Source organism: Mesorhizobium sp. AD1-1 (assembly GCF_020164655.1).
GTDB classification, from domain to species: domain Bacteria; phylum Pseudomonadota; class Alphaproteobacteria; order Rhizobiales; family Rhizobiaceae; genus Mesorhizobium; species Mesorhizobium ciceri.
Window position 1 is genome coordinate 172,342 of record NZ_JAIUGP010000007.1, and the last position, 110,340, is coordinate 282,681.

Genomic DNA, 110,340 nt, shown 5'->3' on the forward strand with positions numbered 1-110,340 from the left:
CTGTACTCCGCGACAAGCGATGCCGCCGCTTTTGAAACAATGGAAGCTGCCTGGGATCTCGGCGTACGATTCTTCGACACGGCCCCCCAATACGGTAACGGCATGGCCGAACAACGCCTTGGTTCCTTCCTGAAAACCAAACCGCGCGACGGCTATGTTCTATGCACCAAGGTTGGCAGGCTGCTGCGGCTTCCCCGAGAGCCTGAGGGCGAGGATGCGTACTATAAAGGAACGCCTCCCGAGCGGCCGGTCTTCGATTTTAGCTATGACGGGGTGATGACATCGGTCGAGGAAAGCCTGCGGCGCCTCGACCTCGACCGCATCGATGTGCTGCACATCCACGATCCTGACGCGCATTATGCGCAGGCGATGGACGGGGCCTACAAGGCATTGGACAAACTGCGCTCGGAAGGCCAGATCGGCGCAGTCGGTGCCGGCATGAACCAGAGCGAAATGCTCGTGAAGTTCGCGCGCCACGGCGTCTTCGATTGCTTCCTTCTTGCCGGCCGCTACACGCTCCTCGAACAGGGTGCGCTTGACGAACTCCTGCCACTTTGCGTGGAAAAGCAGATCTCCATCATCATTGGCGGCGTGTACAACAGCGGCCTTCTCGCAAATCCCGGCGCTGGCGCGAAATTCAACTACCAGGAGGCCGACAAGGGGCTGATCGACCGCGCCCTGCAACTCGAAAGGGCCTGCTTGCGTCATGGTGTGCCGTTGAAGGCCGCCGCCATTCAGTTTCCGATGTTTCATCCAGCGGTCGCAAGCGTCCTGACCGGAGCCAGAAGCCGCGAGGAGATCATCGAAAACGATGCGCTTTTCCGGCACCCCATCCCGGCGGCCATGTGGGACGATCTGCGATCCTCGGGACTGATCTCACCCCAAGCTCCCGCTGTCTGAACCGCATGCAAGCGCCCGTGATCGACGCTCATCAGCATTTCTGGAACCTGGCGACGGGCAGCTACCCATGGATGGTCGGCGACGCCATGCGCCCATTACGGCGTGATTTCTGCCCCGGCGACCTGCTGCCCCTGATGGCGGAAGCCAACATCGATTCAACCATCTTGGTGCAATGCCGTCATGATCGGGAAGAGACCCGCGACTTTCTTGCCATTGCCAAAGATCATGCCTTCGTCGCCGGTGTTGTCGGCTGGATTGACCTTCAGGCGAACGACTGCTCCCGCCAAATCGAGAAGCTACGGGCTCTCCCGGGCGGAGACCGGCTTGTCGGCATCCGCCACAATGTTCACGACGAGCCGGATGCCGATTGGCTGCGACGGCCGGCGGTCCGTGCTGGCGTGTCGGCCGTTTTCGCGGCGGGGCTAACCTTCGACCTGCTTGTGCGCACCCGGGAGGTGCCTGCGGCAATCGACCTGGTGCGGGAACACCCAAGCGGCCGGTTCGTGCTGGATCATATGGCCAAGCCTCCGATCGCATCAGGGGTTATCACCTCCTGGCAATCCGGCCTCGAAAAGCTCGCAGCGCATGGAAATGTCTGGTGCAAGATTTCCGGCCTCGTGACCGAAGCGGAATGGGGATCATGGCGGACCGACGATTTCGATCATTGCATGCAGGTGGCATTGGATGCTTTCGGGCCTGAGCGCATCATGTTCGGCTCTGATTGGCCGGTTTGCACATTGGCTGCTGGCTACAAGGACGTGAGAGAAATCGCAGGCAGGTTGGCCAATGCCAATCCCGCATTGGCCGACCGATTTTTCCATCTCAACGCGATTGATGCCTATCGCCTGCGGTCGGTGGCGGAGTCACGACCATCATTCTCACCAGAGGAAACGAAATGAACATCAACTTTAAAGACGGCGCATGGCTCAACCAGCCGGCAAACTGGTTGGCTGAGGATGCTAGCCTCACCATGACGACGGATGCCAAGACCGATTTCTGGCGAGAAACCTACTACGATTTCACTCGGGACAGCGGCCATTTTCTCGGCGTTCCGGCAAGCGATGGTTTCACCGCCGTGATTCGCATCCAGGGCGGGTTTCGGACCCTGTATGATCAGGCGGGGCTCATGGTTCGCATCGATGACAAGCGCTGGGTCAAGACGGGCGTGGAGTTCACCGATGGCGAACTCTTCCTCAGCACCGTCATAACGGACGGCAAATCCGACTGGTCGGTCTCGCAGCCCTTCAAGGAACTGGAGGACTTTTACATCCGGGTGACGCTAGCCAAAGGCGCCCTTCGCATTCAAGCCTCGCGGGACGGTAAATTCTGGCCGCTGCTGCGCCTCGCGCCCTTCCCGTCCGCGGCCTCCTACGCGGTCGGTCCGACAGCCTGTACGCCGGAGCGCAGCGGACTGAGTGTCCGCTTTTCAGAATTCTCGATCGGTCCGGCCATCACCACCGATCTCCACGATCTGACCTGAAGGATACTCCATCATGCTGATTGGGATCGACCCTATCCTGAATGCTGACATTCTCCACGCGTTGCGTGCCATGGGCCATGGCGACGAAATTGTTATCGCCGATGGGAGCTTCCCCGCACAAACGGTGTCGAAGCGTCTGGTCCGCATGGAAGCGAGCGATTTGCCGCGCATGTTGAAAGCAGTGCTATCTGTGATGCCGGTGGACGATTCCGAGCCGGATCCGGTGATGGGCATGGAAGTCATCGGCGATCCGGACAAAATCGTACCGGCCCATTTCGCAATACAGGCGGTGCTCGATGCCTTGCCCGGTCAGCCAACAAAGCTTGCTCGGATTGAGCGTTTCGCATTTTACGAGCGCGCCAAGCAGGCATTCGCCGTCATAGCCACTGGCGAAACCTTGTTCTACGGCAACGTGATTATTCGCAAGGGCACCGTCGATTTGGGCGCGAACTGACCGACTTTGAAGGCCATTTCGCGCCATTAGTGCGCCGATCGAAGTGGCTTTCGTACTCGATTGACGTTCAGTAGGGCAGTGACTTCCCCCTGTAGTCGCAATAACGAAAGGCGCTCGCACCCGACCCGTCCTCGAGCAGCGCCACCAGGCCGCGAACAGAGGTCGATACATCGATGTCGGCTTCCGTGCCCCCCATGTCGGTGCGCACCCAGCCTGGATGGGCGACCGTGACGGCGAAAGTCCCTCGGCCGCATCGATCGTAGAAGCTCTTGGCGGCCGAATTCAGTGCCGCCTTGCTGGCGCGATAGATCCAGTCGTCCCCCTTTGTATTAAGTCGGACCGAGCCCATACGCGAACCAAGGAGCATGATGTGGCTCAGGGATGGACCGAGCCGCCGCGCCAACATGTCAGACAGCACGGCGGGCGCCACGCTGTTAGTGTCAAAAATCGCGGCGACGACTGCCGGGTCGAGAGTCTCGTCGATATCCTTGGGCATGATCCCTGCCGCGATGACGATATGGGTCGTGCCTTCAAGAAGCGGCGCATCGACAAGGCGCTGGCGGGAAGCGCTGTCTGTGATGTCGAGCCCAAGCCAATGCGCCGCTGGCGCGTGGTCGCCACCATCCCTGCTCGTTGCCACCACAAGCCGACCCTGCGCCGTCAGCACTTTGACCAGCCCGAGACCGATTCCGCGGGAGGCGCCGACGACGAGATATTTTTGCCCCGCTGGCCGCGTCGCAACTGCTTGACCGTTCATGGATAGCGCCTGCCTTTGTCCGATCCTAGCGATAGGTGGCCGCGCCGGCCTCAGTGATCCAACCCGCGGCAAGGTCCTTTCGGATGGCCTCGGGATCGCGCTTGCGCGAGTCGCCATAACCTCCACCGCCTGGCGCCACGACGATTACCTGGTCGCCTTGATAGACCTTGGCGTTCGAGAATTTCGAGGCCGAGACCTTGCCGCTGTCCTGATGGAAATCTTTCCAGTCCTGAGACCCGGACCGGTTGATATGTAGACTTCCGCAACCGCCGGCCTGGCCCTTGAAGAGCCCCCACGGCGCCAGCTCCTGTCGATCCGACATGAAGGAAAGCGTGAGTTCCTCGGCGAGGCAAGTCATCTTTTTACGCAGTGCCAGGCCGCCGCGATACTCGCCAGGCCCCCCAGTATCGGAGACGAATTCATGAGCATCAATGCGCCATGGGAAACGCGTCTCGAACACCTCGACAGGGTTCAGCCGCGAATTGCCGTTGATCGCGTTGCATGCGCTGTTGCCATCGGCATGGCTGCGCCCGCCCCATCCGGGGGTGGAAAGATCGTAGCAGACGACATACTCGTCGGTCCGCGCATTGTAGCCGCCGAACAGGAAGTTCGAGTGGGTGCCGCCATCCGTCGCGAAGGCTCGTTCCGGTACGGCCGCCGCCAATGCGCCGATGACCGTGTAGCAGATGCGGATATGGGTTTCGGTGTTGCCGCCGACTTCCGGCGCCGGATAGTTGGCGTTGACCACCAGACCGGGCGGAGCGACTACCCGAATCGGGCGGAAGCAGCCTGAATTCTTCGGGATGCTCGGGTCGGTCAGGTGAAGTATAGCGTTGTATGAGGCCGAGAGCGCAACGGAAAGAACGCCGTTGATCGGACCCTTAGCCTGCTTGTCCGAGCGGCGGAAGTCGACAACGACCTCGTCGTCTTGGACAAAGACGTCGACTGCGATCTTGTAGCGCCGCTTCTCGATGCCGTCGTCCTCCATATAATCCTCGAAACTGTAGCAGCCGTTCGGAAATTCCTTGAGCTCGGCCCGCATGCGCGCCTCCGAATAGTCGAGCAGGCTGTCGGTCAGCTCCGTGAAGCGATCGAGCCCGAATTCGGTGACCAGTGCCCGCATGCGCTGCTCACCGAGCTGGACTGCGCTGATCATTGCGCGGAAATCGCCGAAGTTCTGCCTGGGCGTGCGGTAGTTGGCCAGCATAAGGCGCCAGATGTCTTCCACGTCCTTGCCGCGACGCCGTATCTTCACCGGAGGAACACGCAGGCCTTCGTGGAAGATTTCGGTCGCTTCGCCGGCGAATGCCCCCGGCACCATGCCTCCGACCTCCGCAACATGCCCGATCGCCACCGAGTAGCCGACGAATGTCTTGTCGACGAATACCGGCTGAATGAAAGTGTGTTCGGGCGTATGCATGCCGCCGCGATACGGATCGTTGTGAACGATCACGTCGCCCTCCTCAAGAGTCTCGACAGGGATCTCCTGGGTGATCGTTTGGATAACCAGCGGCAAGCCACCGATCATTGACGGTTGAAAGTCGCCGGTCCCGATCAGGTTGCCCTTGGCGTCGGCCAATCCGCAGGTGAAGTCCAGGCCCTCGTTGAAGATGGTCGAATAAGACGTCATCATCAAAGTGATGCCCATCTCCTTCGCAATCTGGACCAGGCGGCCGTCCAGAATGCTCATCTGGACCATATTCTTGGCGTGTCTGCCCTGCATCGTCATTTTCCCGTTGCCACGCGTTGCCGTTTCGGCTCGACGCCCTCTGCGCCACGTTTCTGGTTTGCGATCTCGGATTCGCGCTTCATGTCCCAATCAACGCACCAGTCGGAGCAGTAGCGCTTGTTGGCGCCGTCTGTGGTGATGCGGATCGGCGACCGGTAGAGCAGAATCCCGCAGTTGTCGCACTTGGTGTACTCTTCGAGGTAATAGCCGTTGTCTGAGAACTTCATCGCGTTTGCCTTTCCGAAACGTGGAGGTTGCCGTAGTCGTCTACGAGCAGCTCCTGGTCGGGATGCAAGACGACCAGGGACACAGCCTCTTCGATGACCGCGGGGCCTTGGATCGTGTCGCCGGCCATCAGTTCCTCGCGCCGATATATCGGCGTGTCGTGGCGGCCTTCGTCATAACCAACGGACCGCATTGAAATCGGCTTTGGTGCAAAGCTTGTCCTGGCCAGCTTTGGCACCTGCGGTTTCGAAAGCAGTTTGACCGCCGTTACGTTGAAGTTCACGATCTCGATGAACTCACCAGGGATGTTGAAGCCGAAGCGCTCGTCGTGCGCCTTGTCGAAACCGGCCCACAGCTCCTTCGCAGTGGCGTCGTCGAATGTGGTGAACCGGAGCGGCAGCGAGAGCTCGTAATTCTGGCCGTGATATCGCAGTTCGACGCGACGCTCGACGCTGATATCGCCCTCGAAACCCTGGGCGTGGAGTTGAGCCATGCAGTCGGCCTCAAGTTCCTTGAGATGCTGCGTGGCGCGACCGTGGTCCATGCGATTCGAGGTCATCTGCACCGTCCGCTGGCGGTCGACACGGGCGTCGGTCGCGGTGAATCCGAATGCCGAGAACTGACCGGGATGGACCGGGATGATGGCCCGTGACATCGAAAGGTCTTTCAGCAGATCGCAGGCATGCACCGGCCCGGCCCCGCCGAAGAACATCAGCGAGAACTTGTCAGGTGACTCACCCTTTTCAACCAGCACACTGCGGATTGCGCCAACCATATTGTTGTTGACGATCTTGATCACCGCCAGGGCGGCGTCATCGACACTGAGGCTTAGGCGCTCGGCCAAGCGCTTGACGCCGGCGCGCGCGCCATCGGCGTCGAGCGCCACCGTGCCACCAAGGAAATTGTCGGGATTGATGCGGCCCAGCACCAAGTTTGCGTCCGTCACTGTCGGCTCGGTCCCTCCGCGACCGTAGCAAATGGGACCGGGGCGCGACCGGGCGCTCTGCGGACCGACGCGGAGCAGCCCGCCCTTGTCGATCCAGGCAATCGATCCTCCGCCGGCGCCAATTGTGCGCACGTCCAGCATCGGCACCTGGATTGGAATGCCCCATTCCACTTCGAAATCGGTTGTGAGCGAAGCGGTGCCGTTCACAATCAGCGAGCAGTCGGTCGACGTGCCGCCCATGTCGATGGTGACGAAGTTCTTTTCGCCGGTCACGCTGCCTATGAACTGCGCCGCGACCACACCACCTGTGGGGCCCGACAAGGTCATCTGGACCGGCGCTTCGCAGGCTCCCGCGACGGTTGTCTGCCCGCCATTCGATTTGGTCACCACCACGCGGGCCGCCCCGACTGCCTCGGCGATCCGGCTCTCGAGCTCGCCGAGTTGATCGGTGACGATCGGCTTCACATAAGCGTCTGCTATTGTTGTCGAGGCCCGCTCATATTCCTTCCATTTTGGCAGGACATCGTAGGAGATCGAGATCGGCAGGTCCGGAAAGCGAGACGCGAGATAGTCGCGGACCGTGATCTCGTTCTGGGGATTGATATAGGAAAACAAGAGGCACACCGAGATCGCCTTGATATCACCCCGTTCGGCGATGCGGTCGGCGACGCGACGCAGGCTATCCATGTCCAGCGGAAGGATGATGTTGCCCTCGCAGTCCACTCGTTCGATGACCTCGAAACTGTTGGCGCGCTGGAGCAATGGCTGCGGCTTCACCCAGCGTGAATTGAAATGGAAGCGGCGATTGCCGCGCTGGATGAAGGGGACGTCCCGAAAGCCCTGGGTGGTCACGAAGGCGACGTTCGCGCCATTGCGTTCCAGGATCGCGTTGGTTGCGATGGTGGTCCCCAAGCGGATGCCGGAGATCTCGTTGCGGCGCGGAAACTGCTGCAGGCCGTTGAGTATGCCGTCCGACGGATCGCCTGGCGTGGAAAAATCCTTCCAGACGGTCACTTCGCGGCTCTGCTCATTATAGGCGACGAAGTCGGTGAAGGTGCCGCCGACGTCGATACCCAATATGTAAGACATGTCGTTCCTTTCCTGCCGGTGTGGGCGCAAACAAGGCCCGCACAGGTGGCATCAATCTTCGTTCGGCACGTTTATGCCGGCCATGAGGTGAAGCAGGTCGCCCTCGTCTATCTCAGATGCCCGGACCGCAGCGACGATCTTGCCGCGCCTTAGCACCAGGATACGATCGGCGGTGGTGAGCACGTCACTGAGCCGGTGGCTGATCAGGAGGATAGCGACGTTGCGTTGCGGCAGGCGCCGAATCAGCTCGAGTACTGGCTGGCCGGCCGAGACCGACAACGCGGCTGTCGGCTCATCCATGATGACAAGCTTCGGCTCATAGGCGACCGAACGGGCGATGGCGACCATCTGGCGCTGGCCACCGGACAGCGCCGTCACTGGCTCGCGCAGATTCGGCAGCTTGACTTCAAGCATGGTGAGAAGCTGCTGCGCCTTGGTCATCATGACGTCGTGGCTCAGCCGGGCGTAACCCAGCACGCCACGATGGGTTATCTCGCGTCCGAGAAAGATGTTGGCGCAGATATCGAGATTGTCGCACAGCGCCAGGTCCTGATAGACCATTTCCACGCCATGGTCGCGCGCCCAGGTGGTCGACGAACTCTGAACCGAAGTGCCGCCGATCCGGATCTCGCCAGAGGTCGGTGGTACATCGCCCGCGATCATCTTCGTCAGTGTCGACTTTCCTGCGCCATTGTCGCCGACAAGTCCAACGATCTCGCCGGGGAATATTTCGAAGCTGACGCCCCGCGTGGCCTCCACGGCGCCATAGTTCTTGCGCAGATCGCGTACTGAAACTGCCGACGCCGACGTTGCTGAAGTGCTCATCTAGGCCTCCTCTGGGCCGCGTGATCGGCCGACACAGCAACGATGAGCAGACCGCCGGTGATGATCATCTGATAGAAGGTGTCGACCCCCGCGAGGCTGAGCCCATTGTTGATGCTCGCCATGAGTAGCGCCCCGATCACGGTGCCAAGAACCCTGCCTTCCCCGCCAAAGAGGGAGGTGCCGCCGATAATTGCCGCGCTGAGAGCGCTCAAATTGACGAATAGCCCAACGTTCGGGGGGCCAGCGTCGAGCCTGGATGTCTGTATGATTGCTGCGACTGCGGTGAGCGCGCCCATCAGCCCGAACAGTGCCAGGACCATGCGGTTGACGTTGATGCCTGCGCGCTTCGCCGAGGTCGGGTTTCCACCGATTGCATAGACGTATCGGCCAAAGCGCGTGTGGCGTCCGCTATACTCCATCACGAAGACCAAAAGTGCCAGGAAGGCCAACGGATAGGGAATGCCGTTGCGAGTGGCAAACACCCAAGCCGACAACGCGGCGGCGCATAGCGACAGTGCCAAGATGACCAGATTGACGGCGCGCCGCTCATATTTCTGGGGGCCGAGCAGCGCCGTATATGCGCGCACCCACCCGTGGAGCTGGATGGCGGCGAGTGCCAGGATGATGACCAGGCTAATGGTCGTTGGGATTTCGCCATTGGCGATTTCATAGAAGGTGTCGCCGGCGCCCGACAACGTTTCTGCGCCCGACAGGACGTAGGCAAGGCCGCGTAGCCAGGAAAAGCCGGCCAAGGTAATGATGAAGGAGGGAATGCCAAGCGTTACGCGCAATCCGCCCTGGAGAAGCCCGACACCGACACCAACCAGAAGCACGATGAGGATTGTAAGATAGGCATCAAGCCCGGCCTTCTGGAGCAGCAGCATGCAGAGCACGCCGCACATGGCAAGCAGCGACCCGACCGACAGATCGATTTCACGGGCCACCAGCAGCCAGCACAGGCCTGCAGCGATGATGGCGGTTATCGCCGCCTGGACCGCTAGATTGGACAAATTGCGTGGGCTGATGAAGACGCCGGTCCAGACATGAAAGCCTATCCAGATGGCAAGCGTCGCCAGGATCAGAATGATGATGCGCCAATTGCTTCGTTCCGCTTCGAAAGACTGCCTCGAAGGGGCGGTTGCCGCGACATTTTCCGTCGACATAGCCGTTTCTGCTATTTTGGCGTTCATGGTCCAGTTCCTGTTCAGGCGGCGAACCATGGATTGTGTCCGCAAAAGACATCCGGCGCGCAAGCCCGTTGCTGAAGTGGCAGGTCGAGCGCTCGAGTGGGAGGCTTCTCGAGCGCTCGACCTCGGACCGGCGGCTGGGTCCGCCGGCTTGGATGACCGTTAGAGTTGGTCCGCCCCGGCCGGCCATTTGTCCTTCGGAATGCTGTCGAGGATTGCCTTGCTATCGACGTAGATCGGGCTATACGCCTTCAGGTATTCGACCATGTTGTCCCGGGTGATATTGCGGTCCTCGACGGGAACGTAAGGCAGTGTCACACCATTTCCGGCATCGTAGGTTTCAGTAATACCGAGCGCCTCGCCCTTCGCCAGCTTCGCGCAAAGCTCGCCGGAGATCTTGCCCATCTGATCGAACAGGGTGAAGCTGGACAGTGCCATGTTGCCGAGCAGGATGTGTCGGCAGCCCTCGATGGTCGCATCCTGGCCGGTCACGAACGCCTTGCCGGCGAGCCCGACCTTTTCGAGCGCGCCGATGACGCCACCCGCCATGCCGTCGTTGTTGCAGAGGAAGCCGGCGATGTCGTTGTGATTGGCCGTCAGGGAGTCTTCCGCTTGGCGACGCGCCGCGTCCGGATCCCAGCCATCGTGAAACAGGTGGCTGACCACCTTCAACTCGCCCTTGTCGATCAGCGGCTGCATGATGTCGTAGTAGCCTTTGGTAATCTCTTCGGCCACGGTGTTGCCAGCCTGGCCCGAGGTCACCACCCAATTGCCCTTAAGCACGCCGGCGTCGAGCGCTGCCTGAGCCGCCTTGCGACCAACACCGCGGTTGTTGCGGGCCACGTAGACATCAACGTCCTTCGAAGGGATCGCGGTGTTGTAGGCCAACACGGGCACACCGGCACGCTTGGCGCGCTTTGCCATGTTGACGCCAGCTTCGGCGACCACCGCGACAATGGCGAGCGCATCTACGCCCACGGTAAGTAGATTCTCGACATCAGCGAGCTGCTGCTCCACCTTGAAGTCCGCTTGATTGACGATCGGCTCGAAACCGGCGGCCTTGACGGCCTGCTCAAAGCTCGGCCGGTCCAAATTCTTCCACCTCGGGACTGTGAACGTCTCCATGGCGAACCCGATCTTGCCAGTACCGGCTGCCGAGAGCTTTCCCGTACCGCCAAACGTCGCGATGGTAGCGAGGCCTGCGCTGGCACCCAGAAATACCCGCCTGTTCAGGTTGAAACTTCCCTTCATGATCATTCCCCTCGTTTGCGGTTAAACGCTTATCTTTAACGTTAAAGGTAACGATTTTCGGTGACATCTGTCAAGGACTTTGTTATGGCCTCGTTCTTTCCGCCAATTTGTCAAAAAAGATCGTTTAATTTCAGGTATTTAATTTATATTCCGGACTTTGCTTCCAGCGGAAAGCTCGCATTTATCGTTAAATGCCTTTGTCATTCAGAAGGAGGTTCCCACGGCAAAAACCATCCTCAGATTGCCTTGCATCGCGCGGCAGTCTATTTTAACGCTACAAGTACCCCGGGAAGGGATTTGATGGCTGGCCGGAAGATCAGAGATCAGGTGACGCTGAAAGATGTCGCGGCGGCGGCTGGCGTGTCCGTCATGAGCGTGTCCAACGTCGTCAATGAACGATGGGACCTGGTGAGCGAGCGGACACGCGCCATCATCGAGAACGAAATCAAGCGTCTTAAATACCAACCTCAGCTCGCCGGCCGCTCACTTAGGACTGGACGGACCAACACGATCGGCCTAATCGCGCTGCAGGGCAGCGACGACAGCATCCGCTTCAACCGCAAGAATCAGGCCGCTATATCTGGATTCCTCGAAGCGATCAGCGGCCAAGGCTACACGGTCTGTCACGTCGTTCGCAGCCACTGCCCCATCGAGACCGCCATCGGATCACTGGCGCAGCGTCTGGACGGCGCCGCCCTTTTGGTCGACGAGAGCCTGGAGATCCGCAAGAAGGATATTGCGGTGCTCGCCAGTCTCGGCATCCCGGTCGTCGAGATCCAGGGTCTTCGCCTGCACGATTTGCAGGACTGCTGCTCAATACATGAAAAGTCCGACGCTCAGATCAACGGCCTCGCGGCCTTCATGGCAAAGGGGCCGCCAGGTCCGGTTTTCTATATCCGCGTGAGCGACAGCGACCGCCGAGCTCTGCGCCGATACAAACTGCTACGGACCCATCCGATGCTTCGACACTTCGAGTTCGCCGAGCCCCTTGGCATCATCGATTTCTTGTCGCAGAGCGCCACCGCGAGGGTCTCCAACGTCTTTGTTTCCAGCGAGATCGAACTTGCTGACGTGGCGCAGGGCTGCGTACTGGCGGGGCGGCCAGACGTGCTTGGCCAACTTGTCTGCCTTGATGCAGAATCTCAGAGCGAAAGGCCGGACGGGGCGGGCATTCCGGGATTGCAATCGGTCGCATTCAGGGTCGGCACGGTGGCTGGCACATCCCTCCTGGGACGGCTCAACACGAGCGCCTTCACCTACAGGGACATAGGCGTGGATTGCCGGCTGGTGCTGCCTGACCGCGCACGATGGAGCAGCGGTCGAAGTTTGCGTGTTGTTTGATGCCCCGATCACCGTTTGATTTTTCTAAACCAATGATCCCCTGTAAATTAAGCCATAGATCGATACTAGCGGAAAAATTCAATGAACAAACAGGGTAGAATTGAGCTAATAATCTATTTTTCAATTGCAATCTCACTTCTATTCTTAGCTGTTTACCTGGGGCACGAAAACGGGGCGCGCAATACTGGCTCCATATGGCCTCTTGGGTCGGGTCACTAGGTGCTTGTCCCTATGATTGCTGGGCCTGAGGGCGGCCCGTCATCCGATATGCAACTGTACGAGCGTTAAGCCGGCTGGCCGGCGCAGAGCGCCAAGACCGCCGCTTGCCAGCTGACTCATCGGCGTCATACGATCGCGTATATCCCCCTTGTATACGTGATCGCGTATATTTCTCTTTAATACGCAATTCCGTATATTGACGATTAATACGCGATCGCGTATATCGTGGGCGTGGAGACCCATCATGACAGACCAGATCGCTCGCAACGAAAAACAACTCGGAGCCATTCTGCGCCGCGCCCGCAAGAACGCGGGGCTCACGCAAGGCTCGCTCGGCAATCAGATCCACCTGCGACAGGGCACAGTGTCCCGCCTCGAGGCCGGCGAGCCCGCAATGCAACTCCGCACCTTGATGGCCGCCCTCTCCGCCCTCGACCTTGAACTCGTCGTGCGAGCGCGCAGCAAAGGCAGCTCTGCTGATATTGAGGACCTGTTCTGATGGCACGGCGACGGGCTCACGTCCCCTTGAATGTCTTCCTGAACGGGCGCCTGGTCGGCGTCCTGCGCAGGGAATCGACGGGCGCCATCGACTTCCAATACGCCCGCGAATGGCTGGACTGGCGCGGCACCTTCCCGATCTCACTCTCGCTTCCCTTACGCGAAGACCGCTATATCGGCACGCCAGTGACCAACGTCTTCGATAACCTGCTTCCGGACAATGACGCGATACGCAGGCGTGTTGCCGAACGCGTCGGCGCCGACGGCACGGACGCCTACAGCCTGCTGGCAGCGCTCGGCCATGACTGCGTCGGCGCGTTGCAGTTCCTGCCCGATGGCATGGATCCAGGCCCTCCCGGCAGTGTCGAAGGCAAGCCGGTCAGCAACGAGGAAGTCGCCGGGATAATCGAGAACCTTGCTGCCGCTCCGCTGGGCCTGGGCGAGGATGAGGACTTTCGCATCTCGATTGCCGGCGTGCAGGAAAAGACAGCGCTGCTGCGCAAGGACGGAGGCTGGTTCAAACCGATCGGCATGGCAGCGACCACCCATATCCTGAAGCCGCAGATCGGCCGGCTGCCGAACGGCATCGATCTCTCCAACAGCGTCGAGAACGAGTATCTGTGCCTCAAGCTGCTGCAAGCGTTTGGCGTTCCCGCAGCCGAGGCGCAGATCGCTGACTTCGGCGAGCGCCGCACCCTGATCGTCGAACGCTTCGACCGGCTGTGGGCCCGCGACGGCCGCCTCCTGCGCCTGCCGCAGGAGGATATCTGTCAGGCGCTTTCGGTGCCGCCGACGCGCAAGTACCAATCGGATGGCGGCCCCGGCATGCGCGAGATTGTCGAGCTCTTGAAGGGCAGCGATACGCCTGATGAAGACATCGCCACCTTCTTGCGCGCCTGCATCTTGTTCTGGCTGGTTGGCGCCACCGACGGCCACGCGAAGAATTTCAGTATTTTTCTCGGCCCTGGCGGGCGATTTCGCATGACGCCGCTATATGACGTGCTGACCGCGCAGCCCAGCCTTGATACCGGACAGATTCCGCGCAAAAAATTCAAGCTGGCAATGTCGGTCGGCAAGAACGGGCACTATTCGGTACCAGACATCATGCCACGCCACTTCCTGCAGACCGCTGACATCGCCGGTGTGGGTACCCCCCTCATGCGCAGAATTTTCGATGACATTGCTGAAAACGTGGAGAAGCAGGCCGACGAGGTGATCATGTCGCTGCCCCGTGGGTTTCCCGAACAGCTTGTCGACTCGGTCAAGTCGGCTATCGGCAAGCGGGCGGCTCTCCTCGCCGACAACAAGGCTGACGCCGTCGATTGATCAAGGTGCGACGAACCGGCTGCCGGTGTTGCTTACCCTTCCTGCTGCTGCGCTGCTGCTGATCATCGTCGTCGTCATCGGTGCAACAGCATTATCGTCGCGTGATCGCAGAGGCGTCGCGTATCGCCATAATCATGATGGGCATGGCCATCAGGCTCCAAGCTAGCCGACTATTGGCCTGCAATACGTCAGGGTTGGTTTCCGCTGCTGTCCATCGGGTTGATATCCTCGGAAATCTCTTGTCGCAGTTTCGGCCCCTTCGCCAGGCGCCTGCCCAGGGCCGTGACGAAGGCGTCGTAGCGTTCGGCCGCCTTGGCGCGCGCGGCCTGGGCGGCGGGCTCGGGCAAGGCCGGCGTTGTCGCCAGCCAAAAGCGGACGAACACCGCCAGCGTCTCGACCGCGATGCCGATATCGCGCTCCTGCCTGGCCAGGCGTCGATCGACCTGATCGAGGCGTTTGGCGATCGCGGCCTCGCGACGCTCTTCCGCATCCGGCGACAGGAACGAAGCCAGCGCTGCTTCTGCAATCATGGATTGGGGTTGACCGCGCCGTGCCGCATAATCGCCAAGCATCGTCATGATGGCCTGATCGAGATAAACGGAAATCTGCGCCTTCTTTTTGCGAGCCGTCATGGCGCCTACAGCTCCATGCCGTCATCGGGGTCCAGGGAAACCTGCCGCGCCACCCCTTGCATGAGGCGCGCCAGGCGCCGATTGCGGATGGCATCGTCGTCGTCGGCATCGTCGTCCGGTCCCATTTCGAATTCGTTTTCGATCGGCGCCGCTTTCTCGACGGCCTGCGCCCGATTGAGTTCTGCTTGCAGGCGGCGCTCCGATCCCGTTGGATCGCCATCACCCTGCCCTAGCCTTCCGGAGACTTGCGTCGCCTCAGAGTGAGCCAGGATCGGCAACTGGCTCCAGTCGTCAAGCTCGGCCTTTTGCGACCGCGCCAGTTCAGGCGGCGGCAGCACGCGCTCCTTAAAGCTGGCGTCCTCGTAATACCGGGCCTTCTTGGCCCTGATCGGCGGCGCGCCTGCCACCATGACGATCTCGTCGGTCGGCGGCAGCTGCATGATCTCGCCGGGCGTCAGCAACTGGCGGGCCGTCTCTTGCCTCGACACCATGAGATGCCCGAGCCAGGGCGAGAGCCGGTGACCGGCATAGTTTTTCATCGCCCGCATTTCGGTTGCCGTGCCGAGAGCGTCGGACACGCGTTTGGCAGTCCTTTCATCGTTCGTGGCGAAGCTGACGCGGACATGGCAGTTGTCGAGGACCGAGTTGTTGGGACCGTAGGCCTTCTCGATCTGGTTCAGCGACTGCGCGATGAGAAAGCTTTTCAGGCCATAGCCTGCCATGAAAGCCAGCGCGCTCTCGAAGAAGTCGAGACGGCCCAGCGCCGGGAACTCGTCCAGCATCAAAAGCAGCCGGTGGCGGTTTGTCTTCGTTTGCAGGTCCTCGGTGAGACGACGGCCGATCTGATTGAGGATGAGGCGGATAAGCGGTTTGGTCCGATTGATGTCTGAAGGCGGCACGACGAGATAGAGCGTTGCCGGTTGGTTCCCGCCGACGATGTCGGAAATTCGCCAGTCGCAGCACCGGGTCACCCCGGCCACAACCGGATCGCGGTAAAGACCGAGGAAGGACATTGCGGTGGACAGCACGCCCGAGCGTTCATTGTCGGATTTGTTGAGCAGCTCGCGCGCCGCGCTGGCGATAACCGGATGCGGGCCGGCGTCGCCCAGGTGCGCGGTCTTCATCATCGCGGCAAGCGTCGATTCTATCGGGCGTTTGGGATCGGAAAGAAACGCGGCGACGCCGGCGAGCGTCTTGTCCTGCTCGGCGTAGAGAACGTGGAGGATCGCGCCGACCAGCAGCGCGTGACTGGTCTTCTCCCAATGGTTCCTCTTCTCCAGGCTCCCTTCCGGGTCCACGAGTATGTCGGCGATGTTCTGAACGTCGCGGACCTCCCATTCCCCGCGGCGGACTTCCAGAAGCGGATTGTAGGCTGACGATCTCGAATTGGTCGGATCGAAAAGCAGCACGCGACCGTGCAAGGCGCGAAAGCCTGCGGTGAGCTGCCAGTTCTCGCCCTTGATGTCATGGACGATCGCCGAGCCCGGCCAGGTCAGAAGCGAAGGCACCACCAAGCCGACGCCTTTGCCGGACCGGGTCGGGGCGAAGCACAACACATGCTCTGGCCCGTCGTGACGCAGATAATGGCGGTCATAGCGCCCGAGCACCACACCATCGTTATCGATCAGGCCCGCGGCCTCCACCTCTCGCTTCTCGGCCCAGCGCGCCGACCCGTAGGTATGGACATTCCTGGCTTCGCGCGCCCGCCACACCGACAGGCCGATGGCAACGATGATCGAAAGGAAGCCACCGGAGGCGGCGATCAGTCCGCCTTCCACGAAGACAGACGGGGCGTAGGCGTCGTAGAAATACCACCACCAGAACAGAGCTGGCGGATAGTAGACAGGTATCCCAGCGATCTCGAACCAGGGTGGACCGAGCCCGATCTGGAAACCGAGTTTCCATGCGGTCCATTGCGTCGCCGCCCAGGTCGTCGCCAGGACGATCAGGAAGACCGTGAGGATCTGGCCCCAAAGGATTTTCGTGGCGGACATGGCGTGCTCCTTTCATCTGGTTTTCAGAGACCGAGCCCCTTCTTGCGGCCAAAACTCCAGTCGATGCCGCCGTCACCACGCGCGACACCCGAGACATGCTGGCCGAGATGCTTTTCGAGCGAGGGCGTCCAGGGGACGAGCTGGAAGCCGAGCCCGTCGTCGATCATGGCGAAACGGCCGGAGGCGAGCGCCAGGCGCTGGCGATAGGCTCCGGCAACGAAGTCCCCGCTAGCGGCCTGCTTGAAAGGTTTTCCGGTGTCGGCGGCGAGCCTGTCGCCAAGCTTCTCCAATTCTGCCCGCCGCAACGTGTCGAGCAGGTTCCGGGTGAAGACGACCCGTCTGCCTTGCCGTTCCGCGAACCCCTGTTTGACAAGATGTTCGGCGCGCCGGTGCAAGGCGTCGCGAACCTCGGCGCCGAAGCCAGCTTCGGCCAGGGCGGCAGGCTCTCGCGCTAGCGCCTGGCGATCGAGCCAGGTCGCCCCCGACGCCGTGATTTGTTGATCCACAGCAAGGTCGGAGCGCACGGCGAGTGCGGCCCGGCGTTGACCGCGCGCGTCATCGAATTTTCGCAGCTCGACAATCGAACCCGGCGCGCTGTCGCCAGCCGCCTCCAGATCGGAGAGCTTGATGTGATGGGTGCGTCCGTCGACGCAGTCGACCACGGCGTAGGCCGTGCCGATCAGTTCGTCATCGAGCCCACGATCGACCAGCCGGCCGATAACCGGCATCTCCAGGCTCTCCGCGGCCAGGACATAATTTGCTGAGCCACGCTCGATGCGAGCCGCAGTCATTGCGCGGTGGATGCGCTTGATGATGTCGCCACGCTCGCCAAGCTCGCGCAGTGTTGCTTCGGCCCGTTCGTCGATTGCCCATTGGCCAGGCCCGGCCTGTTGGGCAAGACCAAGGGTCTCGAGCTTGCGCAAGCGGCCGACCTTCAGAGCGTGATACTCGTCCGGTTGCATTAGGCGAGATGGCGCGAGATCGATGATCCCGCTGTCACGGCTGTCGCGAAGCAACTGCCGATCGAGTTGCGTCCACCGCTCGGACTGGATCTGGGTTTCGATTGATTGGCGGATATCGAGATCGGTGCGCGGACCGAGTTCCTGGGTAACCAGATCGCGAGCCCGGTCGCGCATGCCTTCCTTGATGTAGTCGCGCGCGATGACCAGATCCTGGCCGTCTTCGCGAACCCCACGCACGATCAGATGAATATGCGGATGCTCGGTGTTCCAGTGATCGACCGCCACCCAGTCAAGCCGCGTATCGAGGTCCTTCTCCATCTGTCCCACCAGATCGCGGGTGAAGACTTCGAGGTCCGCCATTTCGAGAGCATCGTCCGGCGAGACGATGAAGCGGAAATGGTGACGATCGTCCTTGGCGCGCGCAGCGAATTCCGCGCCATCGGCATTCTCCGTCCCCGGCCCGAACAGACGCCCCTTCTCCCCGTCCCGGCTGACACCCTCGCGGCGCAGATAGTTGAGGTGGGTGCCAAGTGGAGCGGCGCGCACGGAATGACGGACGACCCGAGCCTTGACGACGGCGCCGCGCGACCGCGAGGTGATGAGGCGGTTGGCCTGGATGCTGGCGCGCTGACCGTGGCCAAAGCGCGAGCGGCCTGCTTGTACAATCCGGCCCGAGCGCGAAACACCGCCGCCGGCCTTTTTCGCCGCGGCCAATACCTGCGCGATGAAGGGGCGGGCCTGCTGGGCGCGCGTGGAGCGGATACGTCCGGGTCGAATGCGAAACTCGAGCTCATCAGCCATGGCGCGGTACCGCAATGTGGAAAAAGAAACATAAATACAAATACTTGGCTGCTCCATACACATTGCGCGGATGGCCGGCAATGTGCGCAACGCGCCAGAAAATCAAGCAAGAACAACCCCCCGACCGGCGCGCAATGTGCGCCCTTTTATCCTGCCATCCCTCGGTTGTTGCCTCGTGCTCTCGCCTTTCCGTACGCCCTGACGTCCAGGACGACGCCCCGGCACGATTTGGACAAGTCGCCGTCATTGTGCGGGGGTTCCGGCTTCGGGCCTGGCGAACAGTTCGCGCGCCAGCGAGCCGGCCACGAAAAGTTTGCGGACCAACGATGAAGACGAAACCTCGACGGAAGCGTCTTCGCCGGCCGGAAGACCGGAAGCGACCATGGACCTGGATGGCATTATGAACAGCGGTGCAACCTTCCAGCTGCCGGCCTCAGCATGACCGGCGGTGAGCGCGCCAGGTGCACCACTGCCGCCCCAGAAAGGGCGAAGCATCGCCACATAGGCTCGCGTCTCAGCCGGCAGCGAACGGCCCTTCAAGGAGGCTTCGTAGCGCCCTGGCCCCGCATTGTAGGCGGCGAGAAAGCCGGGTGAACCGTATCGATCATAGAGCTCGCGAAGATAGGCGGTGCCGGCAAGGATGTTGTCGCGCGGGTCATAGGGATCGCGGCCGAGCTGGTGACGAACGCGCAGCTCGGCAAAGGTTGCAGGCATTATCTGCATCAGGCCCAGAGCCCCCTTTCGCGACACGGCGCGCGGGTCGCGGGCGCTTTCGAGGTGCATGATTGCCCGTATCCAGCGCTCGGGAACACGGAAGCGATGCGACGCCTCGGCAATAGGCGCGGCGTAAGGATCGTCCGCGGATTTGCGGGAGACCGGCGCCGATTGTGCGAAGGCCTCCGTCGTTGCGTGACACAAGATCAGCATGCCACCGATAAGGCAAAGTGCTTCCCGCCGACCAGGCAACCGACTGACGGAGCGGCTTCCGTTCGCGCATTTGGGCGCCGATGGCCCGCTCATCGAGCACGCTCCGGCCGCGATTTCGGCCGGATCCAGCGCAGCGACCAGGAGCCGTTGTCGGATCGGAAGAGACCGGCGCGAAAGCGCCGGCCAAACAGCGGGTCGTCGAGCCGACAAGACAGGTAATCGCCAGCCGTTTGCCCGGTTTCCTTCCAGGCCGCGCCGACCTCGGGGCCGCTGCGGTCGCCGATGTGGATGCGAAAATCCGGCGCTTTGCCGTCAGATAGTTTGGTCGGCACGAGCATCAGCTCGGCATCCACGAGCAGCGTTCGAATGCGTCCGGAATAACCCGATTCTGTTTTGTGGAAGACGCCGATCTCGGCCATGGATGATCTCCTTCTCTTGTTGGCTGGACTGAATTTCAGTTTGTCGATGCGAGCCAGGTGTAGTGGCCATCGCCCCGCTCGTCGGTCCAAAGCGGCAGCGCGGCTCCGACGATCGAGCTCGCCGGGAACGGGCCGAAATAGCGGCCGTCGAGACTGTCCTCGACCTTCCGATTCATGACGAAGATTTCGGCGGCGGCGATGATGCGGCAGCCCTGCCATTCAGGCAGCGCGCGTCCCCTGCGATCGCGCTCCAGTGCAACACCTAGCGCAAGCCCGTTGACAGTGATGAGGAGGCCGGCGCGGCAGACTTGCTGCCCGGGCAGTCCCTCGATGTGTTTCAGCATCGGCACGCCGAGCGGAAGGTAGCCACGCTTGGCGGCGAGCCGAGCGACCTTGTCTGGCGGTTCGATGACAGCGAGCGCGCCAGCCGTTGGAACAGTCATTTTCCTGATCGCATAGAGCCCAAGCGGCGCGCTGGCCGACGCGTTCCACAGCAGCAGCGGCGGCATCTCCACAACAGCCGGAGCGACGGTCGCGAGGAAGGCCGCAAGTGCCGCGGCTATGCAGGCGGCGCGGTTCATGAGGTCACCCGCTTGCGCAACAGAAAGGCGCGGTGCTGCTCGAGCGAATAGGCACGCGGCGTTGCGCCGGCAATGAGACGGTTGTGGGTCTGACGCCAATAGTCCGGTGCGGCTTCGGCCGGATCGAGACCGATCGCCTCGATCGCGTCGATCCGTTGAAGAACCCGCTCAACCTTGTCCCAACCGGCGATCTTGAGCAGGATCTCGCCGCCTGGCCTGATGTAAGGCAGCGTCTGATAACCTTGATCGGGCAAGACCGCGCGCACGATGTCGATGCGCGAAATGACAGTGCCGAAGTCATTCGCCGCCCAGCGCACGATCGCAAAAACACGGCCTGGCGCAAATCCGACGACGCGGCGCCGCTTGTCGATGATCGTCTGATCGGCAGGGCGTCCGAAGCGGATGCGATGCTCGATCCGCTTCTCGATCCAGATCAGCTCGACCATCGTGAGTTTGCCGCGCGGCCTCGATTGGGCAGACGACGTCATGTGTCGTCTCCCGCGCGCCAGCCAACGCACCGCCGGTTCTGCTCCCAACCCTCAGTCCGCGGCTTGCGCACTAGACTGTTAGATTGAGAGTTAGACTCTAAGTTAAGAGCGCGATTTTCCGTTGCCGGCCCGTGCCTTAAGGCCGATCGCGGTTCCCGAAAGCACGAGGATGCGGTTCCCGATTGCACGATAGTTCGGGTTCCCGATGGCACGATCCCGTCAACAGGCGCGGGCGCCGGTTCGAACGCCAGCAGCACACGGCCGCTGGCTTCGACTTCCGTGAACAGCAGATATCCCGGCAAAGGTTGGCGCCGCACGATGTCACGCAGCTCGAAGGCGAAGCGCTTGAGCGGCGAGAGGCTGCCGGACTTCTGATGCAGATGCCGGATGTCGAAACGCCAACCAGCGCGCTGGCGTCCGCCATGCTTGCGCACCAGCCGATAGAGCCACCGATCCAGGCCGCCCGTCAGCCCGAAATAAGCCCGGTCTATTGTCAGGATCAGCGCGTCATCCATGACGGCGCGATAGAACCAATCCGGCAAAATCAATTCGACGCCAAGCGGGCGGCCGTTTCGATCGAAACGCTCCTGCCATTCATTGATCCACGAGAAGCGATGCCGCCGGCCTTCGGCGGGCTGGCGGATGGAGGTGACGACGCTTGTCGACTGCAGGCGATCGAGCGCGGCCTTGAGGCGCAAATAGTCTCGCTTCGAGACACCGCGGCCGACGAAGGTGAGCATTTCGTATGGCGTCGCGGCCATCAGGCGCGACGTGCGCAATCCGGCATCCCGCGCGTTGACGATCTGGCTCGCGGCCCAGATCAGGATATCGGCATCCCAGATCGTCGCCATGCCGTGGTCGGGCATCGCTTCGACACGGATCGTGACATCGCCGGCGCGAAAGTCGATCGGCGCGATGCGCCTGGATTTGGCAAGCGAGAAGAAGGGATAGGCCATGAGGTCCTGCGCATCGCGTGGGGCGACGACACCGGGCAGCGCGTGGAACAGATCAAGCTGTCCGCGTTCCGACGGTTGGCGTGGTCCTGCAGACATAGGGGAGATCAGCCGGGTCAGCGCCTCTCGCGCCCGGCATAGGCGATCAGGCGGGCGGCTTGAGGCTTGGCGGGCAGCACCGAGCCATGCGGATCGGATGTCGACGTCATGGCGCCGCGCTGGACCCAGGCCTGGAGGTCGTCGACGGCGTAGACGACGCGGCCGCCGAGTTTTCGATAGGCAGGCCCGGTCCCGTAGGTGCGGTGTTTTTCCAGCGTACGCGCGGAAAGACTGAGGAAATGCGCTGCTTCCGAAGTGCGCAGGTAGCGCGGCGGCAATGGCGCTGCGTCGGTGTTCATCGGGTGTCTCCTTGGCGTCGTCGCGATTGAACGGCGATCGATGGCCAGGATGGAGGAGCGTGGGGACGGTGATCAGGTGCGCAATTGAGGGGCGCTATTTCGCACCACCGAGAGGCCTTCAGGCACTGGCGCCGGCGTGAGCAGCAATTGTAATAGCCGCGCTCGACCCTCTTCACGCCATCGCATCAAGCAACGTAGCTGATGACAGGAAGCCCGGTGATGGCAGCCCGCGGCGGAAAGCTCCGCGCTCACCGGCAGAAGACGCCTCGCCCGGTGCCGGGCGAGGCGTTGGCCAGTTCACTCGCCGTTGCGGCGGTTGGGGCGCGACCAGATGAGGCTGTGGCCCTCGCCTTCCTCGTCGGCGAAGAGGTTGGCGTAGATCGGAGCGGTGAAGCTCGGATCGTCGACCTTGAGCCCGAGATAGTCGCGACCCTCGGTGGAGCGCTTGGACCAGGCGGCGCCGATTTCGGCCTTGCCGACCACCACGCGGTGGCTTGGGGCGTTGTCGCCGCTGGCCCTTGTGTCGGGGACGATGCGCACGCCCTTGGCGTGGACGCTGAGAGTGACGATCTCGCCGGTGAACTCGTTCGCATTGGTCTTCTTGAAAGTGCCGATGGTAGCCATTTTCAGTCTCCGTTTTCTTCGTTTCCGAGCCCGCACCATGCGACCTCGATGGCGATCGTGAGGCCGAAGGCGACCGCCGCCGCATCGCTTGCGACCACAGCAAAGCGGAGGATGGCGCAGGGCGCGCGTTTCTTGGTTCCGCGAGGAATGGGCTTTGCCCAGGGGAAGAAACGCGCGACGCGCCATTGCGGCATAGGCGGTCGAGGCTTCAGCCGTCTTTCGGCCAGATCAGCCCGTTCGAGAGGTCGTTGGTGCGCTCTTTGAAATGAAGGAGGAGGGAACCGCGCACTGGCTATCAAGAATGAAGCGAACTGCTGGCCGAGATGTCCGCCGATAACGGGTTGACGTGACTTGAATGAAAGCTAGCGCCAGCACACGGCGGCGTACCGAGTATGTCTGGTTGGTGCCGTTAACGGCCTCGCAGCTTCAAGATGACTGGCAAGAACGCCGACCCTTACGTCGAGTGTAGTGCGCACTGCTCTGCGCCAAAAACGGTCATTGATGTTGGTTGCGCGTCAAAGGCGGACGAGCTCGTAACCGATTGAAGCAACCCGGAGTCAGTCATTTGCACGAGTAAGAGCATGACTCCGGAGGGCTCGGGCGCACGCGACGGATCGCCGTAGTCATCGAACGGGCTACCGCGATAGCTTTCACTGCGGAGCGACAACCGACGTTGGGCGTCATCAGAAAAAGGCGGACTCTGGCACGGTTCTGGTCTATGCCGACGCTCGTTGCCGGTCCGCCGGCCTTTTGCAACTGGTCCATGAATGAAGCGCCAGCCCACGACGTCGAGCCTGTTACGCCGACTCAATCGTTCGGCCGTGGTGGATTTGATCCGCACCGAAGGGGTGATTTCGCCATCGAGCCTCGCCGAGCGACTGAACATCAGCATCCCGACGGTGATGCGGGTGATCGAGGATCTGATTGCCGAGGATTTGGTGGCGTATGACGGGTTTGACGAGGCCAATGTCCGGGGCCGTCCCCGGGCACGCATCAAGTTCCGCGGCGCGGCGCATGCGATCCTCGGCATCGAGGCCGGCAAGGGCGAGTTCTATGGCGCCGTGGCCAATCTCGAGGGCGTCGTGCAGACCGAAATGCACGAGACCGCCGACGATGATAGCGAGCGCAATTTCGAGAAGCTGGTCGGCCTGATCCGCCGGCTGATGGCGGCCCCCCATCCGCGCGGCCAGACCATTCGCGGCATCGGCATTGGCCTGCCCTCGATCGTCAGGCAGCCGGCGGGCGAAGTGGTGCTGACGCTCGGTCTCGGCTGGCGCGACATGCCGTTGCGGGCGCGGCTCAGCGAGCATTTTCAGATGCCCATCGTCGTCGAAAACGGGCGCAACCTCGCCGCCGTGGGCGAATGGGGATTTGGGGCTGGGCGTGGCGCCGACAGCGTCGTGAGCCTCTCGATCGGGCCCGGCGCCGGCGCGGGCGTCGTCATCGACGGCAAGCTCTATGGCGGGCACTCGCATGCGGCGGGCGAGATCGGCTGGTATCTCGACGACCCACTCCTCACCGGGCGGCCGTTCGAACATCTGGGCGACAAGCAATCACTGCGCTTTTTCGGCATCCCCGAACAGGCGACCAAGATGCTCGAAGAGGCCAACAACCAGTATGCGGCGGGAAAGCTCACCCTGGCCGCAGTCACCGACCGGCAGGCGGACAAAATCGCGCCGGTTGTCAGCGAGTTGCTCGACTATGCGACGATGGCGGTGGGCAGTGTTGCTGCCTTCATGAACCCGGAAATCATCGTACTGGCGGGCCGGATCGTCGGCGGCGGTGATCTGGTGCTCGATGTGCTGCGGCACCGCCTCAAGGGCAATGTGTATGACCCGCCAAGCCTCGTGATGGGCGCGCTGGGCCACCGCGATATCGTTCTGGGCGCGGTGCGTCTGGTGCTCGATGCGACGACCCTCAACCCTGCCGACAGCCTCGTGATGGCCGACTACAGATCAATCGATCGCAATTGACAGCGACCGCATGTCGGCATTAAGTTTCTAACTGAAAGAAAAACCGCGCCCTACGTCGTGTGGGAGCGTATCTTTCGTGGGAGGACTTCAATGACGAAGATTTTCAATCCGCTTGGGCGGATGATGCAGCGTCGTGACTTCTTGAAAGTTGCGGGTGCGAGCGTTGTGGTAGCGGGTCTGCCTGCGGCAGTTCGCGGTGCCGAGCCCGTCAAGGTGCTTGTGTGGTCGTGGGTGCCGAATCTCCAGCTTGAGGTAGACATGTTCAACGCCGCGCATCCGGGCATCCGGATCGAACTCGTGAATCCCGGCCAGGGGGACCCGTTGTATAACGCGCTCCGCGCGGGCCTGCAGGCGGGCAGCGGCCTGCCGGACGTCGCCCAGATCGAATACCAGCACCTCGAGAGCTTCCGCCAGGTCAACGCCCTCGCAGACATCGGCCAGTACGCCAATGCACATAAGGGCGAGTTCCCCGAAGGCCTATGGGCGCAGGTCGCCATGGGCGATGTGGTCAACGCCACGCCGCAGGATTACGGTCCGATGGCGATGCTCTATCGCAAGGACATCTTCGACAAGCATGGGATCACGCCGCCCACCACCTGGGCCGAGTTTGCCGATGCGGGCAAAAAGATCCATGCGGCCGATCCGACTGTGTTCATGACCGACGCGCCGTTCGGAGCCAACGCCGACTGGGTCTTGGGTCTGTTGTGGCCGATGGGCTGGAAGCCGGTTAGCCGCGATGGCGACAAGCTCGTGATCAGGATCAACGACAAGATTGCTAAGGACTTCGCCGCCTATTGGCAGGACCTTATCATCGCGGGTGTTATCGAGACCAAGCCGGGCTTCAACAATGAGTGGTACACCGGCCTCGACTCGGGTCGCTATGCCACCTGGCTCGCTGCGGGCTGGGGTCCGCTGTTCCTGACCTCGGTCGCCAAGACCAGCGTGGGCAAATGGCGTGCCGCCGATCTGCCGCAGTGGGACGCGAGCAAGTTCGTGACTGGCGCTTGGGGTGGCTCATCGCTGGCCGTGATGAAAGCAACCCAGCATCTGCCCGAGGCCGCCGAAGTCGCGATCTGGTTGAACACGAATCCCGAAGCCACAAAGCTCTACACCACCAAGCAAAACTTCTTCCCCTGTACCAACGCGCTGCTGTCGAGCCCGGAATGGGCGAGCGCCAAGCCGGAATTCTTCGGCGGCCAGGAGGTGAACAAAGTGTTTGCCAAATCGGCGAGTGCCGTGGCGCCGTTTGAGTGGAGCCCGTTCCAGGGCTTCCTCTACCAGTCGATGTCCGATGAATTCGGCGCCTCGATCAGCGGCAAGGGCACGCTGTCGGATGCGTTCGACCGCGTCCAGGACGCCGTGGTTACCTACGCGAAGGACCAAGGCTTCACCGTGGCCTAACTCCTCCCGGGCACCGGCCGGGCGCGCCTTGATCGGCGCGCCCGATCTCTTCATCTTGCCGGACGGAGGACCCATGGCAATGTCGAATTCGCCAACCGCACCGACGCGCCCAGCGCGATTGGGCGGTTTTACGTCACGAAAGCTCGCGCCCTATCTGTTCCTGGCGCCCTTCATGCTGCTGTTTATCGCCTTCATCGTCGCGCCGCTAGTCTATGCGTTCCACATGAGCCTCTACCGCGACACGCTTGTGGGCGGACGACAGTTCGCGGGTGCAGCCAGCTACATCAAGGTCGCGGACGACGCCAAATTCTGGGGCGGCGTGTGGAACCTCGTTCTGTTCGGCATCGTGCAGGTACCGATCATGCTGGCCCTGGCGTTGTTGTTCGCCATCGTGCTCGATCGTGGTCAGGTCTATGCCAAGGGAGTCTTCCGGCTCGGCTTCTTCCTCCCCTACGCTGTGCCGAGCGTAATCGCGACGATCATCTGGGGTTATCTCTACGGCCCCACCTTCGGCCCGTTCACGCAGATGGCCAAGGCGTTCAACCTGCAGCCGCCGGACTTCCTGTCGCCGGGCGCGATGATCTTCTCATTGGCCAATATCGTGACGTGGGAATATGTCGGCTACAATATGGTGATCTACTATGCCGCGCTGAAGGCGATCCCGTCGGACCTCGCCGAGGCCGCGCGGATGGACGGCGCCTCGCCCTGGCAATTTGCGCGGATGATCCAGCTGCCGCTGCTGTGGCCGGCGATCCTGCTCACCATCATCTTTTCGATCAACGGCACACTGCAGCTGTTCAATGAGCCGTACTTGATGCGCGCGCTCGCCAGTAACACCATCAATTCGAGCTACACGCCGAACCTCTATGCCTATTCTCTGGCGACTAAGAACCAGCAGTATGGCTATGCGGCCGCCGTTTCGTTCGTGCTTGGCATCGTGATCGCCGGTGCCTCCTACATCTTCACCCTGATCGCCAACCGCCGTCGGCCGGAGCAATGATGACTGCGACCACCGACATCGCCACTTTCGAAGCTGCCAGGCGCCGGCCCGGCGAAAGGCGGCGCTCGCGGATCATGCTCACGCTGCTGCTGTCACTGTTCCTCCTCTACAGCTTCATGCCGCTGGTCTATCTGGTCCTGTCGGCAACGAAGACGAATGGCGACCTGTTCACCACGTTCGGCTTCGGCTTCGGCACCGAGTTCAACCTCTGGCAGAATCTGAGCGATCTGCTGGCGCGCGACAACGGCGTCTTCATGCGCTGGATGTTCAACAGCCTGCTCTATTCGACCGTCGCCGGGCTCGGTGCCGCGATCTTGGCTACCGCAGCAGGCTATGCGCTAGCCAAATTCAAATTCGTCGGCCGCAATCTGCTGTTTGCGCTGGTCCTGGGCGCTGTGATGATCCCGCAGACGGCCCTCGTCGTGCCGACCTTCCTCCTGCTGGCGCTTTCGGGACTCAGCGACAATCCGCTGGGCGTGATCCTGCCCTCGATGATCTCGCCGATCGGCGTCTATCTGATGCGCGTCTATATCGAGCAGGGCGTCGACGACGAACTGCTCGACGCAGCGCGTCTCGATGGCGCCGGCGAGTTCGTGATCTTCAGCGCCATCGTGCTGCGGCTGGTGGCGCCGGGCATGGTGACCGTGGCGCTGCTCTCGTTCGTCGGGACCTGGAACAATTACTTCCTGCCGCTGATCGTGCTGCGCTCGCCGGAATATCAGCCGATCACGGTGGGCCTTGCGACCTGGTATCAGCTCGCGCAGCAGGGCGGTGGCGGAGGACAGGTGCTGTTCTCGATCATCATCACCGGCGCTCTGGTCAGCATCATCCCGGTCATCGTGGTATTCCTGCTGCTGCAGCGGTTCTGGCAGGGCGGCCTCACCGCCGGCGCCATCAAGTAGACTATCGCCTGGAGTTTTCCGCCTATGACGACCGCCTCGAAATCCGCGCCGCTCTCTGTCTGGCGGCCGATCGCGACCGACACTTTCCTCGTCGGTAGCCCACATTACCCCGAGCATGTCGATGAGAGCTATTGGCAGCGCGACGCCGACCGCATGGCAGCCGCGGGCTTCAACACGGTGCGACTTGCGGAATTCGCCTGGCATATTATCGAGCCGCATGAGGGGACGTTCGACTTCGATTTGTTCGACCGAGCCATAGATCTGATGGGCAAGGCTGGCATCAAGACCATCATGTGCACGCCGACGGCGACGCCGCCGCGCTGGCTGACGGCGCGTTATCCCGAAGTGTTGCGCGTCGATGCCAATGGCCGCGCCATGAGCCATGGCTCGCGCCAGCACGCCAATCTTGCGAGCGCAGTGTTCCGTAAGCATTCGAAGCGCATCACTAAAGCGATGGCCGAGCATTATCGCGGCAATTCGCACATCATCGGCTGGCAGACGGACAATGAGTTCAATACCTCTGGATCGCTGTCCTACGGTCCGGTGACTCTGGCCGAGTTCCAGGCCTTCCTCGAGGACAAGTACAAGACTATCGCCGCGCTCAACGATGCGTGGGGCGGGCATTTCTGGGCCACCGCCTACGACGATTTCGATCAAGTGGTGCTCCCGCTCGACTACGCCCCAGCCCCGGTCGGGCCGACCCATGTGGTCGACTATCACCGCTTCCTCGCCTTCGTCACGGCGCGGTTCCAGCACGATCAGGTGCTGATCCTGCGCGCCACCAATCCAGACTGGTTCGTCTTCCACAATCTGGGGCGGATCGACGACATCGACTTCCGCGGCGAGTTCTCGACCGATCTCGATTTTCTCGGCTTCGACATCTACCCGCATCTCTATGACGAGATGCAGCGGGTAGGCGGCGTCGGCGAGGTGCAGGCGCTGCATCTCGACATCTGCCGCGGCTTCACCGGCAACTTCATCGTGCCCGAGCAGCAATCGGGCTTCGGTGCGCAGCCGAACATCTCGACGCTGACGCCCGAACCCGGCGAGATGCGCCGCATGGCCTATACGTCGGTGGCGCGCGGCGCCGATGGCGTGATGTTCTTCCGCTGGCGGCCGGCGCATTTCGGCGCCGAGATCTATTGGATGGGCATCATCGATCACGACGACATCCCGAGGCGGCGCTACGACGAGGCCAAGCAGTTTGCGGGTGAGGTCACGGCGCTCAAGGACAAGATACTCGGCACGCATGTGCGCATGGATTTGGGCATCGCCGGATCAGATTTCGACAATCAGGAGATGCACCGCTCCTACCCCGTCGGCATGCCGAGCCCGCAGGACGACGCGACGCTGCTGCACCGCTATTGCTACCGCCACAACATCGCCTGCGGCTTCATCCATCCCGAGGATGATCTCAGCAAGCTCAAGGCGCTCTACGTGCCGCATTGGCTGAAATGGACCGAAGCGTGGACGGCGCGGATTGAGGCCTTCGCCAAGGCGGGTGGAACGGTAATCCTGGGCGGCCGCACCGGGTCGCGCGACGTTAACAATCACGTCATCCGCGACACCTCTCCGGGCAAGACGCTCTCGGCGCTGGCCGGGATCACGGTCGAGGAGTTCGGGTTGCTGACGCCGATCGGCGGCGACGGCCTGTTCGAGCATGGCGGCCGCTTCGGCGCCAACACGGTGCGCAAGAAGCTGCCCGCGTCGTCGGCGAGCCGCCAATACGAGCTCAAGATCGGGAATGCGCAGGTGACGGCGGCGCATCTTTATGAGCTGCTTAACGTCGCGCCCGGCACCGAGGTTATCGGCAACTGGGCCAGCCGCTTCGCCGAGGGCCAAGCCGCGATGACTTCGCGCAAAGTCGGCAAGGGCAATGTGATCTACCTCGGCACCTACCTCAGCGATGCTCTGGTCGAGGTGCTGGCCGATCAGGTTCTGGCGCCCGCCGGTATCGTGCCGCTCATCGCCGACATACCGGCCGGCGTCGAAGTGACCATCCGCGAGAGCAAGGACCGCCGCCTGCTGTTCATCCTCAACACGCTGGGCGAGCCGGCAAGCATCGGCAATGTCCCCGCGGGCAAGGATTTGCTCGGCGATGGCAAAATTCGCGGCGGTAAGCTGTGGCTCCCTGCCTATGGCTGCAGCATCATCGAACTCGACCAGGTGATACTGAGATCGCAAAAGGCTGTATTGTCGTAACCCATTATTGCCGCGTCGCCTGGGAGATGCGGACTCAGCTCCCTGGCAACACTCAAACCCTCGAAAGCCACGAAATCTGTCCAACAAAAAACCGCTTCGGGTCGAAATATTCGACCTGATCGTCGCGGGTATGACGGCTGGCGCGGCAAAGGGGTGGGAAGTTATGGACCCGTGTCCGCTTTGGGGCCAATCCCGGACATCATGTCGCCCAAGCCGAACGGCTGCTTTGATGAAACGGCGAATTTGATCTCAACAGCCGACACGGGGCGCAAAGCTGCCATTCTTTTCAGGATGAGAGTAGGCGTCGGCTCGCAAACAGCGCAAGTAGGCGGACAACTCGACCGGCACTCGTCAGAGATAACGCCGCCGCGCGCGCAGCAATTGGCGATAGCCGCGCTCGACCATGCTCAGCCCGTCGCGCACGAGGCGATATGTCTGGTAGCGAAAAGTGGAGTCGTGCCAGTCGGCGGCGCTGACCAGCCGCGGACCGAACAAGGCGGTCGCGACTTCAAAATGGGACGCCTGCTGGGCGCGACCATCAAGGCATCGCAGCATGTGGCCTAGGCGCCGGCGCTGGGCCGTGGTCAAGCGGGCGTCGGGAACGTGTTGCCTGTGGATAGAGCGGATGAAACGCTCGATCGCTTGGAGCCGGTCGTGCGCCATGTCGTCGAGCGGGATGATGGCGGCAAGGGTTTCGCCTGGCTTCGCGTCGCGGAGGAGCGCCAGTTGCGTGCCGCCCGGCGAAGAGCGCATGTGAAGGCCGACCTCGTCAAGGCGGCCGGCGGCCAAGGGGACATCGAAGGCGATGCCCTGTTGCGCTCGCAGATCCCGCGGAACCTCGACGAGGGTCACGACCCCAGGGTCGACCTGAGGCGCCCAATAGACGGGCTGCTCGACGGCGGACTGATCAGGTCTCGCTGCGAAATTGCAAACCCCAGCGCTTGCGCAATGCGTGCATCGCCTTGGCCGATCGGGAGGCGGCGAAGTCCTGCTGATACTGGGGATTACGTCGCAGGAACTCCCAGGCGATCGCATCGGCCGCGGCGCCGTTAACGAACGAATATGCCTGTGGGTCGCGCCATTGCGATGTATCCGGCTTCATCCGCATTCTTCCCTTCTCAAGTATTTGATAGGGGGACGAAGCGTTGAACGAAATCCTTGGATTCCGTCATTGACGCAGGGACGAATAGCGATCTCGGAGCTGAGCGATCAAGTGGAGATTTTTGGGATGTCTACTAGCTCGCGCCTTGCAGTGTTTTGAAAGTGTCCGTCCAGGCGCGATACTCATCATCATTGCCCTGGCTCCAGGCACCGAAGGCGCGCCAGGCGGCGAACGATGACGCAGGCTGCTCGAACAGCGCGCCGATCGACTGGTCGCCTGCGGGCCAGCCGGCAGGCTCGTTGCCTGTCGCTTCGTGCGTGAGGCGCCTTAGATCGGCCAAAGCAGAGCGGATATGCGGCAGCGGAAATTCGCAAAGGTCGGTGTTATCAGCCGCCTCCCGAAGGATGACCGCGAGCTTGGCGACCACGCCCGCCAAGGATTGAGCAGGCGTCGCCGCGATCTCAGCCAGCAACGCGTCGGCCTTTTCAGCGCCATCCTGCTCTTCCTTCAGGAAATCAGGACAGTCGCGGTCGGCGCAAGCCCCTTCTCCGCGCCCAATCACTTCGCCGACAGGCGAGAGCGCGCCGCTCTCCAGGAACCCCTCCTCAGCCTGCTGCTGTCGGACGCAGGAGGCCAGCATCGCAACGTGAGCGTCAATCCAAGCGAGGGACAGGAGAAGTGCTGGATCGGCCGACGGCTGGTCGTCACAAATTGATGGGGATTGTGAAGCTGCCTTATCTCCACTCACCGACGCCTCCCGTTCTCACCCGTGACGAAAGGACAATTGATGGCTATCGTCAGAATCATTGAAGATTCTGAGCTATCGACGTCGTCGCGTAGTGGGGCCGAGCGAGCTATTTCGCCAGACCTCATCAATGACTTCCGTAGGGTGGTATACTAAAAGCGGCTTTTTTGACCTATGTCAACCAAAAAGAACGATGTTGAGAGTGATGCGATCTCTGTTCAGCAGTGTCGAGCTGCACGAGCCATGCTCGGATGGAGTCAGGGCGACCTAGCCGAGGCAGCGGCTGTTTCCCGAACTACCATAGTAGACTTCGAGAGGAGTATTCGTATTCCGCACCGAAACAATCTTGCTGCGATCCGCCGTGCGTTTGAGACAGCGGGAATAGAATTCCTTGCGGAAAATGGCGGCGGCGCGGGCTTACGATTTGCGCGACGGTCTGATCAGACCTAGAGAAACTCTCGCCCGGCGCGATTGCCAGGCGAGAGGATCTCGATTCACTCGCCGTTGCGACGGTTGTTGGGGCGGGACCAGATGAGGCTGTGGCCATCGCCTTCCTCGTCGGCGAAGAGGTTGGCGTAGATCGGAGCGGTGAAGCTCGGATCGTCCAGCTTGAGCCCGAGATAGTCGCGGCCCTCATTGGAGCGCTTGGACCAGGCGGCGCCGATTTCGGCTTTGCCGACCACCACGCGGTGGCTCGGAGCGTTCTCGCCGCTTGCCCGGGCGTCGGGGACGATGCGCACGCCCTTGGCGTGGACGCTGAGGGTGACGATCTCGCCGGTGAACTCGTTCGCATTGGTCTTCTTGAAAGTGCCGATGGTAGCCATTTTCAGTCTCCGTTTTCTTCGTTTCCGAGCCCGCACCATGCGACCTCGATGGCGATCCTTGGGCCGAAGGCGACCGCCGCCGCATCGCTTGCGACCGCAGCGAAGCGGAGGATGGCGCAGGCGCGCGTTTCTTGGTTCCGCGAGGAATGGGCTTGCCCAGGGGAAGAAACGCGCGCTGCGCCATTGCGGCATAGGCGGTCGAGGCTTCAGCCGTCCTTCGGCCAGATCAGCCCGTTCGAGAGGTCGTTGGGGGTGCTCCGCGAACCGAGAGAGGGAGGGCAAATGGCGGCCCATGCAATTAGAAGATCAAGCCACCGGGTCTCCAAGATGTCTTTCGATGTGGCTTGGCATGGGCCGTATCAAGGTCTTATCACGTCGGCATGAGGCGACCGCACCTGGTGCGCAATGGGTGGCTCGGGGTCCGATCCGCGCGAGCTATCCAAGCTGCGCAAGCCGCGACCTCTACGCTCCGGATCTGCATATCGACAACATGAATTGAGGACGCTGGACCTCCGTTGCACCGCTGAATTTCTTGCCGGCTCAGGATCGCAAGACGACCTAAAACGTTAGAGGTCGAACGTCGTGACGTCGCAGCGATGGAAACAAGGAGACGACAATGGCAGACAACAAGTCGAAGCGAGGCGCCGCCGACCGTCGCCAAGTCTCCGGCGATGAAGGCTACGAGGTCAATTACTTCGCTCGCAAGCACGGCATCGGCAAAGATCAGGCCGAGGCGCTCATCAAGCGGGTCGGCAACGATCGCGACAAGCTCAATGCCGCCGCGCAGAAACTAAAGAAATAGGCCGCGCGTCGGGAATGGCGCGTCGGACAGTTGGGTTTGGTGAGAGTCAATTCGGTGAGCAAGTCAGCGTCGCGTCGCGCCACGATTAGAGGATCTTCAACTCCCCCTGCGAAGCCAGCGTCGCGGGGCGCGGCCAAACTCGCGCCACCTGCCTTCAGGCCGGTCCAGCTCGCAAAACTTGTGGACACGGTTCCCCCTGGCGATCGCTGGATTCACGAGATGAAATACGATGGCTACCGCATTCTCGTCGCGGTGGGTGGCGGAGAGGCGCGCGCCTATACGCGCTCCGGTCTCGACTGGTCCGACCGCTTTCCCTCGATCCTGTCCGAGGCACGCAAGCTCAAGGTTCGCTCGGCGCTTATCGATGGAGAGGCCGTCGTCACCGACACCGAGGGACGATCCAGTTTCCAGGCGCTTCAGAACGCATTGAAGGGTGCTCCGGCGAGCATTGACTATTTCGCATTCGACCTGCTCGAGCTCGATGGCGAAAACCTGACGAGGCTTCCGCTCCTGGAGCGCAAGGAGAAACTGGAGACCATTCTGCCGGCCAGGAACCCCATCTTTCGCTACTCCGATCATATCCAGGGGCGTGGAGAAGAATTGCTGAACCGCTTCTGCGACGCCGGCCTGGAAGGGGTAATCTCCAAGCTCGCGGATTCGGACTATGTCGGAGCCCGGGACGGCAGCTGGCTGAAGATCAAGTGCATCAAACGTCAGGAACTCGTGCTCGTCGGCTGGACGCCGTCGGACAAGGATCGCGCGTTTCGATCCCTGATTCTCGGCGTCCATGATAGCGGAAAGCTGCGCTATGCCGGCAAGGTCGGGACCGGTTTCGATACCGCCGAGATGGCCCGGCTGATGAAGACCATGGCGCCGCTCGAGCAGAAAGCCGCCACGGTCGATGCGCCGCGCGCGGAGGTTCGCGGCGCCCACTGGCTGCGTCCCAAGCTTGTCGCCGAGATCGCGTTCACCGAGATGACCAATGAAGGAACGCTGCGTCATCCAAGCTATCTTGGCCTGCGCGAGGACAAGAAGCCGGGGGCCGTCGTGCTCGAGACGGAACACCGCACGGCAACCCTGACGTCGCCGGCAACCAGCACAATCGCGATCAGCAATCGCGGCCGCGTCATCTACCCGGAATCCAACATCACCAAGGGACAGCTAGCCGATCATTACGCCGAGCTCGCCGAGGTCATGCTTCCCTGGGTCGGCAACAGGCCGATCAGTCTGGTCCGCTGCCCGCAGGGCCGCGCGAAGAAGTGCTTTTTCCAAAAACACGACGCCGGCAGCTTTGGCGACAAGGTCCACCACGTCGGGATCACCGAGAAGGACGGACACGAGGAGCCGTACCTTTATGTGGACGATGCCGACGGGCTGATGACCTGCGTCCAGATGGGAACGATTGAGCTGCATGGATGGGGCGCCCGCATCGAGGACGTCGAAAAAGCCGACCGGTTGGTGTTCGATCTGGACCCGGATGAGGGCTTGGATTTTGAAGCCGTGCGCGCCGCTGCCTTTCAATTCCGCGACATCCTCAAATCGCTGGGACTGACGACTTTCCCGATGCTGACGGGCGGCAAGGGGGTGCATGTGATCGCTCCGCTGACCCCCCAGGCAGAATGGCCGGAGGTAAAGGATTTCGCGTCTCGCCTGGCTCAGGCGGTCGCCCAGAGCGACCCGGCCCATTTCACGGCGGTGTTGTCGAAGGCCCGCCGCAAGGGTCGCATCTTCGTCGACTATCTGCGCAACCAGCGCGGGGCGACCGCGATCATGCCGTACAGCGCGAGAACCCGGCCGGGTGCTCCCGTGGCGGCGCCGATCACCTGGGCGGAGATGAAGACCATCGATGCACCCTCGCATTTCCATATCGGCGACGCTCCGGAATTGAAGAAACGAGCGGCTTCCAAGGCTCTGGCGGGCTGGGGGCGCGCTGACCAATCCCTGCCACGTCTGTAGCGCCCCGCGGGCCGCGGAGAACCCACGCCCGTTTTGCCAACGCCGCGCCATCGGGGCCAAGGATTCTTTGGAACTTGCCAAGACCGGCCCCGTTTGCCTGAAGCCATGGCAAAAACCGACACGAGGACCATCGCCAATCTTTTGAGGGAATACGCGCATAGGACATCCCTGCGTGGCGGTAATCCCTATCGCACAAAGGCGTATCTACGTGCCGCTGACAGCCTGACGGCACTCTCCCAACCGCTTGATCGCATCATCGCCGCCGGCGCGCTCACCAGTATCCCGGGGATCGGGGACGCCATCGCGGACATCGTGACAAAGCTCCATCAGACCGGCACGCACCCAAGCCTCGATAAACTGCGGGAAGAGGTGCCGGCAGGCGTGATGGAGCTGTTTGCCGTTCCTGGTCTTCGGCCCGACAAGATATTGAAGCTTCATGAGGCGCTCGGCGTGAGTTCGCTGGCGGAACTCGAAACCGCGGCGAAGGAAGATCGCATCAGGCCGGTCAAGGGGCTTGGCGCCGCGCTTCAGACGAAGATCCTGGAGAACCTGGCTATCGCGCGAAGCGGTCAGACACAGCTTCATCTCCATAGGGCCGCTGCTCTCCTTGAGCATGCAATGGCATCGTTGCAGCAAGAACATCCGGAGTTCTCCCGCGTCGAGATCGCGGGTGAATTCCGGCGCGGGTGCGAGCTCGTTTCCGCCTTCGCGCTGGTAGCGCAAGGCAAGGAACTGGCCGAACTTGCGGATGCGACCCTGCGGGTTGTCGTCACCGACAAGAAACACTTTGGCGCCAGGCTCCTCGACGCGACCGGTTCGGCAGATCACCTCACGCAGCTGAAGAGGGTCGCGACCGACAAGGGATTTGTCCTGAAGGGTGACGGGCTCTATCGCGGCCGAAAGCTCGTCGCCTCAGCGACAGAAGAGGAAATCTACGACACCTTGGGCCTGCAGTTCATCGAGCCCGAACTGCGCGAAGGCAGGGATGAGATCAGACGGGCGGCCAGCCACGAGCTGCCCGCACTTGTTCGCGACCAGGATCTGCGGGGCATCCTGCACTCCCATACGACAGCGTCCGACGGCACCGAGACGCTCGAAGCGATGGCCGAAGCCACGCGCAAGCGCGGGTTTGAATACTTTGGTGTCGCCGATCATTCGCAGTCCGCTCACTATGCGGGTGGCCTTTCGCTGCAGGAAATAACCGAACAGCATCGCGAGGCCGACCGGTTGAACCGGCGGTATGGCGAGAAATTCCGCATCCTGAAAGGCATTGAGGCTGACATTCTGGCGGACGGCTCGCTCGACTATCCGGATGATGTCCTGGAGCAGTTCGACTTCGTGGTCGCCAGCGTGCACAGCCGCTTCAAACTGCCCAAGAAGGAGCAGACCGATCGGCTCATCGAGGCGATCGGCAATCCCCGAACGACGATCATCGGCCACATGACTGGCCGCCAGCTGTTGCGGCGCCCAGGCTATGATCTCGACATCGCCAAAGTTCTACGGGCCTGCGCCAAATTTGGCGTCGCCGTCGAAGTCAACGCACATCCATGGCGTCTCGATCTCGACTGGCGCTGGCATCAGGAGGCACTCGACTACGGCTGCATGTTCAGTATCAATCCGGATGCTCATTCAATTCGCGAGCTCGACTACATGCACTGGGGAGTTGAGATGGCGCGCAAGGGCGGCGTCCCGGCGAAGCGAGTCCTCAACGCGATGCGCCTGCCGGCTCTGCTTTCCCATCTGGCAAAGCGCAAGCGCACATCCAAGAGGATCAGTCGACCACGCGCGACGGCGAGGGAAGCTGTGCTGTAATCCAATTGGCTGGCCTGGTGCGGCGGCCTACTTCAACTGGTGAACGCTCCGCGTATGATATTGGAATTGAGCCAACGGTCCAGCTAACCACCTGCTCGACCGACAATGTCCCTGCCGGCAACGGCCTGATCAATGATTTGGCGGAGAGCGACGGATCGAGCCACGCGGCCCGATCCTTACGTTCGAGGATGACGATTTGACGGTCATGATAAGGGGCAATGTCCGTAACTGAAGATTGTAGTATCCGGCAGCACGAAGCTTATATCCTGGCGGAATGACATTGCAGGCAGATGGCTCTGAACGCGGCGCTGACTGGCGCAAGATCATCCATGTCGACATGGATGCGTTCTACGCGTCGGTCGAACAGCGCGACAATCCAGAACTCCGCGGCAAGCCGCTTGCCGTCGGCGGAGCGGCCGCCCGCGGCGTGGTCGCGGCTGCAAGCTACGAGGCCCGCGCCTTCGGCGTTCGCTCGGCGATGCCTTCGGTCACGGCAAAGCGTAAATGCCCCGAGCTGATCTTCGTGCCGCCCCGCTTCGAGGTCTACCGGGGGGTCTCGGCTCAGATCCGCGCCGTTTTCGCCGAACACACCGATCTCATCGAACCGCTCTCGCTTGACGAGGCCTATCTCGATGTGACCCAGAACCGGCTCGACATTGCGTCTGCCACGATAATCGCCCAGATGATCAGGGCGAAGATCCTGCTGGTAACCGGTCTCACCGCTTCCGCGGGCATCTCGTACAACAAATTTCTCGCCAAGATGGCGTCCGACCAGAACAAGCCAAATGGCCAGTTCGTCATCACGCCACGTCACGGGCCCGCTTTTGTGGAGACTTTGCCAGTCAAGAAATTTCACGGGGTCGGCCCCGCGACAGCCGCGAAGATGGAAGCGCTCGGCATCGAGACCGGCGCCGATCTCAAGAGCAAGTCGCTTGCATTTCTGCAGCAGCATTTTGGAAAGTCGGGGCTCTGGTACTATCAGATTTCGCGCGCCATCGACGAACGCGGCGTCGAACCAGATCGGCCGCGCAAATCAATCGGGGCCGAGGACACGTTCGCAGCCGACATGTTTGATCTCAATGCATCGCTGGCTGAAATCAAGCCGCTGGTCGCCAAAGTGTGGGGATACTGTGAAGGGAAAGGCATCCGGGGAAGGACCGTCACGCTGAAGGTCAAGTTCGCCGACTTCCAGCAGATCACGCGCAGCCGCACGGTGGCGATGCCGATCGAACTTTCCGATTTCGAACATCTCGCAGCCGATCTCCTTGAATCGGTGTTTCCAGTGCGCAAGGGAATCCGCCTGTTGGGCGTCACGCTTTCGTCGCTAGGCGACGTGTTGCCGCCGGATCAACGGCAGATGCGGTTCGAGCTGTAGCGCGGCCCTGGGGCCGAACCCAAGGACCACCGGCCGCAACTTGTCGGGATCATTGCTCGTGTGGATCGATCTCGCGCACGATCTGGGAGACCTCTCCTTCATATTCGTCTGCCCGCACGACTGTGAGCGTTCCGTCGCCGGCGCGGAAGATGACGATGCTGACCATCAGGCTGGTGGCGAGGCTGAAGGCGAAGGCGTTGGCTTCTACGAGGGACATTTTTCCGGCTCCTGTTCTTGAAGCGGGGAGCGATCCCCGCGTGACAGGCGCCCGATGTGTCCGACCGAGGCCGCGATCACCGTGAAGGCAAGGCCGAAACGGCGGCACGCTTTGCGTAGTCCGACCCTTTATGGGTTGATGGCATCAGGCCCTCGGACCGGACCAAGGAATTGCGCCGACCAACGCGGGGATAGTTTCCCTGTTCTCCATTCCAGGACGGGATGAACCTCGTGTTTCGCCACTTCGCATTCATTGACGCCAAATCGTCAGGAGCGATCGTCCAATCAACGCGCTGAGAACGACGTAAATCGGCGCGAATGACTTGAGGCGGGTGGACTGGTGGTCCCTTCACGTGGCGCCGAACCTCATGACCGGAATGCCGAGCCTGCGGGCCTTGTCGGCGAGGTTGTCCTGAATGCCAGAGCCCGGGAAATGAATGACGCCGATCGGCAAAGTGTCGAGCATGGCATCGTTGCGCTTGAAGGGCGCGGCCTTGGCATGCCTGGTCCAGTCCGGCTTGAAGGCAATCTGCGGCACCTGGCGGCTGTGAGCCCATTTGGCCGCGATCAACTCGGCACCCTTTGGCGAGCCGCCGTGCAGCAGAACCATGTCCGGATGCTTGCCATGGACCTGATCGAGCTTTGCCCAGATCAGCCGGTGATCGTCGAAGTCGAGACCGCCGGTGAAGGCGACTTTCGGTCCCGGCGGCAACAACACCTGGCTGTCCGCATGCTTTCTCGCGGCAACGAAGTCCCGGCTGTCAATCGTTGCCGCGGTCAGGTTGCGGTGGTTGACGACAGAGCCCGAACGCGGGCGCCAGATCGAGTGGGTGTGATGCTCGAAATGCTCGGCGGCCTGGTCACGCATCAGTTCGAAGGCGTTGCGGCGTTCAAGCAGCGTCTGACCTTGGGCGATGAGGCGCTCGAGTTCGACCGACTTGACCTCGGATCCATCCTGTTCGCGCTGCAGCCGCTGCTGGCCAACCTCGTTTTCATCGAGCTCGCGTTCGATCCGCTTGGTCGCGCGATGGAACAGATTGACCGTACCCCATAGCAACTCCTCGAGATCGGGTTCCAGGCGTGTGTCGGCAATCGCCACCAGGAGAGCGTCGAAAATGTCGGCGATGCTGGCCGCGACCACCCGGCCTTCGGGAAGCGGGCGCGGATCGGGTTCGTCGTCGAAGGGACGGTAGCCATAGAGCTGAAGCTCCTGAAGGACATGGTCGATGGGAGATGATGCGGGTTGCGGCTCGAAGTCGGTATCGTGCTCGGTGCTCATGACGGCTTGCCTTCGTGATACCGGCCGCGCTCATCGCGGCCTTCATGGCGACGAAGGCGACGGACGATCCGGACTTGCACCCTAAGCGCGAGCGCAGGGCCGAAACGAAAGTGAAGGATGGCTGCGCCCGGCTATTTTGCCTCGCGATGGAAAGGCCCAAAGACGGGGTCCCGCGCGGCTCGCCGCACGGGGTGGCAAGGGCCGCCGGAAAATAGCCGGGCGCAGCCATTGCCTGTCCGGACCGGCCGGCGCCCGATCGCCCTCTGGAAGGCCGCGGGCCGGCCCTCGCACAGCGAAGATCAAATGCGCACCCAAGAGCCAGGCATCGCTGGCACGCCCCTCCTTCCCTTCCGGGTCAGGCCGCCAGCTTCATGAAGCGCTCGACATCCTGTGGCTCGATCTGGACCCGCAGGATCGCCCTCAGCGCATTGGCGCCGAGCAGACGCAGATCCTCGTTGAAGTCGCCAAGTTTCGGCGTCAGAACCATCGCCTCGATACCGGCCGCGCTGGTGCGCTCAATCAGGGTTGCCACTGCTGCGTCGCCTGCCGGATCGTTGTCGCGGACGATGTAAAGGCGCCGCAATGTGTCAGGAAACAGGATTGCGGACAGATGTGCCGCCGACAGCGCCGCCAGTGCCGGCATGGCGGGCAGGACAGTGCGTTGCGACAGCATAGTCTCGATGCCTTCGCCGGCGGCCATGACATCGCAGCTGCCGCCGAAGCGGACGGCGTGCCCGAGCAGTTCGCCCATGGCCCGTCTCGGCGTGTCGAGCGGAGCGCGGCCGAGATGGGCTTCGCTAAAGCCGCCCGGATCGAGCCAGGTGCGGTGCACCCCGGTAAGCTGGCCTTTGAGGTCGGTGACCGTCGCGATCATTGCCGGCCATGCTTCAGTCGGGCCGTGGTCTGGACGGTAGTAGCAGCGGGGATGAAACCGCAGGCTCCCGGTCTCATGCAAGGCTGTGATCGCGCGTGCGCGCAAATACGTCTCAACAAGTGTTCCCCGTATCGGCTGCGACATGGAAACCAGCCGCCGCGCCGCTTCAGTGGAACCGCCGGCAGCGGGAGGGTTTTGTTCCCACCGGCCCTTTGGTTCGTCCGTGCGCGGCATGGACAGAAAGCTGCGCGCCTCGTCACAGACCTCCTTGAAATCGACAAGGCCAAGCGATTCCCGAATGACGTCCAGAAGGTCGCCATGTTCGCCGGTGGCGGCGTCGGTCCACTTGCCTGCCGCGCCTTTGCCGGCATGCGGTCCCTCAAGGCGGACAAACATTGACCGCCCAGGCGAATTGCGAACATCGCCGACCAGCCAGTACCGGCCTTCGCGGTGACCATTGGAAAGATAGCGTCGGCACACCGCCCCGGCATTTGCGGCAAGCCTTCGCGCAAGATCGTTGGCATGGTGCATTGTGGACTCCCAAACGAAAAATGGGCCCGCCGTTTTCGACGGGCCCTCGGGCTACGTGGTGCTCCTTCAGCTATTCGGCCGCGACCGCCTGTGTATCGAGTGCGGCTGCTTCATTGTCGGTCTGCAACTCTGCTTCCGCGACAGCCAATTCGCCGCCGCCTTCCGCCGTTTCCCCGACCCGCTGTTCGATGGAGCCATCGATCGCGGTCGACGCGGGTTCAGCGACCGTAACGCCTGGTCGGCCGGGGGTGCGCAGTGGCTCCGGCAACCATCCGGTACCCGAGAGCAGTTGCTGCGCCGTCTCCGCCATGTCGTCCTTCTTCAGATGCTCGATCCGATCGCCGGCTCGTGTGTCCTTTGCCTCGCGAACAGACGCGAGAATACGCGCCTTGGTGACACGGCCGAGATAGGTGTCGACCGTTGGCACCCATCCGGCCGCCACCATGTCGAGATTAACGGCCTGTGCAAGCCGGTCGGCGTGGGATAGCGCACGCGGTCGACGATTATACGCCTCGTAGATCGCGTTGACCGAGAGGGACACACAATGCGCGAACAGCGCCTGACGGCTGTCGATTTCGAACGTCTGCAAAGCTTCCCACAGATCCTCAGGTTCTTTCGGGAGCACCGCCACCCATGACTGATGACGAGCATCGACTGCCTCTGCCATGCGGCTGTCATTCAAGCCCGGTGTCTGGGCGCCGAAACTGATGATTTTCAGATCGAGTTCCAGGCACGTATCCGAGCCGTAGCGATAGAAGGCCCGCAGCGTGAGCGCATGAAGCGCAGCGAGGAATGCGACATCAGGCTGCTCGCCGAGCGCATGGCGCAAGGCAAGCGTTCGATGGGCAGTCAGCTCGGTCATCAAGCGATCCGGTATCGGCTTCAGGCCGTTGTCTTCGTCCTGCTCGATCGTGGTCTCTGGGCCGGCGGTAGAGCCATTGAGTAGGCGCTCCGCTCGCGCCGCGCCGGCGTCAGCCGCGGTCTCGTCATCGACCCCCGCTTCAACCGGCCGTTCGTCTTCGGGACGAACATATCCACGCTCGACCTTGAGGTTACCTGATGCATCGATGCTGACAAAGGCGCCCGCGCACCCGATCTCATCGGGGTTGAAGATCTCCGCCCGTTCGTCAATCGCACTGATCGCAGTTTCGATCTCGCCCAGCCGTTCGTCGACCTCCTCGGGTAGTTCGTCGGAATCGCGGTAAGCCTCCTCAAGCCCGTTCAACTCGGCCTCGAGTGCGTCGCGTGTGGCTTGTTCTTGCGCCGTGAGAGCGGGCTGTTCGCCACGAAGGCGGCGGAGGCCGTAAGTGTGCCCATAAGGAAAATCGGGGGCGACATCGATCCACTTCCAGCCCTCAGCCGAAATTGCATCGGACTGCACCCGCAGCTTTTCCGCAACCAGTCTCTCCAGGAGGCTGACATCCTGCAGCCAACCGCCGTCGTCGCCTTGGAACAGGTCACGCAGAACGACGCCACCAGCCTCGGCATAGGCGCCGAGGCCGACGAATTGTGCACGCTTGTCGGAAACGCGAACCGCTGCCTCGGTCAGCATGCGGCGGATGGTATGTGGTTCTTTGTTGTAGCTCTGAGCGAGACGTTCGAAGACCTGCTCTTGTCGTTCATGGTCGCCGTTGACGGTGAACGCCATGAGCTGATCAAGGGTCATGCCGTCTTCGGCATATACATCAAGGAGTTTGGGCGACACCGACGCAAGCCGAAGCCGCTGCCTGACGACGGACACGGAGACGAATTGGTTGGCGGCGATTTCCTCTTCAGACATGCCCTTCTCACGGAAGGTCAGGAAAGCGCGGAACTGGTCCAGCGGATGAAGCGGCGCGCGCTGTATATTCTCAGCGAGCGAATCTTCCTCGGCCAGACCGCCTTCGCGCATGACGCACGGCACAGGTGCGTTCTTGGCAAGTCGCTTCTGCTTGACAAGAAGTTCGAGTGCGCGATAGCGGCGCCCGCCAGCGGGAATCTCGAACATGCCGGTCTCATTGCCGTCGGCATCGCACACAGGCCTGACGGTGATGCTCTGTAGCAACGTTCGCCGGGCGATGTCCTCCGCCAGGTCCTCGATCGACACGCCGGCCTTGATCCGCCGTACGTTCGCCTGGGAAATGACGAGCTGATTGAAGGGGATGTCGCGCGAGGACGACAGGGTGATTTTCTTCGCAGCAGTAGCCATTGAGATGCACTCCGCGACGGGCGGCCGAAAGCCTCTCTCTCGACCTCCAACCCGTCATGAAGCTACGGCCCACCTCTCACTCTGAGAGGCGAGCCATAGATCCGGACGGCAGGAAAAATGCGAATCCGCAGAGGCCAAGTGGTTGTCAGGTGGCGCGGTCGAGTAGCCTCTTCGCCTTGGCTTCCAGGTCGAGGCGCGCGTCCTGATGCGTCTTGTCCCGTGCCATCGCGGTGATGCCCTGGACAAAGTCGAAAACGCTCTCCGGCTTGTGGCCCTCCTCGCCTAGCACGGTCTCTATGATCTTTGTGGCCTCGGCTTTGCTGAAGCCGCGCTTGCGCAGGAAGTCGGTGCGGTCTTCGTCAGATCTCGCCACGATCCGCTCGCGGGCCGCCTTGATACCGTTGACGAAAGGCGCCGGGCTGGAATTGGCGAAGCGTGCGAGCGCTGGTGCCGCCTCGTGGGCGAAGCGTGACGCGGCATATTTCGAGTGACGGATTACGATCTCCTCAAAATCCTCGACGCCCCACAGATTGCGATTCTGGCAGACGGCGCGGAGATAGAAGGACGCCATCCCGAGAGTCCTCGCACCAACCTCCGAATTCCAGCAATAAAAGCCGCGAAAGTAGAGATCCGGCGAACCGTCAGGCAATCGTCCAGCCTCGATCGGATTAAGATCATCTACGAGGAACAGGAAGACATCACGATCGCTCGCGTAAAGAGTCGTCGTGTCTTTGCTCACGTCGACACGGGGATTGTAGAGTCCAGTCGACCAGTTCAGCACGCCGGGCACCTTCCAGCGCGTGTCGCCGGTGCCGTCGCCGGCGATTCGCTGAACTGCAGCGACCAGCTCATGATCGTAGATCCGGCCATAGTCAGGCCCGGTAACAGCGCGCAATTCCACGCGTCCATCGCCTGTCTCAAGCGTCTTGATATGCTCGCCGCGGTGTCTGGCCAAGCCATACTGCAGATTGATTCCGGCCAGCGAAGCGGGGAGTTGGCGAAGGTATGTCGCCGGCGCGCCGATCAGGCCCGCGAGTTGTCCAAAGCTCCAGTGGGTCGGTGCAATTGGCTCGACCGGACCAGGAAGAACCAGTGATAGGCGTTCGGCGTTGTCTCGGCTGGCTTCAACGCGAATAGTCGTGGTCTCGACGGTGCGCGTCCTGCTGTGTTGGCTGCGGGTGTGGACGGACGCGAACAGATCTGACAACGAAAGGAACCGCTCGTCATCGGGTCGAGAAAACCATTCCGACGACACGCGACCGATCCGGTGCCCCCGGGCCACATCGACTTTGTAGCCGCCGCTAGCGTCCCGCACTGCATCCAGAACTTCAACATTACTCATGGCTGATCTCCATGACAGACCGCCGGAAGCCTCTCTCCCGATCTTCAATCCGTCACAGCCAAGAAGACAGCCCTCTCACTCTACCCGAGCCTGCCGCGACGTTCGGGTCGCGGAAGCGACGGATCGAGAGAAACGCCGGGCTCTGGCGAAGTGTCAGGCCTTTTCCTTTCAGCTTCAGGCTTTAGGTAACAATGGGCCGTGATTTCGGCTGCGCGAGGATCAACCCATGTGCAATGATTACGAGCAGCATATCGCCTGGGCCGAATATTGCCGGATGATGCAATCGCTGGCGCTCGACATTCCTAGCCATCAGACCGAACTGGATTTGCCACAGGCGGATGACATTCGCATCAGTGACCCCGCTCCGATCATGCGCGCCTCCGGCGACACGATCGAACTCACGCGCATGACCTTTGCCTTTCCGCCGTCCGGTCCCAAAGGCGGGCCTGTCTTCAACTTCCGCTCCGAGGGTCGGAATTTCTCCAACAGCAAGCGCTGTCTCATCCCGGCATCAGCCTTTTTCGAATTCACCGGAAAGAAGTCACCGAAGGCGAAGCATCGCTTCACGCTCAACGGTGCCTCGTTCATGGCGATCGCCGGCCTGTGGCGCGATGGCGAGGGCAACAAGCCGCCAACATTCGCCATGCTGACGACTGAACCCGGGCCTGACGTGGCGCCCATCCACAATCGCCAGATTGTGGTGCTGCCTCCGCATGATTGGGCGGCCTGGATCCACCTCACCAAGCCCGAGGCGGAGCTATTGAAGGCCTTGCCTGCCGGGTCATTGGCGGTGGAAACCGTGCGACAAGGGAGCGACTAGATCAGATGCCTGTGCGCTTTGCGCGAACCCGGGAGATCCTCAATGGCATCGCTGCGGCAATGGTTGCCCCACGAGATCGCAGCTCTCGCCAAAGCGCGGGCGCTTCGTTGCCCCTGGTTGCCGAGTGGCCACTTCCGCCATCGGCAATGCTTGGCTCGTCGGTGCGCACGAAAGGAATCGAGCGTGAAATACGGGCTCACCTGCCCTGGGCGGTGAGGAAGTACGCCAAGGCCGAGACTGGTCGCATCATACTGCGGATGGGCGAAGACGATGCAGAAGAGTTCGAGGGCGCCTCGAGCAAGATCGCCAAGATGCTGGAAACCATCGAAGTGTTGCCGGTCCTGCCGCGCGAAGCCGAGGACATCCTCACAATCTCTTCGCGGGAGCGTCACAAGTGGCTCAAGGACGGACGGCTGCTAAGCATCGGCACCCGCACCGTGAAGATGCGCGGTCGATCCAAGGCCGTCACCTTCCACGTTTTCGATCCCAAGCACATCGAGGACATCCTTGATCGCGATCTGCCAAGCCTTTGGCGCGAAGAGGACGCGCAGCAAGTTACGGAGAACAGGCGACGCGGCGCCGGCAAGGCCGCCCTGACGCGGGCGGGAAAGAGTAGCGGCAAGGTTCACGGTGCCGGGAATGACCCCAGAGAGGACGCGCCCCGGCCCAAGTTGAAGGGCTGGGATGCGTTCGACGATGAGGGACTTCTCCGTTAGATCCGTCTTGGAGCCAATTCGCGTCGAGAAGTGGCCCTAAGCGAAAGCTTCCCGGAAGCCACGCTGCAGTCGCGATTGCCCGTCCTGAACCATTCCATATTCAAAGAGTTCTTCAAGCTGACAACCGCCCATTTTTAAGGATGGCCGATGTTCGAAAACTTCGTGCTTGAAATGATGGAAACCGAGGACGGGCCGATACGGCTGCGGCATGGCGGATCTGGACCGCCGCTGCTTCTGATCCATGGCCATCCTCGCTCGCATATGACGTGGGGCCAGGTCGCGGACTTGCTGTCAGCACATTTCAGGATCGTGTGCCCCGACCTTCCGGGCTTCGGGCGCTCCTACATACCGGGCGACGACCCAGAGAGCAGGTTCTCGTCCAAGCGAGCAAAGGCTTCGGCGCTGGTGGAGGTGATGGAAAGGTTGGGCCACCACACTTTCTTCGTCGCCGGGCATGACCGTGGCAGCCTGGTCGCTTTCAGAATGGCGATGGACCATCCCGACCTGGTGCGAAAACTGATTGCCGTGGATGGATTGCCAGTTATCGAGCATCTGGAGCGTGCCGACTGGAAATTTGCCCGCGATTGGTACCACTGGTTCTTCTTCGCTCAACCCGATAAGCCGGAACGGGCGATCCTGGCAGACCCGTTGGCCTGGTATAGCGCGTTGCGGCCAGATGAGATGGGACGCGAAGCCTATGACGAGTTGGTTTCGTTCATCCACGATCCCACTATCGTCCATGGGATGGTCGAAGACTACCGCGCAGGTATCAGGATCGACCATCGCCATGACCGTGAGGATCGCGATGCCGGCCGGAAGGTGGGCTGTCCGATGCTCTGCCTTTGGTCGCTCGACGACGACCTGGAGCAGATCTATGGCAACCCGGTTGCGATCTGGAAGCTCTGGGCGGATGACGTGAGCGGCTACGGGATCAAGAGTGGGCACCACGTCGCCGAAGAAAATCCAGCCGCACTCGCAGCAGCGTTCAAGGCCTTTCTCTGAAAAATGACAGAGCAGCGATTGAGCGATCGCCCATGCGTATCGACGAACCCAGCCATTGTTCGGCAGACCCGTTCTTGCGACGCCCTATTTGAAATCCCGCGTCTTCACCTTGATCTGGTCGATGTGCAGATAGGGATCGATGATATTCCTCGGCCTCGGCCCCTTGGGCATGGCGCGCGGGTCGGGCGTCGGACTGCCATAATGCAACTCGTCGCCCCGCCCATGCGGCAGCGGGAAGGCAGTGTCCCGATCACCAACGCTGGCCAGATCAGACGAGAGATCGCTGAGTCGGTGTGCCACGAGATGGACCACATCGCCTTCCCTCTGGATGCGCCCATAGACGCCAATCATGCCGGCGCCCAGCACCACCCTTCGATATTTTTCGAAAATCTTCACCCACACCACCAGATTGGCGATGCCGGTCTCGTCCTCGATCGTGATGAACATCACGCCCTTGGCCGAGCCCGGTCGTTGGCGGACCAGCACGAGACCAGCCGCTTCCAGCCATTGTCCGTCGCGGGCCTGCATGGCCTCCCGGCACGAGACGATACGCTTGCGACGCAGGTCTGCCCGCAGGAAGGAAAGCGGATGGTCGCGCAGGGTTAGTCCGACATGCCCGTAGTCCTCAACCACCTCACCGCCGGCGGTCATGGCACGCAATGTCACGCCCGGCTCCTGGATCTCCGGCGCCGTCCGCTGTTCACGGGCAGATGCGGCTGCAAACAGCGGCAGCGGCTCGTCGCGCAGCGCCTTGATCGCCCACAGTGCCTCCCTCCTCGCCAGCGACAGTGACGGTTGAAACGCGTCGGCCTGGGCGAGCTCGACCAGAGAAGCAGCGGGCACGCCGGCGCGATGCCAGAGGTCATCCACTGAGGCAAATGCCTGGTCAGCGCGTACGGTGATGATGGAAGCCGCATCAGCATTGGCAAGGCCCCGAACCATCCGCATGCCAAGGCGAACGGCGAACCGGTCTTCATCCTCGGCGGGCTCGAGCGTGCAATCCCAGCGTGATGCGTTGACGCAGACTGGAAGCACCTCGACACCATGGTCGCGCGCGTCGCGAACGATCTGCGCCGGCGCGTAGAATCCCATCGGCTGGGCGTTGAGAAGGGCCGCGCAGAAAACATCCGGGTGATGGCATTTCAGCCAGGACGAGGCGTAGGCGATCAGCGCGAAGCTCGCCGCATGGCTCTCGGGAAAGCCGTAGCTGCCGAACCCCTCGAGTTGCCTGAAGGTCTTTTCGGCGAACTCGCACTCATAGCCGTTCTTGACCATACCGCCGATCAGCTTGGCGCCGAAGCTGGAAACGCCGCCGGTGTGCTTGAAGGTCGCCATGGCGCGGCGAAGTTGATCGGCTTCGCCCGGCGTGAAGCCGGCGCATTCGATCGCCACGCGCATGGCTTGCTCCTGGAACAGCGGTACGCCCAGCGTCTTTCCAAGCACCTTTTCGAGCTCGGGTTTGGGATAGACCACCTCTTCCTTGCCTTCGCGCCGGCGCAAATATGGATGCACCATGTCGCCCTGGATGGGGCCTGGCCGCACGATCGCGACCTCGATGACCAGGTCATAGAAGGTCCGCGGCTTGATGCGCGGCAGCATTGACATCTGGGCGCGGGATTCAATCTGGAAGGTGCCCAGCGTATCGGCCTTGCGGATCATCGCGTAGGTGCGCGGATCCTCAGCCGGAATCGTCGCGAGATCGAGGGTGATGCCCTTGTGTTCGGCCAAGAGATCGAAGCCGCGCTTCATGCAGGACAGCATGCCGAGCGCCAGTACGTCGACCTTCATGAACTTCAGCGCGTCGATGTCATCCTTGTCCCATTCGATGACCTGACGATCCTTCATCGCGGCGGGTTCGATCGGCACCAGATCGTCCAGCCTGTCACGCGTCAGGACGAAACCGCCGGGATGTTGCGACAAATGCCGCGGCGCGCCTATCAATTGCTTGGCCAAATCCAAAGCCAGGCGCAGACGGCGGTCGCCGAGATTGAGGTTCAGCTCTTCGGCATGTTTTGGCTGGACACCTTCGTCCGACCAGCCCCAGACCTGCGATGACAGCATCTTGATCAGGTCTTCGGGCAGGCCAAGCGCCTTGCCGACGTCGCGCAAGGCGCCTTTCGAGCGATAGCGGATGACGGTCGAGCACAAGGCCGCGTGCTCGAGGCCATAGGTTTCGAACACCCATTGCATGACGATTTCTCGCCGCTCATGCTCGAAATCGACATCGATATCAGGGGGCTCCCGGCGCTCTTCGGAGACGAAGCGTTCGAACAAGAGGTCATTGCGGTCGGGATCGATCGAGGTGATGCCGAGCACATAGCAGACGGCGCTGTTGGCCGCCGACCCCCTGCCCTGGCAGAGAATGTCCTGGCTGCGCGCAAACCGAACGATCGAGTTGACCGTCAAAAAATATGGCGCGTATTGCAGCTTCTCGATGAGCTGCAGCTCATGTCTGAGCGTGCCGATAACCTTGTCCGGCACGCCCTCGGGAAAGCGCTCCGTCGCGCCTTCCCAGGTCAGTTTCTCCAAGGCCTGCTGCGGTGTCAGGCCCGGCAGCATGCGCTCTTCGGGATATTGATAGGCAAGTTCGTCGAGGGAGAACCGGCAGCGCTCGGCAATCTCGGTGGTCCGCGCGAGCGCTTCCGGATAGCGGCCAAAAACCCGCGCCATTTCTTCCGGCGGTTTCAGATAGCGGTCGGCGTGGCGCTCACGCCGAAACCCGGCATCGTCGATCGTGACATTGTGCCGGATGCAAGTGACGACATCCTGGAGAATGCGCCGTGACGGTTCGTGAAACAGCACGTCGTTGGTGACCACCGTCGGCACACCGATCTCTCCGGCAAGGTTGGACAGATCGTGCAGCCGCAGCGCATCGTTCGGGCGGCGCTGCAGGGTAAGCGCCATACAAGCCCGTTCGCCAAACGCGTCGCGCAACCGGCGCAGCCAGAGTGAGCATGTGTCATCTGCCTGGTCGGGCACGAGTACTGCAACGAGGCCCTCGCCATAGGCGACAACGTCAGCCCAATGCAGCACGCATTTCGCCTTGCCGCCACGCTTCTTGCCCAGCGACAGCAAGCGGCACAGCCGCGAGTAGGCCGGGCGATCGGTCGGGTAGACCAGGATGGAAATCTCTTCCACCAGATCCAGCCGGCAGCCGACGATCAGCCTGACGCCGGTTGCCTTTGCAGCCTCGTGCGCGCGGACAATGCCGGCCAGACTGTTGCGATCACAGATGGCAAGGGCGAGCATTCCCATGCTGGCTGCTTGCGCGAACAGTTCCTCACAGGAACTCGCGCCCCGCAGAAAGGAAAAATGCGAGGTGCATTGCAGCTCGACATAGCACGCGTTCATCCGAAGATGCCATGCAGGAACCAGCGATGCGAGCCGGTCGCGGCATCCTCGCCGTCGCCTGCGCGATAAATCCAGAACCGCTCGCCGGCTTCGTCCTCGACCTGGAAATAGTCGCGCACGGCGGCAAGCTCGGCGTCGCGCTTCCACCATTCGCCGAAAACCCGCTCAGGTCCATCGGCGCGCTTGACCCGTCGACGGATGCCTTTCCAGGTGAAGCTCGCCGGCGGATGGTCCGGTAGCAGCGCGATGGCCTCGATCGGCTCCGGCACGGTAAACAAGCGAGCCGGACGCGGCCAATGGTCTGGCCATGCGTCGCCGGTCTCAGCGGATCCGGCGGCTACGCGCCGGAAAGATCGCTCGGGTACATCGCTGGCAACCGGGGTAAACCGATAGAGCTTTTCCTCACCGACACGATTGCTAAGTGTGTCGATCAAATCCGAGATGTCTGCGTCCCGTTGCTCGATCAGCGACGAAACCGTCTGCCTGGGCATCAGTGATTCTGCCAACGGCGCGGACAACCTCATCAGCTCGATGCCGAAGCCCGGATCGACCGTCTCGATCTTGTCGCAGATGAGACGCGTGAGCCGCCTCACATCGCGGACCGGCAAGGCCGTGCCGACGCGAATGGCTTCGATGCGGTTGTCGACGCGGTAGAGCAGCAGGTCGAGCCGCCGGGCGCCGAGGCCTTTGGTCTCCAGTTCGGCACACAACGCCTGAACAAGCTTGCCGACATAGTGCGCGATGGTCTCGGCCGCACCGATGGGCTCGCCAAAGGTCCGCTTTACCTCGACCACATCGGCTGGCCGCACGGGCTCTATCGGTTCGGCAAGGGGTCCAGAAGCCTGGTCAAGGCGGCGGCCCAGTTCCGGTCCGAAGCGCAGCGTCAGTGGCGCACGTGGCTGCTTCAGAAGCTCGCCTACCCTTTCGAAGCCCAAAACCCGCAGACCGCCGACGATTGCATCGGGCAATCGCAGTGCCGCGATGGGCAGAGGGGAAATCGCGTCGTAAGCTTCATTGACGGCGACCACGCTGACGGTCTGCCTGACATATCGCGCGACAGCATGGGCGGCACCCCAGCTGTCCGCAACCGCTGCCCGCGCCGTGACGCCGGCTTGGCCGAGGCGTTCGACCATGTCAGTCAGCATCAGCCGTTCACCGCCATGGAGGTGATCGGCGCCCGTGGTGTCCATGACCAATCCGTCCGGAGGATCCGCGGCGACGATCGGCGCGTACCGCCGCAAGGCCCACAGGGCCAACCGCTCCAATGCCTTCGCGTCGGCATCGGGTTCGGACTCCATGACCGCCAGCCCCTGCACGAGCGCCTGCGCCTTCGTCGCCGGCATTCCCACGCGCAGGCCCGCTTCCAGTGCCGCGCGATCGGCCGCAACCACCAAGCGGCGATTGCCTTGCCGCCCGACCAGCACCAAAGGCTTATCCGGTGGCGGCGAGACGTCGCCCAATTTCCTTCTGAGCCGGTCGGTCGACCAGCTTGGAAGGAAGAGCGAGACGACCCTTTGCATCACAAGCCTCCACTTCGATATCCAGTGTTTCCCCTCCACGAGACCGGATCAGTTCAAGTTGCCATCGCGCCCGGCCAACGCCGGGTACAGGCAGCGGCCGCGATGGCAGCACGGAGACCCGCCAGCGGGTGACAGACGCCGTCGGTTGCCCGAAATCGGCCGCTTCGGTCTGCCGGCGCCAGCGGCGGATGGCGATGCCGATCGCGCCGGAGCCTTCCGATGCCAGTTGCAACCGGCGCGAGGCAGTCATGGACAGACGCGCCACTTCCGCGACCACAGCTCCAAGCCCGACATGCCGCAGACCTTCCTCGAAGCAGGCGAGCAAGGATTTGTCGTCACCGGCTTCAACATAGATCACCCGGTCGGGGTGAAGCCCGACCTGGGCGATTGCCGGCGCAAACAGATCCTGGCGCGTCACGCACCACAGCACCTTGCCTTGCGTCCTCGCTGCAATCCCGGCTGCAAATAGCGACGCTGCGGCGCCATCGATCGCTCCATTGCCGCCGCCGGCAACCTCATGAAGTGCGCCAAGCGCCACACCCCCGCCTGGCAGATGACTGTCGATCGAGGAGATTCCGAATGGGAGCACCGCTCTTTTGCTCGCATTAGCGCCTTCGAGACGCGCAATGCGATCTCGCAGATCGGAAATAGCAGCGTTTGGCGCCGATGCACTCATCTGTCCCCTGAACGCGGAATGCTGATAATATGTTCCTCATTTGTTCTCTTCCTAATGAAGAGTCAATGGTACGGCGAGGTGGCGCTGCGGAAGAAATGTTTGGCGCGACCGCCTGGTGACACCGACAGAGTTGTTTGCCGACAGGACGATACGTCGAGGCCACGATGCTGCGCTGGACGTCGCGCCGGCGACTGCCGGCGCCCAAAGGAAAACGGCGCATAAACCGCAGTCCTGCGCGCGTCCGCAGCAGCGGATGATTGTCGCGCGCGGGACGACGGAAATTCGCCTCCGCCGAGGGCGGTTAACAGGACAGCCGTAGGAGCGTCAGCATAGCGCCGGCCGCAGGACGGGACGCGGGACCGACTGTCCCCGTCCGCGGTGGTCCGCGTGCAGCATCGACCCATGAAAGAAGTTGCCTTGGAAATTGAGCACGGAGCCTCAACCGATTGCCAGTGTGACTATCCCATTGAAAAACGAGCCTATTTTCCAACCATCAGGAGTCTATTGACACCTTTGTTCTTATTTTGTTCACTGTTGGGAGGATTGATACAGGAGGCGAACCATGGAACTTCGCTTGAACATTGAAGGTGCAACGCCCGAGGAACTGGCACGCGGGGTCGCGGCAGCCGAAGCAGTCTTCGCGCGCGCCGGCATTACGGCTTTGCAAGGCGCGGAAGGTTTGTTCGCGTTGGAAGGCTGGGATATCAAAGGCTTTCCAGAAGACGACCAGCCAACCGAGGACGAGGACCAGGCTGCTTCAGTCTGGATGGAAGCCGACGAGGCTGCGACGACTGCATGTTGTGCGGGCTGGCCGGAGGACAAAGTTCCAAGCCATCAGATCATGGAATTGATCGACGTTCCCCGAACGCGGTTGCAATCCGAGGCGCTTCCGGACACGTGGCCGGCGCGCAGGCAGCTTTATCCTGACGTCGTCAAACGGCTGGAGGTTGCAGCTGGCCCGGACCGCCAGATCGATTTCGATATTGCCTTCGTTCTTGGTTGGGTGCCCGAGCGGCCGACGCTGGATCGGGTCGAGCCGCTTTCGGAAGATGGCGACCGTATCCCCTTCTTCACCAGCGACCTTGCCCAGGTTGAGGAAATGGCCCGCAAGGCGCTCAAGGACTGGAAGATCGAGATTGACCGAGATCCCTATGATGCCCACGTTTTCGACCCCGCAGCTGCCGATGATGGTGACGAATTGCGCATGGCGGCGTGGCGCGATTTCGACGGCTCCTTGCTTATGGAGAAGCCGCCTGCAAATCCTGCAATCGCGCTGACCCTGGCAATGATGCGCGGCCAATCCATGCATTTCGAATAATGGTGAACGGCAATGACATGGCACTCCGGCCGAGCGGCTGACGAGGCCACACCGGGTCTGAGGAGAGAGACGATGTCAGAAAAACCACCCTATATGCCGACCGGCATTGGAATGGGCTTGATGAGCGACGACGAGATCAAGGTCGGCGTTCTGATATTCGAAACAGCGCAAGGTAACTTCGACTTCGCCGTCAATCTGCAGGCAGTCGATGTCCTCACGAAGGCAATCAATAAGATCGAGATGCATCTCCGCTCCGGCCAGACGCACTGAGTGTCCGACGATGTGCCAGATCAGAAAAAGCCGAAGCTGATCGTTGTCGTGGCATAGGACCGCGGCGACGATGGCGACCGGTTCACCGCATACGGCCCGACCGACCAGCAAAGCGAGGACCGGCGATCCGCACGGCAAAGGCGCTGGCTTCAAACCATGTCGGTGTCTAAGCACCAACCTTGCGCACCTCGGTCGAGGACGCATCGACCGGGCGCCCTTCGGCATTGCGAAGAATTAGGGGGGCGACTGGCTGGCCGCTAGCCTTTTCCACGAGCACCGAATGCGCTTCGCCAGGGTTGAAGCAATGAGCCTCTCCCCATTGCCTCAGTCCCACGACCACGGCGAATAGACCACGCCCCTTTTCAGTCAGCACATAGTCGCTGTGCGCCCCACCGTCTTTTGGCTTTTCTGAGCGTAAGATGTCGGCCTCTTCAAGCGCCTTTAGCCGGGCTGCAAGAATACCCTTCGATATCCCCAGGTTGCGTTGGAACTCCCCAAAGCGGCTTATGCCATCAAATGCGTCACGCACGATCAGCAGGGTCCACCAGTCGCCGATGACATCCAGAGCCCGAGCCACCGGGCATTCGGCCTTCTCCATGCTCCTGCGCTTCAAGCGGCTTCTCCAAATCACCCAACTTGGTTCTATAATAGTACTTGACATCTTTTTTGCAAATGGTTCTATTATAGAACCATCAGCAGAAAGGGTTTCTTATGTCCAAACATCAAGACGAGATTGGGAAGGCGGTCGAACCGCGCCGCAACAGCCCGGTACGGGTAGCAGTGGTTCAATTCAATCCCCAGGTTGGATTGGAAAATCGCAAGGCCAATCTTGCCGCCGTCCAGCAGCGCCTCGAAACGGCCGCAGCAGAAGGAGCAGATCTCATCGTCCTGCCGGAGCTTGCCACGACCGGCTATACCTTCTTCTCGCGCGAAGAGGCGTTTGCCCATTCCGAACCTGTTCCGTCCGGCACCACGGTCCGGGGATGGGAAGAGCTCGCCAAAGCCAAAGGCGTTTACATCGTTGGCTGCTTGCCCGAGTTGGACGGAGCCAAGCTCTACGATACTGCCGTTCTGGTGGGACCGGAGGGCTACATCGGGAAATACCGCAAGACCCATCTGTGGAATGAGGAAAAGCTGTTCTTCACTCCTGGAGATCTAGGCTATCCCGTGTTCGACACGCGGATCGGCCGTATCGGTCTTCTCGTCTGCTGGGACATCTGGTTTCCCGAGACAGCTCGCATCGTCGCGCAGCAAGGCGCCGACATCATTTGCATTCCTACCGGTTGGGTATGGACGCCTCCGCCCCTCTACGATGCGAGCGGCACCTGCATGGCCGCCTATCTCACCATGACGGCAGCGCATGCCAATAACGTTTTCATCGCGACCGCCGACCGCATTGGTGTAGAACGCACCTCCGGCTTCATGGGCAATTCGCTCATTGCCGCAACCAACGGCTGGCCAGTTGGCCGCATCGCCGGACCGGATGAGGACACAATCCTCTACGCCGATATCGACCTCGTCGAAAGCCGCACGGCGCCCATCTGGAACCAGCTCAACGATCTACATCGCGATCGGCGCGTCGATCTTTACGACCAGATGCTGGGCTATCGGGGCGGCAATCCGCACCCCCGCTGAAAAACAATAATGGGAGGAAAGACAAAATGGAGACGCCCTCAATTGGCGGGCGCAGGCCTCGTTTGCCAGCAATCGCCTTGCGTATGCCAGTGGCCACGGGTTCCGGCATCGTCGTCCTCACGATCGCTCTGTTATGGCCGGACAAAGGTAGCTACATCCCTTGGAGCGGCGAAGCCGCTCCAATTGGTGACCTCGCCAGATGGCTCCTCTCGGCGTGGACTGAGCCGGCGTTCTATACGTGCGCGTTCGCCGGAGCGGGGCTGCTCATCGGAGCGATATTTGCCTACTGTCTGGAGGCGACCCGATCTCCTTGGCGGGGCATCGGCCTAGCCTGTGGCTCGGGCCTATGGCCGTGGACGGTGGCTAGCTCCCTACTTGGTCTCGTTTTCAGCAATATCGCCTGGGGTTGGACACTCCGCGACACCGGCATGTGGCAGCCTACCTTCGTGGCTGTAGTGTCGGTCGCGCCGACCATCGTACTCACTTACGGAGCGGGCTGGAGACCAGCGCTGACTGGAGCGGTGCTATCCGCCGTCCTCGTCGCGCCATTGTCCATCGCGGCCACGCATCTCCTTTGCCGCCCGCTCGGATTGCCGCTTGTCGCGGGTGTGACCGGAGGCATGGCGATCGGCGCGTTCCTTTCATTTGCGGTCTGCCATTTCCTGCCCTGGCTGTCCTCCTATTCCGTACAGACCGACGGAGCAAAGGCACAAGAGGTAAAGGCGCCTGATCGCGGCCTTGCTTGGGCGCTCCGCCGGATGCTCGCTGATTTCTCCGAGGCACAGTTCTTTGGCAATGAATGGGCAAGTATCGGCCTGATCCTGGGGGCTGTGCTGGCGTACGTCGTCGCGCCCGGCGTGCCTGTCTATGGCAGTGGGCTATTGCCCATGGTGCTGACTGGGCAAGGTATCGCGGCTATGATCGGTATGACGCTCTGGCATCGCAAATGGACTCAGAGCGGCTTTTATCCAACGTTCGTACCAATCGTCTCCGTGGTGCCTGCGGCAGCGCTGGCGTTTGGAGGGGCGACCATGCCGGTGCTGGGCAGCGCCGTGCTTGGCGCTATCATAGGGGCGCCGCTTGCCGCCGCGATTTCGGCCCGGCTGCCAGAGGGCTTCCATCCCTTCATCGGCAATGTGGCATCAATGGCCATCAGCACCGGCGCCATCATCCCGGCGCTCGGCCTGCTCTTCACCGCGTCATGAGTATGAGGCCTGAAGCATGACCCATTCACCACTCCCGTCATCCAACACCGGTCCAGCTTTCTCGCATCGTGACCGGGTAGGCCAATGCCTCGCGCGCATCGCCGATCCTGCCGGTGAAGGTTCGAAAGCCTTTCTCACAGTCTGGAATGAGGAAGCGCGGATTGCAGCCGAAAGCCTCGATAGGTTAAACGATGTCGGCTACCGTTCTGCGCTCGATGGCCTGCCGGTCTCCATCAAGGATCTGCTCGACGTAAAGGGCGAGGTCACGCGCGCGGCAGCGCGTCCTCTCGACGACACGTTGCCAGCGCGTGAAGACGCACCAGTGGTGGCACGCCTCAAACAGGCTGGCGCGATCCTGATAGGTCGCACGAATATGACCCCGTTCGCTTACTCCGTCGTCGGCCTCAACGGTCATTTCGGGACGCCAGGCAACCCGGTTGATAGGACCCGAACCCCTGGTGGCTCCTCCTCCGGCGCTGCGGTGTCGGTTGCGACCGGCATGACCGCAGCGGCGATCGGTTCCGACACGGTCGGCTCTATTCGCGTGCCGGCGGCACTTTGCGGGGTCGTAGGGGTGAAACCAACGCAACGCGCCGTACCCCTGGATGGCGCCTTCCCGCTGTCCACGACGCTCGACAGCATTGGTCCGCTCGCACGAACGGTCGAGGATTGCGCAAGGGTGTTGGCTGTGATCTCCGGAGGCCAATTGCAGTTATGGCAGCGAACGAATGTCGAGGGTGTCCGCCTAGCTCTCCCCGGCGGCCGCTTCCTTGAAAGCCTTGACACGACGGTATCGGGTGCCTTCGAACGAGCCTGTCGGCGACTGAGTGCGGCCGGCGCCCTCATCCGCGATCAAACCTTCGAAGCCCTGGAAGCAGCAGCCGACGGCTCTCTAGCGCGCACAATACAATCCGTTGAAGCCTTTACCACGCACGAAGCGCTGCTAGCCCGCCGCGGCGGGGATTATGATCCCCGCATCCGTGCCCGCATCCTTCAGGGGCGAGAAGTTTCAGCTGCGGACTATGTCCGCGCGATCCGGATACGCTCCGGGCTCATGGCAGCATTCATGGCGGACATGGCGGAGGTCGACGCCCTCATCTTGCCGACTGTGCCGGTTGTGGCGCCCCGCTTCACCGAATGCGAGTCGGATGAAGACGGCGTTCGCACCCGACTCCTGAGGAACACGGCGCCCTTCAACGTCCTCGACGCCTGCGCCGTCACCCTGCCAATCCAGGACCCGGGCGAACTGCCGGTCGGCCTCATGCTCGCAGCACCGCCCGGGCGTGATGCTCAGCTCATTGACATCGCACGCGCCATAGAAGCCGCGCTTCGCACATAAGGAGAAACCCGATGCCCTATCTACAACTCGATGTCTCACGGGCTTACCCGAGCGACGTCAAACGTGAACTCGCACGTCAATTGGGCGAGATTTATAGCCGCATCATGCAGGCCGACGTGCGGCGCATTTCGATCGCGATTCGCGAATTGGGCGAGGGCGGACTATGGCGATGCACCGGAGAGGAGCCCTACCCCGCCGCTTTGCTCATGTGTGACATCCGTCGCGGACGCCCGGCCGAGCAGCGTGCCATGCTCGCGGAGGCTCTAGTCCGCGCCTGCATGGAGAGCCTCAAGCTAATGATCAACGAAGTCAATGTCGAGTTCACGCAGCATGCGGGGGACGAAATGTACCACCCGATGCTCGGCGGTCTCAGCGATGACTGGTCCGAGAACGAAGCCAGTGGCTGATACACGCCGTTGGGACGATGTGACGGGCCGATAGCGGCGGTCTATCTGCACCCGCTACGCGCCGAGTTCGCCGACGGTCCAGGTGATGGTCGCTGCAACAACAAGGCTTTCCCGGAAGCCGAGACCGAAATGGCTCAAGGCACAAGGTTGATGCTGAGCATTGTCGTCGAACTCACGAGCGCCAATCGGACCGTGTCGAAATCGCAAGAAGAAGAAGCGAAGGCATGACCTCGACCGCAGGCGCTCAGGCAGCATGCGCAAGGTCTTTCCTGGACTGATCGAAGCCGATCCGCAGAAGGCCTGGGAAATACTCCATGGCGGCCGAGGAATTCATCACCGAGGTCGAAAGAAGAGAGGACCCAAACTGGGCTGACGGGCCAGGCCGCCTGTTCCAGGCTTTCGATGGCGGTGTCGCTTCTGCGCCTGCATCGCTCGAATTAGGACCTTCCAACATGGCGGGGCACATTTCTAGGACGTCAATAATCACCTAGACAGGAGCGTCGTCCTGGATGACGCGACGAAGCGCCGTCACATGATGCCAGCTGTGAGCTAAGTGACTACGCCTACGCGGCAACGAAGTGCAAAACGCGGCGAGGCTGAGTGGGGGGAAAGGCGGTAGAGCTCTCTGGACTCGCCCTCCGAACTCGCACAACCATCCCATTTATACGTCCTGGCCGCAATTTGCCGCACAGCTTGATCGGCGCCCTTTCGACGGTGACTGATACAATCTAGATCCTGATCTCGGAACGGAAATCCGCGCACAAGGGCGGGGGCGAGGTCATGAAAAGCGATACCCTGTCCTATCCTCCTCGGGGTCTCTCACGCGAAGAAGCCGCCCGATATGTTGGCGTGGGCATAACCAAATTCGACCAGATGGTTGTTGACCGCCGCATGCCGAAGCCGAAGAGAGTTGACGGCCGCGTGATTTGGGATCGCCTTAAACTCGAAGCGGCGTTTGCCGAACTACCTGGAGACGATGATGAGAATATCGTCGACTTCCTGTTGCAAGGGACTCATCGCAGGGAATAGATTCATTGCGCCATGACCGACAAATTTCCCGGCCTGTCATCCTACACCGATCGCCACGGAAAACTGCGGTGGCGCTATCGGGGGAAAGAGCGTGTGGTTAGTCTGCCTGCTCCCAATCAGCCGGGATTCAAGGACGCATACAAGGCAGCCGTCGAAGGCCGGAAAGTCCCCAAGGCCCCCGTCGTCCAAATGCCTGGAGCCGCCCTGCCCGGCACATTCGGAGCGGCCTATCAACGGTTGAAGATGTCGGTCAAATGGTTGGCGCTTGACGAAGCCAGCAAGCGCAAGAACATGCGGCTGATCGAAGAATTTCTAGAACTGCGGGTGGTCCCAGATCACCCACTTGTCTGGCGCGACGTACCGGTCAAGAACCTTAGACGTATTCATATTGAAGAGCTTCTTGGCCGCTTCATCGCCACGCCCCATAAGGCCAAGCACCTGTTGGTGGGTATACGCAAGCTGGTCTATGTCGCGCTGCGCCAAGATTGGATTGAAATCGACCCCACCGCGGCAGTCGAGTGGCGCCCCGCATATGCCGGCTGGAAAGCATGGTCACGCGAGGCGATGGCGCAATTTGAAAAGCGTTGGCAGCTCGGCACTGCGGCACGCACTTGCTATGGTTTGGCGCTTTGGCTCGGCAACCGCCGCGGCGACGTCGCGGGCCTGCGCTGGGACCAGAGGGTCACCCGCCGTGTCTTCATCGATGGCGTCGAGCGTCACTTCGACGGCTTTGATATCGTCCAGGCCAAGAACAAGGGACGAACAGGCGGCAAACGCCTTTTCGTGCCGGTCACACCCATGCTCGCCGAGATCCTGGATGCGGCCGACAGGCGCGGCGAGACCGTTTTGGTCACCGCCTATGGTGAGCCCTTCTCCGCCAAGTCACTGACTGGAATGATGGCGCATTGGTGCAAGCTTGCCGGTCTCCCGAAAGGCCTGACCCTGCATGGTTTGAGGAAGTCGCTCGGTGTTTACCTGGCGGAGGCCGAGGCCTCGACCAGACAGCTCATGGACGTGCTGGGTCACGACGATATCGATCATGCGGAGCTCTATTCACGCGAGGCATCGCAGGTTCGCCTGGCGGTTCAGGGGATGGACCGAGTCGTGCGGCTGGTGACGCGCAAGCCGATGCTTGGCGAACCTGTTGGCGAACCTCGTGGCGAACCACCCTATAAAACCTTGATAAATAACGAAAATGGTGGGCCCGGAGGGACTCGAACCCCCAACCAAGCGGTTATGAGCCGCCGGCTCTAACCATTGAGCTACAGGCCCCACGCGGGCTGGATTAATGTTTTTCGCATCGCGGCACAAGGCTTTCCCGACGGGCTTCCCCAGATCGCCCAAATCAACCCATAATCGCGCTCTACGCGACGTCTGCGACTTGATCGCAGACCAAGGAGATTTTCATGACCAGACATCTTTTGCCTCTCGCGCTCGCCGCTGCAATCGCTTTTCCGGCGATGGCTGGAGCCACCGATCTGCCGACGCCGCCCCGCATCATCGTGTCAGGCGAAGGCGAAGCAACCGTGGCCCCCGATCTGGCGGTCCTGACGCTGAGCGTCATGCGCGAGGCCAAGACCGCGCGCGCCGCACTCGACGCCAACAATGACGCCATGGCCGCCGTGATCGCGGCGATGAAATCCGCCGGCATCAAGGACCGGGACCTGCAGACCGCCGGCATCCAGATCAACCCGCGCTACAACTACACCAACAAGCCGGACGGCAGCCAGGAAGCCGAACTCGTCGCCTATCAGGTGACCAACACGCTTTCGGTGCGGGTGCGCGATGTCGACAAGACCGGCGAGATCCTCGACAAGGCGGTGTCGCTCGGCGTCAACCAGGGTGGCGGCATCGCCTTCACCAATGACAACCCGGCAGCCACGGTCACCGAGGCGCGCAAGAAGGCGGTCGCCAACGCCATGGCCAAAGCCAAGACGCTGGCCGAGGCCGCAGGCGCCAGCCTCGGCCGGGTGCTCGAGATATCAGATCAGAACATTGCGCCGGCGCCGATGCCGATCAACGCCAAGGCCTTCGATGCCGCGGCGGGTGGCGCGGCTCCCGTGCAGGCCGGCGAGAATTCCTACAATGTCCAGGTGACCGTCACCTTCGAACTGAAGTAAGCGGCTCTGAGGATCCGTGCTGGTCTTGCCCAGCCACGGATGCATCACCAGCCAATAGCGCGCATGAAAAACCCCGCGGGATTGCTCCCGCGGGGTTTTTTCGAGCCACACCCTTCAAACGGAAAGGGGCTCCGCTAGTCCCAGCTGATCTTGCGAAAGATCATGCTGCCAGGCTGACCCTCAAAGAGGGTCGGCCTTAATTGTCGAACCTCAGCGATAGATAACCGGGCAGCCGCGCTCGTTGGCGAACACCACCACGACACGGTCGCCGTCCTGACGGCCCGCCACCTTCACCGTGCGCCGGTTGACGTCGACGATCCGGACCCGGTGGAGGCCCATGCGTTCGGCCTTGTCGAGGGCGCGGTCCGGCGAACAGCCACGGCGCCAGTCGCCGCGGCGTTCATCACGGCGATGGCGATAACCGTCGTCACCGGTATAGACGCCGAAACGCGGGTCGTTGTTGTTGCCGAAGCCGAGATAGAGGCTGTCGGCGTGGGCGGGAACGGCCGCCAGCGTGCCGAGACCGACCAGGGCCGAAAGGGCTGCCGTCTTGATCGTGTTGAACATCGTCTTCTCTCCTTTTTGCGGGCCTTCGCCCGTCCTCGTGAACCGATGGGGGGAGAATGCGCTTGCCTGTCTGAACTCTTTACGAACCTGCCGTTCATCTCCGGTTCATATGGCGGGAAGAAGGAAGTTCCGGCCATTCGCCACCGTCCCCAGCCCTTGGTGAAGGCCGGAATGCCTGACTCGGCGCCCTATTCCGAGCCCGCGGATTGGGCGGAAGTCGTGGAACGTAAGGCTGTTGCTCGCCGCCGCTGGTCCTACGGCTCCTCGTCCAGCACATAGTCAAAATAGTCTTCCGGCTCGGCAAGATCGGTTTCACTCGCTTTGACCCGACCGCGCATCGAGATGCCGGCTTCATGCACGGTCTCGGCGCTGCCAGACACCAGCCGGTGCCACCAGTAGAGGTCGCGGCCCTCGGCAACCAGCCGATAGGCACAGGTACTGGGCAGCCAACTGATGGTTCGCACATTCTGCGGCGTCAGCCCGACGCAGTCGGGAACGCGCGCCAGCCGGTTGGCGTAGTCCGAACAGCGGCAGGTCTCGGCGTCGAACAGCCGACAGCCGACGCTGGTCCAGTAGATCTCGCCGGTGTCCTCGTCCTCAAGCTTTGACAGGCAGCATTTACCGCAGCCGTCGCACAGCGATTCCCACTCGGCCGGGCTCATCGCCTCCAGCGCCTTGGTTTTCCAGAATGGCGTTTCCATTTCCCGGATGTGGCCCCGGCCGCGGGCAAGGTCAAGCGCGGCAATGGTCGCAATTGCGGCTATCGCCAGGTGAATGACATGAAGTTGCCTTCAAAAGGTCGGTCAATCGCCCCGTACGGCCTCTATCCGTGCCAGACTGGAACCAATCGGCACAAGATCGGTTTCGGCAAGGATGGGACCCCACAAGGAGAATTTCGATGAAACGCCAACCACGGATTCTGGCAGGCACCGCACTTGGCCTGTTGATGGCATCCGCGCCGTTGGGCGCGTTCCCGCTTCAGGGAAGTGTCGCGTCCGGTCTTGCCCAGCGCACGGCAACCCCATTCATCCTGGCGCAAGCAGCATGCGCCGAGGGCGAATCGGCCGAGGCCTGCGCGCAGAAGCAGCAGGCGGAACCCGAACAGAAACACGAGCGCAAGAAGGCCGAGCCTGAACAGCAGGCCGCGCCTGCCCAGAGCGAGCAGCCCGCCGAGGAGCAGCAGCCACGCCGGAAGAAGCGCGACCAGCAGCAGCAGGCCGAGCAGGCGCCGGCCGAACAGGCCGCTCCCGCCGAAGAACAGCAGCCGCGCAGGAAGAAGCGTGATCAGCAGCAGCAGACCGAGCAGGCGCCGGCCGAACAGGCAGCACCCGCAGAGGAACAGCAGCCGCGCAGAAAGAAGCGTGACCAGCAGCAGCAGACCGAGCAGGCGCCGGCCGAACAGGCAGCACCCGCAGGGGAACAGCAGCCGCGCAGAAAGAAGCGTGATCAGCAGCAGCAGACTGAGCAGACGCCGGCCGAACAGGTCGCGCCGGCCAACGACAATCAGCCCGGCGAGCAGGCCCAGCCGCGCAAGAAGAACAAGCAGGATCAGCAAGCCCAACCTGAAGTCGCCCCGGCGCCGAAGGAAGCTCCCGCTGGAGAGGCGACAGCCCCTGCCGGCGAGCAGCCGGCGGCCCAAGGTGAGCAGCCCCAGGACACGACGAAGAAGCACGGCAGGAAACCTGTTGGCGAGCAGCCGGCGACGGCCGAACAACCCGCCACCGGCGAACAACCGGCCAATGGTCAGACGGCAGCACCGGCACAGGGCGAAAACCCGGTGCAAGGCGAAGCACCGGCCGATCCAAACGCCGCTCCCATCCTGGACAGCCAGAAGGACGCCGAGCGCAGGGGCGGCGGCCGCAAACGTGGCGACAAGAATGCTCAGCAGGATGGCGAGCAGCAGAATGGCGGGCAAAATGCCCAGCAAGGTGGCGATCAGGGCCGCAAGCCGGTGGCTGCTCCCGTCGACCAGGGTCCGCCGCCCACCGACGACAGGGCCGCACAGCAGGAGATCAAGCCCGAGAAGATCGTCCCGGTGACCGAGGAGAAGGGCACGCGCGTAGAGCGTGCGCCCGATGAGATCGCCCGCGATCGTCGGCGTCCGAAAGGCGTCGACGTCGTCAGGAAACTCGGCGATCGCGTCATCCTGCAGTTCAACAACCAGACATTTGTCCAGAGCAATGACGCCCCGCGCGTCACCCGCGGTGCCAAAGAAGTCTACTATGAGGATCTGTCGGGCGATCGCACCCGGGAAATCGTCGAGCGTGACAACGGTGTCCGGATCGTCACCATCCGCAACCGCTATGGCGACGTTATCCAGCGTTCGCGCATCGCGCCGGATGGACGCGAATATGTGCTGAGCTATGTCGACGAGCGGCACTATCAAGATGACAGCGACTGGCGTGATCCCGGCGACGACCTGCCGCCGATGCGGCTGACCATCCCGCGCCGGGAATACATTCTCGATTCCGAGGACGTCGAGAGCCCCGATGACTACTACGAGTTCCTCGAACAGCCCCCGGTCGAGAAGGTCCAGCGCCTCTATTCGATCGACGAGGTCAAGCGTTCGGCCCGCGTGCGCGACATCGCACGTCGCGTCGATCTCGACACGCTCAACTTCGAATTCGGTTCGGCCTCCATCTCCGACACCGAGGTGCAGAAGCTCGAGGGCGTAGCGACGGCCATGGAGAAGCTGTTGAAGAAGAACCCGGCCGAGACCTTCCTGATCGAAGGTCACACCGACGCGGTCGGCACACCGGAGGCTAACCTCGCTCTTTCCGATCGCCGTGCGGAAGCGGTGGCGGAGGCTCTGACCAATGCCTTCGGCATCCCGCCGGAAAACCTGACGACACAGGGCTATGGCGAGGAGTATCTGAAGGTCAACACGGCGGCGCCCAACCGCGAGAACCGCCGCGTAGCCATCCGCCGCATCACCTCGCTGGTGGCACCGGTCGCCAGCAACAATTAGGTCATGATTTCAAAATCATGACCCGGTTTGTGGAATCGGCAAGAGAAGCATCCACCCCCGGCACAGCCGGGGGTGGATGGATGTGCGGGGTTCAACAAGAATTGTACGGGCGTTAGACACGGCTCATTGAATCGCGAGCGCAGCCACCCCAGATTCGGTGCTGGGCGTTCCCTGCCCCGTCCCGACTCCAGCGGGACGCATTGAGCCCCGCCGGACTTTGTTCGGCGGGGTTTTTTGTCTTGCAAACGGTGGCGGCCTCGTCGAATACGGCCATTGTCTGAGAGATAACCAGCCGGAATCATCCCATGAAGCGTCTCGAACTCGCCATCGAATCGATCATTCTCGCTTCACGCTGGCTGCTCGTCGTTTTCTATATAGGCCTGGCCCTGGCATTGGCCGTCTATGCGCTGTCCTTCGGCAAGAAGCTCTATGAGTTCATTAGCCTGGCGTTCACGCTCGGTGACACCGACACCATCCTGAAGATGCTCGGCTTGATCGATGCCGCGCTGGTTGCCTCGCTGGTGGTGATGGTCATCATCTCGGGCTACGAGAATTTCGTCAGCCGCTTCGACGACCAGGACGGCGGTGTGCACTGGCTGGGCACCATCGATGTCGGTTCGCTGAAGGTCAAGGTTGCCTCGACCATCGTCGCCATCTCGTCGATCCACCTCTTGCAGGTGTTCTTGAACTCATCGTCCTACACGACCGACCAGTTGATGTGGCTGACCATCATCCATCTCGCCTTCGTCGTCTCGGCGCTCATGCTCGCCTATATCGACCGGCTGATGGGCCTGAGCAAAGGCAAGAAGGACGAGGCGTGAGCCTGCGCCTGCCGGAAGTTGAATCAATCCCGCAGGAACGATGCCCTACCGCCTTGTTCGAGCAGGGCTTTCCCATGACTCTGCTGGTGGCGAAGGGCTTGGCTCGACGCCCGTCGCGTCAAAACGAAGAGCTCTAGTAAATATTCCTGATCTTGCTGTCCGTGCGGGCAAACACCTCGTCGGGAACAAAAAAGTCGCCGGCCAGCGGCCCGGTCGCATCAGGCGCATAGATCGAGAAATCGCTGACGCCCTCGGCGCGCAGCACCTCTTCGTCGATGTAGAAATTGCCGGTCGCTTCGCGCGCCGGCCGCATGAAGATGGCATGCGCAGCATCGGCCATGATGTCGGGCAAACGGCTCATTGCCGCCACCGTCGCGCCGCCCAGCAGATTGCGCACGGCTGCCGTGTCGATGGTCGAAATCGGCCACAGTGAATTGACGGCGATGCCGTCCTTGGCGAACTCGGCGCTCATGCCGAGCGTGCACATCGACATGCCGAACTTGGCCATCGTGTAGGCGACATGATTCTTGAACCACTTGGCCTTCATGTCGAGCGGCGGTGCCAGATTCAGGATGTGAGGATTGCTGGCCAACTTCAGGTGCGGAATGCACATTTTGGACACCAGGAAGGTGCCGCGCGTGTTGATCTGATGCATCAGGTCGTAGCGCTTCATGTCGGTTTCCAGCGTGCCGGTGAGCTGGATGCCGCTGGCATTGTTGACGCAGATATCGATGCCGCCGAACTTTTCCACGGTCCTGGCGACCGCCTCGGCCACCTGTGCCTCTTCACGGATGTCGCACAGCACGGGCAGCGCCTTGCCGCCGGCCTGCTCGATCTCTTCTGCCGCGCTATAGATTGTGCCGGGCAGCTTCGGATGCGGTTCGGCGGTTTTGGCCGCGATCGTCACATTGGCGCCGTCGCGCGCCGCGCGCAGCGCGATCGCCAGCCCGATGCCGCGCGATCCGCCGGAGATGAACAGCGTCTTTCCCTTGAGCGACATTTCCTTGCGCCTCCCTTGCAACACGTCAGACGCGAAGCTTTGCGCGGCGGGCGACCACAGCGCAAGACCCGACACGCCGGACACCGCGTTACGCAGCGTAGGGTTTATGACTAAACCAGCACCAGCCCCTGCCGCATCGCAGTGGCAATCGCGTCGGTGCGGTTGGCGGCACCGAGCTTGATCAGGATTGCGGCGACATGGAACTTCGCGGTGTGCACGGAAATGTTCAGCCGCCGCGCGATCACCTTGTTGGGTGCGCCCTCGGCCAGCAGCGCCAGCACTTCCGCCTCGCGCGGCGACAGCGAAGGACGGACGGCATGCTCGTCGGAGGCTTCATCTTCGAACGGCTCGCCATCGCCAGTATGGAAATCCTCATGGCGTCCGGTTCTGCGCTCGCCCGATACCCGATAGCCGGCCGCCGCCAGCCGCGCCGCCGCAGCGATCAACAAATCGTCCGCGCCCGTTTGGAGGACGGCCAACACCTCGCCCGCGGGCCGTTCGCCAGCGCGTCCCGATAGCAGAACCCGGGGAATGGCGGCCGGCACGGCACCGCCGCTGCTGTCGTCAACGATGGCGACGTCAGCCCTGCCGGCCACCACCGGCAGCAGGTCATCGCTCGCGGCCAGCGAGGCCGCCAGGCGCTCGGCGCGCGACGCATCGCCAAGCGCAATCAGCACCACCAGCCGCCGCGAGACGGCACCGTCATGCATGATCCGGTCGCTGGTGAGCGTGTCCATGGATGCCCTCAGCTCAGCGGCTTTTCGCCGATGGTCAGCCCGACATCGCGCTTTTCGCCGCCGCGCACCACGCCGAGCGTCACCGAAGCGCCCGCACTGTCTGGTCCGAGCCTGCGGATCAGGTCGCGCGGGCCATGCACCGCCTCACCGTTCCACGCCACGATGATATCGCCGAGAGAGAGACCGGCGGCCTTGGCGGGACCATCGTCATCGAGGCTCATCACCATTGCGCCATGTGCGTTGCGGTCGCGTACCGGATGCAGGCCGGCGCCGAGATAACCGCGCGCGACATGGCCCTTTTCGCGCAGCGTCGCAACCGCCCGCTCGATCGTCTCGTAAGGCATGACCAGCGCCCGGTGGCGCGGCCCGAACAGCAGCATGCCGATCAGCGCACCCTTGGCGTCGAGAACCGGGCCGCCCTCGAAACGGCCGCCGGCACCGACGGCCAGATTGATGCGCCGGTCGATGGTGCCGCCGCGCATCGAGCGCCAGGCCGGACCGACTTCGCCTACCGAGCCCGAAACGGCCAGAGCCGACCCGTTGCTATTGCCGATGGCGATGGCAATGTTGCCTGGCCGCACCGCGTCAGCCCTGGCCAACGGCACGGCGTTGATGGCCGTAGCCGGCTTCAGCAGGGCAACGCCAGTCGACGGATCGCGGCCGACCAGTTCTGCCTTCACCGCCTCACCCGAGGCCAGCGTCAGTTCGATCTCCTCGCCGGCCTCGACAGCCTCCTCGGCGGTGACGAAATAACCGTCACGCCAGTGGAAGGCGCTTGCCGTGCGGTGATGATGCGTGGCGAAGCCAGCCGTTGCCGGTGCCGCCTGGGCGGCGAGATCGGCGATGGCTTGCGAAAACGCACTCAGATTGAAATCGCTCATATTGGTCTCCTGGGTTCATCCATGCCCCAGATATCGCTCGACAGCGCGTTCAGAGGTACTCGCCTGACGGCTAGTTGCCGGTTTGACTGGCCATCTGGTCAGGTCGCGGCGGTTCCAGCCGCTCCGCACATATAGTGCGTGTCGCCCAAAAGTGCTCAGCGGTTTTGGGACAACGACACGCACAGGAAAAAAATCATCCTTTCGCCCGAAAATACGGAGCCCTTCCATGGCCCTCGCCGCAGCCAAATTCGAACCTGACGATACATTGCTCGACGCATATTCGACGACCGTTGCGGACGCCGTCGACCGCATCGGCCCGGCCGTCTGCCGCATCGAACGCGTCGGCGGCCAGGGCGGCCACGGCTCCGGCTTCGTCATCGCGCCGGACGGACTGGTCGTCACCAATTTCCACGTCGTCGGCGATGCCAGGACAGTGCGCGTCTCGATGCCGGACGGCGCCTCCCGCGAAGGCCGCGTGCTCGGCCGCGATCCCGACACCGACATCGCGCTGGTGCGCGCCGACGGCAGCTTTGCCGATGTCGCACCGCTCGCCGATTCCAAGCGGCTGCGGCGCGGCCAGATCGCCATCGCCATCGGCAATCCGCTCGGCTTTGAATGGACCGTCACCTCCGGCGTCGTCTCGGCGCTCGGCCGCTCCATGCGCGCCTCGACCGGCCGGCTGATCGACGACGTCATCCAGACCGACGCAGCGCTCAACCCCGGCAATTCCGGCGGGCCGCTGGTTTCGTCGGCCGGCGAGGTGATCGGCGTCAACACCGCCATGATCCATGGCGCGCAGGGCATCGCCTTCGCGGTCGCCTCCAACACCGCCAATTTCGTCATTTCGGAGATCATCCGCTTCGGCCGTGTCCGCCGCGCCTTCATCGGCGTCTCGGCCGACACTGCCAGTTTGCCGCGCCGCGCCGCCTTGTTGTCGCAAGTCTCGACCAGCACGGCGGTTCGCCTGCGCAGCGTCGAAAAGGACGGCCCGGCGGCCAAGGCCGGCCTGAAAGAAGGCGACATCATCGCCGCCATCGACGGCCGTCCTGTCACCGGCGTCGACGACCTGGTGCGCATGCTCGACGCCGAACGCATCGGCCGCGAGACGCTGTGCACCGTCGTGCGCCGCACCGGTGTCAGCCAGGTGACGGTGACGCCGGTGGCAAGGGCCAGTTGAGGCGGGCGCTCAGGCTCCCGCCACCCCTTCCGCATACTGCGCCAGAAACGCCTCGCTCGGCGGGATCGGCTTGATGACGTCGATCAGCACGCCATTGGGGTCCTTGGTGATGAAATGGCGCTGGCCGAAGGGCTCGTCGCGCAGCGAGCGCAGGATCGGCAGGCCGGCGGCGACGACGCGCTCATAGACAGCGTCCGGGTCGCGAACCTCGAAATTGATCAGCAGGCCCGAAGCGCGGCCCCGCCCCTCTTCCGGGATGGTCTCATGGTCGCCCTGGACGATGCCGAGATTGACTCTTCTGTCCTCCCCCGATTGCAGATGCACATACCAGTCGCTTTCGAACAGGGGCTGGAAGCGGAAATGCTTCACATAAAAGGCCGCCGTGCCGGCGACGTCGCCGGTCATCAGCACCGGGTAATAGCTCGTCGTCTTCATCTTTCCTTCTCCCGTCAATTAACATACAGTCTGCATGTAAACCGAATTAACATACAGGCTGCATGTATGCAACACGATTTCGCGCGTCGTTCCAACCGCGACCGCACCGAAGCGACTCGCGCCCACCTGATTGCCGCGGCGCGAAAGCTGTTCACGGAGAAATCCTATTCCGAGACCGGCACGCCGGAGATCGCCGCCGCCGCCGGCGTGACGCGCGGCGCGCTCTACCATCATTTTGCTGACAAGCAGGCACTGTTTGCTGCCGTGGTCGAGCAGGAGGCGGCAGCGGTCGCCGAGGAGATCGAGCGCGCCTCGCCGCCATCGCTGTTTGCCCATGACGCGCTGATTGCCGGCTCCGACGCCTATCTCGCCGCCATGCGCGCGCCCGGACGCACGCGGCTGCTGCTGCTCGACGGCCCGGCCGTGCTTGGCCGCGCCGCCATGGACGCGATCGACAATCGCCACGGCAACCGCTCTCTGCGCGAAGGGCTGGTCGCGGCGATGCGGGCGCAGACGATGACGAGATTGCCGGCCGAAGCGCTGACCGCACTGCTCGGCTCCGCCTTCGACCGTGCCGCCCTGGCCATCGAGGCCGGCGCCTCAGCGCAAGATTACCGCGCCGTGCTCATGGCGCTGATCGATGGGCTGTCTCGTGCTCCTCATCCGGCACCTCGCCCGGCTCGAACTCGTTGAAGCAGCCGAGCTGGCGCTTGAACTGGTCGATCAGCCAGGCCGCCGCCGGCTTCGGGCTGCGATCGCTGCGATGCATGGCAAACAGCGGCGAACTCACCTCCCTGAAGGATTCGAGGTCGATCTCGACCAGCCGGCCGCTCGCCAGGTCGTCTGATATCAGCCAGCGCGGCAGCCCGCCCCAGCCCAGCCCCTCGCGCATCAGCATGTGCTTGGTGCGGACATCCGTCAGCCGCCAGGTACGGTAGGCATAGACGCCGAAGTCGCGCCCCTTGGTGCGCTCCGACTGGTCGGTGACGACAAGTTGGGTGTGTTCGCGCGCATCCTCGATCGCCACCGGTTTCGGCAGCAAGGCCAGCGGGTGGGTGGGCGCGGCGGCCAGCACGATCGACATGAAGCCGATGCGCACAAGGTTCACGTCGACATCGCCCAGCAGGCCGCCAATGCCAAGGTCGGCCTGACCGCTGACGACATGGTCGGGGATCAGGCCGAGCGTGCCGATGTGCAGCCGCAGCATCACGGTCGGAAACTGCGCCTCGAATGCCTTCAGCACCCGAACCAGCACCGGTGACGGCAGCGTCGCGTCGACCGACAGCGCGACCTCGGCCTCGAGCCCCTGGTGGTGGCCGTCGACGCGCGAGCGGATGCGCTGCAGCACGCCGATCATGCGCCGTGCGTCCTCCAGCATCGCCCGGCCGATCTCCGTCAATTGCGGCTCGCGCGTGCCCTCGCGCTCGAACAGTTTCAGCCCAAGCTGCGCCTCGAGATTGGCGATGCCGTAGCTGATGACGGACTGTGCCCGGTTGAGCTTGCGGCCGGCGGCCGAGAAGCTGCCGGCTTCGGCGACTGTCACAAAGATCTGAAGTTGATCGAGCGTCGGGTTGGGCTGCATCGTTATATCCAACTTATGGATGGATCGTATAGAAAATATACCAGTTTATTGAATGGATCGAAAGCCCCATATCTGGCGGGACAAATCATTCCAACCGCTGGAGAGAGCCCAAAATGTCCATTCTTCTTGTCACTTCGAGCCCGCGCGGCGCTGCCTCGCATTCGACCCGCATCGCCACCGAATTCGCCGAAAAGCTCGTCGCCGCCGATCCGTCGAACACGCTCGTCGTGCGCGACCTCGTCGCCAATCCGTTGCCGCACATCGATACCGACTATGCGACGGGCATCTATACCCCGGCCGAAGCGCGCACCCCGCGCCAGGCTGAAGTCGTCGGCGTCTCCGATGTCGTGCTCGACGAGCTGTTCGCCGCCGATACCGTGATCCTGGCCACCGGCTTCATCAACTTCAACATCTCCTCGACCCTGAAGTCATGGGTCGACCACATCTCCCGCTCCGGCAAGAGCTTTGCCTATGGCGAGAACGGCCCCAAGGGTCTGGTCACCGGCAAGAAGGTCTATATCGTGCTGGCTTCCGGCGGCATCTATTCGGAAGGTGCGGCCGTGCAGTTCGATCACGCCATTCCCTACCTGCGTGGCGTGCTCGGCTTCCTCGGCATGACCAATGTCGATGTCATCCGCATCGAAGGTGTCGGCATGGGTCCTGACGCGGTGACCGCAGCGCTCGCCAAGGCGACCGCCAAGGTCGACGCCGTTGTGGCCGCCAGCCGGGACGTCGCGGCTGCCGCATAAAGAGGCGAGATTTGTCCGCATCGGAGGCAGGCGTTCGCGCCTGCCTTTTGCGTTCTAGCCGATGAGGTGCCTCAGCAGACCAGCGGCGCTGACCCCGATCAGCACGGTCGGCAGCATGGAAAACCGCGTGGCGGCTGCCAGAGTAACAGCCAGCGCCAGAAGATCCGCCGGGGACTTCGATACGAAGGCCGGTGCGATGACAGAGATCAGCACGCAGCCGGGCGCAGCTTCCATCACAGCCGTGGCACGGGCGCCCAGCGTGCGGTTGCGCAGGACGACATAGCCGCCGATCCGCGTCAGGTAAGTGACGCCGGCCATCAGCACGATGGTGAAAAGGGTCGTTGCATCGATCATGCATCACCCGCCATCAGCCAGGCCGCGACCAGACCCGACATGGCGCCGGCGGCGACATACCAGGCACCGGGAACGAAGAGATAGACCAGTGCTGCAACGCCCAGGCTGACCAGCCAGGGCCGCGCCGCCGCCATACCCGTCCACATGCCGCGCATCAGCACCAGGAAGACAGCCGGGAACGCCATGTCAAAACCATAGGTCTCGACATGGCCGAGCATCGGACCGAGCAAGGCACCCAGCGTGGTGAAGGCCACCCAGGTGAGATACATCGCCAGCGCCGCGCCCATATAGTAGCGCGGGCTGAAGGCCGGCGTGATGCCGGCAGCAGCACGCTGTTTGGCATCGGCCAAGCCCAGCGCCCAGCTTTCATCGCACATAAGGAAAAGCGCCGGAAACACCTTGCGCCGTGGCAGGTCGCGCAGGAACGGCGCCAGTGCCGCACCCATCAGCAGGTGACGGCTGTTGACCAGGAAGGTGATGGCGACGATGAGCACGATGTGCGGCGGCGACGTCCACAACTGGATCGCCGCGAACTCCGAACCGCCGGCGAAATTCAGCCCTGTCATGGCAGACAGTTCGACCGTGCTCAAGCCTTTCTGCGTCGCCTGGGCGCCAAGCACCAGCGCATAAGGGATGGTGCCGAACAGCACCGGCGCGCAGGACGCCACGCCACGGCGGAATTCGGATTTCGAACCATCCGCCACCGTCTCGACTGCCTGTGAAATGCTCATGTGTCTTCATCGGCTGACCTCGCGGCCGCCGCTTCCCTGCGTTTGAAATCAACTGATGTCGGCAGCAAACATACCGAAATCGGTCCGCAATTTGGTTGCGGAGATTGTTGTATTTCGCCGAATTCTGGCATTTTATGTTACAAATTTTCGAATAGATGGAATCTGTAGCCATGAAGCTGGATGAGATCGACAAGCGGATTCTGCGGGCGCTGCAGCGCGACGGCCGCATGGCCAACAATGATCTGGCCAATGAGGTCGGGCTGTCGCCATCGCCTTGCCTGCGTCGCGTGAAGCTGCTGGAGGAAGCCGGTGTCATCGACCGCTATGTCGCTGTGCTCAACCCGGCCAGCATCGGCAAGGGTCTGACCTTCTTCACCCGCATCTGGCTGAAGACGCAGGACGAGGACACGATCGAGCATTTCGCCACCGAAGTCGCCAAGCTGCCGCAGGTGATGGAGTGCTACCTGATGCTCGGCGATTGCGACGCCATGGTGCGCGTGGTGGCGGCCGGCATCGACGATTACCGCCGCTTCCAGTCGGAGCATCTGAGCCGCATCAAGGGCGTGCAGAACGTCAAGACCGACGTCCCCAGCCAGACGATCAAATACACGTCGGAACTGCCGGTCTGATCTGCTGAAAACGGCGTCGGGCCAGACTGGATAAAAAATGCAACCGGATTGTAGGATCAGCCTCGCTGCCGGCGTCCTTCGGATGCAAGCAGCGCTGAGCGCTGCCCTCTGGCATGGGAGATTTGAATGAGCTTTTCCTATCGTTGGGTCATCGTCGCGGCTGGCGCGCTGATGTCCTGTGTCGCCATCGGGACGATGTTTTCGCTGGCGATCTTTCTCGAGCCGATGGCGATCGACACCAACTGGTCGCGCGCCGGCATTTCGAGCGCCATGACGCTCAACTTCCTGGTGATGGGCCTTGGCGGCTTCGCCTGGGGCGCGATATCGGACCGTTTTGGCGCCCGCATCGTCGTGATGACCGGCGCGGTTCTGCTCGGGCTGGCGCTGGTGCTGGCCAGCCGGGCCGGTTCGCTGCTGAGCTTCCAGATTACCTATGGCGTGCTGGTCGGCCTCGCGGCAAGCGCCTTTTTCGCGCCGATGATCGCGCTGACCACAGGCTGGTTCGACACCAACCGTAGCCTCGCCGTCTCGCTGGTCTCGGCCGGCATGGGCGTGGCGCCGATGACGATTTCGCCCTTCGCCCGCTGGCTGATCTCCGCCTATGACTGGCGCACCGCCATGTTCGATATCGGCATTACCGCCTGGGTATTGCTGTTGCCGGCGGTGCTGCTGGTGCGCCAACCACCGAAGCCCGTCATGGCCGATACCGGCTCCGCGCCGGTTGCCGAAGGCGCCGGCCTGACGGTCGGCAAGGCGCTGCGCTCACCGCAGTTCATCGTGCTGGGGCTGACCTTCTTTGCCTGCTGTGCGGCGCATTCCGGCCCGATCTTCCATATGGTCAGCTATGCCATGCTGTGTGGCGTCGCCCCCATGGCAGCGGTCTCGATCTACAGTGTCGAAGGCCTGGCAGGCCTCGGCGGCCGGCTCTTCTACGGCGTGCTGGCCGACCGGCTGGGCGTCAAGCCGGTGCTGATCGCGGGCTTGGCGATCCAAGCGATCGTCATTGCCGCCTATCTCTCGATCAGCCGGCTTGAGCAGTTCTACATGCTGGCCGTTATCTTCGGTGCCACCTATGGCGGCGTCATGCCGCTCTATGCGGTGCTGGCGCGCGAATATTTCGGCCAGCGCATCCTCGGCACCGTGTTCGGCGCCGCCACCATGCTGTCCAGCCTCGGCATGGCGCTGGGCCCGCTTGCCGGCGGCATGGTGTTCGACGCCTACGCCAACTATTCCTGGCTGTTCATCGGCTCGGCTCTTATCGGGCTCGGGGCGGTCGGCATCGCCATCGCGTTTCCGCCGCTACCGCGCAGGGAGTTGCAGCCGGCTTAGTCCGCGTCGATTTCCTAAACCTTGCTGGCCGGGCGCGCAATCAGCCTGGCCCGTTCGGTTCACTGCGGATCCTGTCCCCTGTTTCATCCGTTCCCTCTTGCGCGAGGCAGTTTACGGCCAACGTTTGCACCAAGCGATCTCGACTGAGCTCGCGCATCCAGTCCACGCCAGAGAGGACACCCTGATGGTCGAACATCCGAGTGGAAGCGAAAGCAACAGAATTGCCGCAAGCGCTGTTGCCGACGACGATCCGCGTCTTGCATTCATTTATCAGGAAGCAGTGAGAGGTCTCACGCAACAGCAAACCCTTGTGGAGAACATGAGCAGCCGCGCCGGCAGCCTTGTCTTCGCCACCGCCTTCGCAAACTCGTTGCTTGGCGGTGCGGCCCTTTCCAACGGGCTTGGGCCTTGGGACTGGATTGCGGTGGCCCTGCTGTTCGGCATTGGCGGGCTGATCGTCTTCATGCTTTGGCCCTACCACCAATACACATTCCGCTTCGATCCCGAAGAGTTGCTTGATCAATATGTCGACGGCGACAGGCCGACGACGATGTCGGCCATGCGCCGCGCGCTTGCGCTTCGCATCAAGGCGGACATGGCCGGCAACTGGCGAATTATCCAGCGGCTGCGGGTGGCGCTGCAGATTGCGCTGCTGTTTCTGCTGCTCGATATCCTGGCCTGGCTTTTGGCGATTGCAGGCGTTTGAGCCGGAGGGCACACGGGTCCGCCACGGCCCGGCGCTTGAAGGACAGGCAACCCACGATGGATCGAAAAGCTTTCTTGAGCATTTAAGCTTTGGCTAATAGTAGCCCAGGAGAGAACCAATGAAAAAGACGCTGCTCATTTTGAGCCTGCTCATTCCGCTCTCGGCGTGCTCCCGTACAGAACAAGGCGCTGCCGTCGGCGGCTTGGGTGGCGCAGCGGTAGGCGCCGCGGTGGCCGGCGATCCTGTGCAAGGGGCGGTTGTTGGCGGTGCGGTTGGCGCGATAGCCGGGGCCGTCATCGGGCACGCCAGCGAAGCCGGCCAGTGCAGATATCGCGATCAGTATGGCCGGGTTTACGTTGCACGATGCCCGGAGGGTTACTGACCTGGAGGCGCGTGATCTCTTTCGATCACGCGCCTGCTCCGGAGGTGGGATAAGCGATGGGCTATCGGATCAAAGTACTGCTGGGTTGCTGGTTCGCCGTTGCCAGCGCTGCCGCGATGTATGCGGCATCCACCGCCGCGATCTCCGCCGCGCCTGTTGATGCCAAGACGATTGCCGATCACCTCTCATCGGTAAAGTCCATGTCCGGGGACTTCGTCCAGTCGGGTCCAAATGCGGAAAGGACCCGTGGCAGGTTTTTTCTACAACGCCCCGGCAAGATCCGATTCAACTATGCAGGCCAATCAGGGATCAGCGTGATTGCAGATGGCAAATCCCTGGTGGTTTATAACAGAAAGCTGAAGACATCGCGGCTTTATGCTCTCTCGAAGACGCCGCTTAAGCTGCTGCTCGACAATAAGGTCGACTTCTCCGGCAATCGCGTGAAAAGCATCAGGGACGATGGCGCCCAAATTACCGTCAAGCTGTCCGACAGATCGACCTTCGGCAATTCGAGCATCTCCATGGTGTTCGACAGTAAATCTCTAGATCTGCGCAGATGGAGCCTCACCGACGAGAAGGGACTTACCACAACGGTGACTATATCAAATGTGAAGCAGGGCGTTCGCGCTCCCGAGGGCACCTTCGTGATCGATTACACGGCAAACCGTGAATTCAACACGACAACGAAATAGCCGAAGCCGCGGGCATATTCCCTGGGCCGGAACCAATGCGATCATCAGCGGTTTAGTCCATGAAGGGACCGGAACCGCAAAGGACGCGGCGCAATGATTGAAATTCATAGCATGGAAGCGGCCAAAGCCAGACTGCGTATAAGGAGAGCTGAGCACTCTTTGAAGTGCGCGAACGACTTGCTGGACGAGGAAGGTGGCGTCGCCCTCAATCTGGCATTGTGCAGCCGGATAAGAGCCGCGCAAAGGCACCTGATCGAGGCAAGGGCACGCCTGATGACGATCGATCCCGCCAGGACGAATTGACCCGCTGGCGGTCGCGATCTGCGACCTCCAGCGGAGAGGTGGTCCTGCCTACCCAAAAATCCGATCGCCCTGCTCGTCGACCAACTGGATGCCCTCCTTGATCGAGATGTCGACGGCGTCGTCGAGCGGGGAGTTAAAGAAGGTTGTATCAGACAGACCTAAGGCGATAGTAGTTATTCGTCGGTAAGTGGGGCTTTTCATCGTGACAACTCGCCTGGGTCCGCTGGTAACCTTTTGCTTGATCGCCTTTGTCGCCTTGACTGCAACTGCATCGGCCGTCGCAAAGCAGAAAGCGCCCGAAGAATGGCCGATGAACTTCATTCTGGTTCGGAACGGCGATTGCAACGTCAACTGCGTCCAATGGATATCTGCCGAGGGCATAATAAAACCTGATACCGCCAGGCAATTTGAGAAATTTCTGCGGAAACTGAAGGGAGAAAGGCTTCCTGTCGTGTTTCAGTCTGGCGGCGGGAACGTGGATGCGGCGCTCGAAATGGGACACATGATCCGCGCCGCCGGCCTCGAAACTGCGATAGGCAGGACGCAGTTGAACGGCTGCCCGATGCTGGTGCCACGCTGTCCGCAAAAGATGGTCAGGAACGGCTGGTCGGAAGGGGAAGTTCATTCTGGTGGGGCGTACTGTTTCTCGGCCTGCCCATGGGCCTTGGCTGGGGGCCAGGTCCGCGCCGCAGCTGCCAATGCCCGGATCGCCGTCCATCAGATAACGAACGGCCGGAAGACACCCCGAATGCACAACGGCAGAAGAAGCCTTGATGAGATTTCGACGGTGCCTGATCCGGCGCTGAAGCAGTTGCTGTCCGACTATTTCGACGAAATGGGCGTCAACAGCGCCGATGTGTTCGCCATGATGGGGCTGGCAACGCCGCAGGGCCTTTATAACGTCTGGGACGCTGAAGCGCTCAAATCAGGCATCATAACGAAAGTCTACTCGTACTCGGAAGAACCGGGCTACGTCATCGGTGGAACGAATGTTGCCGATCCGGCCGATCCCACGCCGGCGGCTACTCCGGTGCCGGCGGTTACCACAATGCCGGACGAACTCATGCATTTACTGCCATAGCAAGGCAGCCTGTAGAGTGAGCCGGCTTTGATGGCATTGCGGAGACCAGGCCTTGTTTGGCGTTCCTAACACGCTTGACAGCATCTTCACGCTGATCGGTTGGGCTCATTGCGAGATGCCGAAGATTTTCGCCTCGACCGGTCCTGCCTATCCAAAAACCCGATCGCCCTGCTCGTCGACCAGTTGGATGCCCTTCTTGATCGAGATGTCGACGGCGTCGTCGAGCGCGGCAAAGCGGTCGGCGCGGATGAATTTGTGTTCCTTCACCACGCCGTCGATCTCCTTGGAGACGACGCCGCAGGTCTGGTACTGGCCATCGGCCTTGTAGGGCGTGGCGCTGATCAGAAAGCCCTTGTGCTCGACCTGCTTGGCTGGCGCTGCACTCGTCGGCTCAGCCGTCTGGGTTCCGCCGCCGCCACCGCCGAAAAGACGCTTCAGAAAAGACATCGGACTTCCTCCAACAGCATTCATCCCGCACCATGTAGAGTGACGCGGGATGAATTTCACTATCGGTCCTTGGGCCAGCGGGCAAGGGCTGCGTCCGGTCGGCTGGACGAGCTTACTTGTGCGACAGCGCTTCCAGCGCCTCGGCGGCGGCTTCGAGGATGGCGATGGCCTCGGCCTGCTTGTCGGCCGGGGCGTCGACGAAGTCGCCCAGAGCCGCGCGCAGCCGGTGACGGACTGCGCGGAATTCGTCGCGCGCTTCCGAACGATCCCCGCGGCCACCGCGGCCGCCACGACGCCCGCCCTCTTCGCTCTCGTCGTTCCAGCCGAACCAGTCGCGCGCCTTGGCCATTTTGCGGCCGAAGCGCTCGAGATGGTCGAGCACGCCGTCGATCATCTCGCGGTTGTCGGCGAGATGCGCCTGGCCCGCCTCGGTGATCGAAAACACCTTCTTGTTGCCGTCGGCGGCGGAGGCGGCATAGCCGGCCTCTTCCAGGAAGGTCAGCGTCGGGTAGACCACGCCCGGGCTCGGGCTGTAGATGCCGCTGGTGCGCTCTTCCAGGGCCTTGATGATGTCGTAGCCGTGACGCGGCGCTTCGGCCAGCAGCGACAGCGTGATCAGCTTGAGGTCGCCGTCGGCCAGCATGCGTCCGGCGCGGAACATGTCGCCCGGACCGCCGCGCCCGCCACCACGGCCACCGTGGCCGAACGGGCCAAAGCCGCCGCCCCCTCTGCCACCGAATTTGCCGGCCATGTGCATGAACATGCGCTCGCCGAAATGACCGCGCCCGAAATGATTGTGTTTGTGCATTGATTGCTCCTTGAGTTGTATCTTACGATATATCTTAATTAGGCAAGTCAATCGATGGAGTCAAGATATATCTTACGATGTATCTGAATGCAGCACCAGCGGGCTCGATTTTCCAGTCTCGGCCGCTTCGTTGCGAACGGCGGCCACCGATAAATTCGGCTACCAGCGCCCCATGCGCCGGTTCCAGGCATAGAGAAGATCGGCAAAGCGATCGTAGGCAAAGCGTGTCAGCGGCAAGGCAACCGGATTGCCGAACAGCGTCGCCAACCAGCCCTCGCCCGGCGTGACCTTCCATACCGCGATGGCGACATCGGCGCCGACCAGCAGTCGGCCCTCGGCATCGGTGGCGTGCAGCCGGCGGCGGATATCCTCAAGCGACGCGCCAAATCCGGCTAGCGCTGCCGGTTCAAGATTGATGTCTCGGAACTTGATCCGCCCAGCCTTGATCGCTTCGATCAGCCGCCGCTTCTGCCTGCTGATCCCGGCATCGCAGACCGGGCAGCGCGTGTTGTACCAGACGGTCAGCATAGTTCCGGCATTTGGTTGGTAGCGCAAACTTGAAGGACCACGAACGATCGGGCGCCGTCAAGACGTCGCTCGGTCGCTCGCGCGAAGGAGAATGTATCGGGCCAGCCGGTCCGGCCCTTCCGCTACGGGCTTTATCCGAGCGAGGTGACGATCTCGCGGTAGGCTAATTCGGGAAAGGCCTTCAGCGTCCGCGTCCTGACATTGCCGGCCGCCGCCAGCATCAGCGAGAAGCGCGCCAGCACCGCGTCGTCGGGCGCTTCGACCACCGCCACCATGTCGTATTCGCCCATGGTCAGGTAGAACGCCTTGAACGATCCGCCCATGTCTCCCAGCTGCTTTCTGGCGGCGTCGAGCCGCTTCGGTGACTCGCGCACGTTTCTGGCACCCTGCTCCGTCCAGTTCATCAGCACGATGTAGCTTGTCATGGCACACCTCCCTCCGGGGCCACGGAGCACGGCGGCTTCGCCGGGGCGGGCATCCGGCTTATCGCCCAGAAATGCATCCGACAGCGAAATTATCCTCCCGAAGGGCCTGGCCCGCAAGAGTGCGCCCCACAAACAAAAAAGGGCGCCATCGGCGCCCTTGAACTCTTTGCATCGGTAAGTCTCAGCTATCCAGGAAGCTGCGCAGCTTGCGCGACCTGCTCGGGTGCTTGAGCTTGCGCAGCGCCTTGGCTTCGATCTGGCGGATACGCTCGCGGGTAACCGAGAACTGCTGGCCGACTTCTTCCAGCGTGTGGTCGGTGTTCATGCCGATACCGAAGCGCATTCTGAGCACGCGCTCCTCGCGCGGCGTCAGCGAGGCCAGCACGCGCGTGGTGGTCTCGCGCAAATTGGCCTGGATCGCCGCGTCGATCGGCAGGATCGCCATCTTGTCCTCGATGAAATCGCCCAGATGCGAATCCTCCTCGTCGCCGACCGGCGTTTCGAGCGAGATCGGCTCCTTGGCGATCTTCAAGACCTTGCGTACCTTTTCGAGCGGCATGGCAAGCTTTTCGGCCAGTTCTTCCGGCGTCGGCTCGCGGCCGATCTCGTGCAGCATCTGGCGCGAGGTGCGCACGATCTTGTTGATCGTTTCGATCATGTGCACCGGAATGCGGATGGTGCGCGCCTGATCGGCGATCGAACGCGTGATCGCCTGCCGGATCCACCATGTCGCGTAGGTCGAGAACTTGTAACCACGGCGGTATTCGAATTTGTCGACCGCCTTCATCAGGCCGATATTGCCTTCCTGGATCAGGTCGAGGAACTGCAGGCCGCGATTGGTGTATTTCTTGGCGATTGAGATGACGAGGCGCAGATTGGCCTCGACCATTTCCTTCTTGGCGATCGCCGCTTCGCGCTCGCCCTTCTGCACCTGGTTGACGATCTTGCGGAATTCCAGGATCGAGATCGCCGTTTCGGTGGCGAGGTTCTGGATCTCGGCGCGCAGGTCCTTGATCGCATCCTTCTCGTTCTTGGTGAATTCCTTCCAGCCGCGCGAGGTCAGGTTGCCGATCGAGCGCGTCCAGTTCGGGTCGAGCTCGGAACCCTGATATTCCTTCAGGAACTCTTCGCGACGCACGCCGTAGCTTTCGGCGAGCCTGAGCAGCTTGCCTTCGTTCTGCACCAGGCGCTTGTTGATGTCGTAGAGCTGCTCGACCAGCGCCTCGATGCGTGCCGTGTTGAGCGACAGCGACTTCACCGCCTTGATCAGTTGGTCCTTGAGCTCCTTCAGCCGGCGGTCCTGGCTGGGCGACAGCGTGCCGGCGGCGGCCAGACGGTTCTCGACCTGCTGGTCCTGCAGCTTGCGCAGCTTCTTGTAGGTGTCGGCGATAACGTCGAGCGTCTCCATCACCTGCGGGCGGAGTTCCGCTTCCATCGCGGCCAGCGACAGGCTCGCTTCGTCCTCGTCCTCGTCGTCGTCATCCGTCAGCCCACGCGTATCGGCGCCGACATTGGTGATGTCGTCTTCGTCGTCGCGCGAACGGCGCGGCTTGTCCTCGACCTTGGCTTCCTCGACGCGCTCGACCACCGGCGCCTGCTTGGCCTCGGGGCCGGCATAGGTGGCTTCGAGATCGATGATCTCGCGCAGCAGGATCTTGGATTCGTTGAGTTCGTCGCGCCAGATGATGATGGCCTGGAAGGTCAGCGGGCTTTCGCACAGACCCGCGATCATCGTCTCGCGGCCGGCCTCGATGCGTTTGGCGATGGCAATTTCGCCCTCGCGCGACAAAAGCTCCACCGAGCCCATCTCGCGCAGATACATGCGCACCGGATCGTCGGTGCGATCGGTCGGTTCTTTCTTGGTGGTGGTGGCGGCGACCGCGGTGCCGGTCTGCTCAGCCAACTCGTTGGCGTCTTCCTCGGCATCGGCCGCGGTGTCGGCGGCCTCGGGCTCCTCGCCCTGCTCGTCGTCCTCGACCACGTTGATGCCCATGTCGGACAGCATCGCCATCGTGTCCTCGATCTGCTCGGAGGTCACTTCCTCTGAGGGCAGCACCGAATTCAGCTCGTCCATGGTGACATAGCCGCGCTTCTTGGCGGCCTTGATCATCTTCTTGACAGCATCATCGGAAAGGTCGAGCAGAGGGCCATCGGTGGCGCCTTCGCGTTCGGTTTCGACCTCTTCCTTTTCCTTTGTCGCCATAGTCTTTATCTTCTCCTAGCGGCCGAACTTCAAAGCCGCGTAAGCTGTCGGACCAGTCAAATCGGATGCGCTCGCTTATGAAACGCGCTTCACCGGGCCAGTAACTGCATCAACTCGTTTCGTTTGGTGTATGTCGTTGCCCCAAAACCGGGTTTCCCCTTTTTGGGCGACATCCATTAAGTCCAGATTAACCCTGATATCTGTGGCAGGCGGGCAGCCTGTCCAGTGACCAGTACCTCACATCGCTTATTTCCCGTCGACGCGGGTTCGGGTTAACGTTTCGAATCGTCCTGATTCCGCCAATCTGCCAGAAGGTCAAGCGCCTCTCGCATGATTCGCATGAAAAAAGCGAATCAATTACCCGACTTAGCCCGTTACGCGCCATTTCGACGCGCAACGACGCTTTCTCAATTCACTCGCTTCCAACTAAGCTCGCCCTGCCCTGCCCGAGGAGACGCCAAACCCTTCGATCAGCGCTTCCGTGGCTTGCACATCCTGGAATTGCGCCTGAATTTCGATCAGGTGCCGGTAGTTTTCGTCTGTGGGATCGGTGGCGAGCGCCGCTTCCGCCTGTTTCAGTTCCTTATGTAAGGTGCGCGCGCTGCGCTGCAAGTGCAACGCCTGGCTGAAAGCATCGCGGGCATCTTCAAGGGCGGCGGTCTCCAGCGCCGGCCATTGCCGCATCCGCCGGATCAACCCGACGGCCCGCTCCCAGATCTCGGCGCAGCCGGCGCGTTCGATCGTCGCAATCACCGCCTGCCGGTCATTGGCCATGTCATGCGCCATTGCATCGAGGATTGCCGCATGCAGCCGCCTTAGATCGGAGTTGGCAAGATCGAGAAACTCGATATGGGCGAAATTCTCGTCGATCAGTGCCGGATGGTTGACCAATGCGACGATGATCGTCGCCTCGCGCACCGACATCCCCTCGCCGCCACGTTTGACCAAAGCCGACTGGCCGAGACTTTCGGTGATCGCAATGCGGTCGCCACCGCTCTTGGCGAACTGCCCGCCGGGAGCGGCTGCCTTGCCCTGGCCCGGGCGCCCATCCTGGCGGCCGCTTTGCCTGGTGCCGCGCTGCGAGCCGAAGAAGCTCAACACGCGCTCGCGCATCTCCTGTTGATAATGGTAGCGGAGACTTTCATCGCGGATGCGGCTGGTCAGTTCGCGCAGCGTCTTCTCAAGCTCGGCCCGCCGCTCCGGCGTGTCGAAGACGCCGCCCGCCGTCTCACGCATCCATAAAAGATCGACCAGCGGCCGCGCCTCGGCCAGAACGCTACGAAACGCATCCGGTCCTTCGGCCTTGACCAGATCGTCGGGATCCTTGCCTTCCGGCAGCAGCGCGAAACGCGCCGAGCGGCCGGCCTGCACCGACGGCAGCGCCATGTCGGCGGCCCGCCACGCGGCCTTCAACCCGGCCTTGTCGCCGTCGAAGCACAACATCGGCTCCGGCGCCATGCGCCACAGCAGCTCGAGCTGGTTCTCGGTAAGCGCGGTGCCGAGCGGCGCCACGACATTCTCGAAGCCGGCCTGTGCCAGCGCGATGACATCCATATAGCCTTCGACGGCGATGACCGTGCCGCCCTTGGCCAAGGCCTTGCGGGCGCGGGCGAAATTATAAAGCACGTTGCCCTTGTGGAAGAGCTCGGTGTCGGGCGAGTTCATGTATTTGGCCAGCGCATCGGGCTGCAGCGCGCGGCCGCCAAAGGCGATGATCTTCCCCCTGGAATCCGGGATCGGAAACATGATGCGGTCGCGGAACCAGTCATAGGAAACCGGGATGTCGTCGCCGTGGCGCACCAGTCCGCAGGCCTCGATATCGGCTTTCGGCACGCCCCTGGCGGCGAGATGCTCCTTCAGCGCATTGCGGCTGTCGGGCGCAAAACCAAGCCGGAACGATTGCTGCGTCGCCGGCGTCAGGCCGCGGTCGCGCAGATAGGCACGCGCCTTGGCGCCTTCCGGTCCCTGCAGCCGTTCCTGGAAGAAGGCGGTCGCCATCTCCATGACGTCGGTCAGGCTGGCGCGTTCCTTTTCGCGCCGCTCCTCCTGCGCATCGCGGACCGGCATCGGCACCCCGGCCATGTCGGCGATCTTCTCGACCGCCTCGGGAAAGCTCATCCCGTCCAGTTCGGTGAGGAACTTGAAATGATCGCCCGAGACCGAACAGCCGAAACAGTGGTAGCGGCCCTTCTTGTCCTCGCAGTGGAAGGAAGGGCTCTTCTCGCCATGAAACGGGCAGCACGCCCAATAGTCGCCGCGTGGCGCATTGGTCTTCTTGCGGTCCCACGCGACGCGCTGGCCGATCACCGATGAAATCGGCACGCGGTCGCGTATCTCGTCGAGGAAGGCGGGTGGAAAGCGCATCGGGGAACTCGTTTCCCGATTATATAATCACGCCCGCGAAATCCGACGACCCTTAATGCGGGCCATACCCGGTTTCCACAGGCAAAAAGAAAGGCGGCCGTAGCGGGCCGCCTCCCTTTTCAATGTCCGGCAAGGTGCCGATTAATGCGCGGCAAGCGCGCCGAAGATGACGCCGGAGAGGATGCCGACCAGCACATAGTCGTTGCCGACGCGGATCCATTCCTGGCCGCGGCCGGGGCGATGCAGGCCGTAGCGGCCATAGTCGCGGATCGGCTGATGGCGCTTCCAGCCGGAATATTTCTGGCCATGCCGCCAGTTGTTGCGCTTCACGACGACGACCTTCTTCTTGTAAACGCGCTTCCTCACATCGCTGTGGTGGCCGGGCTTCTGCCAGTCGACCTGGTTGTAGTTCGACTGCGGCGCGTTCGGCGCATTCAGCGGTGCGGCCTGGCCGGTGAGCGACGTGGCGGCCAGCATCGAGAAAGCGAGTGCGGAAAGGACGATGCGTTTCATGAGAAGTCTCCTTGGTTGTCGATATCGAAGCAGTAGCTGCCCATCGATGAACCGAAACTGAACGCACGCATTACAATTATGTAATGGATTCCTTGATTTACCCAAGGAAGCTGAACATGATCGCAAAGGCAGGAGCCAGTCGCACCGCAAACTCGGCCTATCCGCCGCTTCGCGCCCGCCCCGCAATGCAACCATTTGCGCGTCCGTCCATTCTCCGACACTGCCTGTCGCGCGGCAACGGCCCTTGAAATCGACAAGATTTTATTACCCGGCTAAAATATTCGAGCTATTATAAGTCACCGCCATGAACATGATTCGTTCCCTCGTTTTTCCTTCTGATCGCCACGCAAAACAGGGCGGGCGCCCTGTTTGCATGCGGGGGACGAAATGAGCGGGTCCGTCGTCCTTCTGCATCTGGCCGGCGCCGTGGCGCTGATGCTGTTTGCCACCCGCATGGTGAAGACCGGCGTTGAACGCGCCTATGGCGACGTGCTGCGCCATCGCCTCCGCGCCACCATGCGCAATCCGATCATGGCGGTGCTGGCCGGCACCGGCCTTGCCATCGCCCTGCAGAGCTCCACCGCCGTCACGCTGCTGGTCGGCTCCTTCGCCGGCTCTGGCATCGTCTCGGGCGCCGCGGGTCAATTGGCGGTGCGCGGCGCCGAGATCGGATCGGCGCTGGTGGTCAAGCTGCTGACCTTCGACCTCACCTTGCTGGTGCCGCTGTGCCTGATCACCGGCACGGTGATGTTCATGGCCACCGAGCGGCGCGACTGGCGCCAGACCGGCCGCATCCTGGTCGGCATCGGCCTGCTGATCCTGTCGCTGGAGATGATCGGCCAGGCATCGGAGCCGCTGCGCAACAGCCAGCTCATGCCGGTCATCATCAACTACTTCTCGACCGATTCCATCACCGCCTATCTGCTGGCGGCGCTGATCACCTGGCTGTTCCAGTCAAGCATCGCGGCGGTGCTGTTGATGGCGACGCTGGCCGGGCGTGGCCTGATCACGCCTGAACTCGGCGTCGTTCTCATACTGGGCGTCAATCTCGGATCTTCGATCATTGCGCCGATGCTGACCCGCTCGTCGAGCCCCGAGGTACGCGTCGTGCCGATCGGAAACCTTTTGATGCGCGGGCTTGGCTCGCTGGTCATGCTCATCCTGGTCATGATCTTCAGGCCTCACTTCGCCTTTCTCGGCTCGACGGCGGCGGGCCAGATCGTCAACGCTCACATCCTGTTCAACGTGCTGATCCTGCTCGCCGGCCTGCCGTTGGCAGGCTTCGTCTACCGCGCTTCGGAGAAGATCGTCGCACTTGGCACCAAGCCCGTGCCGGCCGCCTCGCTTGACGTCGTCGAGCTGTCCGCGCTCAACGAAAGCGCGCTCGACGTGCCGAGCCAGGCGCTGGCCAATGCCACCCGCGAGGTGGTGCGGGTCTGCGAGACGATCGAGATCATGCTCAAGCGTATCATCGAACTCTATGAAAGTGCCGACGCCGACAAGATCAAGGCGCTGGCCGCACTCGACGACCGCGTCGACCGCAAGCACGCCGCGATCAAGCTCTACCTCGCCAAACTGACCAGGAACCCGCTGACCGAGGACGAGGCGCTGCGCTGCCAGGAACTGATCGGCGCCTGCGTCAAGCTCGAGCAGGTCGGCGACATCATCGTGCGCAACATGCTGGTGCATGTGAAGAAGAAGTTCGAGCGCGGACTGGAATTCACCGACGAGGGCTGGGCCGAGCTGTGCGCCTTCCATGGCTCGGTTCTGGCCAATGCGCGGCTTGCCTTCAACGTTCTGGTGTCGCGCGATCCCGAGACCGCCCGTCAGCTGGTGCTGGAAAAGGACCGGCTGCGCGACCGCGAAAAGGAAACCAGCGCCAGCCATTTCGTGCGGCTGCGCGACGGCACCGCCAAGAGCGTCGAAACCAGCTCGATCCATCTCGACACCATCCGCGACCTGAAGCAGATCAATTCGCTGCTGGCCTCGATGGCCTATCCGGTGCTTGAAGAGCGCGGCCTGCTGACGGGGTCGCGGTTGAAAGCGAGCTGAAGAATAGCAATCCCCCACGAGGCCTCCGGAGAGAGAGGAAGGGCGCGAGTTGAAATAAGATCGCGCCCTTCCTCTACCCCGTCGATCGGGGGAGAGGAAGGGAGCGCGCTTGGATAGGTTCGCGCGCTTCCTTTACCCCGGCCATCTCCCCCACAAGGGGGGGATTGGCGCTTCACCGCCTCGCCCCCCACTGAAGAAAACCTAAACTCGCGACAAAAATTTCTGGATTGCCCGCAAAGCCCATCCGTGGTTTGAGGCGCTTCCAGCTAAGGCTTCCCCATGTCGCTTCCGCTCATCGCCCTGTTCATCGCCGCCTTTGCCTTCGGCACCACCGAATTCGTCATTGCCGGCGTGCTGCCGCAGGTGGCGCAAGGCCTGGGCGTCTCGGTTCCCTCCGCCGGCTATCTCGTCTCCGGCTATGCCGGCGGCATCGCCATCGGCGGCCCGCTGCTGGCGCTCGCCACCAAGTCATTGTCGCGCAAGACCTTGCTGCTAGGCCTCGCCATCGCCTTCACCATTGGCCAGGCGGCTTGCGCGCTGGCGCCCGATTTCACCTCGATGCTTCTGTTGCGCATTGCCGTGGCGGTCGCGCATGGCGCCTATTTCGGCGTCGCCATGGTCGTCGCCGTCGGTCTCGTGCGCGAGGACCAGCGCGGCATGGCTGTCGCCGTCATCCTGTCCGGCCTCACCGTCTCCAACGTCATCGGCGTGCCGGCCGGCACCGCGATCGGCAACATCTGGGGCTGGCGTGCGACTTTCTGGGTGATGTGCGCGCTGGGTGTCGCGGCAACGCTTGCCATGGCAGCCCTTTTGCCGCGCACCACCGGCTCATCGGCCAAGCCCGCCGGTTTCGCCCGCGAGGTCCGCGTGCTGGCCCGCCAGCAGGTCTGGACATCGCTGATCCTGATGCTGATGCTGATGATCGGCCAGTTCGGCCTGTTCACCTACATCACCCCGACACTGCTGGAAGTCACCGGTCTCGACGAGAACCTGGTGCCGTGGGTGCTGCTGCTCAACGGCGTCGGCGCAACCCTTGGCGTCTTCCTCGGCGGCAAGCTCTCCGACTGGAAGCTGATGCCGTCATTGATCACCATGCTGGCCCTGCAGGCGGTGACGCTTGGCGTGATCTATGCCGTCAGCCCCTATCCCCTGCCGATGGTTGTGGCGATCGTCATCTGGGGCGGTCTCAACTTCGCCATCGGCACGCCGATCCAGACCCGCATCCTGGCCTGGACGGCAGATGCTTCCAACCTCGCTTCGTCGCTCATTCCGTCCGGCTTCAATGTCGGCATCGCGCTGGCCGCTTCGTTGGGCGCCGCGATGCTGAACAGCGGCTATGGCTACCGCAGCCTGCCGCTGCTCGGCGCCATCGCCATGCTGGTCGCCGTGGCAGTGGCGCTCGCCTCTTATGTCTGGGAAGGGCGCAGCAACGCCACGCCGCCGCTGACAGCCCCAGCCGAGTAGATCACGATCCGGAAAAGTGGACGCCGGTTTTCCGAAAAGATCGTGATCAACCAAAAACACTTCACCCGCGCCAGCGCAGCAGGCGCATGGCGTTGGCGGTGACCAGCACGGTCGCGCCGGTATCGGCCAGGATCGCCGGCCACAGGCCGGTGATGCCCAAAATGGTGGTGACCAGGAACACCGCCTTCAGCCCCAGCGCCACGGTGATGTTCTGGCCGATATTGGCCATCACCGCCCGCGACAGTTTCACCATACGCGCGACGTCCATGACGCGGCCGTGCAGGATCGCCGCGTCCGCGGTCTCCAGCGCCACGTCGGTGCCGCCGCCCATGGCAATGCCGATGTCGGCGGCCGCGAGCGCCGGCGCGTCGTTGATGCCGTCGCCGACCTTGGCGACCTTGAAACCCTCGCGCTGCAATTCGCCGACGATGCGCTGCTTGTCCTGGGGCAACAGCTCCGCCCGCGCCTCGATGCCGAGCGAAGCGGCGATGGCTTGCGCCGTGCGGCGGTTGTCGCCGGTCAGCATCACCGCGCGGATGCTCTCGGCCTCCAGCGCCGCGATCCCGGCCGCAGCATCCGGCCGCGGCTCGTCGCGCATGGCAATCAGCCCGGCCACCACGCCATCGGCGACCAGCACTGACACCGTCTTGCCCTGGCCGTTGAGGCTGTCGACGGCGAGGCGCTGCGCTTGTGTCATGTCGGCGCGTTCGCCCGCCGCCTGGCCGGAGCCGAGGAAGACGGCGACGCCGCCAACGCTGCCCTCGACACCCTTGCCCGAGATTGCCTTCGCCGCGAGAGCCGGCGGCACCGGCGCCTTGTCGGCCTTGGCCCGGTCCAGGATCGCCATCGCCAACGGATGGCTGGAGCCCTGCTCCAGTGCTGCCGCCAGCGCCAGCACGGTGCGTTCATCCCTTCCATACGCCACGATGTCGGTGACGACAGGCTTGCCTGCGGTCAGCGTACCGGTCTTGTCGAAGGCGACCGCCGTGAGCCGGCGAAAGCCTTCCAGCACCGCACCGCCTTTCATCAACAGGCCACGCCGCGCGCCGGTCGCCAGGCCCGCGGCGATTGCCGCCGGGGTCGAGATGACCAGCGCGCAGGGGCAGCCGATCAGCAGGATCGCCAGGCCCTTGTAGATCCATTCGTTCCAGTCGCCGCCGGCAAGCAGCGGCGGCAACAATGCCACCAGCGCACCGACCGCCAGCACCGCCGGCGTGTAGGTGCGCGAGAAGCGATCGATGAAGCGCTCTGTCGGCGCCTTGGCCTCCTGCGCCTCCTCCACCAGCCGCGCGATTCGGGCGATGGTGTTGTCGGAAGCGGCCGCCGTCACCCGCACCTTGAGCACGCCATCGGTGCTGATCGTGCCGGCAAAGACGGCGTCCGTAGCGCCCTTGCGCTTCGGCGTGCTCTCGCCGGTCACCGGCGCCTCGTCGATTTCGCTCGCGCCCTCGATGATCTCGCCATCGGCCGGGATGCGGGCGCCCGGCCGCACCAGGATGATGTCGCCGACCGCAAGGTCTTCGGCGGGACACTCCGATGTGCCGCCTGCGCGCTCGACCAAGGCCGTCTTCGGCACCAGATCGGCAAGTCCCTGGATGCTCGCCCGCGCCCGGCCGGCGGCGACACCCTCCAGAAGCTCGCCGATCAGGAAGAGCACCACCACGGCGGCGGCCTCTTCAGTGGCACCGATCATCACGGCGCCTATCGCCGCGATGGTCATCAGCATCTCGATCGAAAACGGCGTGCCGGCCAATGCCGCCATCAGCGCGCGCCGTGCGATCGGCACCAGGCCGACCAACAGCGCGGCCAGGAACACCCCGCGTTCCGCCACCGGGAACAGATGGCCGATGCCGTATGCGGCGAGAAGCGCTGCCGCGCAGGCGAGCGTCAGCACCGCCCGGCGGGAACGCCACCACGCCTGCCCCGTCTCGGAATGGCCATGATCGGGATCGGGATCGTGGATCGCATGATCGTGGCCTTCATGGTCATTGTGGACGTGATCGGCGTGCGCCTTGTTTGACATCGGCGATACATGTGCCTCGGCCCTGACGATGCCGTAGCCGAGCCGAGCCACCTGCTGCAGCACCTTGTCTTCCGGCAACGCGCCGCCATGGCTGACCGTCATGCTGGCACCGGTCACCGAAACCGAGACATCGGCGACGCCGTCTAGGCGACGCACCGCCGTATCGATCTTGGTTGCGCAAGAGGCGCAATCCATGCCGCCGATCTTGAACCGCGTCTGCCTGATTTTTACCTGGTCGAGGGGCGCCGTCATCACATCACCTGTCTGTCTTGCCCGCGCGGCGTCGCCGTATGGGTCTTGAACGCTGATGTCAGGCACTGTAATTGCTCTAGTCACTAGAGCTTCAAGAGGCAATTCATGTTTTCGATCGGTGATCTCTCGCGCCGCACCGGGGTCAAGGTGCCGACCATCCGCTACTACGAGCAGATGGGCCTTGTTGCCGCACCCGAGCGCTCGGAAGGCAACCAGCGCCGCTATTCCAGGCAGGAGCTGGAGCGGCTGGCCTTCATCCGCCACGCCCGCGATCTCGGTTTCGCCGTCGAGGACATCCGCTCTCTGATCGATTTGAGCGGCCACCCCGAGCAACCCTGCGGCCACGCCGACAAGATCGCCGAGGAGCAACTGATCTCGGTGCGGGAAAAGATTGCCCAGTTGAAGCGGCTCGAGGCCGAGCTCGAACGCATCGCCACGTGCTGCAATGGCCAGACGGTCGGCGACTGCTACGTCATCCGCGCGCTGTCGGATCATGCGCTGTGCGCCGATGAGCATGGTTGAGATACATCCTACAGCTCGATCCGGAACCGCAAGCTTTCTGCTCCGCCATAGGCGGCGTCCTCGAAAAAGCGTTCGACGAGCTTGCCGCCATTGGCCAGGATCACCTTGTGCGAGGCCGGATTGCCCGGTTTGGCGGTGATCTCGACGTCAGCCAGGCCGACCGCCCTCGCCTCCTCCAGCATCAGGCGCAGTGCCTGTGTAGCGTAGCCGCGCCGCCGCTTCCACGGCACCACCGCATAGCCGATATGGCCGAGCACATGCGGCGGCAGGTCCGACGTGGCCTTCTGCCAGCGAAAGCCGATCGAGCCCGACGCCTCGCCGTCCCAGATCCAGCGGCGGAAGCCCGGCAGGCGCGGCACCTTTTTGCCGTCGGGCAAGGTGATCGGACCGCCCCTGGCCTGGGGATCATCGAGGTCGGCGAGAAAAGCCACGGGATCCCTTTCGATTGCCGCAAGCTGCTCGCGCGTCGCTTCCAGCAATCGCACATTGTCCGGCGACCAGCCGCGTTCGAGTGCCGCCTTGTAGGACGGCAGATGTTCGAGCGCGGGTTTGACGATTTCGATCATGGTGCACCGGTGCAGACGCGATGCCCACAAAATAGCATGCTTGACCAGGGAGGCACGGTCCACCAAAGCGCGGCCCCATACGACAGAGGCCGCGCTCCCATCACTGGAAACGCGGCCCTGGCGTTGTGTCCTTGGGAGGACCGGCGATCCGGCGCGGCCGCGCCGGAGCACCTTTAGCGATCTCAGGCGATGTCGAAGCGGTCGGCGTTCATCACCTTGGTCCATGCCGCAACGAAATCCCTGGTGAATTTCGCCTTGGCGTCCGCCGACCCGTAGACCTCGGCAAGCGCGCGCAATTGGGCGTGCGAGCCGAAGATCAGGTCGGCACGGGTGCCGGTCCACTTGACCGCCTTGGTCTTGCGGTCACGCGCCTCGTAGACTTCGTCGGAGCCGGCGGCCGGATCCCAGACCGTGTTCATGCTGAGCAGGTTGACGAAGAAGTCGTTGGTCAACGTACCCGGCCGGTCGGTGAACACGCCGTGCTTCGAGTTGGCCGTGTTGGCGCCGAGCACACGAAGACCGCCGACCAGCACCGTCATTTCGGGTGCGGTCAGCGACAGCAATTGCGCCCGGTCGACCAGCATGGCTTCGACCGACATCGGCTGCTTGCCCCTGACATAGTTGCGGAAGCCATCGACTTTCGGCTCGAGCGCGGCAAAGGAATGGACATCCGTCTGTTCCTGTGAAGCATCCATGCGACCCGGCGTGAACGGCACCTTGGCCTCGTGGCCGCCATCCTTCGCCCCCTTCTCGACAGCGGCGACACCGCCGAGAACGATGAGGTCGGCCAGCGAGATCTTTTTCCCGCCGGTCTGTGCCGCGTTGAACTCCTTCTGGATGGCTTCCAGCCTGGCCAGCACCTTCGACAGTTCCGCCGGCTGGTTGACCCCCCAATCCTTCTGCGGCGCCAGCCGGATGCGTGCACCATTGGCACCACCGCGCTTGTCGGAATTGCGGAACGTCGAGGCCGAGGCCCACGCCGTCGAGACCAATTCGGAAACCGACAGGCCCGATGCCAGGATCTTCGCCTTCAGCGACGCAATGTCCTGCTCGCCGACCAGTTCGTGGTCGACCGCGGGGATCGGATCCTGCCAGATCAGCTCTTCCTTCGGCACGAGCGGGCCGAGATAGCGAACGACCGGACCCATGTCGCGATGGGTCAGCTTGAACCATGCGCGGGCAAACGCGTCGGCGAACTGGTCCGGATGCTCATGGAAGCGCCGCGAGATCTTCTCGTAGGCCGGATCGACCCGCAGCGCGAGATCGGTGGTCAGCATGGCAGGCGCGCGGCGCTTGGACGGATCGTGGGCATCCGGCACGGTTCCGGCGCCGGCGCCGCCCTTCGGCGTCCACTGATGCGCGCCCGCCGGGCTCGTGGTCAGCTCCCATTCGAAGTTGAACAGATTGTCGAAGAAGTTGTTGCTCCACTTGGTCGGCGTCGTGGTCCAGGTCACCTCGAGGCCCGAGGTGATGGCATCGCCGGCGATACCCGTGGCATGCTTGCTCGACCAGCCGAGGCCCTGCGCTTCGATGCCGGCGCCTTCCGGCTCCGCACCCACAAGCGAGGCATCGCCGGCGCCGTGGGTTTTGCCGAAGGTGTGGCCGCCGGCGATCAGCGCCACGGTCTCCTCGTCGTTCATGGCCATGCGGCCGAACGTCTCGCGAATATCGCGTGCCGAGGCCAGCGGATCCGGCTTGCCGTTCGGCCCTTCCGGATTGACATAGATCAGACCCATCTGGACGGCGCCGAGATGGCCCTGGAGTTCGCGGTCGCCGGAGTAGCGCTTGTCGTCGAGCCACTTGGTTTCCGAACCCCAATCGACGTCCTGTTCGGGTTCCCAGACGTCGGCGCGGCCGCCAGCAAAACCGAAGGTCTTGAAGCCCATCGATTCCAGCGCGACGTTGCCGGTGAGGATCAGCAGGTCGGCCCAGGAGATCTTGCGCCCATATTTCTGCTTGACCGGCCACAGCAGCCGGCGCGCCTTGTCGAGATTGGCATTGTCCGGCCAGCTGTTGAGCGGAGCAAAACGCTGCTGGCCGGCCCCGGCGCCGCCACGGCCGTCGCCGATGCGGTAGGTGCCGGCACTGTGCCAGGCCATGCGGATGAACAGCGGCCCGTAATGGCCGAAGTCGGCCGGCCACCAATCCTGCGAATCCGTCATCACCTGGTGCAGGTCCTTGATCACCGCATCGAGATCGAGCGACTTGAATTCCTCGGCATAGTCGAACTCTTCGCCCATCGGATCCGAAAGGTTCGATTGCTGATGCAGAACGCCAAGGTCCAGTTGGTTCGGCCACCAGTCACGGTTCGTCCTGCTGGAGGATCCGTGCGCAACGGGGCATTTGCCGGCACTGGGATCATCGGTCTGTGCGTCCATGTTCTTCTCTCCGATCGTTGGCTGAGTTGAGCTGTTCAACTGCTGCGTGAACAGGGACACAAGAATGTCCCTGTAGGCGGTCCGTTTCATGGCTGGCGCGATGACCTGAGCCCGATACGCGACCGAATATGTTGGATGTCCTGTTGCTGCGGGCATGCGCCTCACCAGGCGGTCCCGGCTGCTCCTCATCTTCGTTACGACTCCTATAGCAAAGCCGCTTGATTAATTTAAGTTGGATTTCCTGATTGCAGCGATAAGATGACATTATGACAAACCTGACGCTGAAGCAGCTGCGTTATTTCGAGGCGCTGGCCCGGCACAATCATTTCGGCCGCGCCGCCGATGCCTGCTCGATCTCGCAGCCCGCGATCTCGGTGCAGATCCGGGAGTTGGAGGAAACGCTGGGCACGGAGCTTTTCCAAAGAGGCCCACGCCAGGTCCGGCTGACCAATTTCGGCGAGGAATTCGCCTTGCGCGTCCGCGACATCCTGCGCTCGGTGGATGAGCTGACGGATCTGGCCCGCGCCTCGCGCGACCGGCTGGTGGGACGGTTGCGCATCGGCGTGATCCCGACGATCGCACCCTACCTCCTGCCTGCCATCATCGGCAACCTCGCCCGCATGCATGACGGGCTCGATATCCACGTGCGCGAAACGCAAACGCAGAAGCTGATCCAGGAACTGGCCGACGGCCGGCTTGACGCGGCCATCGTCGCCTTGCCGGTGTCGGAACCCTCGCTGACGGAAATCGTGCTGTTTGCCGAGAACTTCGTGCTGGTCCGGCCCGGCGAGGACGAGGGAAAGCCGGTCCCCAACCGCGAAATGCTGCGCGAGATGCGGCTGCTTCTGCTGGAGGAAGGCCATTGTTTTCGCGACCAGGCGCTGTCGTTCTGCAACATGCATTCGGCGCGGCCAAGGGAGTTGCTGGACGGCAGCTCGCTGTCGACCCTGGTGCAAATGGTCGGCGCCGGTGTCGGCGTCACCTTGATTCCCGAAATGGCCGTGCCGGTGGAGACGCGCTCGGCGGCGGTGTCTGTCGCCCACTTTGCCAACCCCCAACCGTCGCGGACGATCGGCATGATCTGGCGCAAGACAAGTCCGATCGCCAAACAGCTGCTGCTTATATCCGAAGTGGTTCGCCAGGCGGCCGAAACGTTGCGCGCGCAGCACAATCCGGCATCGGTTGAGCTGAACCTGGTAGCAGCCGCCCAATGAAGGCTTGGCTGACCCGATCGTCAGCCTGCCGCGTGGAACCGGATCTCGCCCTTGTTCAGGAAGCAGGTCTTGTTGAACAGCGACAGATCCAGAGGGTTCGGCAACCGCACATCGCCGATATCGGGAACCGGCTTCTGCGCCGGGTCGTAGGACCGGTCGATCTGCGAGATGAAGACGAGGATCAATCCCCTGTCGCCGGCAAACGCTTTCAGCGTGCGAACCTGCGCCATCAGCTCCGGATTTTGCCGCTTCTGGTCGAGCAGTTGCAGATAGTCGATCACCACCAGCGTGCCGCGCGGCGCCGAGCCCAATGCCTTGACGATATAGTCGGCGCTGATGGCGTCGGAATTGTCGAACACGAACCGGTCGTTGAACTGCACCGGGTCTGCCCCGATGGCTCGAAACCGGTCGAGCACATCCCGCTGCGTATACTCCAGCGTGAAGAACACGCCCCTACTGCCGGACTTCATGGCTTCGATTGCCAGTTCGAGACTCATCAGCGTCTTGCCGTGGCCGGGTCGTGCACCCACCAGGACCAGATCGCCGGGCGCAAGTTGCGCAAACAGTGTGCCGGCAGGCGCCGCCCCGGCTGCCTTGGCCGCAAGCAGGCTCCAACTGGCGAAGCCTTCCCGTACTGCAACGCGATCAAGCGCTTCGTGGAGCGGAATTTTGGCCTCGCGGGACAACAGCCTGGCTTGACGCTTCAGATGATAGATGGGCGCGGACAGCTTCATGACAAACCTCCTGGTGCGAGCCGTTTTCGCAACCCCTCCTTATGCCAAGCGCTCGAACAGTTGGTTCGGTGATGAGAGAGCCCTGCATGGATGATGCTTTCCCGGCGGAGGGAGGAGGCGTGGGCCACGCCAGAATCAGATGATAGCTCAATCCCTGCGTATCGAAAATCGCGGACCTCTAGAGAATAGGTTCCGAACTCGCGGCTTTTCGCGATAGGAATTTTTTCTTGACTCCCTGCACTCAGCTATGGTACATATTTGTCCATGGTGCTGATTTGCGCCAATGGCCCGCCGCACAGGCGGGTTTTTCGTTTGATGCTCCGTCAGCCAACGCGCCGACGAGCTCGAAGGAACCCGCCAACCCGAGTTTGTTGCCCTGCTTCAAGGATGCGAAGACGTCCGCCGCAAGCCTGGAGCCAGCATGTCGGCGTAGGCGTTTGCATGCATCGACCTGCTTTGCGGATCTTCATGCGGGTACGCTAAACAAGATGTGTTTCGCCTGATAATGCGAGGCCATCTATGATCGATTCTCGCGGCAATACCGCAAGGAATCGCCATTCGCTTCGACAGGAGAATTGATCCGTGCGGTTGAGATTTGTTTGTCTGGGCGTCGTCGCCAGCTTTTTCGTCGCCGTGACGGTGTCGGCTCGATCCTTTGCCGCATCATCTGACGTTCCGGCCTGGCTGCAGGCTCATGTCGGCAACAGCGACGGCCAGATCTCACAAATTGTCCTCGAACGTGCCCGCGCGCTTTATCGGAAGAAGGTCGCCCAAGGGGCCGTCAAGAACCCCTGCTACTTCGCCATGGATGCGACACGCCCCAGCGATCTGGGCAATGGCGTGCTCGGCCGCCGCTACTACGTCATCTGCGAGGGCAGCGAGTCCTTCCGCGCGATTTCGTCGGGTCATGGCAGCGGGCGGAATCTGAAGGGCGTCGTCGATTTTTCGAACGGCAAGCGGTGCGCTAGGAACTTCGGCAATGCGATGGATTCATCGTTGACGGCCGGCGGCGCCTATATGACCCGCGAGGCGAAAACCTCGTTCAAGGGTTATTACCGCACTGGTGCGAAACGGGACGTGGCTTTCCAGCGCACCTTCATCCAGTTCGACGGCGAAGGCGAAGCCGCGAACGCCAGGCAGCGGGTGATCGGCGGCCACGCGGCCCAGGTGCTGCACGGCCTGTGCCTGCGCAAAAATCCGAACAGCTCGCATGCCGACCATGACGGCTTCGTGCCGTTCGGCAAGCTGGTGGATTATGCCGGCGGTCGCAGCAATGGCTGCACCAGTTGGTCGCCGGCGGATGCGCAGCAGATTATCCCGATGGTCAAGGACAATCCGACGACGCTCTACATCTACCCGGAATCGCGCGACATCGCCGCGGTCGCAGCCAACCATTCACAGCCGGGCGCCTATTGGAACGCGTCCTGCCTGAAGGAAATCGGCACACCGAAATTCTGGCCGCGAAAGACCCTCGAGCCGATCATCGCCCAATACAGGAAGGATCATCCGGCACCGCCGCCGCAGCCAGTGCCGATTTGCACGCAGCCGTGACGTCCGCTTCGGCATGCGAACCATGCGCATTGATCAGCAACCCGTCGTGAACCGGTATCGATCCCGATCTCCGAGGTTTGCCAGCGTCTGACTCCCCGCGCGTCGTCGATGCCGGCAAGCCAAAGGCTGGGATCGGATCATTTGCGACCTCGGCGCGTTGGTCCCCAGAGACAACGCGCGCCCATGGCGCGGGCAGCCGCCGCCGAGAAGGCCGCCGAAACGAAAGGCGCATCCGGTCGTTCCGCCGCCGCGCAAGGCAGTGCGGACCAAGGGTACCCGCGGCAGGAAGGAAGCGGCACAGAAGGCTGCCAGAACGCGAACACATCACGCTTACATTGAACGTCTTCTTCGAGGACTGGCGCTCCGGGTGACGACTATGATCGAGAGGCGATCACATGGGTAATCGCCTGCGCCTCGCACCTTCCCGCCGCGTTGTATGTCGCGAACGGATCGGGAGTGGCTGAATGCTCCCGGCGAGGAGAGTTCCCGGTGCCGTGCCAGGCCGATTGGTTGGAACCAACGGCCTGCTCTCCAGTTAGAAAGCCAGCAAGTCTGGTTGTAGCCTTGCCGCCATGTGACCGACGGTTTCAAGGCCGCTGAGCTTCGGAAGCGTGGAGAGCACGCTTGATGGAGAAAATCATGAACCAATGGTCAAATGCCAAGCTCTGTGACGTAGCAAATCTGGTCCTCGGAGCAATTCTCTTCTTCTCTCCATGGATATTCGCCTTCGCGGCAGGGACACAGTCCCAGAATGCCATGGGCAGCGGCATCGTGATTGTCGTGCTTTCGGTTGCCGCCCTCTTCGCCTTTGCTGTCTGGGAGGAATGGCTGAACCTCGTTGTGGGTCTTTGGGTAGTTGTGTCTCCCTGGGTGCTTGGATTCCAGGCAACCACAGCCATGGGCGTGCATGTTGTAATCGGCGTTCTGGTCGCGGTTCTGGCTGCGATCGAGCTGTGGATGATGAACCAGAACCCGCCGACGCAGTCTACGGCCTAGCAGGACTGGGCGTCCTTGCGGCGGCCTGATCGTGACGGATTGGCCGCCGACAAATTGGCATCCCGCTGGGTCGCCGATGATGGTGGAAAATCATCTGACGGTGGCCCCCGGGAGGCCAGCGTGCCTGCCGCCGCAACCTCGGCTGCACAGCCGCTGACGACAGCCCTGCAGACAGCGTCGCCGAAAGCCAGACAACAGGAGGTATGCCGACATGAAAGCAATCCGCATCCACGCTTTTGGCGGACCTGAGGTTCTTTCGATCGATCAGGTCCCCTCGCCTCAGCCCCTTGACGACGAGGTTGTGCTCAGGGTCCGCGCCGCAAGCGTCAATCCGATCGACTACAAGACCCGCGAAGGGTCGGTGAGCGAGACCCTGCCGGTCACGCTCGGGCGCGACGTATCCGGCACGGTGGAAATATGCGGTACGCGGGCGCATACGTTGAAGAAGGGCGACCCGTTGTTTGCGATGCTTGGTCATGACCGGGGCGGCAATGCCGAATATGTCGTGGTCAAGGCGACGGAGGCGGCTGCCAAACCGGATCGTCTAAGCCATGTCGAAGCCGCGGCGGTGCCGCTTGCCGGCATCACCGCATGGCAAGGCCTTTTCGATCATGGCGGCCTCAAATCCGGACAACGGGTTCTCATCCATGGCGGCGCCGGCGGCGTCGGTCATCTGGCGATCCAGCTGGCCAAGGCCGCGGGCGCGTTCGTCGCGACAACCGTTTCCGCCGAGGACGTCGTTTTCGTGCGTGAGCTTGGCGCCGATCAGACGGTCGACTACAAGAATCAGCGTTTCGAAGAGGTCGTCGATGCGGTCGACCTGGTGTTCGATCTTGTCGCGGGCGACACGCAGGAGCGCTCCTGGGAGGTGCTCAAGCCTGGCGGGACGCTCGTTTCCACGCTTTCCCAACCGTCGCAGGAAAAGGCAAACTTGCGTCGGGCGCGTGGCGTCTCCTACCTGGCCGAGCCGAATGCGGCGCATCTTGCCGAGATCGGCCGCCTCATCGAGGCCGGCAAGGTCACCCCCTTCGTGCAAGCCACCTACCCGCTTGGAGAGGTCGCCAAAGCGGAAGAACGGCTGGAAAATGAGCATGTGCGTGGCAAGATCGTGCTTGAGGTTTCCGCCTAGCGCGAGTTGATGCTCCTGCCCCTCTCGAACGGGTTATCCGATCCGCGCCTCGCCGTCGCTGTCCGGCACGTTTGGAAACAGCACCTTCAGCTTGTGTTCCGCGCTTGCCCAACTGCGCCTGTGATGTTGCCACAGGCACCAGTTGCTCACCGCAAAAGCTAGAATGCCGACAGTCACGGCGAGACTGACCGTCGAGCCAACGACAACCTTGAGCATCACGCCGGCAAAGACACCGGCGATGGCACCGTTGACGACATTCACCATCCCTGCGGTTCCGGCGAACGCTTGCCAGGGCCTTGGCTTGAGGCCGACATCGGCCAGCAGAGCCGTTTGGTTGTCATGGGTGGAGTGAACCAGATAGCGCGCCATCGAAGGGGTGAGCTCGGTGTAGCAGTGCCTGATGCGTGCCATGCCGCGGGCGTGGACCATGTCTTCGATGGCCACCTGCACAGCCCTGACGAATGTCACCAGCCCAATGAAGTAGAGGCACGGCAACAGGATCAGGCTGAACAGCATGAAAGGAAGCCCCATCCTCGTCACCTGGGCCACGAAAGCAAGGGCGATCGTGGCGCTGGATACCGAAGTCAGGAACAAATTTGCGCGCTGATTCGCCTCCTGAATAGTCGCCGCCCTGGCGGTCCCCAGCACCAAATGCTCCGTCGTCATCATCTGCAGGAGTTGCTGTCGGTTCTCGCCTTCAGTGATTTTTGTCTTCCTTGCAGGCATCGCAAAAAACCCGTTGCAGGACGCGCTCCCCCCAACCAGCTCCTCAACGCCGCCCACCCAGGAACGAACTGCTTCGGACGGGGTTCCGGCGCAACCAAGACCGCTACCGTGGATCCCGGGGCAGAGCCGGATCACAGGCCGAGCCAATTTTGTCGACAGATAGCGAAACGATTGTCCCTGAGCATCGTTTCGAAACCAGACATGAATTTGATGAGGAGGCGATGATGAGCGCTACCGGTTTGGATGTCTTTGACAGGACGCTGCAGACAACCAACATCTGGCTCGACGAGATCATGGACGATCATGGTCCGGATCGGCGAATTGCATGGCACATATTGGGCGCGGTCCTGCGGACCGTAAGGGACAGGCTGCAGATCGGGCTTGCGGCCAAACTTGGGGCGGAACTGCCGCTCCTGGTGCGCGGCGCCTATTACGACCACTACCGGCCCGCAGCCGAGCCGGACAAAACGCGCTCCCTGGAAAACTTCTCGCAGCACATCGGCGAGGAATTGAAATCGATCCGCCCCGTCGATCCCGAGGATGCAGCACGCTCGGTATTCCGAGTTCTTGCACGGCATGTTGATCTTGGCCAATCGGCTAAGGTGCGCGATGCGCTGCCGAAGGAAATCCAGGCGCTCTGGCCCGAAAGCCTCGGTGTCAAATAGAGATGGTACGAATCTGACGGCTCCCCGGACAGCCAGGCCGAGGCTGGCGCCCCTGTCGGGCGTCAGTCCCGCAAACGGTTGGCGGCATGATCCTGATGCTGCTCGGTCGCGACCTGCCTGGAGTCCAAACCGCGTTCTTTGGAATGCTGTGCCTTGTCGCGATTGGACAGAACCTTGTTTTCTTCGAGCTTGTCTTTTGGCGTCACGGTCATGGCGCCTGTGCCGGAACCCTTTCCTTGTGAACCTGCTCCGATGTGCTTCTTGCTGCCGCGTGCCATGGGCTGCCTCCAATCTATGACGAATGTTCCAGGAGCGTTGCTGGTCCGTGACGCGCTTTAGTCGTCGGCAGGGTTCTTGTGATGGGCGCTTTCCTGATTCTTGCCGCGAAGCATGTTGCGGTCGTCTGGATCGACGAGGTCCGGTGTATCGGTCCTCATGTCCGCTCCCTTGCGCAGTGCTTCGCGTTCCGCCGCTGATCGTTTCAGATCCGCCTCGGCATCAAAATCCTTGCCGGCGTTTTTTGTGTTTTCCCGCTCTTCAATGATGCGAATTTGTTGATCGTGGGTTTTGCGTCCAGTCATCGCTTTCCTCCGGCGTGTTCGTGTCGGCGCCCGAAAGTGGTGCGTCGCCGACCGTCTCTAAGGTCGGCGTTTGCCTGGCCGAGCCTGCCTTCGTGCTGATAATGGCAAGGTGACGGGATCGTTCCGAAAGGCGTTGAAAAGCTTCTCGCCAGATGGCTCGGCTCGGCCCGGCGCTCACATTGACGCAGGCTCCGGCTGGCGCCCGCCCTTGTGAACCGCAGCGTCCTTTGAACGCACGGCAACCGCCGGGCTGGTGCCGGATGCCTTTGCCGTCGCGGCACTCGGCTCCGCGCAGAAATCGATGACAGCCTGGATGAACTCTGCCGGATATTCGATGTTCGACAGATGGACCGCAGGCAGCACAACCAGCTTCGCGCCGGGCACCGTCGCGGCGATCAGCTCGCTGTGGCTGGCTGCCGTCACCGTGTCGTGCCGACCGGCGATCACCAGCGTCGGCCGGGGTATCAGTGCCACGGTGCGGCGAAGGTCCGCGTCGCGAACCGCCGCGAACAGACCCGCCAGGCCCTGCCGGTCGATAGCCAGCAGCATGGCGCGAAAGTCTTCGACCACAGGCTCGTTGGCGGCAACCAGCGACGCGGGGAACCAGTTGCTCAGGAACGTCTCGGCGGTTTCCGACATGTCCGGCGCCTGGCGCACCGCAGCGATCCGCTCGTCGAAATAGCTTGCCGGCGCCAGATGCGACGAGGTGTTGCTCAGGATCAGCCGGTCGATCCGCTCGGGCGCGTGGATGCCGAGCCACTGCGCGACGAACCCGCCGAGCGACAGGCCAAGGAAATGTACACGTTGCAGGTCGAGCGCATCGAGCAACTCGATGACGTCGCGGCCAAGCCGGTCCAGCGAATAGGCGCCGACCGGAACGCTCGATCCGCCATGGCCGCGAAAGTCGTAGCGCAGGACACGAAAATGCTTCGACAATTCGCCGACCTGCCCATCCCACATGTGCAGCGTGGTGCCGATGGAATTCGACAGCACCAGCACCGGCTTGCTTGCCTCGCCGTCGAAGCGGTAGGCGATGCGCGTGCCGTCGCCCGTTGTGACGAAATTCAGCTCATTCATGATGAAGATTCCTTCTGGAACGTTGAACGAGACAGAGCCTAGCTGTGGAGCGATTTTGTTGATATTACAAAGATAAGACAATCTCTGTAACAAAAACTGACATGGCCGAATTCACCCTGCACGATCTGCAATGCTTCGATGCGGTGGTCCGCACCGGCGGTTTTCAGCCTGCGGCGGCCATGCTGTATCGCTCGCACCCCGCGGTGTTCGCCGCCGTCGCCAAGCTGGAGCGACAGCTCGGCCTCGTCCTTTTGGATCGCAGCGGCTATCGCGTGCGTCCGACCGAGGCCGGGCTGTCGTTCCACCGCCGAGCGCTATCGCTGCTGCGCGAGATGGACGGTTTGCGCGTCCATGCCGCCCAGTTGGCGATGGGTGAGGAAAGCGAGATCCATGTGGTGATCGGCGACCTGTGCCCGCGCCCGCAGGTGCTGGGCATGCTCGGGCGATTCTTCGCACAGTTGCCCGGCACGCGCCTGCATCTGCATTTCGAAGCGGTGGGCGGCCCATGGGAGCGTCTCTTCGACGACGAAGCCGACCTGATCCTGCACTGGGTCGACAAGGGCGATGCGCGGGTGGAATGGGTCGATTTGTGCAAGGTGTCCTTCATTCCCGTGGTGGCGCCGGGCTTTCTGCCTCAGCGTATCGAGCAGCCGATCACCCCGGACCAGATGCAGGCACTCACCCAATGCGTCATGCGCGACAGCGCCCGCCATTCGCCACAACAAAACTATTCGCTGATCGAAGGCGCGCCGCAATGCCTCGTCGCCGACCAGGGCATGAAGAAGGAGATCATCCTGCAGGGCCTTGGCTGGGGCCACCTGCCCCGCTTCCTGATCGAGGAAGAACTGCAGGACGGACGCCTGCACTCCATTGCCGGCCGTCATCTGCCGGGCCGCACCGACGAACTGGTGGTGGCGCGCCGCCGCGACCGGCCGCATGGGCCGATCGCGAACCGGCTGTGGGATCATATCCAGCAGGAAGCGCCGGCATTGCGCCGTGTGCTCGAAGCGCCGAAATCCGCCGAGGAAGTCAGCGGCCAACCAGCCAGCGAAAAGCGCGACGGATGAACGTTTGAGCGTCCTCCGTCACTGGTTCGCCGTGCGCCATCAGCACTCTTTCGGCCGGCCATGCCAGTATGCGTTGAAGAGCGGCACGCGCGGCGCGCCGGTCGGTAAAGCCGGCGCGGAATTTTCGCGGCACTGAGGGCTCTGCGGCCACCATCAGATCCAGCCGGGCTACGAGCGCCCGCCAGCCCTTGAACCATCCGGCGTGGAAATGCTGGATCAGATCGGTGAACAACACTGTCCTGCTTGCGCGGTGGAAGAAGACAATCTCGGTGGTGATCCTGTTGCCGCGCACGACGACCTGGTCGAGATCGTCCGCCCAGTCGGCGGCAGGCGTATCGCCGAGCTCGCCACAGAAGAGGATATCTCGGCGCTTTTCCCGCAGGCCGGGTGGCGCATAGACCTTGGCATCGGGATAGCCGCGCTGCCAGTCAGCGAGAAACACGTGGTGAAGCGAATTGGGCGGGATCAGGAAGCGCACCACGCCCAGAGCGTCCACATCGGCGCGCAGCTCGTTCGTGAGCTCTACCGGTGACCAGATGAACAAACCGCCCCCGGACAATCCGATAACGGCCATACGCGTGGGATAGTGAAAGCCGGCGGCCGCCGTGACGATCGGACCATCCGCAATCCAGATCCCAAGGCCGAATTCCTTGAGACTACCAGCCATTTGCACATTGCTTCCCATAGAGCCGCTTGAATTCCGATGCGCCACGGTCGACCCTTCGCGGGATTGGCGGCTGCCGCAATGCGGCGGTCACGCAGCAAAAGTTTACATATGTGTAAATTTACACTAGGGTATAAAAATGACAACCCCAAAGCGGACCGAACGGTCGCGAAGCCTCATCCTCGATGCCGCCGACCTGGCGTTTCGGGAGATGGGGTTTGCCAACACCTCGGTCGAGGAGATCGCGACGCGCGCCGGCTTGACCCGCAAAACGGTCTACAATCTGTTCAGTTCGAAAGAAGAAATCGCGTTGCGGCTCATCGCCCGCGTGGAGGCGGGCGATGCCGCCTACCGCGCCCGCATGGCGGCGAACGAAGATGTATTCGTCATGCTCGAGACAGTCTTTCTCGACAGCGCCGGCTGGTGCCTGGCCAATCCCTCGCTTGCCAGGCTGGCTCTTGCCCCCGCCGAGCGTCCGTCCCTGCAGCCGCCGCCCGACCGGCCCTCATTCCAGCGCCTGGTCCGGGACCTTCTGGTGCTCGGCCAACGGCAAGGTGTCATTCGCAGGGATGACGATGCCAATTTCATGGCGCTGGTCCTGCTTGGAATATACGGCCAGGCGATGCTTTCGGCGCTTTCGGCCGGGTCATTCAGCGAGGACGAGATCAGGCACCTCATCCGCATCGTCGTTGAAGGGATCGGCAAACGCTAACTACGCGAACCACTTGTCCGCCGATCTCCAAAGCGCCGCAGGAGTGCTCCCGGCCTTCGCTTCATTGGCTGCTCTTCGGAGCCTTGGCGTCCTTTGAACGCTCCGCGATAGCGGGGCCGGCCCCGGACGTCTTTTCGGTTGCAGCGCTCGGCGTGGCTTGCTTTGGCGGGTTTTGTCCCTCCGACTGGCAGGTGCGGTCTTCCACTTCGCCCATCCGGCGGGTGAGCCCTATTCCGCCGGCAGGCTTCTCGTTGGCGGCCGCATCCTGGGAGAATTCATCGGAAGCGTCGGCATCGGTCTTTGCCGGATATTTCGTCGCACCGGTTTCATAGCGGGTTTCGTTCTCAGTCATGGCATCTCTCCAGTTGCATGACGGATAAACATCTCGGCGCTATCCGGGTTCCAATTCCTGGACTTGGATTCCGGACGGATCTGGATTCCGCCCGGTCGGCCACCCAAGCGACGAGATGAGCAGCACCCTACTGCAGCAGACGCTTGACGATGCCGCTCGCCTTGCCGAAATCCATCTGGCCGGCATATTTCTGTTTCAGCGCGGCAATCACCTTGCCCATGTCCTTCTGGCTGGCCGCACCGGTCGCGGCGATCGCCTCGCGCGCCGCCGCGGTTACCGCCGCATCGTCCAGTTGCGTCGGCAGGAAGGTGCGGATGATCTCCATCTCGCCGCGCTCCTGCGCGGCCAGTTCCGGCCGCTTGCCGTCATCGAAGGCTTTGGCCGATTCCTCGCGCTGCTTCACCATCTTGGCCAGGATCTGCAGGATCTCCTCGTCGCTGGCCGGCTCCTTGCCTGACCCGCGATTGGCAATGTCGCGGTCGTGAATGGCGGCCTGGATCAGCCGCAATGTCGGCAGCCGGTGCTTGTCCTGCGCCTTCATCGCGCTCTTCAGGGATTCGGCGATTTTGCCGCGCATGGTGCATTCTCCTTCGATCGGCGCGGACAATAGCGCCGCGGGCGAGCCAAGGCAAACTCTGATGTGCCGGGGCAAGCCACTGATTTTGCTAGGCGAAATAAAATATGGCGGCATTTCGCATGATCATTGACCGCCCTGCCCCCTTCCCCTATGTACTGGGCCTTGCATGAACGGAAATTTGACTGCGTGGAAGCCGCGAAATCGCCGCTTCGCGCCGTTTGCCGCGCAGATGGCCCGCCGGGCCGGTTGCAGCGCGCGGCCTGACAGGAGTGCCGCATGGCCGAGATGACGCCCGCCTTGACCCCCGCTTGGGCCACGGAAAAGCCGACCGCCCTTCTGGTGCTGGCCGACGGTACCGTCATCGAAGGTCGCGGTCTCGGCGCCACCGGCTCCGCTGTCGCCGAAGTCTGCTTCAACACGGCGCTGACCGGCTATCAGGAAATCCTCACCGATCCGTCCTATGCCGGCCAGATCGTCACCTTCACCTTCCCGCATATCGGCAACATCGGCACCAATGACGAGGACATCGAGGATCTCAATCCGCTCGCCCGCGCCGGCGCCGTCGGCGCCGTGTTCAAGGCCGATGTCACCAACCCGTCCAACTACCGTGCCGGCACTGGTCTCGACCAGTGGCTGAAGAAGCGCGGCATCGTCGCTTTGTCGGGCATCGACACCCGCGCGCTCACCGCGCTGATCCGTGAAAAGGGCATGCCCAACGCCGTCATCGCGCATGCGCCCGATGGCGTGTTCGACATCGACGATCTGAAGCGCCGCGCCGCCGCATGGTCGGGCCTGATCGGGCTGGATCTCGCCAAGGAGGTTACGTCGGGCCAGTCCTCTGTCTGGCGCGAGACACCCTGGGTGTGGAACGAAGGCTTTGGCGAACAGATCGAACCGACAATGCACGTCGTCGCCATCGACTACGGCGTCAAACGCAACATCTTGCGCCTGCTCGCCGGCCTCGGCGCCAAGGTCACCGTGGTGCCGGCCAAGTCCGGCGCCGAGGAAATCCTCGCCATGCAGCCGGACGGCATTTTTCTCTCCAACGGCCCCGGCGACCCGGAAGCCACCGGCGACTATGCCGTACCGGTCATCCGGGATCTGCTGAAGACCGACATCCCGGTGTTCGGCATCTGCCTTGGCCACCAGATGCTGGCGCTGGCGCTGGGCGGCAAGACCGCCAAGATGCACCAGGGCCATCACGGCGCCAACCATCCGGTCAAGGACCACACCACCGGCAAGGTCGAGATCGTCTCGATGAACCACGGCTTTGCCGTGGATGCCGACTCGCTGCCATCAGGCGTCGAGGAAACCCACGTCTCGCTGTTCGACGGTTCGAATTGCGGCATCACCCTGACCGGCCGGCCGGTGTTCTCGGTCCAGCATCACCCCGAGGCTTCGCCCGGCCCGCAGGATTCACACTACCTGTTCCGCCGCTTCGTCAATTTGATCCGCGAAAAGCGCGGTGAGGAATTGCTGGCCGAACGGGCTTAGCGGACCGCCGCGACGGCGCGGCGCAGTTTTGGGGGCAAAGACATGCGTAAGGATACGGACCTGCATGCCGCTGAAGAAGCCCTTGAAGACGCCGCAGATGTGGCGATCTACGACGAACGCAAGGCTCAGCTGAAAACCGAAAAAGCACTGCCCGCTGACGCGACTATGGAGATTTTGCGGGGCCGGCTCACGCA

The 110,340-nt window shown here is 62.4% G+C and carries 112 protein-coding genes, 1 tRNA gene and 3 pseudogenes (2 of these 116 cut by a window edge); 53 read left to right on the forward strand and 63 right to left on the reverse strand.

The genetic code is table 11. The features are described from left to right. The 4 genes in view from LB519_RS15775 to LB519_RS15790 are tightly spaced (at most 17 nt apart) and all read left to right on the forward strand, a layout consistent with a single transcriptional unit that may run on beyond the window. Positions 1 to 900, forward strand: partial view of an aldo/keto reductase gene (locus LB519_RS15775; RefSeq protein ID WP_224620525.1) — the 3' portion only. Its footprint begins 87 nt before the window's first position; the window shows 900 of its 987 coding nt (coding positions 88-987); its start codon lies off the left edge, out of view; it ends in the stop codon at positions 898 to 900. A gap of 17 nt (positions 901 to 917) precedes the next feature. Next, positions 918 to 1,799 (forward strand): amidohydrolase family protein, encoded by an 882-nt coding sequence (locus tag LB519_RS15780; RefSeq protein WP_224620526.1) that lies wholly within the window; start codon positions 918 to 920, stop codon positions 1,797 to 1,799. Beyond that, positions 1,796 to 2,380, forward strand: coding sequence for a DUF1349 domain-containing protein (locus LB519_RS15785; protein ID WP_224620527.1), 585 nt, complete (start codon positions 1,796 to 1,798; stop codon positions 2,378 to 2,380). Before LB519_RS15780 ends, LB519_RS15785 begins: the two co-directional genes overlap by 4 nt. Before the next feature lie 13 nt (positions 2,381 to 2,393). Then, complete coding sequence (locus tag LB519_RS15790; RefSeq protein WP_224620528.1) at positions 2,394 to 2,834, forward strand: RbsD/FucU family protein; 441 nt, start codon at positions 2,394 to 2,396, stop codon at positions 2,832 to 2,834. A 67-nt stretch (positions 2,835 to 2,901) separates the two neighbouring features. Here the strand turns inward: LB519_RS15790 and LB519_RS15795 are convergent, their stop codons facing one another. From LB519_RS15795 to LB519_RS15825, 7 genes are all read right to left on the reverse strand, one after another. Continuing rightward, a complete protein-coding gene (locus LB519_RS15795) occupies positions 2,902 to 3,591 on the reverse strand; it encodes an SDR family NAD(P)-dependent oxidoreductase (RefSeq protein ID WP_224620529.1) in 690 nt (229 codons plus the stop codon). Positions 3,592 to 3,616: 25 nt separating this feature from the next. After that, positions 3,617 to 5,314, reverse strand: a complete 1,698-nt coding sequence (locus LB519_RS15800) for a hydantoinase B/oxoprolinase family protein (protein WP_224620530.1) — start codon at positions 5,312 to 5,314, stop codon at positions 3,617 to 3,619. A gap of 2 nt (positions 5,315 to 5,316) precedes the next feature. Further along, on the reverse strand, positions 5,317 to 5,547 hold the full coding sequence (locus LB519_RS15805; RefSeq protein ID WP_224620531.1) for a hypothetical protein: 231 nt from the start codon (positions 5,545 to 5,547) through the stop codon (positions 5,317 to 5,319). Then, the gene (locus LB519_RS15810) at positions 5,544 to 7,580 is read right to left on the reverse strand and encodes a hydantoinase/oxoprolinase family protein (protein ID WP_224620532.1); all 2,037 of its coding nucleotides are present in this window, start codon (positions 7,578 to 7,580) and stop codon (positions 5,544 to 5,546) included. The genes LB519_RS15805 and LB519_RS15810 overlap by 4 nt, the downstream gene beginning before the upstream one ends. 51 nt (positions 7,581 to 7,631) lie before the next feature. Beyond that, the gene (locus LB519_RS15815; RefSeq protein ID WP_224620533.1) at positions 7,632 to 8,405 is read right to left on the reverse strand and encodes an ATP-binding cassette domain-containing protein; all 774 of its coding nucleotides are present in this window, start codon (positions 8,403 to 8,405) and stop codon (positions 7,632 to 7,634) included. Next, a complete protein-coding gene (locus tag LB519_RS15820; protein WP_224620534.1) occupies positions 8,402 to 9,595 on the reverse strand; it encodes a sugar ABC transporter permease in 1,194 nt (397 codons plus the stop codon). Before LB519_RS15820 ends, LB519_RS15815 begins: the two co-directional genes overlap by 4 nt. A 159-nt stretch (positions 9,596 to 9,754) precedes the next feature. Beyond that, positions 9,755 to 10,843, reverse strand: a complete 1,089-nt coding sequence (locus LB519_RS15825) for a substrate-binding domain-containing protein (protein ID WP_224620535.1) — start codon at positions 10,841 to 10,843, stop codon at positions 9,755 to 9,757. Positions 10,844 to 11,143: 300 nt separating this feature from the next. Between LB519_RS15825 and LB519_RS15830 the strand changes: the two genes are divergently transcribed. From LB519_RS15830 to LB519_RS15840, 3 genes are all read left to right on the forward strand, one after another. Beyond that, complete coding sequence (locus LB519_RS15830) at positions 11,144 to 12,184, forward strand: LacI family DNA-binding transcriptional regulator (protein ID WP_224620536.1); 1,041 nt, start codon at positions 11,144 to 11,146, stop codon at positions 12,182 to 12,184. A 463-nt stretch (positions 12,185 to 12,647) separates the two neighbouring features. After that, positions 12,648 to 12,902, forward strand: a complete 255-nt coding sequence (locus LB519_RS15835; protein WP_064982438.1) for a helix-turn-helix domain-containing protein — start codon at positions 12,648 to 12,650, stop codon at positions 12,900 to 12,902. Next, positions 12,902 to 14,227 (forward strand): type II toxin-antitoxin system HipA family toxin, encoded by a 1,326-nt coding sequence (locus LB519_RS15840; protein ID WP_224620537.1) that lies wholly within the window; start codon positions 12,902 to 12,904, stop codon positions 14,225 to 14,227. Before LB519_RS15835 ends, LB519_RS15840 begins: the two co-directional genes overlap by 1 nt. A 188-nt stretch (positions 14,228 to 14,415) precedes the next feature. On the opposite strand, the gene LB519_RS15845 is transcribed toward LB519_RS15840, so the two are convergent. From LB519_RS15845 to LB519_RS15895, 11 genes are all read right to left on the reverse strand, one after another. Continuing rightward, positions 14,416 to 14,859 (reverse strand): CopG family transcriptional regulator, encoded by a 444-nt coding sequence (locus tag LB519_RS15845; protein WP_224620538.1) that lies wholly within the window; start codon positions 14,857 to 14,859, stop codon positions 14,416 to 14,418. 5 nt (positions 14,860 to 14,864) lie between these two features. Beyond that, positions 14,865 to 16,853 carry a conjugal transfer protein TraG gene (locus tag LB519_RS15850; RefSeq protein ID WP_224620539.1) on the reverse strand — a complete coding sequence of 663 codons (1,989 nt, stop codon included), beginning with the start codon at positions 16,851 to 16,853 and terminating at the stop codon, positions 14,865 to 14,867. A gap of 23 nt (positions 16,854 to 16,876) precedes the next feature. Next, positions 16,877 to 18,616, reverse strand: coding sequence for a relaxase/mobilization nuclease domain-containing protein (locus LB519_RS15855; RefSeq protein WP_224620540.1), 1,740 nt, complete (start codon positions 18,614 to 18,616; stop codon positions 16,877 to 16,879). A gap of 243 nt (positions 18,617 to 18,859) precedes the next feature. Next, on the reverse strand, positions 18,860 to 19,399 hold the full coding sequence (locus LB519_RS15860) for a lytic transglycosylase domain-containing protein (RefSeq protein ID WP_411909253.1): 540 nt from the start codon (positions 19,397 to 19,399) through the stop codon (positions 18,860 to 18,862). A 233-nt stretch (positions 19,400 to 19,632) separates the two neighbouring features. Continuing rightward, the gene (locus tag LB519_RS15865) at positions 19,633 to 19,962 is read right to left on the reverse strand and encodes a DUF736 domain-containing protein (protein WP_224620542.1); all 330 of its coding nucleotides are present in this window, start codon (positions 19,960 to 19,962) and stop codon (positions 19,633 to 19,635) included. Between the two features lie 35 nt (positions 19,963 to 19,997). Then, positions 19,998 to 20,543, reverse strand: coding sequence for a S26 family signal peptidase (locus tag LB519_RS15870; protein WP_224620543.1), 546 nt, complete (start codon positions 20,541 to 20,543; stop codon positions 19,998 to 20,000). Continuing rightward, positions 20,540 to 21,031 carry a DUF2840 domain-containing protein gene (locus LB519_RS15875; protein WP_224620544.1) on the reverse strand — a complete coding sequence of 164 codons (492 nt, stop codon included), beginning with the start codon at positions 21,029 to 21,031 and terminating at the stop codon, positions 20,540 to 20,542. The genes LB519_RS15870 and LB519_RS15875 overlap by 4 nt, the downstream gene beginning before the upstream one ends. Next, on the reverse strand, positions 21,028 to 22,083 hold the full coding sequence (locus LB519_RS15880) for a replication initiator protein A (RefSeq protein ID WP_224620545.1): 1,056 nt from the start codon (positions 22,081 to 22,083) through the stop codon (positions 21,028 to 21,030). The genes LB519_RS15875 and LB519_RS15880 overlap by 4 nt, the downstream gene beginning before the upstream one ends. Before the next feature lie 17 nt (positions 22,084 to 22,100). Then, positions 22,101 to 22,382, reverse strand: a complete 282-nt coding sequence (locus LB519_RS15885) for a helix-turn-helix transcriptional regulator (protein WP_224620546.1) — start codon at positions 22,380 to 22,382, stop codon at positions 22,101 to 22,103. A gap of 297 nt (positions 22,383 to 22,679) precedes the next feature. Further along, positions 22,680 to 23,006, reverse strand: coding sequence for a DUF736 domain-containing protein (locus LB519_RS15890; protein ID WP_224620547.1), 327 nt, complete (start codon positions 23,004 to 23,006; stop codon positions 22,680 to 22,682). A 2-nt stretch (positions 23,007 to 23,008) separates the two neighbouring features. After that, positions 23,009 to 23,200, reverse strand: coding sequence for a hypothetical protein (locus tag LB519_RS15895; protein WP_224620548.1), 192 nt, complete (start codon positions 23,198 to 23,200; stop codon positions 23,009 to 23,011). 573 nt (positions 23,201 to 23,773) lie between these two features. Here LB519_RS15895 and LB519_RS15900 point away from each other — a divergent pair. The 5 genes from LB519_RS15900 (at position 23,774) to LB519_RS15920 (ending at position 30,484) form a co-directional block, all read left to right on the forward strand. Continuing rightward, positions 23,774 to 24,979: an ROK family transcriptional regulator gene (locus LB519_RS15900; RefSeq protein ID WP_224620549.1), complete on the forward strand. Its 1,206-nt coding sequence runs from the start codon at positions 23,774 to 23,776 to the stop codon at positions 24,977 to 24,979. A gap of 90 nt (positions 24,980 to 25,069) precedes the next feature. Continuing rightward, positions 25,070 to 26,380: an ABC transporter substrate-binding protein gene (locus LB519_RS15905; RefSeq protein WP_224620550.1), complete on the forward strand. Its 1,311-nt coding sequence runs from the start codon at positions 25,070 to 25,072 to the stop codon at positions 26,378 to 26,380. A gap of 73 nt (positions 26,381 to 26,453) precedes the next feature. After that, the gene (locus tag LB519_RS15910) at positions 26,454 to 27,380 is read left to right on the forward strand and encodes a carbohydrate ABC transporter permease (protein ID WP_224620551.1); all 927 of its coding nucleotides are present in this window, start codon (positions 26,454 to 26,456) and stop codon (positions 27,378 to 27,380) included. After that, positions 27,380 to 28,282 (forward strand): carbohydrate ABC transporter permease, encoded by a 903-nt coding sequence (locus LB519_RS15915; RefSeq protein WP_224620552.1) that lies wholly within the window; start codon positions 27,380 to 27,382, stop codon positions 28,280 to 28,282. The genes LB519_RS15910 and LB519_RS15915 overlap by 1 nt, the downstream gene beginning before the upstream one ends. A gap of 24 nt (positions 28,283 to 28,306) precedes the next feature. Beyond that, on the forward strand, positions 28,307 to 30,484 hold the full coding sequence (locus LB519_RS15920; protein WP_224620553.1) for a beta-galactosidase: 2,178 nt from the start codon (positions 28,307 to 28,309) through the stop codon (positions 30,482 to 30,484). 2 nt (positions 30,485 to 30,486) lie between these two features. Here LB519_RS15920 and LB519_RS31425 read toward each other — a convergent pair. From LB519_RS31425 to LB519_RS15940, 4 genes and pseudogenes are all read right to left on the reverse strand, one after another. Next, positions 30,487 to 30,555, reverse strand: a pseudogene (locus tag LB519_RS31425) (hypothetical protein); the annotation flags it as partial. A 280-nt stretch (positions 30,556 to 30,835) separates the two neighbouring features. After that, positions 30,836 to 31,336, reverse strand: coding sequence for a DUF2285 domain-containing protein (locus LB519_RS15930; RefSeq protein ID WP_224620555.1), 501 nt, complete (start codon positions 31,334 to 31,336; stop codon positions 30,836 to 30,838). A gap of 55 nt (positions 31,337 to 31,391) precedes the next feature. Further along, on the reverse strand, positions 31,392 to 31,592 hold the full coding sequence (locus LB519_RS15935) for a transcriptional regulator domain-containing protein (RefSeq protein WP_224620556.1): 201 nt from the start codon (positions 31,590 to 31,592) through the stop codon (positions 31,392 to 31,394). 127 nt (positions 31,593 to 31,719) lie between these two features. Beyond that, positions 31,720 to 32,334 carry a hypothetical protein gene (locus tag LB519_RS15940; RefSeq protein ID WP_224620557.1) on the reverse strand — a complete coding sequence of 205 codons (615 nt, stop codon included), beginning with the start codon at positions 32,332 to 32,334 and terminating at the stop codon, positions 31,720 to 31,722. A 171-nt stretch (positions 32,335 to 32,505) separates the two neighbouring features. Between LB519_RS15940 and LB519_RS15945 the strand changes: the two genes are divergently transcribed. Then, positions 32,506 to 32,781: a helix-turn-helix transcriptional regulator gene (locus LB519_RS15945; RefSeq protein WP_263484788.1), complete on the forward strand. Its 276-nt coding sequence runs from the start codon at positions 32,506 to 32,508 to the stop codon at positions 32,779 to 32,781. Positions 32,782 to 32,825: 44 nt separating this feature from the next. On the opposite strand, the gene LB519_RS15950 is transcribed toward LB519_RS15945, so the two are convergent. Then, a complete protein-coding gene (locus LB519_RS15950; protein WP_224620558.1) occupies positions 32,826 to 33,155 on the reverse strand; it encodes a DUF736 domain-containing protein in 330 nt (109 codons plus the stop codon). A gap of 616 nt (positions 33,156 to 33,771) precedes the next feature. Between LB519_RS15950 and LB519_RS15955 the strand changes: the two genes are divergently transcribed. The 3 genes from LB519_RS15955 to LB519_RS15965 all read left to right on the forward strand — a co-directional run bounded on the left by LB519_RS15955 (position 33,772) and on the right by LB519_RS15965 (position 37,725). Beyond that, positions 33,772 to 33,957 (forward strand): DUF3606 domain-containing protein, encoded by a 186-nt coding sequence (locus LB519_RS15955; protein ID WP_140572071.1) that lies wholly within the window; start codon positions 33,772 to 33,774, stop codon positions 33,955 to 33,957. 54 nt (positions 33,958 to 34,011) lie between these two features. After that, complete coding sequence (gene ligD / locus LB519_RS15960; protein WP_224620559.1) at positions 34,012 to 35,913, forward strand: DNA ligase D; 1,902 nt, start codon at positions 34,012 to 34,014, stop codon at positions 35,911 to 35,913. A gap of 105 nt (positions 35,914 to 36,018) precedes the next feature. Then, a complete protein-coding gene (locus LB519_RS15965; protein WP_224620560.1) occupies positions 36,019 to 37,725 on the forward strand; it encodes a DNA polymerase/3'-5' exonuclease PolX in 1,707 nt (568 codons plus the stop codon). A gap of 88 nt (positions 37,726 to 37,813) precedes the next feature. Here LB519_RS15965 and LB519_RS15970 read toward each other — a convergent pair. After that, positions 37,814 to 37,948 (reverse strand): annotated as a pseudogene (locus LB519_RS15970) (SOS response-associated peptidase); the annotation flags it as partial. Positions 37,949 to 37,999: 51 nt separating this feature from the next. On the opposite strand from LB519_RS15970, the gene dinB reads away from it, so the two are divergent. Then, positions 38,000 to 39,100: a DNA polymerase IV gene (gene dinB / locus LB519_RS15975; protein ID WP_224620561.1), complete on the forward strand. Its 1,101-nt coding sequence runs from the start codon at positions 38,000 to 38,002 to the stop codon at positions 39,098 to 39,100. Positions 39,101 to 39,149: 49 nt separating this feature from the next. On the opposite strand, the gene LB519_RS15980 is transcribed toward dinB, so the two are convergent. The 5 genes from LB519_RS15980 to LB519_RS16000 form a co-directional block, all read right to left on the reverse strand. After that, positions 39,150 to 39,317 (reverse strand): hypothetical protein, encoded by a 168-nt coding sequence (locus LB519_RS15980; RefSeq protein ID WP_224620562.1) that lies wholly within the window; start codon positions 39,315 to 39,317, stop codon positions 39,150 to 39,152. A 348-nt stretch (positions 39,318 to 39,665) separates the two neighbouring features. Then, positions 39,666 to 40,595, reverse strand: a complete 930-nt coding sequence (locus tag LB519_RS15985; protein ID WP_224620563.1) for a DUF2493 domain-containing protein — start codon at positions 40,593 to 40,595, stop codon at positions 39,666 to 39,668. 355 nt (positions 40,596 to 40,950) lie between these two features. Then, the gene (locus tag LB519_RS15990) at positions 40,951 to 42,000 is read right to left on the reverse strand and encodes a toprim domain-containing protein (protein WP_224620564.1); all 1,050 of its coding nucleotides are present in this window, start codon (positions 41,998 to 42,000) and stop codon (positions 40,951 to 40,953) included. 70 nt (positions 42,001 to 42,070) lie between these two features. Then, complete coding sequence (locus LB519_RS15995; protein WP_224620565.1) at positions 42,071 to 44,188, reverse strand: ParB/RepB/Spo0J family partition protein; 2,118 nt, start codon at positions 44,186 to 44,188, stop codon at positions 42,071 to 42,073. A 145-nt stretch (positions 44,189 to 44,333) separates the two neighbouring features. Next, positions 44,334 to 45,530 carry a DUF932 domain-containing protein gene (locus tag LB519_RS16000; RefSeq protein WP_224620566.1) on the reverse strand — a complete coding sequence of 399 codons (1,197 nt, stop codon included), beginning with the start codon at positions 45,528 to 45,530 and terminating at the stop codon, positions 44,334 to 44,336. A gap of 226 nt (positions 45,531 to 45,756) precedes the next feature. On the opposite strand from LB519_RS16000, the gene LB519_RS16005 reads away from it, so the two are divergent. From LB519_RS16005 to LB519_RS16015, 3 genes are all read left to right on the forward strand, one after another. Beyond that, positions 45,757 to 46,350 (forward strand): SOS response-associated peptidase, encoded by a 594-nt coding sequence (locus LB519_RS16005; RefSeq protein ID WP_224620567.1) that lies wholly within the window; start codon positions 45,757 to 45,759, stop codon positions 46,348 to 46,350. 59 nt (positions 46,351 to 46,409) lie between these two features. Next, positions 46,410 to 47,066 carry a hypothetical protein gene (locus LB519_RS16010; protein ID WP_224620617.1) on the forward strand — a complete coding sequence of 219 codons (657 nt, stop codon included), beginning with the start codon at positions 46,410 to 46,412 and terminating at the stop codon, positions 47,064 to 47,066. 147 nt (positions 47,067 to 47,213) lie between these two features. After that, positions 47,214 to 48,068 carry an alpha/beta fold hydrolase gene (locus tag LB519_RS16015; protein ID WP_224620568.1) on the forward strand — a complete coding sequence of 285 codons (855 nt, stop codon included), beginning with the start codon at positions 47,214 to 47,216 and terminating at the stop codon, positions 48,066 to 48,068. An 84-nt stretch (positions 48,069 to 48,152) separates the two neighbouring features. Here the strand turns inward: LB519_RS16015 and LB519_RS16020 are convergent, their stop codons facing one another. The 3 genes from LB519_RS16020 to LB519_RS16030 are packed head-to-tail and all read right to left on the reverse strand — an operon-like array spanning position 48,153 to position 53,615. Further along, a complete protein-coding gene (locus LB519_RS16020; protein ID WP_224620569.1) occupies positions 48,153 to 51,419 on the reverse strand; it encodes an error-prone DNA polymerase in 3,267 nt (1,088 codons plus the stop codon). Continuing rightward, positions 51,416 to 52,939, reverse strand: a complete 1,524-nt coding sequence (locus LB519_RS16025) for a DUF6504 family protein (RefSeq protein WP_224620570.1) — start codon at positions 52,937 to 52,939, stop codon at positions 51,416 to 51,418. Before LB519_RS16025 ends, LB519_RS16020 begins: the two co-directional genes overlap by 4 nt. After that, entirely contained in the window at positions 52,851 to 53,615 is a 765-nt protein-coding gene (locus tag LB519_RS16030) for an ImuA family protein (RefSeq protein WP_224620571.1), read from the reverse strand. Before LB519_RS16030 ends, LB519_RS16025 begins: the two co-directional genes overlap by 89 nt. A 661-nt stretch (positions 53,616 to 54,276) precedes the next feature. Between LB519_RS16030 and LB519_RS16035 the strand changes: the two genes are divergently transcribed. Further along, on the forward strand, positions 54,277 to 54,933 hold the full coding sequence (locus LB519_RS16035) for a hypothetical protein (RefSeq protein WP_224620572.1): 657 nt from the start codon (positions 54,277 to 54,279) through the stop codon (positions 54,931 to 54,933). A 72-nt stretch (positions 54,934 to 55,005) separates the two neighbouring features. Next, positions 55,006 to 55,203 carry a hypothetical protein gene (locus LB519_RS16040; RefSeq protein WP_224620573.1) on the forward strand — a complete coding sequence of 66 codons (198 nt, stop codon included), beginning with the start codon at positions 55,006 to 55,008 and terminating at the stop codon, positions 55,201 to 55,203. Positions 55,204 to 55,369: 166 nt separating this feature from the next. Here LB519_RS16040 and LB519_RS16045 read toward each other — a convergent pair whose 3' ends face one another. Beyond that, the gene (locus tag LB519_RS16045) at positions 55,370 to 55,801 is read right to left on the reverse strand and encodes a winged helix-turn-helix transcriptional regulator (RefSeq protein ID WP_224620574.1); all 432 of its coding nucleotides are present in this window, start codon (positions 55,799 to 55,801) and stop codon (positions 55,370 to 55,372) included. A gap of 113 nt (positions 55,802 to 55,914) precedes the next feature. Between LB519_RS16045 and LB519_RS16050 the strand changes: the two genes are divergently transcribed. From LB519_RS16050 to LB519_RS16065, 4 genes are read left to right on the forward strand one after another with little or no spacing between them, the layout of a single operon-like run. Beyond that, the gene (locus tag LB519_RS16050) at positions 55,915 to 56,838 is read left to right on the forward strand and encodes a nitrilase family protein (RefSeq protein WP_140671371.1); all 924 of its coding nucleotides are present in this window, start codon (positions 55,915 to 55,917) and stop codon (positions 56,836 to 56,838) included. Positions 56,839 to 56,864: 26 nt separating this feature from the next. Further along, positions 56,865 to 58,043: a hypothetical protein gene (locus tag LB519_RS16055; RefSeq protein WP_224620575.1), complete on the forward strand. Its 1,179-nt coding sequence runs from the start codon at positions 56,865 to 56,867 to the stop codon at positions 58,041 to 58,043. Between the two features lie 16 nt (positions 58,044 to 58,059). Beyond that, a complete protein-coding gene (locus tag LB519_RS16060; protein WP_224620576.1) occupies positions 58,060 to 59,382 on the forward strand; it encodes an amidase in 1,323 nt (440 codons plus the stop codon). 11 nt (positions 59,383 to 59,393) lie between these two features. Then, a complete protein-coding gene (locus LB519_RS16065; RefSeq protein WP_224620577.1) occupies positions 59,394 to 59,789 on the forward strand; it encodes a tautomerase in 396 nt (131 codons plus the stop codon). 54 nt (positions 59,790 to 59,843) lie between these two features. Here LB519_RS16065 and LB519_RS16070 read toward each other — a convergent pair whose 3' ends face one another. Further along, positions 59,844 to 60,050, reverse strand: a complete 207-nt coding sequence (locus tag LB519_RS16070) for a hypothetical protein (RefSeq protein WP_224620578.1) — start codon at positions 60,048 to 60,050, stop codon at positions 59,844 to 59,846. Positions 60,051 to 60,569: 519 nt separating this feature from the next. Between LB519_RS16070 and LB519_RS16075 the strand changes: the two genes are divergently transcribed. Together LB519_RS16075 and LB519_RS16080 are read left to right on the forward strand one after the other, a co-directional pair. Continuing rightward, on the forward strand, positions 60,570 to 60,818 hold the full coding sequence (locus LB519_RS16075) for a hypothetical protein (protein ID WP_224620579.1): 249 nt from the start codon (positions 60,570 to 60,572) through the stop codon (positions 60,816 to 60,818). A 564-nt stretch (positions 60,819 to 61,382) separates the two neighbouring features. Next, positions 61,383 to 61,823, forward strand: a pseudogene (locus tag LB519_RS16080) (tyrosine-type recombinase/integrase); the annotation flags it as partial. A 191-nt stretch (positions 61,824 to 62,014) separates the two neighbouring features. Here LB519_RS16080 and LB519_RS16085 read toward each other — a convergent pair. Continuing rightward, positions 62,015 to 62,090, reverse strand: a tRNA-Ile gene (locus tag LB519_RS16085). Between the two features lie 134 nt (positions 62,091 to 62,224). On the opposite strand from LB519_RS16085, the gene LB519_RS16090 reads away from it, so the two are divergent. After that, positions 62,225 to 62,938 carry an SIMPL domain-containing protein gene (locus LB519_RS16090; protein ID WP_013530175.1) on the forward strand — a complete coding sequence of 238 codons (714 nt, stop codon included), beginning with the start codon at positions 62,225 to 62,227 and terminating at the stop codon, positions 62,936 to 62,938. 210 nt (positions 62,939 to 63,148) lie between these two features. On the opposite strand, the gene LB519_RS16095 is transcribed toward LB519_RS16090, so the two are convergent. After that, the gene (locus LB519_RS16095) at positions 63,149 to 63,505 is read right to left on the reverse strand and encodes a hypothetical protein (protein WP_013530174.1); all 357 of its coding nucleotides are present in this window, start codon (positions 63,503 to 63,505) and stop codon (positions 63,149 to 63,151) included. A 254-nt stretch (positions 63,506 to 63,759) separates the two neighbouring features. Next, positions 63,760 to 64,206 carry a YcgN family cysteine cluster protein gene (locus LB519_RS16100; protein WP_013530173.1) on the reverse strand — a complete coding sequence of 149 codons (447 nt, stop codon included), beginning with the start codon at positions 64,204 to 64,206 and terminating at the stop codon, positions 63,760 to 63,762. A 197-nt stretch (positions 64,207 to 64,403) separates the two neighbouring features. Here LB519_RS16100 and LB519_RS16105 point away from each other — a divergent pair, with 197 nt between their 5' ends. Next, positions 64,404 to 66,473 (forward strand): OmpA family protein, encoded by a 2,070-nt coding sequence (locus tag LB519_RS16105; RefSeq protein ID WP_224620580.1) that lies wholly within the window; start codon positions 64,404 to 64,406, stop codon positions 66,471 to 66,473. A 305-nt stretch (positions 66,474 to 66,778) separates the two neighbouring features. After that, complete coding sequence (locus tag LB519_RS16110) at positions 66,779 to 67,294, forward strand: TIGR00645 family protein (protein WP_013530171.1); 516 nt, start codon at positions 66,779 to 66,781, stop codon at positions 67,292 to 67,294. Between the two features lie 133 nt (positions 67,295 to 67,427). Here LB519_RS16110 and LB519_RS16115 read toward each other — a convergent pair whose 3' ends face one another. The 3 genes from LB519_RS16115 to LB519_RS16125 all read right to left on the reverse strand — a co-directional run bounded on the left by LB519_RS16115 (position 67,428) and on the right by LB519_RS16125 (position 69,912). After that, entirely contained in the window at positions 67,428 to 68,294 is an 867-nt protein-coding gene (locus LB519_RS16115) for an SDR family oxidoreductase (RefSeq protein WP_224620581.1), read from the reverse strand. Positions 68,295 to 68,404: 110 nt separating this feature from the next. Continuing rightward, positions 68,405 to 69,031, reverse strand: a complete 627-nt coding sequence (locus LB519_RS16120; RefSeq protein ID WP_063168767.1) for a helix-turn-helix transcriptional regulator — start codon at positions 69,029 to 69,031, stop codon at positions 68,405 to 68,407. A gap of 8 nt (positions 69,032 to 69,039) precedes the next feature. After that, positions 69,040 to 69,912, reverse strand: a complete 873-nt coding sequence (locus LB519_RS16125) for a S1C family serine protease (RefSeq protein WP_224620582.1) — start codon at positions 69,910 to 69,912, stop codon at positions 69,040 to 69,042. 226 nt (positions 69,913 to 70,138) lie between these two features. Here LB519_RS16125 and LB519_RS16130 point away from each other — a divergent pair, with 226 nt between their 5' ends. Further along, positions 70,139 to 71,089 carry a S1C family serine protease gene (locus LB519_RS16130; protein ID WP_013530167.1) on the forward strand — a complete coding sequence of 317 codons (951 nt, stop codon included), beginning with the start codon at positions 70,139 to 70,141 and terminating at the stop codon, positions 71,087 to 71,089. 9 nt (positions 71,090 to 71,098) lie between these two features. On the opposite strand, the gene LB519_RS16135 is transcribed toward LB519_RS16130, so the two are convergent. Further along, positions 71,099 to 71,524, reverse strand: coding sequence for a VOC family protein (locus LB519_RS16135; RefSeq protein ID WP_013530166.1), 426 nt, complete (start codon positions 71,522 to 71,524; stop codon positions 71,099 to 71,101). Between the two features lie 66 nt (positions 71,525 to 71,590). Here LB519_RS16135 and LB519_RS16140 point away from each other — a divergent pair, with 66 nt between their 5' ends. Next, positions 71,591 to 72,217, forward strand: coding sequence for a TetR/AcrR family transcriptional regulator (locus tag LB519_RS16140; protein ID WP_224620583.1), 627 nt, complete (start codon positions 71,591 to 71,593; stop codon positions 72,215 to 72,217). On the opposite strand, the gene LB519_RS16145 is transcribed toward LB519_RS16140, so the two are convergent. Beyond that, positions 72,150 to 73,106: a LysR family transcriptional regulator gene (locus tag LB519_RS16145; protein ID WP_024505493.1), complete on the reverse strand. Its 957-nt coding sequence runs from the start codon at positions 73,104 to 73,106 to the stop codon at positions 72,150 to 72,152. The two genes, LB519_RS16140 and LB519_RS16145, sit on opposite strands and share 68 nt — an antisense overlap. Before the next feature lie 113 nt (positions 73,107 to 73,219). On the opposite strand from LB519_RS16145, the gene LB519_RS16150 reads away from it, so the two are divergent. Next, entirely contained in the window at positions 73,220 to 73,855 is a 636-nt protein-coding gene (locus LB519_RS16150) for an FMN-dependent NADH-azoreductase (RefSeq protein ID WP_224620584.1), read from the forward strand. Between the two features lie 54 nt (positions 73,856 to 73,909). On the opposite strand, the gene LB519_RS16155 is transcribed toward LB519_RS16150, so the two are convergent. Both LB519_RS16155 and LB519_RS16160 read right to left on the reverse strand, forming a co-directional pair. Then, on the reverse strand, positions 73,910 to 74,209 hold the full coding sequence (locus LB519_RS16155; RefSeq protein ID WP_024505491.1) for an AzlD family protein: 300 nt from the start codon (positions 74,207 to 74,209) through the stop codon (positions 73,910 to 73,912). Beyond that, positions 74,206 to 74,940: an AzlC family ABC transporter permease gene (locus tag LB519_RS16160; protein ID WP_224620585.1), complete on the reverse strand. Its 735-nt coding sequence runs from the start codon at positions 74,938 to 74,940 to the stop codon at positions 74,206 to 74,208. The genes LB519_RS16155 and LB519_RS16160 overlap by 4 nt, the downstream gene beginning before the upstream one ends. A gap of 170 nt (positions 74,941 to 75,110) precedes the next feature. On the opposite strand from LB519_RS16160, the gene LB519_RS16165 reads away from it, so the two are divergent. The 6 genes from LB519_RS16165 (at position 75,111) to LB519_RS16190 (ending at position 78,981) form a co-directional block, all read left to right on the forward strand. Continuing rightward, positions 75,111 to 75,569, forward strand: coding sequence for an Lrp/AsnC family transcriptional regulator (locus LB519_RS16165; RefSeq protein WP_063168771.1), 459 nt, complete (start codon positions 75,111 to 75,113; stop codon positions 75,567 to 75,569). A gap of 126 nt (positions 75,570 to 75,695) precedes the next feature. After that, entirely contained in the window at positions 75,696 to 76,898 is a 1,203-nt protein-coding gene (locus LB519_RS16170; RefSeq protein WP_027162053.1) for an MFS transporter, read from the forward strand. Positions 76,899 to 77,217: 319 nt separating this feature from the next. Further along, positions 77,218 to 77,604, forward strand: coding sequence for a hypothetical protein (locus LB519_RS16175; protein ID WP_082826532.1), 387 nt, complete (start codon positions 77,218 to 77,220; stop codon positions 77,602 to 77,604). 118 nt (positions 77,605 to 77,722) lie between these two features. After that, positions 77,723 to 77,986, forward strand: a complete 264-nt coding sequence (locus tag LB519_RS16180) for a YMGG-like glycine zipper-containing protein (protein WP_013530156.1) — start codon at positions 77,723 to 77,725, stop codon at positions 77,984 to 77,986. Positions 77,987 to 78,042: 56 nt separating this feature from the next. Continuing rightward, entirely contained in the window at positions 78,043 to 78,678 is a 636-nt protein-coding gene (locus LB519_RS16185) for an outer-membrane lipoprotein carrier protein LolA (RefSeq protein WP_224620586.1), read from the forward strand. Between the two features lie 93 nt (positions 78,679 to 78,771). Next, a complete protein-coding gene (locus LB519_RS16190; protein WP_013530154.1) occupies positions 78,772 to 78,981 on the forward strand; it encodes a hypothetical protein in 210 nt (69 codons plus the stop codon). Between the two features lie 48 nt (positions 78,982 to 79,029). On the opposite strand, the gene LB519_RS16195 is transcribed toward LB519_RS16190, so the two are convergent. Then, positions 79,030 to 79,302 carry a hypothetical protein gene (locus LB519_RS16195; RefSeq protein WP_145923780.1) on the reverse strand — a complete coding sequence of 91 codons (273 nt, stop codon included), beginning with the start codon at positions 79,300 to 79,302 and terminating at the stop codon, positions 79,030 to 79,032. Here LB519_RS16195 and LB519_RS16200 point away from each other — a divergent pair. After that, the gene (locus LB519_RS16200; RefSeq protein WP_127369554.1) at positions 79,292 to 80,062 is read left to right on the forward strand and encodes a hypothetical protein; all 771 of its coding nucleotides are present in this window, start codon (positions 79,292 to 79,294) and stop codon (positions 80,060 to 80,062) included. The genes LB519_RS16195 and LB519_RS16200 overlap by 11 nt on opposite strands. Positions 80,063 to 80,209: 147 nt before the next feature. Here the strand turns inward: LB519_RS16200 and LB519_RS16205 are convergent, their stop codons facing one another. The 7 genes from LB519_RS16205 to LB519_RS16235 form a co-directional block, all read right to left on the reverse strand. Next, entirely contained in the window at positions 80,210 to 80,509 is a 300-nt protein-coding gene (locus LB519_RS16205) for an HlyU family transcriptional regulator (protein ID WP_224620587.1), read from the reverse strand. Positions 80,510 to 80,621: 112 nt separating this feature from the next. Continuing rightward, positions 80,622 to 81,317, reverse strand: a complete 696-nt coding sequence (locus LB519_RS16210; protein WP_013530152.1) for a PadR family transcriptional regulator — start codon at positions 81,315 to 81,317, stop codon at positions 80,622 to 80,624. 159 nt (positions 81,318 to 81,476) lie between these two features. After that, positions 81,477 to 81,845 (reverse strand): thiol-disulfide oxidoreductase DCC family protein, encoded by a 369-nt coding sequence (locus tag LB519_RS16215; RefSeq protein ID WP_027162060.1) that lies wholly within the window; start codon positions 81,843 to 81,845, stop codon positions 81,477 to 81,479. A 131-nt stretch (positions 81,846 to 81,976) separates the two neighbouring features. Further along, on the reverse strand, positions 81,977 to 82,270 hold the full coding sequence (locus LB519_RS16220; protein ID WP_013530150.1) for a GYD domain-containing protein: 294 nt from the start codon (positions 82,268 to 82,270) through the stop codon (positions 81,977 to 81,979). A 181-nt stretch (positions 82,271 to 82,451) separates the two neighbouring features. After that, positions 82,452 to 84,473, reverse strand: coding sequence for an RNA polymerase sigma factor RpoD (gene rpoD, locus LB519_RS16225; RefSeq protein ID WP_013530149.1), 2,022 nt, complete (start codon positions 84,471 to 84,473; stop codon positions 82,452 to 82,454). 426 nt (positions 84,474 to 84,899) lie between these two features. Beyond that, complete coding sequence (gene dnaG, locus LB519_RS16230) at positions 84,900 to 86,837, reverse strand: DNA primase (protein WP_224620588.1); 1,938 nt, start codon at positions 86,835 to 86,837, stop codon at positions 84,900 to 84,902. Between the two features lie 141 nt (positions 86,838 to 86,978). After that, positions 86,979 to 87,350 carry an RcnB family protein gene (locus LB519_RS16235; protein ID WP_224620589.1) on the reverse strand — a complete coding sequence of 124 codons (372 nt, stop codon included), beginning with the start codon at positions 87,348 to 87,350 and terminating at the stop codon, positions 86,979 to 86,981. Positions 87,351 to 87,737: 387 nt separating this feature from the next. Between LB519_RS16235 and LB519_RS16240 the strand changes: the two genes are divergently transcribed. Both LB519_RS16240 and LB519_RS16245 read left to right on the forward strand, forming a co-directional pair. Beyond that, entirely contained in the window at positions 87,738 to 89,402 is a 1,665-nt protein-coding gene (locus LB519_RS16240; protein ID WP_224620590.1) for a Na/Pi cotransporter family protein, read from the forward strand. 279 nt (positions 89,403 to 89,681) lie between these two features. Next, positions 89,682 to 90,866 carry an MFS transporter gene (locus tag LB519_RS16245; RefSeq protein ID WP_013530145.1) on the forward strand — a complete coding sequence of 395 codons (1,185 nt, stop codon included), beginning with the start codon at positions 89,682 to 89,684 and terminating at the stop codon, positions 90,864 to 90,866. A gap of 61 nt (positions 90,867 to 90,927) precedes the next feature. Here LB519_RS16245 and LB519_RS16250 read toward each other — a convergent pair whose 3' ends face one another. Next, on the reverse strand, positions 90,928 to 93,141 hold the full coding sequence (locus LB519_RS16250) for a heavy metal translocating P-type ATPase (RefSeq protein ID WP_224620591.1): 2,214 nt from the start codon (positions 93,139 to 93,141) through the stop codon (positions 90,928 to 90,930). A gap of 105 nt (positions 93,142 to 93,246) precedes the next feature. Between LB519_RS16250 and LB519_RS16255 the strand changes: the two genes are divergently transcribed. After that, positions 93,247 to 93,663: a MerR family transcriptional regulator gene (locus LB519_RS16255; protein ID WP_013530143.1), complete on the forward strand. Its 417-nt coding sequence runs from the start codon at positions 93,247 to 93,249 to the stop codon at positions 93,661 to 93,663. 8 nt (positions 93,664 to 93,671) lie between these two features. On the opposite strand, the gene LB519_RS16260 is transcribed toward LB519_RS16255, so the two are convergent. Beyond that, the gene (locus LB519_RS16260; RefSeq protein WP_224620592.1) at positions 93,672 to 94,229 is read right to left on the reverse strand and encodes a GNAT family N-acetyltransferase; all 558 of its coding nucleotides are present in this window, start codon (positions 94,227 to 94,229) and stop codon (positions 93,672 to 93,674) included. Between the two features lie 182 nt (positions 94,230 to 94,411). Beyond that, the gene (gene katG, locus LB519_RS16265) at positions 94,412 to 96,607 is read right to left on the reverse strand and encodes a catalase/peroxidase HPI (protein ID WP_224620593.1); all 2,196 of its coding nucleotides are present in this window, start codon (positions 96,605 to 96,607) and stop codon (positions 94,412 to 94,414) included. 266 nt (positions 96,608 to 96,873) lie between these two features. Here katG and LB519_RS16270 point away from each other — a divergent pair, with 266 nt between their 5' ends. After that, on the forward strand, positions 96,874 to 97,821 hold the full coding sequence (locus LB519_RS16270) for a hydrogen peroxide-inducible genes activator (RefSeq protein WP_224620594.1): 948 nt from the start codon (positions 96,874 to 96,876) through the stop codon (positions 97,819 to 97,821). A 20-nt stretch (positions 97,822 to 97,841) separates the two neighbouring features. On the opposite strand, the gene LB519_RS16275 is transcribed toward LB519_RS16270, so the two are convergent. Beyond that, positions 97,842 to 98,555, reverse strand: coding sequence for a DNA helicase (locus LB519_RS16275; RefSeq protein WP_013530139.1), 714 nt, complete (start codon positions 98,553 to 98,555; stop codon positions 97,842 to 97,844). A gap of 582 nt (positions 98,556 to 99,137) precedes the next feature. Here LB519_RS16275 and LB519_RS16280 point away from each other — a divergent pair. The 3 genes from LB519_RS16280 (at position 99,138) to LB519_RS16290 (ending at position 102,231) form a co-directional block, all read left to right on the forward strand. Further along, positions 99,138 to 100,106, forward strand: a complete 969-nt coding sequence (locus tag LB519_RS16280) for a murein L,D-transpeptidase catalytic domain family protein (RefSeq protein WP_224620595.1) — start codon at positions 99,138 to 99,140, stop codon at positions 100,104 to 100,106. Between the two features lie 639 nt (positions 100,107 to 100,745). After that, positions 100,746 to 101,102: an SPW repeat protein gene (locus LB519_RS16285; RefSeq protein WP_027162069.1), complete on the forward strand. Its 357-nt coding sequence runs from the start codon at positions 100,746 to 100,748 to the stop codon at positions 101,100 to 101,102. Between the two features lie 211 nt (positions 101,103 to 101,313). Continuing rightward, positions 101,314 to 102,231 carry an NADP-dependent oxidoreductase gene (locus tag LB519_RS16290; RefSeq protein WP_013530136.1) on the forward strand — a complete coding sequence of 306 codons (918 nt, stop codon included), beginning with the start codon at positions 101,314 to 101,316 and terminating at the stop codon, positions 102,229 to 102,231. 33 nt (positions 102,232 to 102,264) lie between these two features. Here the strand turns inward: LB519_RS16290 and LB519_RS16295 are convergent, their stop codons facing one another. Continuing rightward, the gene (locus tag LB519_RS16295) at positions 102,265 to 102,957 is read right to left on the reverse strand and encodes a hypothetical protein (RefSeq protein ID WP_224620596.1); all 693 of its coding nucleotides are present in this window, start codon (positions 102,955 to 102,957) and stop codon (positions 102,265 to 102,267) included. A gap of 224 nt (positions 102,958 to 103,181) precedes the next feature. On the opposite strand from LB519_RS16295, the gene LB519_RS16300 reads away from it, so the two are divergent. Next, positions 103,182 to 103,622, forward strand: coding sequence for a DUF2267 domain-containing protein (locus LB519_RS16300; RefSeq protein WP_027162072.1), 441 nt, complete (start codon positions 103,182 to 103,184; stop codon positions 103,620 to 103,622). 62 nt (positions 103,623 to 103,684) lie between these two features. Here the strand turns inward: LB519_RS16300 and LB519_RS16305 are convergent, their stop codons facing one another. From LB519_RS16305 to LB519_RS16315, 3 genes are all read right to left on the reverse strand, one after another. Beyond that, on the reverse strand, positions 103,685 to 103,900 hold the full coding sequence (locus tag LB519_RS16305) for a hypothetical protein (RefSeq protein ID WP_013530133.1): 216 nt from the start codon (positions 103,898 to 103,900) through the stop codon (positions 103,685 to 103,687). A 57-nt stretch (positions 103,901 to 103,957) separates the two neighbouring features. Then, the gene (locus LB519_RS16310; protein WP_224620597.1) at positions 103,958 to 104,203 is read right to left on the reverse strand and encodes a hypothetical protein; all 246 of its coding nucleotides are present in this window, start codon (positions 104,201 to 104,203) and stop codon (positions 103,958 to 103,960) included. 174 nt (positions 104,204 to 104,377) lie between these two features. Next, positions 104,378 to 105,280: an alpha/beta fold hydrolase gene (locus LB519_RS16315; RefSeq protein WP_224620598.1), complete on the reverse strand. Its 903-nt coding sequence runs from the start codon at positions 105,278 to 105,280 to the stop codon at positions 104,378 to 104,380. Positions 105,281 to 105,381: 101 nt separating this feature from the next. Here LB519_RS16315 and LB519_RS16320 point away from each other — a divergent pair, with 101 nt between their 5' ends. After that, positions 105,382 to 106,347 (forward strand): LysR family transcriptional regulator, encoded by a 966-nt coding sequence (locus tag LB519_RS16320; RefSeq protein WP_013530130.1) that lies wholly within the window; start codon positions 105,382 to 105,384, stop codon positions 106,345 to 106,347. Here LB519_RS16320 and LB519_RS16325 read toward each other — a convergent pair. Continuing rightward, a complete protein-coding gene (locus tag LB519_RS16325; protein WP_224620599.1) occupies positions 106,310 to 107,032 on the reverse strand; it encodes a DUF4336 domain-containing protein in 723 nt (240 codons plus the stop codon). The genes LB519_RS16320 and LB519_RS16325 overlap by 38 nt on opposite strands. A gap of 118 nt (positions 107,033 to 107,150) precedes the next feature. Between LB519_RS16325 and LB519_RS16330 the strand changes: the two genes are divergently transcribed. Beyond that, the gene (locus LB519_RS16330; RefSeq protein WP_013530128.1) at positions 107,151 to 107,723 is read left to right on the forward strand and encodes a TetR/AcrR family transcriptional regulator; all 573 of its coding nucleotides are present in this window, start codon (positions 107,151 to 107,153) and stop codon (positions 107,721 to 107,723) included. Between the two features lie 61 nt (positions 107,724 to 107,784). Here LB519_RS16330 and LB519_RS16335 read toward each other — a convergent pair whose 3' ends face one another. Together LB519_RS16335 and LB519_RS16340 are read right to left on the reverse strand one after the other, a co-directional pair. Continuing rightward, positions 107,785 to 108,075: a hypothetical protein gene (locus LB519_RS16335; protein WP_224620600.1), complete on the reverse strand. Its 291-nt coding sequence runs from the start codon at positions 108,073 to 108,075 to the stop codon at positions 107,785 to 107,787. A 127-nt stretch (positions 108,076 to 108,202) separates the two neighbouring features. Beyond that, the gene (locus LB519_RS16340; RefSeq protein ID WP_224620601.1) at positions 108,203 to 108,652 is read right to left on the reverse strand and encodes a GatB/YqeY domain-containing protein; all 450 of its coding nucleotides are present in this window, start codon (positions 108,650 to 108,652) and stop codon (positions 108,203 to 108,205) included. Positions 108,653 to 108,928: 276 nt separating this feature from the next. Between LB519_RS16340 and carA the strand changes: the two genes are divergently transcribed. Together carA and LB519_RS16350 are read left to right on the forward strand one after the other, a co-directional pair. After that, on the forward strand, positions 108,929 to 110,146 hold the full coding sequence (gene carA / locus LB519_RS16345; protein ID WP_063168786.1) for a glutamine-hydrolyzing carbamoyl-phosphate synthase small subunit: 1,218 nt from the start codon (positions 108,929 to 108,931) through the stop codon (positions 110,144 to 110,146). A 42-nt stretch (positions 110,147 to 110,188) separates the two neighbouring features. Next, positions 110,189 to 110,340, forward strand: partial view of a hypothetical protein gene (locus tag LB519_RS16350; RefSeq protein ID WP_224620602.1) — the 5' portion only. The gene runs 40 nt beyond the window's last position; only the first 152 of its 192 coding nucleotides appear in the window; its start codon is at positions 110,189 to 110,191; its stop codon lies beyond the right edge, outside the window.

Excerpts from the sequence above, each read along its gene's own strand:
- LB519_RS15785 (WP_224620527.1), top strand. The coding sequence starts at position 1,796 with ATGAACATCAACTTTAAAGACGGCGCATGGCTCAACCAGCCGGCAAAC.
- LB519_RS15790 (WP_224620528.1), top strand. The coding sequence starts at position 2,394 with ATGCTGATTGGGATCGACCCTATCCTGAATGCTGACATTCTCCACGCG.
- LB519_RS15795 (WP_224620529.1), bottom strand. The coding sequence starts at position 3,591 with ATGAACGGTCAAGCAGTTGCGACGCGGCCAGCGGGGCAAAAATATCTC.
- LB519_RS15800 (WP_224620530.1), bottom strand. The coding sequence starts at position 5,314 with ATGCAGGGCAGACACGCCAAGAATATGGTCCAGATGAGCATTCTGGAC.
- LB519_RS15805 (WP_224620531.1), bottom strand. The coding sequence starts at position 5,547 with ATGAAGTTCTCAGACAACGGCTATTACCTCGAAGAGTACACCAAGTGC.
- LB519_RS15810 (WP_224620532.1), bottom strand. The coding sequence starts at position 7,580 with ATGTCTTACATATTGGGTATCGACGTCGGCGGCACCTTCACCGACTTC.
- LB519_RS15815 (WP_224620533.1), bottom strand. The coding sequence starts at position 8,405 with ATGAGCACTTCAGCAACGTCGGCGTCGGCAGTTTCAGTACGCGATCTG.
- LB519_RS15820 (WP_224620534.1), bottom strand. The coding sequence starts at position 9,595 with ATGAACGCCAAAATAGCAGAAACGGCTATGTCGACGGAAAATGTCGCG.
- LB519_RS15825 (WP_224620535.1), bottom strand. The coding sequence starts at position 10,843 with ATGAAGGGAAGTTTCAACCTGAACAGGCGGGTATTTCTGGGTGCCAGC.
- LB519_RS15830 (WP_224620536.1), top strand. The coding sequence starts at position 11,144 with ATGGCTGGCCGGAAGATCAGAGATCAGGTGACGCTGAAAGATGTCGCG.
- LB519_RS15835 (WP_064982438.1), top strand. The coding sequence starts at position 12,648 with ATGACAGACCAGATCGCTCGCAACGAAAAACAACTCGGAGCCATTCTG.
- LB519_RS15840 (WP_224620537.1), top strand. The coding sequence starts at position 12,902 with ATGGCACGGCGACGGGCTCACGTCCCCTTGAATGTCTTCCTGAACGGG.
- LB519_RS15845 (WP_224620538.1), bottom strand. The coding sequence starts at position 14,859 with ATGACGGCTCGCAAAAAGAAGGCGCAGATTTCCGTTTATCTCGATCAG.
- LB519_RS15850 (WP_224620539.1), bottom strand. The coding sequence starts at position 16,853 with ATGTCCGCCACGAAAATCCTTTGGGGCCAGATCCTCACGGTCTTCCTG.
- LB519_RS15855 (WP_224620540.1), bottom strand. The coding sequence starts at position 18,616 with ATGGCTGATGAGCTCGAGTTTCGCATTCGACCCGGACGTATCCGCTCC.
- LB519_RS15860 (WP_411909253.1), bottom strand. The coding sequence starts at position 19,399 with ATGCACCTCGAAAGCGCCCGCGACCCGCGCGCCGTGTCGCGAAAGGGG.
- LB519_RS15865 (WP_224620542.1), bottom strand. The coding sequence starts at position 19,962 with ATGGCCGAGATCGGCGTCTTCCACAAAACAGAATCGGGTTATTCCGGA.
- LB519_RS15870 (WP_224620543.1), bottom strand. The coding sequence starts at position 20,543 with ATGAACCGCGCCGCCTGCATAGCCGCGGCACTTGCGGCCTTCCTCGCG.
- LB519_RS15875 (WP_224620544.1), bottom strand. The coding sequence starts at position 21,031 with ATGACGTCGTCTGCCCAATCGAGGCCGCGCGGCAAACTCACGATGGTC.
- LB519_RS15880 (WP_224620545.1), bottom strand. The coding sequence starts at position 22,083 with ATGTCTGCAGGACCACGCCAACCGTCGGAACGCGGACAGCTTGATCTG.
- LB519_RS15885 (WP_224620546.1), bottom strand. The coding sequence starts at position 22,382 with ATGAACACCGACGCAGCGCCATTGCCGCCGCGCTACCTGCGCACTTCG.
- LB519_RS15890 (WP_224620547.1), bottom strand. The coding sequence starts at position 23,006 with ATGGCTACCATCGGCACTTTCAAGAAGACCAATGCGAACGAGTTCACC.
- LB519_RS15895 (WP_224620548.1), bottom strand. The coding sequence starts at position 23,200 with ATGCCGCAATGGCGCGTCGCGCGTTTCTTCCCCTGGGCAAAGCCCATT.
- LB519_RS15900 (WP_224620549.1), top strand. The coding sequence starts at position 23,774 with ATGAAGCGCCAGCCCACGACGTCGAGCCTGTTACGCCGACTCAATCGT.
- LB519_RS15905 (WP_224620550.1), top strand. The coding sequence starts at position 25,070 with ATGACGAAGATTTTCAATCCGCTTGGGCGGATGATGCAGCGTCGTGAC.
- LB519_RS15910 (WP_224620551.1), top strand. The coding sequence starts at position 26,454 with ATGGCAATGTCGAATTCGCCAACCGCACCGACGCGCCCAGCGCGATTG.
- LB519_RS15915 (WP_224620552.1), top strand. The coding sequence starts at position 27,380 with ATGACTGCGACCACCGACATCGCCACTTTCGAAGCTGCCAGGCGCCGG.
- LB519_RS15920 (WP_224620553.1), top strand. The coding sequence starts at position 28,307 with ATGACGACCGCCTCGAAATCCGCGCCGCTCTCTGTCTGGCGGCCGATC.
- LB519_RS15935 (WP_224620556.1), bottom strand. The coding sequence starts at position 31,592 with ATGCGGATGAAGCCGGATACATCGCAATGGCGCGACCCACAGGCATAT.
- LB519_RS15945 (WP_263484788.1), top strand. The coding sequence starts at position 32,506 with ATGTCAACCAAAAAGAACGATGTTGAGAGTGATGCGATCTCTGTTCAG.
- LB519_RS15950 (WP_224620558.1), bottom strand. The coding sequence starts at position 33,155 with ATGGCTACCATCGGCACTTTCAAGAAGACCAATGCGAACGAGTTCACC.
- LB519_RS15955 (WP_140572071.1), top strand. The coding sequence starts at position 33,772 with ATGGCAGACAACAAGTCGAAGCGAGGCGCCGCCGACCGTCGCCAAGTC.
- LB519_RS15965 (WP_224620560.1), top strand. The coding sequence starts at position 36,019 with ATGGCAAAAACCGACACGAGGACCATCGCCAATCTTTTGAGGGAATAC.
- dinB (WP_224620561.1), top strand. The coding sequence starts at position 38,000 with ATGACATTGCAGGCAGATGGCTCTGAACGCGGCGCTGACTGGCGCAAG.
- LB519_RS15980 (WP_224620562.1), bottom strand. The coding sequence starts at position 39,317 with ATGTCCCTCGTAGAAGCCAACGCCTTCGCCTTCAGCCTCGCCACCAGC.
- LB519_RS15985 (WP_224620563.1), bottom strand. The coding sequence starts at position 40,595 with ATGAGCACCGAGCACGATACCGACTTCGAGCCGCAACCCGCATCATCT.
- LB519_RS15990 (WP_224620564.1), bottom strand. The coding sequence starts at position 42,000 with ATGCACCATGCCAACGATCTTGCGCGAAGGCTTGCCGCAAATGCCGGG.
- LB519_RS15995 (WP_224620565.1), bottom strand. The coding sequence starts at position 44,188 with ATGGCTACTGCTGCGAAGAAAATCACCCTGTCGTCCTCGCGCGACATC.
- LB519_RS16000 (WP_224620566.1), bottom strand. The coding sequence starts at position 45,530 with ATGAGTAATGTTGAAGTTCTGGATGCAGTGCGGGACGCTAGCGGCGGC.
- LB519_RS16005 (WP_224620567.1), top strand. The coding sequence starts at position 45,757 with ATGTGCAATGATTACGAGCAGCATATCGCCTGGGCCGAATATTGCCGG.
- LB519_RS16010 (WP_224620617.1), top strand. The coding sequence starts at position 46,410 with ATGGTTGCCCCACGAGATCGCAGCTCTCGCCAAAGCGCGGGCGCTTCG.
- LB519_RS16015 (WP_224620568.1), top strand. The coding sequence starts at position 47,214 with ATGTTCGAAAACTTCGTGCTTGAAATGATGGAAACCGAGGACGGGCCG.
- LB519_RS16020 (WP_224620569.1), bottom strand. The coding sequence starts at position 51,419 with ATGAACGCGTGCTATGTCGAGCTGCAATGCACCTCGCATTTTTCCTTT.
- LB519_RS16025 (WP_224620570.1), bottom strand. The coding sequence starts at position 52,939 with ATGCAAAGGGTCGTCTCGCTCTTCCTTCCAAGCTGGTCGACCGACCGG.
- LB519_RS16030 (WP_224620571.1), bottom strand. The coding sequence starts at position 53,615 with ATGAGTGCATCGGCGCCAAACGCTGCTATTTCCGATCTGCGAGATCGC.
- LB519_RS16040 (WP_224620573.1), top strand. The coding sequence starts at position 55,006 with ATGTCAGAAAAACCACCCTATATGCCGACCGGCATTGGAATGGGCTTG.
- LB519_RS16045 (WP_224620574.1), bottom strand. The coding sequence starts at position 55,801 with ATGGAGAAGGCCGAATGCCCGGTGGCTCGGGCTCTGGATGTCATCGGC.
- LB519_RS16050 (WP_140671371.1), top strand. The coding sequence starts at position 55,915 with ATGTCCAAACATCAAGACGAGATTGGGAAGGCGGTCGAACCGCGCCGC.
- LB519_RS16055 (WP_224620575.1), top strand. The coding sequence starts at position 56,865 with ATGGAGACGCCCTCAATTGGCGGGCGCAGGCCTCGTTTGCCAGCAATC.
- LB519_RS16060 (WP_224620576.1), top strand. The coding sequence starts at position 58,060 with ATGACCCATTCACCACTCCCGTCATCCAACACCGGTCCAGCTTTCTCG.
- LB519_RS16065 (WP_224620577.1), top strand. The coding sequence starts at position 59,394 with ATGCCCTATCTACAACTCGATGTCTCACGGGCTTACCCGAGCGACGTC.
- LB519_RS16075 (WP_224620579.1), top strand. The coding sequence starts at position 60,570 with ATGAAAAGCGATACCCTGTCCTATCCTCCTCGGGGTCTCTCACGCGAA.
- LB519_RS16090 (WP_013530175.1), top strand. The coding sequence starts at position 62,225 with ATGACCAGACATCTTTTGCCTCTCGCGCTCGCCGCTGCAATCGCTTTT.
- LB519_RS16095 (WP_013530174.1), bottom strand. The coding sequence starts at position 63,505 with ATGTTCAACACGATCAAGACGGCAGCCCTTTCGGCCCTGGTCGGTCTC.
- LB519_RS16100 (WP_013530173.1), bottom strand. The coding sequence starts at position 64,206 with ATGGAAACGCCATTCTGGAAAACCAAGGCGCTGGAGGCGATGAGCCCG.
- LB519_RS16105 (WP_224620580.1), top strand. The coding sequence starts at position 64,404 with ATGAAACGCCAACCACGGATTCTGGCAGGCACCGCACTTGGCCTGTTG.
- LB519_RS16110 (WP_013530171.1), top strand. The coding sequence starts at position 66,779 with ATGAAGCGTCTCGAACTCGCCATCGAATCGATCATTCTCGCTTCACGC.
- LB519_RS16115 (WP_224620581.1), bottom strand. The coding sequence starts at position 68,294 with ATGTCGCTCAAGGGAAAGACGCTGTTCATCTCCGGCGGATCGCGCGGC.
- LB519_RS16120 (WP_063168767.1), bottom strand. The coding sequence starts at position 69,031 with ATGGACACGCTCACCAGCGACCGGATCATGCATGACGGTGCCGTCTCG.
- LB519_RS16125 (WP_224620582.1), bottom strand. The coding sequence starts at position 69,912 with ATGAGCGATTTCAATCTGAGTGCGTTTTCGCAAGCCATCGCCGATCTC.
- LB519_RS16130 (WP_013530167.1), top strand. The coding sequence starts at position 70,139 with ATGGCCCTCGCCGCAGCCAAATTCGAACCTGACGATACATTGCTCGAC.
- LB519_RS16135 (WP_013530166.1), bottom strand. The coding sequence starts at position 71,524 with ATGAAGACGACGAGCTATTACCCGGTGCTGATGACCGGCGACGTCGCC.
- LB519_RS16140 (WP_224620583.1), top strand. The coding sequence starts at position 71,591 with ATGCAACACGATTTCGCGCGTCGTTCCAACCGCGACCGCACCGAAGCG.
- LB519_RS16145 (WP_024505493.1), bottom strand. The coding sequence starts at position 73,106 with ATGCAGCCCAACCCGACGCTCGATCAACTTCAGATCTTTGTGACAGTC.
- LB519_RS16150 (WP_224620584.1), top strand. The coding sequence starts at position 73,220 with ATGTCCATTCTTCTTGTCACTTCGAGCCCGCGCGGCGCTGCCTCGCAT.
- LB519_RS16155 (WP_024505491.1), bottom strand. The coding sequence starts at position 74,209 with ATGATCGATGCAACGACCCTTTTCACCATCGTGCTGATGGCCGGCGTC.
- LB519_RS16160 (WP_224620585.1), bottom strand. The coding sequence starts at position 74,940 with ATGAGCATTTCACAGGCAGTCGAGACGGTGGCGGATGGTTCGAAATCC.
- LB519_RS16165 (WP_063168771.1), top strand. The coding sequence starts at position 75,111 with ATGAAGCTGGATGAGATCGACAAGCGGATTCTGCGGGCGCTGCAGCGC.
- LB519_RS16170 (WP_027162053.1), top strand. The coding sequence starts at position 75,696 with ATGAGCTTTTCCTATCGTTGGGTCATCGTCGCGGCTGGCGCGCTGATG.
- LB519_RS16175 (WP_082826532.1), top strand. The coding sequence starts at position 77,218 with ATGAGCAGCCGCGCCGGCAGCCTTGTCTTCGCCACCGCCTTCGCAAAC.
- LB519_RS16180 (WP_013530156.1), top strand. The coding sequence starts at position 77,723 with ATGAAAAAGACGCTGCTCATTTTGAGCCTGCTCATTCCGCTCTCGGCG.
- LB519_RS16185 (WP_224620586.1), top strand. The coding sequence starts at position 78,043 with ATGGGCTATCGGATCAAAGTACTGCTGGGTTGCTGGTTCGCCGTTGCC.
- LB519_RS16190 (WP_013530154.1), top strand. The coding sequence starts at position 78,772 with ATGATTGAAATTCATAGCATGGAAGCGGCCAAAGCCAGACTGCGTATA.
- LB519_RS16200 (WP_127369554.1), top strand. The coding sequence starts at position 79,292 with ATGAACTTCATTCTGGTTCGGAACGGCGATTGCAACGTCAACTGCGTC.
- LB519_RS16195 (WP_145923780.1), bottom strand. The coding sequence starts at position 79,302 with ATGAAGTTCATCGGCCATTCTTCGGGCGCTTTCTGCTTTGCGACGGCC.
- LB519_RS16205 (WP_224620587.1), bottom strand. The coding sequence starts at position 80,509 with ATGTCTTTTCTGAAGCGTCTTTTCGGCGGTGGCGGCGGCGGAACCCAG.
- LB519_RS16210 (WP_013530152.1), bottom strand. The coding sequence starts at position 81,317 with ATGCACAAACACAATCATTTCGGGCGCGGTCATTTCGGCGAGCGCATG.
- LB519_RS16215 (WP_027162060.1), bottom strand. The coding sequence starts at position 81,845 with ATGCTGACCGTCTGGTACAACACGCGCTGCCCGGTCTGCGATGCCGGG.
- LB519_RS16220 (WP_013530150.1), bottom strand. The coding sequence starts at position 82,270 with ATGACAAGCTACATCGTGCTGATGAACTGGACGGAGCAGGGTGCCAGA.
- rpoD (WP_013530149.1), bottom strand. The coding sequence starts at position 84,473 with ATGGCGACAAAGGAAAAGGAAGAGGTCGAAACCGAACGCGAAGGCGCC.
- dnaG (WP_224620588.1), bottom strand. The coding sequence starts at position 86,837 with ATGCGCTTTCCACCCGCCTTCCTCGACGAGATACGCGACCGCGTGCCG.
- LB519_RS16235 (WP_224620589.1), bottom strand. The coding sequence starts at position 87,350 with ATGAAACGCATCGTCCTTTCCGCACTCGCTTTCTCGATGCTGGCCGCC.
- LB519_RS16240 (WP_224620590.1), top strand. The coding sequence starts at position 87,738 with ATGAGCGGGTCCGTCGTCCTTCTGCATCTGGCCGGCGCCGTGGCGCTG.
- LB519_RS16245 (WP_013530145.1), top strand. The coding sequence starts at position 89,682 with ATGTCGCTTCCGCTCATCGCCCTGTTCATCGCCGCCTTTGCCTTCGGC.
- LB519_RS16250 (WP_224620591.1), bottom strand. The coding sequence starts at position 93,141 with ATGACGGCGCCCCTCGACCAGGTAAAAATCAGGCAGACGCGGTTCAAG.
- LB519_RS16255 (WP_013530143.1), top strand. The coding sequence starts at position 93,247 with ATGTTTTCGATCGGTGATCTCTCGCGCCGCACCGGGGTCAAGGTGCCG.
- LB519_RS16260 (WP_224620592.1), bottom strand. The coding sequence starts at position 94,229 with ATGATCGAAATCGTCAAACCCGCGCTCGAACATCTGCCGTCCTACAAG.
- katG (WP_224620593.1), bottom strand. The coding sequence starts at position 96,607 with ATGGACGCACAGACCGATGATCCCAGTGCCGGCAAATGCCCCGTTGCG.
- LB519_RS16270 (WP_224620594.1), top strand. The coding sequence starts at position 96,874 with ATGACAAACCTGACGCTGAAGCAGCTGCGTTATTTCGAGGCGCTGGCC.
- LB519_RS16275 (WP_013530139.1), bottom strand. The coding sequence starts at position 98,555 with ATGAAGCTGTCCGCGCCCATCTATCATCTGAAGCGTCAAGCCAGGCTG.
- LB519_RS16285 (WP_027162069.1), top strand. The coding sequence starts at position 100,746 with ATGAACCAATGGTCAAATGCCAAGCTCTGTGACGTAGCAAATCTGGTC.
- LB519_RS16290 (WP_013530136.1), top strand. The coding sequence starts at position 101,314 with ATGAAAGCAATCCGCATCCACGCTTTTGGCGGACCTGAGGTTCTTTCG.
- LB519_RS16295 (WP_224620596.1), bottom strand. The coding sequence starts at position 102,957 with ATGCCTGCAAGGAAGACAAAAATCACTGAAGGCGAGAACCGACAGCAA.
- LB519_RS16300 (WP_027162072.1), top strand. The coding sequence starts at position 103,182 with ATGAGCGCTACCGGTTTGGATGTCTTTGACAGGACGCTGCAGACAACC.
- LB519_RS16305 (WP_013530133.1), bottom strand. The coding sequence starts at position 103,900 with ATGGCACGCGGCAGCAAGAAGCACATCGGAGCAGGTTCACAAGGAAAG.
- LB519_RS16310 (WP_224620597.1), bottom strand. The coding sequence starts at position 104,203 with ATGACTGGACGCAAAACCCACGATCAACAAATTCGCATCATTGAAGAG.
- LB519_RS16315 (WP_224620598.1), bottom strand. The coding sequence starts at position 105,280 with ATGAATGAGCTGAATTTCGTCACAACGGGCGACGGCACGCGCATCGCC.
- LB519_RS16320 (WP_013530130.1), top strand. The coding sequence starts at position 105,382 with ATGGCCGAATTCACCCTGCACGATCTGCAATGCTTCGATGCGGTGGTC.
- LB519_RS16325 (WP_224620599.1), bottom strand. The coding sequence starts at position 107,032 with ATGGGAAGCAATGTGCAAATGGCTGGTAGTCTCAAGGAATTCGGCCTT.
- LB519_RS16330 (WP_013530128.1), top strand. The coding sequence starts at position 107,151 with ATGACAACCCCAAAGCGGACCGAACGGTCGCGAAGCCTCATCCTCGAT.
- LB519_RS16335 (WP_224620600.1), bottom strand. The coding sequence starts at position 108,075 with ATGACTGAGAACGAAACCCGCTATGAAACCGGTGCGACGAAATATCCG.
- LB519_RS16340 (WP_224620601.1), bottom strand. The coding sequence starts at position 108,652 with ATGCGCGGCAAAATCGCCGAATCCCTGAAGAGCGCGATGAAGGCGCAG.
- carA (WP_063168786.1), top strand. The coding sequence starts at position 108,929 with ATGGCCGAGATGACGCCCGCCTTGACCCCCGCTTGGGCCACGGAAAAG.